At 71.8% G+C, this 85,747-nt stretch carries 79 protein-coding genes and 5 tRNA genes (1 of these 84 only partly in view); 49 read left to right on the forward strand and 35 right to left on the reverse strand.

Annotated features, from left to right (window positions below):
* The 8 genes from ACWDSL_RS02525 to ACWDSL_RS02560 form a co-directional block, all read right to left on the reverse strand.
* Positions 1-702, reverse strand: partial view of a lanthionine synthetase C family protein gene (locus ACWDSL_RS02525; RefSeq protein ID WP_450480922.1) — the 5' portion only. 522 nt of this gene lie to the left of the window's left edge; 702 of the gene's 1,224 nt are visible here — the first part of the coding sequence; its start codon is at positions 700-702; the stop codon falls past the left edge of the window.
* The gene (locus tag ACWDSL_RS02530) at positions 699-3,764 is read right to left on the reverse strand and encodes a lantibiotic dehydratase (RefSeq protein ID WP_450480924.1); all 3,066 of its coding nucleotides are present in this window, start codon (positions 3,762-3,764) and stop codon (positions 699-701) included. Before ACWDSL_RS02530 ends, ACWDSL_RS02525 begins: the two co-directional genes overlap by 4 nt.
* 89 nt (positions 3,765-3,853) lie before the next feature.
* Positions 3,854-4,063 carry an FxLD family lanthipeptide gene (fxlA, locus tag ACWDSL_RS02535; RefSeq protein WP_450480926.1) on the reverse strand — a complete coding sequence of 70 codons (210 nt, stop codon included), beginning with the start codon at positions 4,061-4,063 and terminating at the stop codon, positions 3,854-3,856.
* Positions 4,064-4,121: 58 nt separating this feature from the next.
* Entirely contained in the window at positions 4,122-5,333 is a 1,212-nt protein-coding gene (gene fxlM / locus ACWDSL_RS02540; RefSeq protein WP_450480928.1) for a methyltransferase, FxLD system, read from the reverse strand.
* Between the two features lie 150 nt (positions 5,334-5,483).
* Positions 5,484-5,774, reverse strand: a complete 291-nt coding sequence (locus ACWDSL_RS02545; protein WP_450480930.1) for a hypothetical protein — start codon at positions 5,772-5,774, stop codon at positions 5,484-5,486.
* A 305-nt stretch (positions 5,775-6,079) separates the two neighbouring features.
* Positions 6,080-6,358 carry a hypothetical protein gene (locus ACWDSL_RS02550; protein WP_450480932.1) on the reverse strand — a complete coding sequence of 93 codons (279 nt, stop codon included), beginning with the start codon at positions 6,356-6,358 and terminating at the stop codon, positions 6,080-6,082.
* Positions 6,355-6,534, reverse strand: coding sequence for a hypothetical protein (locus ACWDSL_RS02555; protein ID WP_450480934.1), 180 nt, complete (start codon positions 6,532-6,534; stop codon positions 6,355-6,357). Before ACWDSL_RS02555 ends, ACWDSL_RS02550 begins: the two co-directional genes overlap by 4 nt.
* Complete coding sequence (locus ACWDSL_RS02560; RefSeq protein ID WP_450480936.1) at positions 6,535-6,942, reverse strand: hypothetical protein; 408 nt, start codon at positions 6,940-6,942, stop codon at positions 6,535-6,537.
* 492 nt (positions 6,943-7,434) lie between these two features.
* Here ACWDSL_RS02560 and ACWDSL_RS02565 point away from each other — a divergent pair, with 492 nt between their 5' ends.
* Together ACWDSL_RS02565 and ACWDSL_RS02570 are read left to right on the forward strand one after the other, a co-directional pair.
* Positions 7,435-8,826: a Tat pathway signal protein gene (locus tag ACWDSL_RS02565; protein WP_450480938.1), complete on the forward strand. Its 1,392-nt coding sequence runs from the start codon at positions 7,435-7,437 to the stop codon at positions 8,824-8,826.
* Between the two features lie 34 nt (positions 8,827-8,860).
* Positions 8,861-9,334, forward strand: a complete 474-nt coding sequence (locus ACWDSL_RS02570) for a TrmO family methyltransferase domain-containing protein (protein ID WP_450480940.1) — start codon at positions 8,861-8,863, stop codon at positions 9,332-9,334.
* Between the two features lie 258 nt (positions 9,335-9,592).
* Here the strand turns inward: ACWDSL_RS02570 and ACWDSL_RS02575 are convergent, their stop codons facing one another.
* Positions 9,593-10,453: a 3-hydroxybutyryl-CoA dehydrogenase gene (locus ACWDSL_RS02575; RefSeq protein ID WP_450480942.1), complete on the reverse strand. Its 861-nt coding sequence runs from the start codon at positions 10,451-10,453 to the stop codon at positions 9,593-9,595.
* Positions 10,454-10,620: 167 nt separating this feature from the next.
* Complete coding sequence (locus ACWDSL_RS02580) at positions 10,621-12,903, reverse strand: xyloglucanase (protein WP_450481063.1); 2,283 nt, start codon at positions 12,901-12,903, stop codon at positions 10,621-10,623.
* Between the two features lie 307 nt (positions 12,904-13,210).
* Here ACWDSL_RS02580 and ACWDSL_RS02585 point away from each other — a divergent pair, with 307 nt between their 5' ends.
* Complete coding sequence (locus tag ACWDSL_RS02585) at positions 13,211-14,461, forward strand: glycoside hydrolase family 10 protein (RefSeq protein WP_450480944.1); 1,251 nt, start codon at positions 13,211-13,213, stop codon at positions 14,459-14,461.
* A 16-nt stretch (positions 14,462-14,477) separates the two neighbouring features.
* On the opposite strand, the gene ACWDSL_RS02590 is transcribed toward ACWDSL_RS02585, so the two are convergent.
* Together ACWDSL_RS02590 and ACWDSL_RS02595 are read right to left on the reverse strand one after the other, a co-directional pair.
* Positions 14,478-14,684 carry a DUF1918 domain-containing protein gene (locus ACWDSL_RS02590; RefSeq protein ID WP_352129240.1) on the reverse strand — a complete coding sequence of 69 codons (207 nt, stop codon included), beginning with the start codon at positions 14,682-14,684 and terminating at the stop codon, positions 14,478-14,480.
* 54 nt (positions 14,685-14,738) lie between these two features.
* On the reverse strand, positions 14,739-15,752 hold the full coding sequence (locus tag ACWDSL_RS02595; RefSeq protein ID WP_450480946.1) for a DMT family transporter: 1,014 nt from the start codon (positions 15,750-15,752) through the stop codon (positions 14,739-14,741).
* On the opposite strand from ACWDSL_RS02595, the gene ACWDSL_RS02600 reads away from it, so the two are divergent.
* Positions 15,751-17,199 (forward strand): aminotransferase-like domain-containing protein, encoded by a 1,449-nt coding sequence (locus ACWDSL_RS02600; RefSeq protein WP_450480948.1) that lies wholly within the window; start codon positions 15,751-15,753, stop codon positions 17,197-17,199. The genes ACWDSL_RS02595 and ACWDSL_RS02600 overlap by 2 nt on opposite strands.
* Before the next feature lie 113 nt (positions 17,200-17,312).
* Complete coding sequence (locus ACWDSL_RS02605; RefSeq protein WP_450481065.1) at positions 17,313-17,777, forward strand: GNAT family N-acetyltransferase; 465 nt, start codon at positions 17,313-17,315, stop codon at positions 17,775-17,777.
* 30 nt (positions 17,778-17,807) lie between these two features.
* Here ACWDSL_RS02605 and ACWDSL_RS02610 read toward each other — a convergent pair whose 3' ends face one another.
* Together ACWDSL_RS02610 and ACWDSL_RS02615 are read right to left on the reverse strand one after the other, a co-directional pair.
* A complete protein-coding gene (locus tag ACWDSL_RS02610) occupies positions 17,808-19,058 on the reverse strand; it encodes a cation:proton antiporter (protein ID WP_450480950.1) in 1,251 nt (416 codons plus the stop codon).
* Positions 19,059-19,061: 3 nt separating this feature from the next.
* Positions 19,062-19,553, reverse strand: a complete 492-nt coding sequence (locus tag ACWDSL_RS02615; protein ID WP_450480952.1) for a cation:proton antiporter regulatory subunit — start codon at positions 19,551-19,553, stop codon at positions 19,062-19,064.
* Positions 19,554-19,915: 362 nt separating this feature from the next.
* Here ACWDSL_RS02615 and ACWDSL_RS02620 point away from each other — a divergent pair, with 362 nt between their 5' ends.
* The 4 genes from ACWDSL_RS02620 to ACWDSL_RS02635 all read left to right on the forward strand — a co-directional run bounded on the left by ACWDSL_RS02620 (position 19,916) and on the right by ACWDSL_RS02635 (position 23,606).
* Complete coding sequence (locus ACWDSL_RS02620) at positions 19,916-20,518, forward strand: superoxide dismutase (protein ID WP_450480954.1); 603 nt, start codon at positions 19,916-19,918, stop codon at positions 20,516-20,518.
* A gap of 129 nt (positions 20,519-20,647) precedes the next feature.
* Positions 20,648-21,703, forward strand: a complete 1,056-nt coding sequence (locus tag ACWDSL_RS02625; RefSeq protein WP_450480956.1) for an ABC transporter substrate-binding protein — start codon at positions 20,648-20,650, stop codon at positions 21,701-21,703.
* A 143-nt stretch (positions 21,704-21,846) separates the two neighbouring features.
* Positions 21,847-22,809: a FecCD family ABC transporter permease gene (locus tag ACWDSL_RS02630; RefSeq protein ID WP_450481067.1), complete on the forward strand. Its 963-nt coding sequence runs from the start codon at positions 21,847-21,849 to the stop codon at positions 22,807-22,809.
* Between the two features lie 17 nt (positions 22,810-22,826).
* Positions 22,827-23,606 carry an ABC transporter ATP-binding protein gene (locus ACWDSL_RS02635; RefSeq protein WP_450480958.1) on the forward strand — a complete coding sequence of 260 codons (780 nt, stop codon included), beginning with the start codon at positions 22,827-22,829 and terminating at the stop codon, positions 23,604-23,606.
* Between the two features lie 11 nt (positions 23,607-23,617).
* On the opposite strand, the gene ACWDSL_RS02640 is transcribed toward ACWDSL_RS02635, so the two are convergent.
* The gene (locus ACWDSL_RS02640) at positions 23,618-24,223 is read right to left on the reverse strand and encodes a DJ-1/PfpI family protein (protein WP_450480960.1); all 606 of its coding nucleotides are present in this window, start codon (positions 24,221-24,223) and stop codon (positions 23,618-23,620) included.
* A complete protein-coding gene (locus tag ACWDSL_RS02645) occupies positions 24,220-25,272 on the reverse strand; it encodes a GlxA family transcriptional regulator (protein ID WP_450480962.1) in 1,053 nt (350 codons plus the stop codon). Before ACWDSL_RS02645 ends, ACWDSL_RS02640 begins: the two co-directional genes overlap by 4 nt.
* Positions 25,273-25,347: 75 nt before the next feature.
* On the opposite strand from ACWDSL_RS02645, the gene ACWDSL_RS02650 reads away from it, so the two are divergent.
* The 3 genes from ACWDSL_RS02650 (at position 25,348) to ACWDSL_RS02660 (ending at position 28,655) form a co-directional block, all read left to right on the forward strand.
* Positions 25,348-25,929 (forward strand): histidine phosphatase family protein, encoded by a 582-nt coding sequence (locus ACWDSL_RS02650; protein WP_450480964.1) that lies wholly within the window; start codon positions 25,348-25,350, stop codon positions 25,927-25,929.
* A gap of 163 nt (positions 25,930-26,092) precedes the next feature.
* Positions 26,093-28,078 carry an FUSC family protein gene (locus ACWDSL_RS02655; RefSeq protein ID WP_450480966.1) on the forward strand — a complete coding sequence of 662 codons (1,986 nt, stop codon included), beginning with the start codon at positions 26,093-26,095 and terminating at the stop codon, positions 28,076-28,078.
* 25 nt (positions 28,079-28,103) lie between these two features.
* Positions 28,104-28,655 carry an NADPH-dependent FMN reductase gene (locus ACWDSL_RS02660; RefSeq protein ID WP_450480968.1) on the forward strand — a complete coding sequence of 184 codons (552 nt, stop codon included), beginning with the start codon at positions 28,104-28,106 and terminating at the stop codon, positions 28,653-28,655.
* On the opposite strand, the gene ACWDSL_RS02665 is transcribed toward ACWDSL_RS02660, so the two are convergent.
* Positions 28,622-29,734: a pyridoxal-phosphate dependent enzyme gene (locus tag ACWDSL_RS02665; protein WP_450480970.1), complete on the reverse strand. Its 1,113-nt coding sequence runs from the start codon at positions 29,732-29,734 to the stop codon at positions 28,622-28,624. The two genes, ACWDSL_RS02660 and ACWDSL_RS02665, sit on opposite strands and share 34 nt — an antisense overlap.
* 95 nt (positions 29,735-29,829) lie before the next feature.
* Here ACWDSL_RS02665 and ACWDSL_RS02670 point away from each other — a divergent pair, with 95 nt between their 5' ends.
* Positions 29,830-30,876: a hypothetical protein gene (locus tag ACWDSL_RS02670; protein WP_450480974.1), complete on the forward strand. Its 1,047-nt coding sequence runs from the start codon at positions 29,830-29,832 to the stop codon at positions 30,874-30,876.
* A gap of 12 nt (positions 30,877-30,888) precedes the next feature.
* On the opposite strand, the gene ACWDSL_RS02675 is transcribed toward ACWDSL_RS02670, so the two are convergent.
* Together ACWDSL_RS02675 and ACWDSL_RS02680 are read right to left on the reverse strand one after the other, a co-directional pair.
* Positions 30,889-32,115, reverse strand: a complete 1,227-nt coding sequence (locus ACWDSL_RS02675; RefSeq protein WP_450480976.1) for a beta-ketoacyl-[acyl-carrier-protein] synthase family protein — start codon at positions 32,113-32,115, stop codon at positions 30,889-30,891.
* 258 nt (positions 32,116-32,373) lie between these two features.
* A complete protein-coding gene (locus tag ACWDSL_RS02680; RefSeq protein WP_450480978.1) occupies positions 32,374-34,593 on the reverse strand; it encodes an NADP-dependent isocitrate dehydrogenase in 2,220 nt (739 codons plus the stop codon).
* Between the two features lie 155 nt (positions 34,594-34,748).
* Between ACWDSL_RS02680 and argC the strand changes: the two genes are divergently transcribed.
* From argC to ACWDSL_RS02705, 5 genes are read left to right on the forward strand one after another with little or no spacing between them, the layout of a single operon-like run.
* Positions 34,749-35,777, forward strand: a complete 1,029-nt coding sequence (gene argC, locus ACWDSL_RS02685; RefSeq protein WP_450480980.1) for an N-acetyl-gamma-glutamyl-phosphate reductase — start codon at positions 34,749-34,751, stop codon at positions 35,775-35,777.
* A gap of 52 nt (positions 35,778-35,829) precedes the next feature.
* Positions 35,830-36,984: a bifunctional glutamate N-acetyltransferase/amino-acid acetyltransferase ArgJ gene (gene argJ, locus ACWDSL_RS02690; protein WP_450480982.1), complete on the forward strand. Its 1,155-nt coding sequence runs from the start codon at positions 35,830-35,832 to the stop codon at positions 36,982-36,984.
* Positions 36,981-37,913, forward strand: a complete 933-nt coding sequence (gene argB, locus ACWDSL_RS02695; RefSeq protein WP_450480984.1) for an acetylglutamate kinase — start codon at positions 36,981-36,983, stop codon at positions 37,911-37,913. The genes argJ and argB overlap by 4 nt, the downstream gene beginning before the upstream one ends.
* Entirely contained in the window at positions 37,910-39,097 is a 1,188-nt protein-coding gene (locus ACWDSL_RS02700) for an acetylornithine transaminase (RefSeq protein WP_450480986.1), read from the forward strand. The genes argB and ACWDSL_RS02700 overlap by 4 nt, the downstream gene beginning before the upstream one ends.
* Positions 39,098-39,120: 23 nt before the next feature.
* The gene (locus ACWDSL_RS02705; protein ID WP_450480988.1) at positions 39,121-39,681 is read left to right on the forward strand and encodes an arginine repressor; all 561 of its coding nucleotides are present in this window, start codon (positions 39,121-39,123) and stop codon (positions 39,679-39,681) included.
* On the opposite strand, the gene ACWDSL_RS02710 is transcribed toward ACWDSL_RS02705, so the two are convergent.
* Entirely contained in the window at positions 39,678-40,667 is a 990-nt protein-coding gene (locus ACWDSL_RS02710) for a LacI family DNA-binding transcriptional regulator (RefSeq protein ID WP_450480990.1), read from the reverse strand. The genes ACWDSL_RS02705 and ACWDSL_RS02710 overlap by 4 nt on opposite strands.
* 212 nt (positions 40,668-40,879) lie before the next feature.
* Between ACWDSL_RS02710 and ACWDSL_RS02715 the strand changes: the two genes are divergently transcribed.
* From ACWDSL_RS02715 to ACWDSL_RS02740, 6 genes are read left to right on the forward strand one after another with little or no spacing between them, the layout of a single operon-like run.
* Positions 40,880-41,659, forward strand: coding sequence for an ABC transporter permease (locus tag ACWDSL_RS02715; protein ID WP_450480992.1), 780 nt, complete (start codon positions 40,880-40,882; stop codon positions 41,657-41,659).
* Positions 41,659-42,444: an ABC transporter permease gene (locus ACWDSL_RS02720; RefSeq protein WP_450480994.1), complete on the forward strand. Its 786-nt coding sequence runs from the start codon at positions 41,659-41,661 to the stop codon at positions 42,442-42,444. Before ACWDSL_RS02715 ends, ACWDSL_RS02720 begins: the two co-directional genes overlap by 1 nt.
* Positions 42,445-42,454: 10 nt before the next feature.
* The gene (locus tag ACWDSL_RS02725) at positions 42,455-43,537 is read left to right on the forward strand and encodes an ABC transporter ATP-binding protein (protein ID WP_450480996.1); all 1,083 of its coding nucleotides are present in this window, start codon (positions 42,455-42,457) and stop codon (positions 43,535-43,537) included.
* Positions 43,534-44,586 carry an ABC transporter substrate-binding protein gene (locus ACWDSL_RS02730; protein ID WP_450480998.1) on the forward strand — a complete coding sequence of 351 codons (1,053 nt, stop codon included), beginning with the start codon at positions 43,534-43,536 and terminating at the stop codon, positions 44,584-44,586. The genes ACWDSL_RS02725 and ACWDSL_RS02730 overlap by 4 nt, the downstream gene beginning before the upstream one ends.
* Positions 44,583-45,563, forward strand: coding sequence for a nucleoside hydrolase (locus ACWDSL_RS02735; RefSeq protein WP_450480999.1), 981 nt, complete (start codon positions 44,583-44,585; stop codon positions 45,561-45,563). The genes ACWDSL_RS02730 and ACWDSL_RS02735 overlap by 4 nt, the downstream gene beginning before the upstream one ends.
* 52 nt (positions 45,564-45,615) lie before the next feature.
* Positions 45,616-47,361 carry an adenine deaminase gene (locus ACWDSL_RS02740; protein ID WP_450481001.1) on the forward strand — a complete coding sequence of 582 codons (1,746 nt, stop codon included), beginning with the start codon at positions 45,616-45,618 and terminating at the stop codon, positions 47,359-47,361.
* A gap of 9 nt (positions 47,362-47,370) precedes the next feature.
* On the opposite strand, the gene ACWDSL_RS02745 is transcribed toward ACWDSL_RS02740, so the two are convergent.
* The 5 genes from ACWDSL_RS02745 to ACWDSL_RS02765 all read right to left on the reverse strand — a co-directional run bounded on the left by ACWDSL_RS02745 (position 47,371) and on the right by ACWDSL_RS02765 (position 51,874).
* Positions 47,371-48,372, reverse strand: coding sequence for a bile acid:sodium symporter family protein (locus tag ACWDSL_RS02745; protein ID WP_450481003.1), 1,002 nt, complete (start codon positions 48,370-48,372; stop codon positions 47,371-47,373).
* A 142-nt stretch (positions 48,373-48,514) separates the two neighbouring features.
* On the reverse strand, positions 48,515-49,102 hold the full coding sequence (locus ACWDSL_RS02750; RefSeq protein ID WP_450481005.1) for a pyridoxamine 5'-phosphate oxidase family protein: 588 nt from the start codon (positions 49,100-49,102) through the stop codon (positions 48,515-48,517).
* A gap of 147 nt (positions 49,103-49,249) precedes the next feature.
* A complete protein-coding gene (locus ACWDSL_RS02755) occupies positions 49,250-50,029 on the reverse strand; it encodes an FAD:protein FMN transferase (protein ID WP_450481007.1) in 780 nt (259 codons plus the stop codon).
* Positions 50,029-50,532: an FMN-binding protein gene (locus ACWDSL_RS02760; RefSeq protein ID WP_450481009.1), complete on the reverse strand. Its 504-nt coding sequence runs from the start codon at positions 50,530-50,532 to the stop codon at positions 50,029-50,031. The genes ACWDSL_RS02755 and ACWDSL_RS02760 overlap by 1 nt, the downstream gene beginning before the upstream one ends.
* A 13-nt stretch (positions 50,533-50,545) precedes the next feature.
* Complete coding sequence (locus tag ACWDSL_RS02765; RefSeq protein ID WP_450481069.1) at positions 50,546-51,874, reverse strand: ferredoxin reductase family protein; 1,329 nt, start codon at positions 51,872-51,874, stop codon at positions 50,546-50,548.
* A 293-nt stretch (positions 51,875-52,167) separates the two neighbouring features.
* On the opposite strand from ACWDSL_RS02765, the gene ACWDSL_RS02770 reads away from it, so the two are divergent.
* From ACWDSL_RS02770 to ACWDSL_RS02785, 4 genes are all read left to right on the forward strand, one after another.
* Positions 52,168-53,367 carry an argininosuccinate synthase gene (locus tag ACWDSL_RS02770; RefSeq protein ID WP_450481011.1) on the forward strand — a complete coding sequence of 400 codons (1,200 nt, stop codon included), beginning with the start codon at positions 52,168-52,170 and terminating at the stop codon, positions 53,365-53,367.
* Between the two features lie 106 nt (positions 53,368-53,473).
* Positions 53,474-54,904, forward strand: coding sequence for an argininosuccinate lyase (argH, locus tag ACWDSL_RS02775; RefSeq protein WP_450481013.1), 1,431 nt, complete (start codon positions 53,474-53,476; stop codon positions 54,902-54,904).
* Positions 54,905-54,990: 86 nt separating this feature from the next.
* Positions 54,991-55,965, forward strand: a complete 975-nt coding sequence (locus ACWDSL_RS02780; protein ID WP_450481015.1) for an aldo/keto reductase — start codon at positions 54,991-54,993, stop codon at positions 55,963-55,965.
* Between the two features lie 205 nt (positions 55,966-56,170).
* Positions 56,171-57,007 carry a class I SAM-dependent DNA methyltransferase gene (locus ACWDSL_RS02785; protein ID WP_450481017.1) on the forward strand — a complete coding sequence of 279 codons (837 nt, stop codon included), beginning with the start codon at positions 56,171-56,173 and terminating at the stop codon, positions 57,005-57,007.
* Between the two features lie 17 nt (positions 57,008-57,024).
* Here the strand turns inward: ACWDSL_RS02785 and ACWDSL_RS02790 are convergent, their stop codons facing one another.
* On the reverse strand, positions 57,025-57,696 hold the full coding sequence (locus ACWDSL_RS02790; protein ID WP_089510443.1) for a lysophospholipid acyltransferase family protein: 672 nt from the start codon (positions 57,694-57,696) through the stop codon (positions 57,025-57,027).
* A gap of 277 nt (positions 57,697-57,973) precedes the next feature.
* On the opposite strand from ACWDSL_RS02790, the gene ACWDSL_RS02795 reads away from it, so the two are divergent.
* The 3 genes from ACWDSL_RS02795 to ACWDSL_RS02805 all read left to right on the forward strand — a co-directional run bounded on the left by ACWDSL_RS02795 (position 57,974) and on the right by ACWDSL_RS02805 (position 60,526).
* A complete protein-coding gene (locus ACWDSL_RS02795; RefSeq protein ID WP_450481019.1) occupies positions 57,974-59,137 on the forward strand; it encodes a glycerophosphodiester phosphodiesterase in 1,164 nt (387 codons plus the stop codon).
* Between the two features lie 216 nt (positions 59,138-59,353).
* On the forward strand, positions 59,354-59,902 hold the full coding sequence (locus ACWDSL_RS02800) for a sigma-70 family RNA polymerase sigma factor (RefSeq protein WP_450481021.1): 549 nt from the start codon (positions 59,354-59,356) through the stop codon (positions 59,900-59,902).
* 120 nt (positions 59,903-60,022) lie between these two features.
* Positions 60,023-60,526 carry a GNAT family N-acetyltransferase gene (locus ACWDSL_RS02805; RefSeq protein ID WP_089510440.1) on the forward strand — a complete coding sequence of 168 codons (504 nt, stop codon included), beginning with the start codon at positions 60,023-60,025 and terminating at the stop codon, positions 60,524-60,526.
* 36 nt (positions 60,527-60,562) lie between these two features.
* Here ACWDSL_RS02805 and ACWDSL_RS02810 read toward each other — a convergent pair whose 3' ends face one another.
* Both ACWDSL_RS02810 and ACWDSL_RS02815 read right to left on the reverse strand, forming a co-directional pair.
* Positions 60,563-61,033, reverse strand: a complete 471-nt coding sequence (locus ACWDSL_RS02810; protein WP_450481023.1) for a hypothetical protein — start codon at positions 61,031-61,033, stop codon at positions 60,563-60,565.
* Positions 61,026-61,394: a hypothetical protein gene (locus tag ACWDSL_RS02815; protein WP_450481025.1), complete on the reverse strand. Its 369-nt coding sequence runs from the start codon at positions 61,392-61,394 to the stop codon at positions 61,026-61,028. The genes ACWDSL_RS02810 and ACWDSL_RS02815 overlap by 8 nt, the downstream gene beginning before the upstream one ends.
* 220 nt (positions 61,395-61,614) lie before the next feature.
* Here ACWDSL_RS02815 and ACWDSL_RS02820 point away from each other — a divergent pair, with 220 nt between their 5' ends.
* The 10 genes from ACWDSL_RS02820 to ACWDSL_RS02865 all read left to right on the forward strand — a co-directional run bounded on the left by ACWDSL_RS02820 (position 61,615) and on the right by ACWDSL_RS02865 (position 77,088).
* Positions 61,615-62,265 (forward strand): HAD-IA family hydrolase, encoded by a 651-nt coding sequence (locus ACWDSL_RS02820; protein WP_450481027.1) that lies wholly within the window; start codon positions 61,615-61,617, stop codon positions 62,263-62,265.
* Positions 62,266-62,688: 423 nt separating this feature from the next.
* Complete coding sequence (locus ACWDSL_RS02825) at positions 62,689-63,777, forward strand: methionine ABC transporter ATP-binding protein (RefSeq protein ID WP_450481029.1); 1,089 nt, start codon at positions 62,689-62,691, stop codon at positions 63,775-63,777.
* A complete protein-coding gene (locus ACWDSL_RS02830) occupies positions 63,774-64,532 on the forward strand; it encodes a methionine ABC transporter permease (protein ID WP_450481031.1) in 759 nt (252 codons plus the stop codon). The genes ACWDSL_RS02825 and ACWDSL_RS02830 overlap by 4 nt, the downstream gene beginning before the upstream one ends.
* A gap of 101 nt (positions 64,533-64,633) precedes the next feature.
* Positions 64,634-65,455 (forward strand): MetQ/NlpA family ABC transporter substrate-binding protein, encoded by an 822-nt coding sequence (locus ACWDSL_RS02835; protein WP_089510434.1) that lies wholly within the window; start codon positions 64,634-64,636, stop codon positions 65,453-65,455.
* A gap of 40 nt (positions 65,456-65,495) precedes the next feature.
* Positions 65,496-66,314 carry a MetQ/NlpA family ABC transporter substrate-binding protein gene (locus ACWDSL_RS02840; protein ID WP_450481033.1) on the forward strand — a complete coding sequence of 273 codons (819 nt, stop codon included), beginning with the start codon at positions 65,496-65,498 and terminating at the stop codon, positions 66,312-66,314.
* Positions 66,315-66,473: 159 nt separating this feature from the next.
* Positions 66,474-67,124 carry a GNAT family N-acetyltransferase gene (locus ACWDSL_RS02845; RefSeq protein ID WP_450481035.1) on the forward strand — a complete coding sequence of 217 codons (651 nt, stop codon included), beginning with the start codon at positions 66,474-66,476 and terminating at the stop codon, positions 67,122-67,124.
* Between the two features lie 440 nt (positions 67,125-67,564).
* A complete protein-coding gene (gene cbiE, locus ACWDSL_RS02850; protein ID WP_450481037.1) occupies positions 67,565-68,818 on the forward strand; it encodes a precorrin-6y C5,15-methyltransferase (decarboxylating) subunit CbiE in 1,254 nt (417 codons plus the stop codon).
* A gap of 303 nt (positions 68,819-69,121) precedes the next feature.
* Positions 69,122-74,845 carry a nicotinate-nucleotide--dimethylbenzimidazole phosphoribosyltransferase gene (cobT, locus tag ACWDSL_RS02855; protein ID WP_450481039.1) on the forward strand — a complete coding sequence of 1,908 codons (5,724 nt, stop codon included), beginning with the start codon at positions 69,122-69,124 and terminating at the stop codon, positions 74,843-74,845.
* 150 nt (positions 74,846-74,995) lie between these two features.
* Complete coding sequence (cobA, locus tag ACWDSL_RS02860; protein WP_089510431.1) at positions 74,996-76,216, forward strand: uroporphyrinogen-III C-methyltransferase; 1,221 nt, start codon at positions 74,996-74,998, stop codon at positions 76,214-76,216.
* A gap of 53 nt (positions 76,217-76,269) precedes the next feature.
* Positions 76,270-77,088, forward strand: a complete 819-nt coding sequence (locus ACWDSL_RS02865) for a TrmH family RNA methyltransferase (protein ID WP_398527123.1) — start codon at positions 76,270-76,272, stop codon at positions 77,086-77,088.
* Positions 77,089-77,125: 37 nt separating this feature from the next.
* Here ACWDSL_RS02865 and ACWDSL_RS02870 read toward each other — a convergent pair whose 3' ends face one another.
* On the reverse strand, positions 77,126-78,643 hold the full coding sequence (locus ACWDSL_RS02870; protein WP_450481042.1) for a protein kinase domain-containing protein: 1,518 nt from the start codon (positions 78,641-78,643) through the stop codon (positions 77,126-77,128).
* Positions 78,644-78,895: 252 nt separating this feature from the next.
* On the opposite strand from ACWDSL_RS02870, the gene ACWDSL_RS02875 reads away from it, so the two are divergent.
* From ACWDSL_RS02875 to ACWDSL_RS02890, 4 genes are all read left to right on the forward strand, one after another.
* Positions 78,896-79,162, forward strand: coding sequence for a hypothetical protein (locus ACWDSL_RS02875; RefSeq protein WP_043486429.1), 267 nt, complete (start codon positions 78,896-78,898; stop codon positions 79,160-79,162).
* A gap of 186 nt (positions 79,163-79,348) precedes the next feature.
* Positions 79,349-79,555, forward strand: coding sequence for a hypothetical protein (locus ACWDSL_RS02880; RefSeq protein ID WP_450481044.1), 207 nt, complete (start codon positions 79,349-79,351; stop codon positions 79,553-79,555).
* A gap of 211 nt (positions 79,556-79,766) precedes the next feature.
* Positions 79,767-80,744, forward strand: coding sequence for a phosphotransferase family protein (locus ACWDSL_RS02885; RefSeq protein WP_450481046.1), 978 nt, complete (start codon positions 79,767-79,769; stop codon positions 80,742-80,744).
* A gap of 71 nt (positions 80,745-80,815) precedes the next feature.
* Positions 80,816-81,100, forward strand: coding sequence for a TFIIB-type zinc ribbon-containing protein (locus ACWDSL_RS02890; protein WP_450481048.1), 285 nt, complete (start codon positions 80,816-80,818; stop codon positions 81,098-81,100).
* Between the two features lie 52 nt (positions 81,101-81,152).
* Here the strand turns inward: ACWDSL_RS02890 and ACWDSL_RS02895 are convergent.
* The 5 genes from ACWDSL_RS02895 to ACWDSL_RS02915 form a co-directional block, all read right to left on the reverse strand.
* A tRNA-Val gene (locus ACWDSL_RS02895) sits at positions 81,153-81,224 on the reverse strand.
* Positions 81,225-81,258: 34 nt separating this feature from the next.
* Positions 81,259-81,330: transfer RNA gene (locus tag ACWDSL_RS02900), tRNA-Val, on the reverse strand.
* A gap of 42 nt (positions 81,331-81,372) precedes the next feature.
* Positions 81,373-81,444, reverse strand: a tRNA-Val gene (locus ACWDSL_RS02905).
* Position 81,445: 1 nt separating this feature from the next.
* A tRNA-Cys gene (locus ACWDSL_RS02910) sits at positions 81,446-81,516 on the reverse strand.
* Positions 81,517-81,544: 28 nt separating this feature from the next.
* Positions 81,545-81,617 (reverse strand) — tRNA-Gly (locus tag ACWDSL_RS02915).
* 183 nt (positions 81,618-81,800) lie between these two features.
* Between ACWDSL_RS02915 and ACWDSL_RS02920 the strand changes: the two genes are divergently transcribed.
* The 3 genes from ACWDSL_RS02920 to ACWDSL_RS02930 all read left to right on the forward strand — a co-directional run bounded on the left by ACWDSL_RS02920 (position 81,801) and on the right by ACWDSL_RS02930 (position 84,595).
* The gene (locus tag ACWDSL_RS02920) at positions 81,801-82,859 is read left to right on the forward strand and encodes a chorismate-binding protein (RefSeq protein ID WP_450481050.1); all 1,059 of its coding nucleotides are present in this window, start codon (positions 81,801-81,803) and stop codon (positions 82,857-82,859) included.
* A complete protein-coding gene (locus tag ACWDSL_RS02925) occupies positions 82,856-83,683 on the forward strand; it encodes an aminotransferase class IV (protein ID WP_450481052.1) in 828 nt (275 codons plus the stop codon). Before ACWDSL_RS02920 ends, ACWDSL_RS02925 begins: the two co-directional genes overlap by 4 nt.
* A 63-nt stretch (positions 83,684-83,746) precedes the next feature.
* Positions 83,747-84,595 carry a GNAT family N-acetyltransferase gene (locus ACWDSL_RS02930; protein ID WP_450481054.1) on the forward strand — a complete coding sequence of 283 codons (849 nt, stop codon included), beginning with the start codon at positions 83,747-83,749 and terminating at the stop codon, positions 84,593-84,595.
* Between the two features lie 80 nt (positions 84,596-84,675).
* Here ACWDSL_RS02930 and ACWDSL_RS02935 read toward each other — a convergent pair whose 3' ends face one another.
* Positions 84,676-85,221 (reverse strand): DsbA family protein, encoded by a 546-nt coding sequence (locus ACWDSL_RS02935; protein ID WP_450481056.1) that lies wholly within the window; start codon positions 85,219-85,221, stop codon positions 84,676-84,678.
* A gap of 212 nt (positions 85,222-85,433) precedes the next feature.
* On the opposite strand from ACWDSL_RS02935, the gene ACWDSL_RS02940 reads away from it, so the two are divergent.
* Positions 85,434-85,747 (forward strand): hypothetical protein (locus ACWDSL_RS02940; RefSeq protein ID WP_450481058.1); only part of this gene is annotated, 314 nt, incomplete at its 3' end.

The following is an 85,747-nucleotide window of genomic DNA, read 5'->3' on the forward strand; positions in this document are numbered from 1 at the left end:
GTGGCCGTCTACGGTTACGCCCTGGCGCAGGGCGCGGGCGAGCAGCAGCAGCGGGCCGGTGATGCCGTGGGCCGCGCCCAGGTTGGCGTGCCCGCCGGGGAACTGCCGGGACTGGGTGAGGTGCGGGTCGTGGCTGACCCACCAGCCGGGCAGCTCCCCGTTGTCATGGTCGAGGGTGGGGCGGGTCAGCGTCACGAGATAGGAGAGGATACGTTCCATCGCGTTTCCAGCGGGGGCGCGGCGCAGGAGGTGGGCGCCGATACCGGTCATCCCGTAGAAGACGTCGTACTCGTGGAACGTGGGGCGGCGTCCGCTGCACAGGCGGGTGTCGGTGGCATCGGCCCGGCGGTGCGCGAGATCGGTGACGTGCTGGTCCATGGTGGCCAAGGTGTCGTGATAGCGGGCCGAGTCGGCGGTTATGGCGCAGCTGAGCATGAAGGCGACGGCGGGCGCGCCCAGGTAGAGACCGCTGGTGTCGGCGGCACTGACGTCGGCGGCTACGGCGCTCTTGATCCAGGCGTGCGCCTGCTGCCAGGTGCCGCGACCGGTGCGGGCCCGCTCGATGTGGAGCAGGGCAGTACCGGCTGCGCCGACGGCCAGGGACTGCGCTGTCCAGGGTTGGTCTTCGGGTGGGGGTGTGGGGGAGGTCAGGTGCCGGGCGAAGGTGTCGGCGGCGGTGGCCGGGCTGTTTGTGGTGGTCACGGCTGGCTCTCCCGGTGGCGCAGGGCGCAGGCTCGGACGAGCCGGCCAGTGAGACGTTCGCGGTCGGGGTCGACCGGCAGCGCGCGGATGTAGTGCTGGTGGAGGAGGGACATCAGCACGGTGTCGGGGTCGCGCTGCTTGGTCAGCTGGTCGCGGTACATGTGCAGAGTGACGGCGCGGTCCTGCCAGGCGGCGGCCACCTCCGGGCCACCGGGGATGGACCGCAGGCCCATGCCGTCGGGGTGGGCCAGGGCGAGGGCCTGACGCAGCAGCGCCCGGTCCAGCGGGCCGTGCTCGTGGGGCAGGTGGCGGGTCAGCCAGTCGGCTGCCTGGTCCGCGTCGCCGGTGAACTGCGTCGCCAGGTCGTACATGCTCGCCGCGGTGAGAGCGTGGCCGGTGTGGCTGTCGTCGGATGTGATGCGGATCTGCGCCACGCAGGCGGCCGAGTCAGCAGCGAATACCGTGTGGGCTGCGTCAAGGGCGGGGCCGTGACCGTAGCGGCCGCTCTGTGGCTGGTAGGTGGCCAGCTCCAGGCGGGAGGCCAGGCGCTGCTCGTGCAGAGTGTCGGCCCAGTCGTGAAGGATGGCGGAGACCGCGCCGTAATCATCCGGAGTCGGCAGGTGCAGGTACAGGGCCAGGTGCAGGTCGGAGTCGGGCCGTGTGGTGTCGCGGTGACGGCGGAACCACCACTGTGGCGGGTCGGTGAACTGGGCGAGGAGGCCGGGCAAGTGTCCGGTCAGGATCTCGCCGAACCGCTGTGGGTGAGCGTGGAGTTGCGCGTGCAGGATCGACGCACGTCCTGGCATAAGAGCCCTGGTGGCTGCGGCCGGTACCGTGAATACGGGTGGTTCAGAGCGGGGGCCGACGGCGTTCGCCAGCTTCAGGGGAATCAGCAACTCATGCGGGCGGCCGATCCAGGCGCGGTCCTCCGGGCCGGGGGTTTCTCGCAGCTCGATTCGGCGGGTGCTGTCCAGCCGGGCCCGCAGCACCGTCCGGTGCAGCCGCTGAGACAGGTCGATGGGCAGCTGCTGGTCGTACTCGACCAGGGCTACGCGGTCGGGCACGCGGAACTTGTCCCGCCAGCGGTGCAGGGCGGTCTCCCAATCGGGCATCGGGAGACTGCGGCCGGGCAGGTCCTCAGCGGCCAGCAGCCACCGTGCGGACGCGAGGATGGTCCGCTTGTACCGCACGCGCGGCAAGTACGGGAGGCGCGCGGCGGCTCCGAAGTTGAACGCCTTGTAGACGGCGCATCTGCTGGTGGTGATCTCCGCCAGGAACCGGGCGAGGGGTGGTGTGTGGACCGAGGCTTCCAGGGCATGCGGGACGCGGGGCTCGATGCGGCGGCTGGCGGACATCTGCACGAGGTAGAACTGCCGGGCGTCTGCGGTGATTGCCAGGTCGGTCAGCCGGATGACGCCGGGGCCCGGCGCAGGGTGCTCACCCAGCGGGATGACGTGCGGCAGCAGCTGCATGGCGCGGGTGACGTTCTCGTTGCGGCGGCGGCGCGGAGGGAAGGAAAGCTGTGCGGGGATCGCTCCGGGGCTGGCGGTCGCGTAGCTGGACGCAAGAGCGGACTGTGCTTCGGGTGGAAGCAGATGGGCGAAGCGCCCGAACATGCTGCTGCCCGGACGGGGCGCCCCGGTGATCAGGAGCCGGTAGTCGGAGTGCTGGATGGCGTCCAGCGATGCGGCGTGGATCTCCACCGCGACCTCCGCCCGCGGAACGGGGAGGAAAAGTTCGGTGTCGCCGGCCGTGAGTTTGGAGACGGTCGTCTTGGTAAGGACGATCTCGGGGCTGTCGTCGAGCATGGCCTGCTGGAGCAGGGTGAGGACGGTCTCGTCCCGCTCGACTAAGTGGCGTGGGGCGCGGGTGCGATCCGCGCCGAGGTAGTCGGCGGGGAAGCCGAGACCGCTGTCGGCCACCAGGTCCAGGACGGGCACCATCGCCCCGGCCCCGTACCGGGCGCGGAACCGTTGGTGGTAGTCCCGCCACTGCGGATAGCCGTACGGGTGCGGCGTCAGCCGGTACATGACGGTGGCGGCTTCGGCAGCTTCACTCGCCAGGTGTTCGGGGAGCTGGACGTCGCAGTCGAGGACGGTGTCCACCAGAAGCGGCACGCGGGCGGTGGCACTCACGTGCTGCATGCTCTGCGCCAGCTGGGCGCCGGGCGCCCATGGGGCGGGAGTTTCCGGGTGGTTCACGCCGTCTCGGATCGACGCGAGCTGGGACGCCAGGTCTGCGATGTCAGAGATGCTGGCGGCGTTTGCCTTCTCCAACTGCTCGCACACGTGGGTGAGCGTGTCGGCGCACGTCATCGGCGGCCACAGGCTGCTGATCAGGATGTGCTTGGACAGAAGGTCGGCGAGGAGGCCGGAGAGCTGGTCCGGGCGGGCGGCCGGAAACAGCTCGGCCAGGCCGCGCAGCAGGGAGCTGTACGGGACGGGCGTTACGGCTGCGGAGAGGGCGGCGGCCACAGGACGGGTGCGGCGGATGGACAGCTCGACCGGGGCCAAGCGTTTGGCATGCGCGTCGGACGGCAGACCGGGCACGACGTGCCGGTTACCGCGCTGCTGGCCCGCGTTGTTGGCGACGACGTCCAGTCGGCCAAGCAGCTCAGGAGACTGTTCGAGCCGGGTGATGACATCGGTGAGCCAGTCAGCGTCTGCGCGGAGCACGGTCCGACGCTTGTCACTCCACACCACACGCGGGCCTTGGCCGATCTGTGCGGGGGCGACCCCGGCGAACACGCCGAACGGTGTGGGCCGGTGGCTCCAACGCAACAGGTACGAGGCCAGCGACAGGACGGCTCGGCGTACACGCCGGGCGTCGGTGTGCTTGCCGTCCAGAATCGCGGCGACCTGCTGAAACAGGATGGGGCTGGCGGCAGCCAGCGCGTCGGACACTTGGTCGCGCCACACGGTGGCCAGCCATGCCCGGCCCTGTGTAGCCGCGTCGTCGCCGTACGCATCCAGGTCGGGCAGGGGTATCGGATCGGCAGCGGTGGAGGCGCGCAGCAGTGCGCCTTGCTGCCACTCGTAGCCGATGGGTGATCGATGTGCCACAGGCTTCTCCTCCTCGTATGGGGCGCGCATACGGGTGCCGCCGGGGCGAAAGCGGAGTTCGGCTTTCGCCCCGGCGACGGAAGGACCCGTCAGGAAGGGTCTTCGATGAAGGAGTTGCAGGAGCTGGCGCCGTTGGCGCAGGTGTTGCCGCAGCCGTCGCTCGTGGAGCACATGAGCTTGCGGCCCGGGTGCTCGGCGACGACGACGTGCACGTCCAGCTGGAAGTCGTCGTCGAGCAGATCCGCAACTGGCGACTCGGCCAGCGCAGTCGCTCCGTCGACCAGCATGGCAGCGGTCATGCGATCACTCTCCCTTTCTTGATGGGTGGTGCATGACGTCCTGGCCCAGCACCGCGTACTACGCGGCCGACCAGGAGACCGAGATCCGGCTGTGCTTCTTGTCGATGACCCGATCGCCGGGAATCTGGTCATCAGGCGTGCCGGCCGGGTAGATGGCCACGCGCGGGCCGGGCCCCCCACGGTGCTCCTTGCCCCAGGCCCGGATGCAGTCGGCGATCTCCTCGGAGAACGACGCGCCGTCGGGACCGAAGGCGTGGACGCCGTACTCGACGTTCTTGTCGTCCGGGCGGCGAACCAGTACGTAGGCGAAGTTCGGACCACGGACCGCAGCCATCGAGAAGCCCTTGTTGCTGGGCTTGACCACCGTGGTGTCCGAGTCGGGTGCGACGGACATGATGCAGAACCCGGGAGCCATGGTCGCCAGGTACATCTGGAGCGTGCCGATGTTCTCGGTGCGGCCGACGGTCACGCCGGTCCAGGTCTCAGCGCGCGGGGTACTCAGCACCACGTCCAGCAGGGAAGGGTCCACAGTAGGCCCGTCGTCGAACCGAAGACTGACCCCGTCATCCAAGGACAGCCGCTGCTCGTCGTGGGCGTCCTCGCCCTGCATGGGGACGAAACCGCACACGTGGGCGCTGGAGCTGACCAGGTGGTCGCCCTGGCGAACGAAGCCGTACGTGCGCGTCAGAGTCCGGATGCGCAGCGGAACGACGAGCCGGCCGCCTTCGGCCAGCTGCTCGCGCCAGCCGGGCGGGATGTCCCAAGCCCCGACGGTCACCACAATGGCGTCGTACGGGGCGTACTCGGGAACGCCGCCTGATGCGTCAGCCGTCAGGACACGGACGCGGGAGTAGCCGGTCTCGGTGAGGAAGCCCGCGGCGCGGCCAGCGGCGTCGGCGTCGATGTCGACCGTGGTGACCTGCCCTGTGTCGCCCACCAGCTCGGCAATGTACGCGGCGTTGGGCCCGTTCGTGCCGTACTCCACGACGTTGTCACCGGGGCGGATGTCGGCTTGTCCCAGCTGCATCGCCTGGACCTGCGGAGCGGACACCGAGCTGGTGTGCTTGCCGTGCTCGTCCTTCTGGGTGATCACGGCGTCGTAGGTGCTGTAGGCGTCCTCGAGCGACGCCTCGGGGACGGCCAGGTGACGGGGCACCTTGCGCATGGCGGCCTCGATGGTGGGCGAGGTGATCCAGCCGCTTTCCTTCAGCTGGTCCACGACCGTGTTGCGTAGTTCGGCCGCGCGGTTCTCGTCGGGCAGTTCGGCCATGTGCATGGTCTCCTCATGGTGCGTGTATGTGAATCCGTGATGATGTCGACCCTGCTATCTCCGCGCCATGCGGCCCTCCGGCCAAGGCTGAGATTCAGCCTTCTCCCATCCCTCCTTGGGACGCGACTTCGGACGGAGGGAGAACAGTGGCTACGGTGTGAAGCGGACGGTGACGTTCGCCCAGCCGTCCGGGCTCGCGTATTGCCATGCCCCGGTTTCGTCGGCCGAGAGCATCGCTTCGGAGTACAAGGCTCTGATCAGAAGCTTCCAGGGCTCGTCTCTTCCGGCGGTGTCCTCGCGCGACAGATCAGGTAGCGACTTGTCAGCTGCTTTGAAGATGGCTGTGCGGATATCGAAGTACCGTGCACGGTCGGCTGTTCCTGTGGTGATGCCGGATGTGCTGATGAACGTCCATTCGGCGTGCCAGGGGCCATCTGCCATGGGCGATCACCCCGGCGAAGCGCTCTGTGGGTCAGGACTTCTGGTGCTGCGACCCGTTGCAGTCACGGCAGCGGGTGACGACGACCTTGCCGCGCCGCATGGCCCTGATCTTCGTTTGTCCGCTGTACGTCGGTAGGTACGGACGGTGGGGGTCACGTGGCGCTCCTCTCCTCGGGGTCGGCCTGTCCCGGGCCGCCCAGCGCTTCCTGCTGCTGGGACGGCCCGGGGAGGCTTGGTGCCGCGCCCGTGCCGGGGGTGTTCTCGTGGGGGAACGGAAAGCTGATCGCCCCGGCAGGAGGCAGCGTCTATGCGGTGGTTGTGCCTCGCTGGCGCTGGGCGTGAAGCTGCGCGATGGCCCGCAGCTGCCGCCGCTCGTACCGCGTAGCGGGGCGCACGGAGGCACAGTGCGACCGCCATGCGAGGCCGGTGGGGCGGGTGAGGCAGACCATCGGCCCATCGAAGTCGGCGATGGTCGCGGGCATGTCGTAGACCCGGTCGTAGACCACCATGCCGACCGCGAGACGAGGCAGGGTGCTGGTCCAATTCGCGCTCGGCGCGACCCTGGTGGCTGATGCGTGGTTCACGTCGTCCCCCGCCTCAGATGCTGAGCGATCTGTTCGCTCAGGGCTACCGATTGCTGCCGCAGTGCCTCAAGGGTCGGGCGGTCGTCGTCGCCCTGCTGTCCCTGCTGCTGCCCGCCCTGTCCGTGCTGTCCGCCGTCCTGTCCCTGCTGAAGCGGGGACGCCGTCGGGTTGTTCACCTACGCCACCACCCTCACGCCGTGGAGGATGTGTGGGCCGACGTCGATTCCGTGCGCGGCCAGCCGCAGCGTCCGCCGACGCCGTTGGCGCAACCGACGTTGCGCACGCTGCTCCCACTGCTGTTCGTACGTGACGACGTACGGCCGGACCATGGCTACCTCGTGGCTGTCAGGAGGACCGAAGACCGGGCGGAACGAGACGGTGCAGCCCGCGCACTCTCCTGCAATGGGCTGTGCGGGCGCGTCGGGCAGGTGCGCAGGGCGCATCATCGGCGCGTCCTGGTAACGCGTGGCGGAACAACCATCGGCCGAATCGGCCGCACGGTGACGACCACGGCCGGGAAGTAACAACCGCGACAGTGTTTCGAGGATCTTCGCGCTATGTTTGCGCATGCCGTCAACCTCCATGGGGTTGAGGGCCACGGCCCCCGGACGTTCGCCGCTCCAGCAACGTCGCGGGGGTTCTTCCGTGGCGGGTGGTCTGTGTGGTCAGGCGGCACGACCATGCACATGGCGTGCTCGCCAGTCATCGTGCGGTCCAGTAACCAGCTCGGAGACGACGAGCACGAGGCTGCCCAGCCGTACGGCGCGTGTGACGGTGGACCTTCCAGTAGATGAGTTCATGTGGGGCGCTCCCGCTCGTCGAGTAGCTGGCCTACAAGAGCGAACCGCCTCATCGCGGTTACCGGAATGGGGTCAACGGTCCGGGAGTGGTCAAGGTGGTCAAAGATCATCCGCAGTGAAGTGGGCACTCCGGTGGTGCGGGGTGACTTTCCGACACCTGCAGGATGTGGGCGAGCAGTTGAGCATTACGTTGGATCTGTGGCCGGTCTGGGCTCGTGCCGAGCGCAGGTTGGTCAACGTGGTCAAAGATCGGCTTCAGTGGCTGGGGGCGCAACGATGGCACGCGAGCGGAACGAGAAGTTAGCTGCACTGTTGGAAGAAGCGCGCTGGTCACGGGCCCAGGCCGCCGTTGCGTACAACCGAGTCGCCGCGGAGACGCTGAACGGCGAGGTGCGGGAGAACTCCAAGATCGGGCGCTCCCACGTGAGCATGTGGGTCTCCGGAGTCCAGCCGCAGGGCGTTGCGCCCGCTATCTTGTGCCAGGCACTGTCCCGTCGTTTGAAGCGTGAAATCACGCCAGAAGAGGTCGGGTTCACAGTTTCCACCTCGCCAGCGCAGGGGGCGCTGGACTGGCGTGTCGATCCGTTGATCGCGCTGAACGACTTGAGGAGTGGCGTGGACGCGGACCGGCGTCGTCTGCTGACCGGCGGGGTGTATTCCGCGGCGGCCCTGATACTGCCGGACGAGACGTGGTGGACCGCCATGGCGAAGCCCCCGGCCGAGGAACCCGCGGCCGGGAAGCGCGTCGGTCATGGAGATGTGGCGACCGTACGGGAGCTCACCCAGGCGTTTTCCCGTATGGACCAACGGCGCGGAGGTGGCCATGGCCGGCGCGCCGTGGACGAGTATCTGAAGTCCGAAGTGCTCGACTTCCTTCGGGGCCGATTCGCCAACGACGAGACGCGACGTGCAATGTTCGCTGCCTCAGCGGAACTTGCCTACCTGTCGGGGTGGATGGCGTTCGACAATAGCGAGCACGCGGTGGCGCTCAGCCGCTTCAACACCGCGGTGAAGCTAGCGGCCCGGTCCGGTGACGCGCCATTGAGCGGTCACATCCTCCGTGCGATGGCGCACCAGGCCCTCGACCTGGGCTTTCGCAGCGAAGCCCTCAAGATTGCTCAGGCGTCGGTGCACGGGGATCGGTATGCCGCGGCAACGCCCCGTGAGCGTGCGCTCCTCGGCGTTGTTCACGCTCGTACGCTCGCCGCGGACGGCCAGAAGCAGGCGGCGGCACGAGTGCTGCTGCGCGCCGAGGACGACCTGTCGAATGCGCGGGATGGAATCAGGGAACCGGACCGAACCTTCTTCTTCGGTGAGGCGTCCTTGGCACATGAGACGGCATGCGCTCTGCGGGATCTCGGTGACCACCAGCGGGCAGTGAACGAGTTCCGGCGCTCCGTCCGTACGCGCGGGGCGGCGTTCCGACGTACCCACGCGGTGACCCTCGGGTACATGGGCGCGACGCAGATCGCACAGGGAGGAGTTGAAGAAGCCTGCGCGACCTGGACCAGCGTTCTGGACGCGATGGAGGACGGGATCTATTCGGGACGGGCGCGGCAGACAGTCGTTGACATGCGGAAACTGCTGTCGCCATTCCGGAAGCGCGGCATCCCTGCGGTGGGCGCGCTTGACGCCCGCGCGACGGTGTACCTTGCCCAAGCAGATTGATCACACGGGTCGTTGGATCGGAGAGGGGCTGGTCATGGCTTTGAAGATCAAACCGATCGGGGAAGTCGTCGAAGGTCGCGCCGAGGTCGCTGATGACTACTGGGGTGGCGTCGAGTCGGTAATCCAGCTCGACGAGTCAGAGTTCCCCCTGGACTCCGTGCAGGGCCTGGAAGAGTTCTCCCACCTGGTGGTCGTGTGGCACTTCGACCAGGCATCCCCGAGCGACGTCGAATACCACGCTCGCAGCCCGCGCGGGAACACCCAGTGGCCGGCAACAGGAACGTTCGCCCATCGCAACCACCGACGTCCCAACCAGCTCGCGCAGAGCTTCCCTCGATTGATCAAGGTCGACGGGCTCAGGTTGCACGTGACCGATCTGGACGCCGTGGTCGGCACGAAGATCTACGACCTGTCACCCTACTTCGAGGAGATGGGCCCGCGAGGAACGATCCGCGAGCCCGCATGGCCTGGCGAAATGCTGGCAGACTACTGGGCCAAGAAGTCCTGACTTCGTCGGCTACGACGCCCCAGAGGCCGGGAGGATGCCCAGACCATCCTGGAAGATGATGGCACCGGGCGCAGACCGAGCGCTTCGTAGAAGGCCCAGCCGCCCTCATTGCCAGGTGAGCAGTGGACGATGAGCGGGCTGAGGTCCTGAGTGCGCCGATCGGCGGACGGCATCGACCCAAGCTGTCCCTCGCCGCGGCAGCGTTGCTCGGGTCCGCCCGGGCAGCCAGACGGACCTCCCAACATGCATGCGGACGGGTCAGCCGTACTCGTAGAAGCCCGACCCCGTCTTACGGCCAAGCCGCCCCGCGTCGACCATGCGCAGCAGCAGCGGCGGCGGGGCGTACAGGGGCTCCTTGTACTCGGCGTACATCGAGTCGGCGATCGCCGCGATCGTGTCCAGGCCGATCAGGTCGGAGAGCTTGAGCGGGCCCATGGGGTGGGCGCAGCCGAGTTCCATGCCGTTGTCGATGTCCTCGCGGCTCGCGATGCCGGATTCGAACATACGGATGGCGGAGAGCAGATACGGGATCAGCAGCGCGTTGACGACGAAGCCGGAGCGGTCCTGGGCGCGGATGGCGTGTTTGCCGAGGATGTCGTGGACCAGGGCTTCGGCGCGCTTGATGGCCTGGTCGCCGGTGGTGAGGGCCGGGATCAGCTCGACGAGCTGCTGGACCGGGGCCGGGTTGAAGAAGTGGATGCCGATGACCTGGTCGGGGCGGGAGGTGGCGACGGCCAGTTTGACCACGGGGATGGAGGAGGTGTTCGAGGCCAGGATGGCGTCGGGGCGGGTCACAACCTGGTCGAGGACCTGGAAGATCTCCGTCTTGACCTGCTCGTTCTCCACGACCGCCTCGATGACCAGATCGCGGTCGGCGAACTCGCCGAGGTCGGTGGTGAAGCTCAGCCGGCCCAGCGTGGCGTCGCGCTCCGCCTCGGTGATCTTGCCGCGCTCGGCGGCCTTGCCGAGGGAGTTGGTCAGCCGGGTACGGCCGAGCTCCAGGGCCTCGCCGGTGGTCTCCGCGACCTTGACCTCCAGGCCGGAACGGGCGCATACCTCCGCGATGCCCGCGCCCATCTGGCCGCAGCCCACCACTCCGACGCGTTCGATGTCGGTCACCTCGTGCCTTTCCGCTGATCTGCAGGTCGTCCCCGACGTTACCTGCCGGTCGGCTCCGGTGGGTGGGCCGGGGCCGGAACCTTGTGGTCCCGACCCCGGCCCGCTGCCTCGTCCGGGATCTCAAGTGGGCGGGTGGTGGGCTCTGTTGGAGCGCACCGTGGCCGCGGTCACGTCGAGTCGCCGCGCAGGATGCCGCGCCCGTTCGTGCTCACGTACACCCGCCCGTAGACCCGCGGATCGCCGGTGATCGCGCCGCCGGTCCAGGCCCATTGGTGCGCGTTGTCGTTGATCCGTACCCAGCTCGCCCCGGCGTCCGTGGAGCGGAAGATCCCGCGGGTGCCGCCGATCTTGGCGCTGGTGTAGAGCGCCTGGTACGAGGCGCCGGGGGCGGCCTTGCCGAAGCCGATGGTGTCGGCCTGCTGGACCTCTCTCAGCTTGGTGAAGGTCGCGCCGGAGTCGGTGGAGTGCCACAGCCCGTACGTTCCGTTCGTGGAGCCGCCGGCGAGCCAGATGTCGCCCTCGGTGCCCGGCAGGGCCTTGAAGCGCACCGGGCCGTCGGTGGGCAGACCGGTGGAGGCCTTGGCGGTGAAGGTGGCGCCGCCGTCGGTGCTGACGTAGAACGTCCCGTTCTTGAAGCCGTAGAACTTCTTCGCGTTCTTGCGGTCGGATTCGACGACCGCCCCGGCCGGGATGCCGCTGGAGGCGGTCCAGGAGTTGCCGAAACCGACGGTGTAGTAGACGGAGGAGGTGCCGTCGGGGCTCCAGACGAAGCCGCTGCCGTCGGTCGCCGCGGCCACCGTGCCGCCGCCGGTGACCCCGGAGGGCTCGCTGCCCTGCCACCAGTTGGCGCCGTTGTCGGTGGAGAAGGCGATCCGGGGCGCGGCGTCGTTGTTGCCGACCCGCACCACCGTGTTCGGGTTGGTTTCGGCGTAGTCCAGGCTGGTGGTCGTGGTGAAGCTGGGTGAGCTGAACATCTTGGCAGGCACCGCGTCGAGGTCGGTGTGGCGGAAGCCGCCGATGTCCCCCAGGGCGCTGAGCAGCGGGGCGCCGGAGGGCGGGCTCGCCAGGTCGTTGACCGCGGTCTCCTCCAGGCCCTTGACCATCGGCGTGATCTTGATCTGGCCGCCGGAGTCCCAGGTGGAGAGGTTTTCGGTGCCGTAGACCGTGGCGCCGGTGCCGTACATCAGCCGGTTGGAGTCGAACGGGTCGATCTCCAGGGCCTCGGTCATCCAGCCCAGCTTCGGGGTGACCTCGGGCGGGGACGGGTTGGTGCCGAAGGTCAGCCAGGGGACGGACGAGACGTCCTGGGTGTAGCGGAAGGAGCGGTTGGGGTAGCTGGTGAAGTCCCAGGCGCGGGTCCAGGTGGCGCCGGAGTCGGTGGAGCGGAAGATCTGGGTGTCCGGCCACCAGGAGCTGTAGCCGGTCGCCATCAGCGTGCCGGGCTTCTGGCGGTCCACCGTCAGCCCGCTGTAGCCGAAGTAGGTGTCCGCGTCCGTCATCGGGCTGATGTTCTTCCACTCACCGGTGGCCGTGGCGTACCGCCACACCTGGCCCTTCTCTCCGTCGTACGGGCCGCCCTTGTCGCTCGTGGTGATGTAGAGGTAGCCGGATCTGGAGTCCAGGACGCCCTTGTGGGAGAGGTAGCCGGTCGGCTGTCCGTCCACCCGCGACCAGGTGGCGCCGGCGTCGGTCGAGCGGTAGACGGTGTTCTGCTTGTCGGCCACGCCGACGTAGATGGTCTTGGTCGCGGTGCCCGACGAGCCCGTACGCTCGTCGAAGGTCACCCAGACCACGCCCTGGTTGTCGCTCAGATAGCCGCTGGAGTCGCTGGGGTCCTGGGCGTAGTTGCCCGCGTTGGGGAAGGCCGTCACCTTCGACCAGGTGGCGCCGGAGTCGGTGGAGCGCCACAGGCCGTTGCCGCTCGGCGCGCCGAAGTACAGCACGCTGTTCTTGTTCGGGTCGACCGCCAGCCGCTCGCCCATGCCGCGGCTGGGCATGTTGCCGCCGACCTTGAAGGGCAGGGTGGTGGTCTGCCAGGTGGCGCCGCGGTCGGAGGAGCGCAGGATCGCGCCGTTGGTCGGGTCCCAGCTGTTGGTGTACGTGCCGACGGCCGCGTACACCTTGTTCGGCTCGACCGGGTCGCTGGCCAGGCTGGCCACCCCGCTCCAGCCCCAGCGGTCCCAGTCCACCCAGTCCAGCAGCGGCACCCACTGCTTGCCCGACTGGTCCCAGCGGTACGCCCCGCCGATGTCGGTGCGGGCGTAGGCGAGGTTCTTCTCCTTGCGGTTGAAGATGATGCCGGGGACGAAGCCGCCGCCGTCGACGCGGACGTTCTTCCAGGTGGCGGCGGCCAGGCCGGCGGTGGGTTTGTTCGGGGCGTCGTCGGGGCGGGCGGCGGCCGGGGCGGCGGCCGCGGTCAGTAATCCGCCGACGAGCGCCAGCGCGGCCATGAGCGCGCCGAGCGGTCTTCTCCGGTCATGAGAACGCCGGTCATGAAAACGCCGGTCATGAAAACGCACGGGAACTTCCTCTCCGGGCATCCGCCGCGGGTCGCGGCGGTACGGGGGCGGGTCTGTGCGGGTCTGTCCGTGTCCGGGCTTGGGAGCGCTCCCATATGTGCGTACCACCGATGCTAGCGGCCGGATGACCGGGCGAGAAGTCGTCCGGAAGGGTGGGAAGGATTGCCGCGCGGCCGTAAGACCCGCATCATCGGCGGGAGTTAGCCACGATCGACAGGCGAGCGAGCGAGGAGCGAGGATGGGGCAGATCACGCGCAGGGGACTGACGGTCGCGGCCGTCGGAGCGCTGGCCGCGACCGTCACGACGGGTTCGACGGCGGCGTACGGGCGCGAGGAGGCGCGGGGGAGCGGCGGGCAGCTCAGGCGCCAGTTCCGCGGGATGTGGCTGGCCAGCGTCGCCAACCGGGACTGGCCCTCCAAGCCCGGCCTGACCGCCGCCGAGCAGCGCGCCGAACTGCTCGCCTTCCTGGACACCGCGGTCGAGCGCCGGCTGAACGCGGTGGTCTTCCAGGTCCGGCCCACCGCCGACGCGCTGTGGCCCTCCCGGTACGAGCCGTGGGCCGAATACCTCACCGGCGTCCAGGGCCGCGATCCGGGCTGGGACCCGCTGGGCACCGCCGTGCGCGAGGCCCACCGGCGCGGCCTCGAACTGCACGCCTGGTTCAATCCGTACCGCGTCGCCAACCACACCGACCCCACCCGGCTGGCCCCCACGCACCCCGCGCGGCTGCACCCGGAGTGGGTGGTGCCGTACGGCGGCAAGCTCTACTACAACCCGGGCCTGCCCGAGGTCCGCCGTTTCGTCCAGGACGCGATGCTGGACGCGGTGGCGCGCTACGACGTCGACGCCGTCCACTGGGACGACTACTTCTACCCCTATCCGGTGGCGGGCCAGGTCTTCGACGACGACGCGGCGTACGAGCGCCACGGCGCGGGGTTCCCGGACCGGGCCGCCTGGCGGCGGGACAACATCGACCGGCTGGTGCGCGAGACCGCCGTCCGCATCAAGCGGCTCGACCCGCGGGTGCGGTTCGGGATCAGCCCCTTCGCCGTCTGGCGCAACCAGGCCACCGACCCGCAGGGCTCCGACACCCGGGCCGGGGTGCAGACCTACGACGACCTGTACGCGGACACGCGGAAATGGGTCCGCGAGGCGTGGATCGACTACATCGTGCCGCAGGTGTACTGGAACATCGGCTTCGCCGCCGCCGACTACGCCAAGCTGGTGCCCTGGTGGGCGGAGACGGTGCGGGGCACCGGCGTGGACCTCTACATCGGCGAGGCGCTGTACAAGGCGGGAGACCCGGCGCAGCCCGCGCCCTGGCAGGACCCGGCGGAGCTGTCCCGGCACCTCACCTTCGACCGGGACTATCCGCAGGTGCGGGGCAATGTGTACTTCTCGGCGAAGGAAGTGGCCGCCGACCGCAACGGCGCCATGGCGCGCGTGGTCGCCGACCACTACCCGTATCGCGTGCGTCCGCCCCGCTGAGCCGTCTGGGCCTGGACTACGGCCGTCCGGGCTCTGTGTGCAGGTGACGCACGACCGAATCCGGGCCGGGGGAGACCACGCACTCGTGCCCGTCGTCCTCGAAGCGGACGCGGAACGGTGGGGTTCCGTCGTCCCCGAGCACTTCGATGATCTCCGCGGTCCGGTCGTGAATTCCGACAACCCTGCCGTGTACCAGCAGCTTGTCGCCTACGGTCGCCTCCATACGCGTGACCTCCTGTCCGGTGCCCCGGAGGGTATTGCGGTCCCTGAGGCCAGTTTATGGCTGCTTCTGCCGGTTTGCTCCCGCCCGCTGCGTCACGCCGATGCAGACCAGCACGGCCACGGCGGCGGCGGGCGCGGCCCAGGTCAGGTGTTCGCCCAGGAGGAGTACGGACCATACGAGGGTGAGCAGGGGCTGGGCGAGTTGGAGTTGGCTGGCCCTGGCCACGCCGATGGCGGCCATCCCGCGGTACCAGACCACCAGACCCAGGAACTGGGAGCCCAGGGCCAGCCACAGCGCCCCGGCGACGGTGTGCGCCGTCAGGTGTACGGGCTCGGTGGTCATGGCGACCGCCGCGCCCGCCACCGACAGCGGCAGACAGGCCACCAGCGCCCAGCCGATCACCTGCCAGCCCGGCATATGGCGCGCCAGCCGGGCGCCCTCCCCGTAGCCCGCCGCGCACACCAGCAGCGCGCCGAACAGATACAGATCCCCGACGGTCGGCGCGCCGCCGCTCTGCTGCAGCGCGAAGGCGACGATCACCGCGGCGCCGGCGACGGCCGCGGTCCAGAACCGGGGGGTGGGCCTGGCGCCGGTGCGCACCGCCGCGTAGACGGCCGTGGTCAGCGGCAGCAGGCCGACGACCACGGCGGCATGCGAGGTGGTGGAGGTCCGCAGCGCGAGCGTGGACAGCAGCGGGAAGCCGAAGACGACGCCCCCGGCGACCACCAGCAGACCGGGCCAGTGGCGGCGGCCGGGCGGCGGGACGCGCAGGGCGGCCAGCGCGCCGCCCGCGACCAGCCCGGCCAGGGCGAGCCGGCAGCCGACCAGCGACCAGGGGCCCAGGCCCTCGAGCCCCCAGGCGGTGGCGGGGAAGGTCAGGGAGAACGCGGCCACGCCCAGCGCGGCCATGACGGTGCCGAGGGCGCCCCCGCGGCGGACGGGGGACGGTGCGGGCTGGGTGCGGACGAGCGGGGGCCGGGCGAGCGGGGGCCGGGCGGCGGTGCGCGGCTCGGCGCCACCGCTCACCGCTATCGTTCCGCTCGCAGTAGCGCTATCTTGGGCTCTCATGCAAGAGCGTAGCAGTGTGGCGGAATTGGCAGGCATCCTCCGTGCGGAGCTGAACCGCTACTCTCCCGGTGAGAAGCTGCCGTCCAGTCGGGCCCTGGTGGACCGCTACCGGGTGAGCCCGGTGACCGTCTCCCGCGCCCTCGCCGCACTCCGTGCCGAGGGGCTTGTGGTCACCCGCCCCGGCGCCGGGGCCTTCCGGGCCGCCCGGCCGCGAGGGGGCGAGGAGGCGCCGCGCCCGGGCGACACCTCCTGGCAGGAGGTGGCCCTCAGCGTCGAGACGTCCGGGGAGTCGGTCCCGCGCTCGGTCGACGCCTCCGGCGTGCTGATGACTCTGGCCGTCCCGCCGCCCGGCGCCCTCGAACTGCACGGCGGCTATCTCCACCCCTCGCTCCAGCCGGAGCGGGCGCTGGCCGCCGCCCTCGCCCGCGCCGGGCGGCGGCCCGGCGCCTGGGACCGCCCGCCGATCGAGGGGCTGTCCGAGCTGCGCGCATGGTTCGCGGCCGAGATCGGCGGCGGGGCCCTCGCCCCGTCCGAGGTGCTGATCACCGCGGGCGGCCAGAGCGCGCTGACCACCGCGCTGCGCGCCCTCGCGCCGCCCGGCGCGCCCGTGCTCGTCGAGTCCCCCACCTACCCCGGGGCGATAGCCGCCGCCCGCGCCTTCGGGCTGCGCCCGGTCCCGGTCCCCGTGGACGCCGACGGGGTCCGCACCGACCTGCTCGAACAGGCCCTCCGTACGAGCGGGGCACGGGTCTTCCTCTGCCAGCCGCTCTTCCAGAACCCGACCGGCGCGGTGCTCTCCGCCGAACGGCGCCGCGAGGTGCTGCGGGTGGCCCGGGAGGCGGGCGCGTTCGTGATCGAGGACGACTTCGCGCGCCGCCTCGCCCACGAGGACGCGGGGCCGCTGCCCGCGACCCTCGCCGCGGACGACCCCGACGGCGTCGTCGTCCACGTCTGCTCGCTCACCAAGGTCACCTCGGCCAGTCTGCGGGTGGGCGCGCTCACCGCCCGCGGCCCCGCGCTCGAGCGGCTGCGCGCCATCCAGGTCGTCGACAGCTTCTTCGTGCCGCGCCCGCTTCAGGAGGCGGCGCTCGAACTCGTCGGCTCGCCCGCCTGGACCCGCCATCTGCGCACCGTCGCCGCCGAGTTGCGGATCCGCCGCGAGGCCCTGGCCACAGGCGTACGGCGGGACCTCCCCGAACTCGCCCTGCGCCATGTCCCGCCCGGCGGCTTCCACCTGTGGCTGCGGCTGCCCGACGGCGCCGACGAGGCCGCGCTGACGGCCGCCGCCCAGCGTGCCGGGGTCGCCGTCGCGCCCGGCCGCCCGTACTTCTGCGCCGAACCGCCCGCCCCGCATCTGCGGCTGGGCTTCGCCTCGGCGGCGAGCGCGGGCGAGCTGGCGGAGGGGCTGCGCCGACTCCGTACCGCGTGCGACGAGGTGCTGGGCTGACGGCACGCGGGATTCCCTCACGCCGGATCCCTCGCGTGCCGAATACGTGCCGAAAACCTCTCGACGCCGCCCCTCTGACCTGCGAGCCTCCCGCCATGAGCGACATGAGTGACATGAGTGATACGACCGGCCGACCGGCCGCCGACGGCTACGAGATATCCACCGACGCCTCCCGCCTCGACGCGGCCCGTATCCACCACTGGCTGTCCACCGACGCGTACTGGGCGCTGGGCCGCACCCGTGAGAAGCAGGACCGCGCCATCGCCGGCTCACTCAACTTCGGCGCGTACGACACGGCCTCGGGCGCCCAGGTCGCGTACGCCCGGGTCGTCACCGACCACGCCACCTTCGCCTGGCTGTGCGATGTCTACGTCGACCGGTCCGCGCGCGGGACGGGCCTCGGCACCGCGCTCGTCACGGCCGTCCGTGACCACCTGGCGCCCTTGGGGCTGCGGCGCATGCTGCTGGCGACGCACGACGCCCACGGGGTGTACGAGAAGGTCGGCTTCGCACCGCTGGACAAGCCGGACCAGTGGATGTCCCTGCGTTTCCCCCGCGGGGAGATGCCGGGGAGGTGACGCGGCCCGGCCGGGCCGCGGCCCGGCCGGTCAGTGGCCGCCGCGCTGGTCCACGGCTTCCACCGCCTCCCGCGGCTCCTCGGTGGCTTCGCCGGTCTGCGGCGCCTCGGCAGGGGCGGGCTTGCGCCGGCCGGTCAGCCGCATGGCGAGGGGCTGGGTGTAGCGGGCGGTGAGCGGGCCGAGGATCACCAGGATCAGCACGTACGCCGTGGCCAGCGGCCCCAGCTCCGGTTCGATACCGGCCGTGACGGCGAGTCCGGCGATGACGATGGAGAACTCGCCCCGGGCGACCAGGGTGCCGCCCGCGCGCCAGCGGCCCTTGACGGAGATCCCGGCGCGCTTCGCCGCCCAGTAGCCGGTGGCGACCTTCGTACAGGCGGTGACGGCGGCCAGCGCGAGGGCGGGCAGCAGGACCGGCGGGATGCTCGCGGGGTCGGTGTGCAGGCCGAAGAAGACGAAGAACACCGCAGCGAACAGATCCCGTAGCGGGCTGAGCAGGTTGTGCGCGCCCTCGGCCGCCTCCCCGGACAGCGCGATGCCGACCAGGAACGCGCCCACGGCCGCCGACACCTGGAGCTGCTGGGCGATCCCGGCGATCAGCAGGGTCAGCCCCAGCACCACCAGCAGCAGCTTCTCCGGGTCGTCGCTGGAGACGAAGCGCGAGATGACACGGCCGTAGCGCACGGCCAGGAAGAGCACCAGACCGGCCACGCCGAGCGCGATGGCCAGCGTGAGGCTGCCCGCCGCCACGCTCACCCCCGCCAGCAGGGCGGTGATGATCGGCAGATAGACGGCCATGGCCAGGTCTTCGAGGACCAGGATGGACAGGACGACCGGGGTCTCGCGGTTGCCGAGGCGGCCCAGGTCGCCCAGGACCTTGGCGATGACGCCGGACGAGGAGATCCAGGTGACCCCGGCCAGCACCACCGCGGCCACCGGGCCCCAGCCCATCAGCAGCGCCATGGCGGCGCCGGGCAGGGCGTTGAGCGTGGCGTCGACCAGCCCGGCCGGGTACTGGGTCTTGAGATTGCTGACCAAATCGCTGGCGGTGTACTCGAGCCCGAGCATGAGCAGCAGCAGGATCACGCCGATCTCGGCGCCGATCGCCACGAACTCCTCACTGGCCCCCAGCGGCAGCAGACCGCCTTCGCCGAAGGCGAGACCGGCCAGCAGATACAGCGGGATCGGGGAGAACTGAAAACGTCCGGCCAGCCGGCCCAGCAGGCCCAGGCCCAGGATGACCGCACCGAACTCGATCAGGAAAAGAGCGGAGGAGTGCATCGATCACTCCCGCCCGAGTATCGCGGCGGCCGTCTCCACGCCTTCGCGGGTGCCGATCACGATCAGGGTGTCGCCGCCGGCCAGCCGGAAGTCCGGCGTCGGGGAGGGGATCGCTTCCGCGAGCCGCAGCACCGCCACGATCGAGGCGCCGGTCTCGGTCCGCATCCGCGTCTCGCCCAGCACCCGCCCGTTCCAGTACGAGACCGACGACAGCTCGACGCGCTCGGCCACCAGCCCCAGCTCGGTCGTGGACAGCAGCGCCGGGCTGTGGTGGGTGGGCATCAGCGCGTCGATGACCGCCTCCGCCTCCTTCGCCGTCAGCCGCACCGACATGGCGCACTCGTCGGGATCGTCCTCGTGATACGAGCTCAGGGTCCGCCCGCCGTCGCGATGCGCGACCACCGACAGCCGGCGGTGCTCTCGCGTGGTCAGGTCGTAACGGACACCGATTCCGGGCAACGGCGTGCTGCTGATCCGCGGAGCGCCCACGGCCATCCTTCCGTCGTATGTGCCACTTACCGGTGGACGTACGGCGGCCGGTGCCGGCCGGTGACGTCCCCCCACACCCTACCGAATGGCAAAGAAATGGTAATGGCCGGGGTCAGAGGGGTGATCGAGCGGGGCCGGCCGGGGACCGGCGGTCGCCGGATGAGAAGACGATCACCCTTCGGAAGGACACGCCCGGACGGCTCCGGGCGGGCGCGGATCGCGAAGGCTGACGGGCCGGCCCCGCACCCCTTCATGCTGCTGCACATATCTAGTTGTTGCAAGTGCTTCGCAATAAGGCTCTAGGGTGGGTCCCGGCACGATCACTCACCGTCGAAAGCCACAACGAAAGCCGAAAGGGGCTGTGCCTGATGGGCACGTACGCGCTTCCCGACCTCCCGTACGACTACGCGGCGCTGGAGCCGGCCATCACCGGCCAGATCCTGGAACTGCACCACGCCAAGCACCACGCCGCCTACGTCAAGGGCGCCAACGACACGCTGGAACAGCTCGCCGAGGCCCGGGACAAGGAGCAGTTCTCCGGCCTGGTCGGGCTCGAGAAGACCTTGGCGTTCAACCTCTCCGGACATGTGCTGCACTCGATCTTCTGGCAGAACCTGTCCCGGGACGGCGGCGACCGCCCCGACGGAGCGCTCGGCGATGCCATCGACGAACACCTCGGCGGCTTCGAGGCGTTCAAGAAGCAGCTCACCACCGCCACCACCACGGTCCAGGGCTCCGGCTGGGGCGTACTGGCCTGGGAGCCGCTGGGCAGGCGCCTGATCGTCGAGCAGGTCTACGACCACCACGGCAACGTCGGCCAGGGCGCGGTGCCGCTGCTGGTGTTCGACGCCTGGGAACACGCCTACTACCTGCAGTACAAGAACGTCCGCCCGGACTACGTCAGCAAGCTCTGGGACCTCGTCAACTGGGAAGACGTGGCGGCCCGCTACGCCGCCGCGGCGGGCGTCTGAACCGGATTCCACGGGCGGCGCCGGGGCCCGGCTGCGAGCTCGTGAAATGTGCCGTGTGTTCTTGGGGAACTCGGGCGGGCTCCGCCGCGACTACTGGGACGGACACTCGCCCCACCCCAAGGAACCCGCATGTCACGGACACGATCCACCGCGCCCCGGCCCGCCGCCGCATTCGCCGGAGCCCTCTGTCTGGCCGCCGTGGCCTGCGGCGGCCCGGCTCAGGGCCCGGACACCTCCCCGGGGGCGGGCGGCGCCCGGGCCGGCTACCCCGTGACCCTGGAGAACTGCGGGCGGACCACCACCTACCGCGAGCCGCCCAGCCGGGTGGTCGTGATGAACGGCGCCTCGGTGGCCGAGGTGTCCTCCCTGCTCGCCCTCGGTCTCGGCGACCGCGTGGCGGCCAACGCACAGTCCTACGGAATGTCCGAGGTCAAGGGCCGGGCGCGGGCGATCGCGCAGCTGCCGGCCCGCGGCATCGACCAGGGCGGCGCCACCGACATCCCCCGCGAGACGATGCTCGGCCTGCGCCCCGACACCGTGCTGTCCACCACCTCGTACGGCTTCCGGGCGGAGAACGGCTTCGCCACCCGCGACGACCTCGCCTCGGTGGGCGCCAACAGCTATATCTCCCCGGCGGGCTGTGACGACAACCCCTCCCGGATGCGGATCGCGGACAGCTATCGGCTGCTGACCGACCTGGGCCGGATCTTCCATGTGGACGACCGTGCGCGACGGCTGATCGCCGCCTCCCGGCAGAAGATCGACGCCGTCGCGGCCAGGGTGAAGGACCGGAAACGGCCCCGGGTCATGGTGCTGTTCTCCAATATGTCCATGGGGTCGAACGACTTCAGCGCGATCGCGGCCAACGGCATCTGGAACGACATCCTGGCCAAGGCCGGCGGCTCCAACGCCTTCTCCTCCGCCACCCGGAACACCTTCGCCGACCTCAGCAAGGAGAAGGTCGCCGCCGAGCCGGTCGACGCGCTCGTCGTCATCAGCTATCAGGACCGGGACCCGGAAGGATACGCGCGCAAGCTGCTGCGGCAGTTCCCGCAGTGGCCGGCCGCCAAGGCAGGGCGCTACATCGTTCTGTCGGACTCCATGTACCTGGGGCCCAGCAACGACATCGCCGTCGACCGGATCGCCCGGATGCTCCACCCCGACGCCTTCCCGGCCGTCCGATGACGGGCCGTCCGATGACGCGCCGCCCGATGGCAGGCCGCCTGATGGCACGCCGCTCGATGACGCGCCGCCCGATGACGGGCCGCCCCCGTAAGGCCGCCACCGCGGCGGTCCTGCTCGCCATGACCGCGCTCCTCGCCCTGGCCATGATGGTCGCGATCAGCGTCGGCGCCGTCAACGTACCGCTGGGCGACGTCTGGCGGATCGTCCTCAGCCGGCTCCTGGGCGGTCAGGTGGCGGCCGGTGACCTGGCCCTCGACCAGATCGTCTGGAACTTCCGCACCCCGCGCGTCGTCCTGGCAGCCCTGGTGGGCACCGGCCTGGCCGTGTCCGGGGTGGTTCTGCAGGCCGTGGTCGCCAATCCGCTCGCCGACCCGTACGTCCTGGGCGTCTCCTCCGGCGCCTCGCTCGGCGCCGTACTCGCCTTCACCCTGGCCGGTGGCGCGCTCGGCGGGCTCGGCGTGTCCTCGGCGGCCTTCCTCGGCGCCGTCGCGGCGATGGCCCTGGTCTTCGTCCTCGGCCGGCGCGCGGGGCGGCTGGCCCCCATCCGGCTGGTGCTGGCGGGCGTCGCTGTCGGCTATGTACTGCTCGCGGCCACCAGCTATCTGCAACTGCGGGCCACCCCCGCCGAGTTGCGCGCCGTGATGTTCTGGACGCTGGGCAGCGTGGCCGGTGCCCGCTGGGACCAACTGCCCGTCGTCGCCACCGTCGTCCTCACCACCACCGCCGTGCTCGCCCTGCTCGCCGGACGGCTCAACGCGCTGCTCGCCGGGGACGAGTCCGCCACCGCGCTCGGCGTCGACGTACACCGGCTGCGGGCCGTGCTGCTGGTCCTCGCCTCGCTGCTCACCGGTACCGTCATCGCCGTCGCCGGGGGCATCGGCTTCGTCGGCCTGATGATCCCCCACCTCGTACGGCTCGCCTTCGGCGCCGACCACCGCAGGCTGCTGCCGCTGGCCGCGGTGACCGGTGCGCTGTACATGGTCCTGGTCGACCTGCTCTCCCGCACCCTCACCAGGCCCAACGAACTCCCCCTCGGCATTCTCACCGCGCTCTTCGGCGCGCCCTTCTTCCTGTGGCTGCTGCGCCGCAACACCAGCCTCGACTGAACGACAGGACCCGGCACATGGAACTCACCGTGGACGGACTGCACATCGCCCTGGACCGGCAACCGATCCTGCGCGATGCGACCCTCAAGGCCCACCCGGGCGACGTCGTCGGCCTCGTCGGGCCCAACGGCAGCGGCAAGTCCACGCTGTTGCGCGCCGTCTACCGCTCACTGCGCCCCGACCGGGGCGCGGTGTACGTCGGCGGGGACGACGTATGGGCCCTGCCCGCCCGTACCGCCGCCCGCCGCACCGCCGCGGTGCTCCAGGACTCCGGCGGCGGCCCGGCCGGGCTGTCCGTACGGGAGGTCGTGGCGCTGGGCCGCACCCCGCACCACGGCCTGCTCGGCCGCGAAGGACCCGAGGACCACCAGGCCGTGGACGAGGCACTTGACCGGTGCGGGGCCCGGCCGCTGGCCGACCGGGACATCACCTCCCTGTCCGGCGGCGAACGCCAGCGGGTGCTGCTCGCCCGCGTACTCGCCCAGCGCCCGGGGCTGCTGGTGCTCGACGAGCTCACCAACCACCTCGACATCCGGGCCCGCTTCGAACTCCTGGAGCTGATCCGCGCCACTGGTACGACCACCCTCGCCGTCCTGCACGACCTGGACCTCGCCGTACGGCTCTGCGACCAGCTGGTTGTGCTGCACGGCGGGGCGGTGGTCGCCGCGGGCCCGGTGCCGGACACCCTCACTCCTGAGCTGCTCCGCGAGGTGTTCGGCGTGGCCGCCACCGCCGAGCGCCACGCCGACGGCGTCGTACGCATCACTTACGCGGCCCGGCCGCTCGCCCCCTCCTGAAGCGGCCCTCGTTACGCGGGAAGCGGCTCGTCGGCGAGGTAGGGCGGCGCCGGCTCGTACTGGATATAGCGGCGGACCGTGCGCGCGTGGTCCCGGCCGTGGAGGCGGCCGACGAGCCACAGCGCCATGTCGATCCCGGCCGAAACGCCCTGGCTGGTGGCCAGATCGCCGTCGACCACATAGCGCGCGTCGCGCACCACCGTGACCTCGCCGCGGGCCTCCAGAGCGTCCTCGAAAGCGTGGTGGGTGGCCACCCGGCGACCGCGCGCCGGGCCCGCCTCGTGCAGCAGCAGCGACCCGGTGCACACGCTGGTGGTCCACGCGGTGTGCGCCGAGGTCTTGCGGATCCAGTCGATGACCGCGGGGTTGGACACCTCGCGGCGGGTGCCCATGCCCCCGGGCACCAGCAGGACGTCCAGCGGCGGATGGTCGTCCAGCGTATGGTCCGGCAGCACCCGCATGCCCTTGTTGCAGCGTACGGGGTCGGGCCGTTCGGCGATGAGCACCGCGGTGTCGGCGTGGTCGCGCACCATCGACGAGACGGTGAACACCTCCCAGGGGCCGACGAAGTCGAGCTCCTCAGCCCCGTCGAACACCAGCAGGCCGTATGTAGTCATGCGTACTCCCTCGTGGATCGGAAACGTTCCCGGTACTCGGACGGCGAGATCCCGGCATGGCGGTGGAAGGCGCGGCGCAGGGTCTCGGCGGTGCCGAAGCCGTACCGCCGGGCGATGGCCTCGACCGGGTCCCCGCCCTCGACGAGCGCGCGCTGCGCCGCCTCGACCCGCACCCGCTCCACATAGACCGCGGGCGGCGTGCCGAGCTCGGCGGTGAACCTGCGCTGCAGATGGCGCGTGCTCAGCCCGGCACATCCGGCCAGATCCGCGACCGTGTGCCGGGCGCCCGGGTCGGCGTGGATGGCCGACACCACGGCGCGGATCGAGTCGGTGGCCGGCTGCGCCGCCCACAGCCCCACGCTGAACTGGGACTGGCTGCCGGGGCGGCGCAGGAACAGCACCAGCTCCCGGGCCACGGTGTGGGCCGCCTCCCGTCCCAGATCCCCCTCCACCAGGGCGAGCGCGAGATCCATCCCGGCGGTCACGCCCGCCGAGGTCCACACCCGGCCGTCCCGGACGAAGATGGGGTCGCAGTCGACCCGTACCTCCGGGTGTTCGCGGACCAGTTGCTCCTCGCGGCCCCAGTGGGTGGTGACCCGCAGCCCGTCCACGAGCCCGGCGGCGGCCAGCAGGAACACCCCGCTGCACACCGAGGTGATCCGCCGGGCGTCGGCCGCTGCCGCCGCGATCCAGCCGATCAGCTCCGGAACGTGGCGGGCCCGGTCCACCCCTGGGCCGCCCGCCACCACCAGGGTGTCGATCCCGCCGGGGTCGAGATCGGCCACCCCGTGCGCGGCGTGCACCGGTAGCCCGCTGGACGACCGTACGGGGCCCGGGCGGGGAGCCACGATCCGGCAGGAGTAGCCGGAGTGGCCGGAGTAGCCGCCCGCGAGCTGGTCCGCGTGCTGGTCCGCGTGCTGGAACACCTCGAGCGGACCGGCCAAGTCGAGCGACTGGAACCCCTCGTAGATCACGAAGACGACATGTCGGGTCACCCCTCCAGCCTGCGGTCTGTCCCGGATGGCGGCAACGACACACACCCCACACATCGCGCCACAGATCCCACACCCCGGAACGGCGACCGGGGGCCACCGACCGAAAACCAGCCGCTCTAGCATGCCCGGATGAACTTCCGGCTCACGCTGATCGCCTCCGCCCGCAGCACCTCCCGGCTCGCCGAGCGCTTCGACGACGACCGGCCGCTCGACCCCGGGGGCTGGCGCGAGGTCGAACGCGTGGCGCCCACGCTGCTTCCGCTGGCCGCCGCGGAGTTGCGCTACTGCTCGCCGTCGGCGCGCAGCCGGGAGACCGGCGACATCCTCGGCTTCATGCCGCTCGCCCAGCCCGCCCTGCGCGACTGCGACATGGGGCGCTGGCGCGGCCGCACCATGGAAGAGGTGATGACGGGCGAGCCCAGAGCGGTCGACGACTGGCTCGCCGACCCGGGCAGCGCACCGCACGGCGGCGAGTCGCTGTTCGCGTTCATCAACCGCGTGGGCGCCTGGATGGACACCCGGCCCGTCGAGCGCGATGGCCGGATGCTCGCCGTCGCCGACCCGGGCGTGATACGCGCCGCCGTGACGTACGCGATGAAGGCGCCGCCGCACTGCTACTGGAACGTCGACGTACTCCCGCTGTCCACCACCACCCTGACCGGCGGGGCCGGGAAGTGGCGGCTGTGTGTGGACCGCGAGGCGCAGCTGTAGAAACGCGCCGTTCGAAGGGCGCGCGGCGCGGTCTACACAGCGGAGCGGTCTACACACCGGAAACATCGCGGTTACGGAATGTCGGTATTGATCGCGTAGGTTCCAGGTACACGTCCTCGACGAAGAGGGATCCCACCCCGCCCGATCGTCTGGAGGACACCCGTTGCGCGCACCGTACCCCCGACCCGCGGCGCCCTATTGGCTGACCCACCCCCTGCACGGTGCGCGGGGGCTGCGCGGACCCGTGCCCTGGGCGGCGGTGGCGCGCGGCGCGCTCGGTGTGGGGCCGGTGCTGGCGGCCCTGGTGGCCGCGGGGCAGACCTCCGCCGGGGTGACCGCGGGCCTCGGCGCGATGTTCGCGCACATCAACGACCGGCCCGCCACCCGCGCCACCCGCCTGGTGCGCATCGGCCTCCCCGCCCTGGCCGGGGCCGTGGGCATGGTCACCGGGGCGTGGCTTGGCACCCTCGGACTCGGCGCCTGGATCGCGCTCGCCCTGGCGGCGGTCGGCCTGGTGTCCGGCGCGATCAGCGCGATCGGGCCGGTCTGCTCCTCGGCCGGGGTCCAGTTGATGGTGGTGTGCGTGGTCGGGGCGGGCATGCCCGCCCCTGAGCCCCCGCCGGTCCGGGCCGGGCTATTGCTCGCCGGCGCCGCGTGGGTGCTGGTCATGTCGTGGCTGCTGCCGCTGATGGGCCCTTTCTGCGGCTCGGTTCGCCGCCGGGCAGGGCTGCCCGACGAGCGGCGCGCGGTGGCCGCCGTCTACGACGCGCTCGCCGACCTGATGGCGGCGGTCGGCACCGAGCGAGGCCAGGCGGCCCGGCGCCGGCTGACCGCCGCGTACGACGCCGCCTACGAATCGCTCTACGGACACCGGGTCCCGCTCCTCCGCCCCGACGCCGGTCTGCGGCGGCTGCGCGATCTGCTGGCGGTGGCCGGGGCGCTGAGCGAAACGGCGGTGACACTGATGTGGGAGGGCGAGCCACTGCCCGCCCGCGTGGCGCGGACCCCCGCGCTGCTGGCCCGCTCGGTGCGCACCGGCCGCCCGCCCGGCCCGCTCCCCGCGCCCGCGCCGCACACCGCCGGCGGCCTGGCCGCACACCGTGCGGTGCTGCTCGCCGCCCGCGTCTTCGACGGCGAACCCGCCCCGGCGGTCGGCGCGGTCGGGCCCGGCCCCCGGCAACGGCTGCGCCGGGTGCTCGGCCCGGCGGGCCGGGAGTACGCGGCCCGGGTGGCGCTGTGCGTGGGGGCCGCCACCGCGCTGGCCAAGTCGCTGCCGGGCGAGCACTGGTACTGGCTCCCCGCCACCGCCGCCTTCCTGGTCAAGCCCGATATGGGCCCCCTGGTGTCACGGGCCGTCTCCCGGGCGCTGGGCACCGCCGTCGGCGTGGCCGTGTTCGCCGGGCTCGCCGCGCTGCTCGGCCCGCTCGCGGGGGCGGACGCCGAAGTGTGGCCGGTGGCCGTCGCCGCGGTGTGCTCGGCGCTGATCCCGGTGTCCGTACGCCACTTCGCGCTGCAGACGGCGGTGCTCACCCCCCTGCTGCTGTCCCTGGTGTACCTCGGCGGCGACCGTGGCGCGGAGTACGCACGGCTCGCGGACACGCTGCTGGCCTGCGCGGTGGTGCTGGCGGCCGGGGTGCTGCCGGGCCTCGGCGGCCCGCGCGCCCAGGTGTCCGTACGGCTCTCGCTCGCGGTCCGCGCCACCCGCGACCACGTGGACCGGGTGCTGGCGGCCGACGCGCCCTACGAGGTACGGCTGCGGCTGCGCCGCGAGGCGTACCGCGCCCTGGCCGATGCCCGCCGCGCGGTGGAGGTGGCCGGGGCCGAACATCCGCCGTTCGGGCGCGACCTGGCGGCGTGGGCCCCGGTGGTCGCGGCGCTCGAGGAGATCGTGGACGCGGCGACGGCGTGCGGGGTCCGGCTGGACCACGGTGCGCCGCCCCCGGACGCGAACCTGGCGGACCGGCTGCGGGCCGTCCTGTCGGACCTGGCCGACGCGGTCGCCGCCCGCCGCCCGCCCGCCGACCTGCCGCTGCCTGCCGGGGCGTCGCTCACCCTCCCCCGCCCACCGCTGGGCGGTGCCCCCTGCGCCACACTCGCCGACGTCATCGCCGGCCTGCACCGCGCCCGGCACCTCGCCGGGTCGCGCTAGCCGCGACGCTCCTAACATCTCGACCATGAACCGTATGGCGAATCTCGTACTCATCAGCGGCAGCCTGCGTGAAGGCTCCACCAACACGGCGGTGGTGCGCACCCTGCCCGGGCTGCTCGGCGACCGGGTCCGCCCGCTGGAGTACCGCGGCATGGCGGAGCTGCCGCACTTCAACCCGGACGACGACATCGAGCCGCTGCCCGCGGAGGTGGCCCGGCTGCGCCAGGTGGTCGCCGAGGCCGACGCGGTGTTGTTCTGCACACCCGAATACGCGGGGGATCTGCCCGGCTCGTTCAAGAACCTGCTGGACTGGACGGTCGGCGGGACGGAGATCGTCGACAAGCCGGTGGGCTGGATCAACGCCTCCTCGTCCGCCACCGGGGCCGAGGGCGCCCACCGCGCCCTGCGCACGGTCCTCGGGTACACGGGAGCGCGCCTGGTCGAGGAGGCGTGTACGCGGGTGCCGGTGCCCCGGACCGCCGTCGACGCCGCGACCGGTACCGTCACGGACCCCGAGGTGCGCGAGGCCATCGCCGAGGTCGCTCATGCGCTCGTGGACCGCGCCGCCGCGTCCTGACCGGCGTCCCATTCCCCCGTGGTGGCGAACCGCTCCACGGCGTCCGCGTACGGCCCGGGGTCGAACCCCCGCGCGCGTACCCACTCCGGGTCCAGATGGGTGTTCCGGTACGGCTCGGCGTGGTCGCCGACGAGGCTGACCACGCTGCCCCGCGCCCCCGCCGCGCGCATCCGCGACACGAGGTGGCATACGCCCCACAGACCGGTGCCGGCCGCCGGTCCTGCCGGGACGCCGGCCGTGTCGTGGAGCCACCGCAGGGCCGCGATGGACGCGGCGTCCGGGACCGGGATCACCAGGTCGATCACGCTCGGCAGAAAGCCGGGCTCGGTGCGGGGGCGGCCGATGCCGGGGATCCGGGAGGGCATTCCGGTGGCGTAGTCGCGGCAGTCGCTCGCCCACGCGGGGAAGTAGGCCGAGTTCTCCGGGTCCACCACGGCCAGCCGGGTGGGGTGGCCGCGGTGCCGCAGCTGTCGGCCGATCGAGGCCGAGGTGGCGCCGGTTCCGGCGCCCGTCACGATCCACGCCGGCACCGGATGCGGCTCCGCGCGCAGCTGCTCGAAGATCTCATCGGCGATCGTCGGCTCGCCGTATTCGGCCAGGGCCGGTCCGGCGTCGGTGAAGTGGTCCAGGAAGTGGCCGCCCAGCCGCTCGGCCAGCGCGCGGGCCTCCTGCTGCACCGCGGCCGGCGGCAGTTCGGCCGGCTGCCACCGGCCGCCCTCCCGCTCGATACGGACCAGGGTGTCCGCCGGGGTCTTCGCGGGTACGACGGCGCGGAACGAAAGGTCGAGCAGCCGCGCGAAGCGGGCCCCCGCGACGGCGACCGCGCCGCCGGTGGCGGCGACCACCGTGGTGTCCGCCGTGATCAGGCCGCTTGCGATCGCCCGGCGGAACATGGCCCGTACCAGGCGGTGTTTCACGCTGCCGGTGGGGTGCGCGGACTCGTCCTTGAGATAGACCTGGATGTCCCGCAGCGCGGGCAGCGGGAGCGGACGGAGGGGGGTCGGGCCGTGGGCGCGGCCTTCCGCGTGGAGGCACCGGATCGCGTCCGCCGCCCAGGCGTTGGGGTGCTCCGAGGTCATGGGCACCGACCCTACCCAGGGGGCCCGGACGCGTTGTCGGTGCCGTATGGCATCGTCGAAGGCGTCAAGTGCACTGCGTAACAGGGGGTTCGGACGTGACGGTGACGCTGGAGGGCGAGCGGCTGGCCGAGGTGGCGCGGCGGCTCAGGGAGGCTGACACCGGAGGGTGGCGGCAGCCCGCGCTGCGGGCGCTGGTCTCGTCGCTCGGGTGGGAGTGGCGCGAGGCCCCGGGGGGCGCGGGCGAGGCGTGGCTGCGGCCGACGGGGCAGTACGAGTCGGACTTCGTGCATGACGGCGAGGAGTTCGTCGGGCTCCATGTGCCGGTCGAGCTGGTGGCGGGCGGGGCCGCCGCCAAGGCGGACAGCTTCCGGAAGGCGGCGGAGACGCTGACGGAGGCGTTCGGGCGCGCGTCCATCATGGGGGCGTACGGGGACCTCGGGCCGTTCTACGAGTCCACGCCGCTGTGGGGGAGCCCGTTTCTGCGGTGGCGCGGAAAGCCGGACACCCTGGAGCTGCGCGCGGGGGAGCGGGGGCCGGAGCTGCTGCTCCAGCCGACCGACCCGGCGGAGAACTGGTTCTGGCGGCAGGGTCACGGCGAGGCCCACGCGCTCGGCGGCTTCTTCGGCTCCCGCCGGGTCTCGGCCAACGGGGGCCTGGGCTTTCCCGGTTACTGGCAGACGGACGACTGGGACGTCTACACCAGCGCGCTGACCGACTTCCTGGGCTCGCTCCCGGCCGCGACCAGCGCCCTGGGCATCGGTCTTGACCTCGGCATCCACGCGCTGGTGCCGGGCACCTACGGGCCGGTCGTCTTCCATATCGTCTGCGGCGATCAGCTGGAGATCGTCTACAGCACGGAGGAGCTGGACGGCGCGGGCTCCGGCACCGACCCGGCCTCCCTGGGCTGGATCCCGGAGGCCACCACGCCCGCGCGGCTCTCCCACTGGATCGACTGGACGCACCACTCCGGTGTCTTCGGCCCGGATGACACCGACGGCCCCCGGCTGGCCCGGTTGCTCGTCGACACCCTCCGCGGTCTGGGCGTGTCGTCGCCGAAGGACCTGAGCCTTTCGGACCACGCCCAGACCGTGGACGGCTACCAGGTGGACTTCTACGGGCTGACGCTGCGCGAGAACCCGTAAGGACACGGCGGTTCAGGGTGCGGTGGTGAACACGAGTGAGGTGTTGTGGCCGCCGAATCCGAAGGAGTTGGTCAGCGCCGCGGCCGGCGCGGCGCCTCGTCGGGGCTGCCCCGTGACCACGTCGAGCTTGACCCGTGGGTCGAGAGCGTCGACGTTCTGGGTCGCGGGGATCACTCCGTCGCGCACCGCGAGGATCGCGGCGAGGGCGCCCACCGCCCCCGCCGCGCCGAAGAGGTGGCCGGTCATGGACTTGGTCGCGGTCACGGATGGATGGACGCCGATGGCCTCGGCGATCGACTCCGCCTCGGCGAGATCGCCCATGGGCGTGGAGGTCGCATGGGCGTGGATGTGCTCGATCGCCAGCGGGGTCAGCCCCGCGGCGGCCAACGCCATACGCATGGCGCGGACTTGACCCTCGGGGCTCGCGGCGGTGATGTGGTGGGCGTCCGAGGTGACCCCGGCCCCGGCGAGCGCCGCATGGGCGCGGGCCGCCCGGGCGGCGGCGAACTCGGCGCGCTCCAGGACGACCATGGCCGCCCCCTCGCCGATGACGAAGCCGTCGCGGTCGACGTCGAAGGGCCGGGACGCCTGCTCGGGTTCGTCATTGCGCGTAGAGTGCGCCCTGGCCTGGGCGAACCCGGCCAGCACCAGGGGGTTGACGCAGGCCTCGGTGCCGCCCGCGACGACCACGTCGGCCCGGCCGAGGCGGATCAGGTCCAAGCCCAGCGCGATCGCCTCGGCTCCCGAGGCGCAGGCGCTGACCGGGGCGTGGGCGCCGCCGCGCGCGCCGAGTTCGATGCTGATCAAGGCGGCGGGGCCGTTCGCCATCAGCATGGGGACGGAGTGCGGGGACATCCGCCGCATCCCGGAGGAGTCCATGATGTCGTTCTGGCGGAGCATGGTCAGCGTGCCCCCGGTGCCCGTGCCGATGGCCACGGCCAGCCGCTCCGGCTCGACCTCGGGGGCGCCCGCGTCGGCCCATGCCTCGCGGGCGGCGATCAGCGCGATCTGCTGGCAGCGGTCCATCCGCCGGGCCTGCACCCGGTCCAGGACCTCGGACGGGTCGACCGCCAGCCGGCCCGCGATCCGTACGGGCGCATCGAGGGCCCAGTCCTCCTCGATCCTGCTGATCCCGGATTTCCCCGTCAGCATCCCGGACCATGTCGAGGCCACATCCCCGCCGAGCGGTGTGGTGGCCCCGAGACCGGTGACCACCACCTGGTCGGTGTCAGCGCGCATCGGAACTACCCCCGTGTAGTGGACACACAACTCCCGCATAAAGTGCGGGAGGAGATCGACTTGTCGGCCACTCTGTCAGGGTGATTCCACCCGGATAGATGTTGTGATCCCAGCAGCCCGGCATCGGGATTTTGTAGGGATCGGCTATTGAAGACCAATTCGGTGACCGGGAAACCACGGAGCGTGAAAAAGGCACCGCCCCGGTCGGACGGGTGTCCAACCGGGGCGGTATAGGGCCGGAGGCGGCGGGCCGCCGGATCAGCCGAGGGTGGCGATGGCCTGGTTGAAGGTCGCCGACGGACGCATCACGGCGGCGGCCTTGGCCGGGTCGGGCTGGTAGTAGCCGCCGATGTCGGCGGGCTCGCCCTGGACGGCGATCAGCTCGTCGACGATCGTCTGCTCCTGGGCGGCCAGCGTCTCGGCGAGCGGGGCGAAGGCCTTGGCCAGGTCCGCGTCGTCGGTCTGCTTGGCCAGCTCCTGCGCCCAGTACAGCGACAGGTAGAAGTGGCTGCCGCGGTTGTCGATGCCGCCGACCCGGCGGCTGGGCGACTTGTCCTCGTTGAGGAAGGTGGCGGTGGCCCGGTCGAGGGTGTCGGCGAGCACCTGGGCCCGCGCGTTGCCGGTGGTCTTCGCGTACTGCTCGAGGGACGGCACCAGCGCGAAGAACTCGCCCAGCGAGTCCCAGCGCAGGTAGTTCTCCTTGACCAGCTGCTGGACGTGCTTGGGCGCGGAGCCGCCGGCGCCCGTCTCGAACAGACCGCCGCCCGCCATCAGCGGGACGACCGACAGCATCTTGGCGCTGGTGCCCAGCTCCAGGATCGGGAACAGGTCGGTCAGGTAGTCGCGCAGCACATTGCCGGTGACCGAGATGGTGTTCTCACCGCGGCGGATCCGCTCCAGGGAGAACTTGGTCGCCTCGACCGGGGCCATGATCTCGATCCGCAGGCCCTCGGTGTCGTGCTCCGGCAGGTACGCCTTGACCTTCTCGATCAGCTGGGCGTCGTGGGCGCGGTCCTCGTCGAGCCAGAAGACCGCCGGGTCGCCGGTGGCGCGGGCGCGGGTGACAGCGAGCTTGACCCAGTCGCGGATCGGCGCGTCCTTGGCCTGGCACATCCGGAAGATGTCACCGGCGCCGACGACCTGCTCCAGGACCACGGTGCCGGCCTCGTCGAGGACGCGGACGGTGCCCGTGGTGGGGATTTCGAAGGTCTTGTCGTGGCTGCCGTACTCCTCGGCCTTCTGCGCCATCAGGCCGACGTTGGGGACCGAGCCGATGGTGGCGGGGTTCAGGGCGCCGTTGGCCCGGCAGTCGTCGATGACGGCCTGGTAGACGCCGGCGTAGCTGCTGTCGGGGAGGACGGCGAGGGTGTCGGCCTCCTGGCCGTCGGGGCCCCACATATGGCCGGAGGTGCGGATCATGGCCGGCATGGAGGCGTCGACGATGACGTCGGAGGGGACGTGCAGATTGGTGATGCCGCGGTCGGAGTCGACCATCGCCAGGCTGGGGCCCTCGGCCAGCTCGGCCTCGAAGGACTCCTTGATCCTGGCCCCCTCGGGCAGCGACTCCACGCCCTTGAGGATGCCGCCGAGCCCGTCGTTGGGGGTCAGCCCGGCCGCGGCGAACACCTCGCCGTACTCGGCGAAGGTCTTCGGGAAGAAGGCCCGCACCCCGTGGCCGAAGATGATCGGGTCGGAGACCTTCATCATCGTGGCCTTCAGGTGCAGTGAGAACAGCACGCCCTCGGCCTTGGCGCGGGCCACCTGCGCGGTGAGGAACTCACGCAGCGCCGCCACCCGCATCACGGACGTGTCCACGACCTCGCCCGCCAGCACGGGTACCGACTCGCGCAGCACGGTGGTCGAGCCGTCGTCGCCCGCCAGCTCGATGCGCAGCGAACCGGCCTCGGAGATCACCGCGGACTTCTCGGTGGCGCGGAAGTCGTCGACGCCCATGGTGGCGACGTTGGTCTTCGAGTCGGAGGACCAGGCGCCCATGCGGTGCGGATGAGTCTTGGCGTAGTTCTTGACCGACGCGGGGGCGCGGCGGTCGGAGTTGCCCTCGCGCAGCACCGGGTTGACGGCGGAGCCCTTGACCTTGTCGTAGCGGGCGCGGATCTCGCGCTCCTCGTCGGTCTTGGGGTCGTCCGGGTAGTCCGGCAGCGTGTAGCCCTGCTGCTGCAGCTCGGCGATCGCGGCCTTCAGCTGCGGGATCGAGGCCGAGATGTTCGGCAGCTTGATGATGTTGGCCTCGGGCGCCTTGGCCAGCTCGCCGAGCTCGGTGAGGGCGTCGGGGATCCGCAGGCCCTCCTCCAGGTACTCGGGGAAGACGGCGATGAGGCGCCCGGCCAGCGAGATGTCACGGGTTTCCACAGTGACACCGGCCGTCGACGCGTAGGCCTGGACCACCGGCAGGAACGAATACGTCGCCAGGGCCGGGGCCTCGTCGGTGTGCGTATAGATGATGGTCGAGTCAGTCACCGGGTGCTCCGCTCCACGTCTGCAACATTGCTCGACATCAAGATATCTCGTCATCGGCCCCCTCCACTCGTGGCCCCTTCGAATGGGCCCACGAAAGCGTCATTGCATAAAGCTTCGGTCGGCCGTATAGTCATGCCATCAAGAGGGAGGTATCGATGTCGGTACGTGCGGCGGTGGCCGGAGCGAGTGGATACGCGGGCGGCGAGGTGCTGCGCCTGCTGCTCGCCCACCCCCAGGTCGAGATAGGCACCCTGACCGGAAACTCCAACGCCGGCCAGCGCCTCGGAGCCCTGCAGCCACACCTCCTCCCGCTGGCCGACCGGATCCTCGCGCCCACCGAAGCCGACGCCCTGACCGGGCACGACGTGGTGTTCCTCGCGCTGCCGCACGGCCAGTCCGCCGCCGTCGCGCAGCAGCTCGGCGACGAGGTCCTGATCATCGACTGCGGAGCCGACTTCCGGCTCGAGGACGCGGGGGACTGGGAGCGGTTCTACGGTTCGCCGCACGCGGGCACCTGGCCCTACGGCCTCCCCGAACTGCCCGGGGCCCGCGATGCGCTGGAGGGGTCCAAGCGCGTCGCGGTCCCAGGCTGCTACCCGACCGCCGTCTCGCTCGCGCTCTTCCCGGCGTACGCGGCGGGGCTGGTCGAGCCCGAGGCCGTGATCGTCGCCGCCTCCGGCACCTCCGGCGCCGGCAAGGCGCCCAAACCGCATCTGCTGGGCAGCGAGGTCATGGGCGCCATGAGCCCGTACGGCGTCGGAGGTGGCCACCGGCACACCCCCGAGATGATCCAGAACCTCTCGGCTGCGGCGGGCGAACCGGTCTCGGTCTCCTTCACCCCCACCCTCGCCCCCATGTCCCGCGGCATCCTCGCCACCTGCAGCGCCAAGGCCCGGCCCGGGGTGACGGCCGAGTCCGTCCGCGCCGCGTACGAGAAGGCGCTCCAGGACGAGCCGTTCGTCCACCTCCTCCCGGAGGGGCAGTGGCCGTCCACCGCCGCCGTACACGGATCGAACGCCGCGCTGATCCAGGTCGCCCACGACGCGGCGGCGGGCCGGGTCATCGCCATCAGCGCCATCGACAACCTCACCAAGGGCACCGCCGGCGGCGCGGTCCAGAGCATGAACGTCGCGCTCGGCCTCCCGGAGGAGCTGGGGCTCCCCACCACCGGAATCGCGCCATGAGCGCCGTACACCACCAAACGGGTCCCCACAGCAGGGCGAACAAGGAGTCACAGTGAGCGTTACGGCAGCCAAGGGGTTCACCGCCTCCGGCATCGCCGCGGGCCTCAAGGAGAACGGCAACCCCGACCTGGCCCTCGTCGTCAACAACGGGCCGCGGCCGGCCGCCGCCGGTGTCTTCACCTCCAACCGCGTCAAGGCCGCCCCGGTCCTGTGGTCCGAGCAGGTGCTCAAGGGCGGTACGGTCAGCGCGGTCGTCCTCAACTCCGGTGGCGCCAACGCCTGCACCGGCCCGCTCGGCTTCCAGGACACCCACGCCACCGCCGAGAAGGTGGCGGAGGTCCTGGGACACAGCGCAGGGGAGATCGCCGTCGCCTCCACCGGGCTCATCGGCATCCGGCTGCCCATGGACAAGCTGCTCCCCGGTGTGGAGAAGGCGGCGGCCGAGCTGACCGCCCACGGCGGCGACAAGGCCGCCATCGCCATCAAGACCACCGACACCGTGCACAAGACCGCCGTGGCGCAAGGGCCCGGCGGCTGGGTCGTCGGCGGTATGGCCAAGGGCGCGGGCATGCTGGCCCCGGGCCTGGCCACCATGCTCGTCGTGCTCACCACCGACGCCGACGTCGAGGCCCAGGAGCTGGACACCGCGCTGCGCGCCGCCACCCGCACCACCTTCGACCGGGTCGACTCCGACGGCTGCATGTCCACCAACGACACCGTGCTGCTGCTGGCCTCCGGCGCCTCCGGTGTCACACCTCCCGCCGAGGAGTTCGCCGAGGCGGTCCGCGAGGTCTGCGCCGATCTGGCGCGGCAGCTGATCGGCGACGCCGAGGGCGCCTCCAAGGACATCCGTATCGAGGTGGTGGGCGCGGCGAGCGAGGACGACGCCGTCGAGGTCGGCCGCTCGATCGCCCGTAACAACCTCCTCAAGTGCGCCATCCACGGCGAGGACCCCAACTGGGGCCGGGTGCTCTCCGCGATCGGCACCACCTCCGCCACCTTCGACCCCGACCAGCTCAACGTCGCCATCAACGGCGTGTGGGTATGCAAGAACGGCTCCGTCGGCGAGGACCGGGAACTGGTCGACATGCGCTACCGCGAGGTGCGCATCACCGCCGACCTGGCCGCCGGCGGCGAATCCGCCGTCATCTGGGCCAACGACCTGACCGCCGACTACGTCCACGAGAACAGCGCCTACTCGTCATGAGCCAGCCGACCGCCCGTAAACACACCGCCCTGCCCAAGGCGCGCATCCTCATCGAGGCGCTGCCCTGGCTGACCCGCCACCACGGCAAGACCGTCGTCATCAAGTTCGGCGGCAACGCCATGGTCGACGACGAGCTGAAGGCCGCCTTCGCCCAGGACGTCGTCTTCCTGCGCCACGCGGGGCTGCGCCCCGTCGTGGTGCACGGCGGCGGCCCGCAGATCAGCGCCCAGCTCGACCGGCACGGCCTGGTCAGCGAGTTCAAGGCGGGGCTTCGGGTCACCACCGACGAGGCCATGGACGTCGTACGGATGGTGCTGGCCGGACAGGTCCAGCGCGAGCTGGTCGGGCTGCTCAACCAGCATGGCCCGCTCGCCGTCGGCATGACCGGTGAGGACGCCCATCTGATGTCCGCCACCAAGCACTTCGCCGAGATCGACGGCGAGCAGGTGGACATCGGCCGGGTCGGCCGGATCACCGAGATCGACACCGGCGCGGTCCAGGCCCTGCTGGACGACGGCCGTATCCCGGTCGTCTCCTCCATCGCCCGCAGCGCCGATGACGGCCACGTCTACAACGTCAACGCCGACACGGCGGCGGCAGCGCTCGCCGCCGCGCTCGGCGCCGAGACGCTGATGGTCCTCACCGATGTGGAGGGCCTGTACGCGGACTGGCCCAACAGCGACGAGGTGATCAGCAAGCTCACCGCCAGCGAACTGGAGAAGCTGCTGCCCGAGTTGGCGAGCGGCATGGTCCCGAAGATGGAGGGCTGTCTGTACGCCGTGCGCAACGGCGTCACCACCGCGCGCGTCATCGACGGGCGGGTACAGCACTCCATCCTGCTGGAGATCTTCACCGACGAGGGCATCGGCACGATGGTCCTGCCCGACCCGGACAACGCAAACGACAAGGCTGAGGGGGCGGACCGGTGAGCAACGAGCAGCTGACGCAGCGCTGGCAAGGCGCGCTGATGGACAACTACGGCACGCCCCGAGTCCCCCTCACCCACGGCGAGGGCGCCAAGGTCTGGGACGCGGACGGCAAGGAGTACCTGGACTTCGTCGGCGGCATCGCCGTCAACGCCCTCGGCCACGCCCACCCCGCCGTCGTACGGGCCGTATCCGACCAGATCGTAACCCTCGGCCATGTCTCGAACCTGTTCATCGCCGAGCCCCCGGTGGCCCTGGCCGAACGGCTGCTGCAGCTCTTCGGGCGGCCCGGGCGGGTCTACTTCTCCAACTCCGGTGCGGAGGCCGTCGAGGCCGCCTTCAAGATCGGGCGGCGCACCGGCCGTACACATATGGTGGCCACCGCCGGCGGCTTCCACGGCCGCACCATGGGCGCCCTCGCGCTGACCGGCCAGCCCGCCAAGCAGGAGCCGTTCCTGCCGCTGCCCGGCGATGTCACCCATGTCCCGTACGGGGACGTGGACGCGCTGCGCGCGGCCGTCACCACCGACACCGCGCTGTTCATCGTGGAGCCGATCCAGGGCGAGAACGGCGTGATCGTCCCCCCGGCGGGCTATCTGGCCGCGGCGCGCGAGATCACCCGGGCCACCGGCACCCTGCTGGTCCTCGACGAGATCCAGACGGGAATCGGCCGCACCGGCCACTGGCTCGAATGCCAGGCGCAGGGCGTCGAACCCGATGTGGTGACCCTCGCCAAGGGCCTTGGCGGCGGTCTTCCCATCGGCGCGACCGTGGCCTTCGGGCCCGCCGCCGACCTGCTGACGCCCGGTCAGCACGGTTCGACCTTCGGCGGCAACCCGGTGGCGTGCGCCGCCGCGCTGGCCGTGCTCGACACCCTCGCCGCCGATGACGTCCTCGAGGGAGTCAAGCGGGCCGGGGAGCGGCTGCGTGACGGGATCGAGTCGCTCGGCCACCCGCTGATCAGCCATGTCCGCGGCTCCGGTCTGCTGCTGGGTATCGTGCTGGCAGAGTCCCTTGCGCCACAGGTGCAGCAGGCGGCTCAGGACGCGGGACTCCTGGTCAACGCGGTCGCGCCGGATGTGGTCCGGCTCGCCCCGCCGCTCGTCGTCGGCGACGAGGAGGTGGACGCGTTCCTCCGGGCCTTGCCCGGCGCCCTGGACGCCGCCCAGGGGAGACACGGGCACTGACGGATCCGGAGACTGACGAAACGATGACCGAGGCGCAGCACACCGAGGCGCAGGCCAACGGCACTTCCCACGGGAACGGCCCGGCCGTGCCGCAGACCCGCACTGCCCGGCACCGCCGGATCGTGGACATCCTGAACCGGCAGCCGGTCCGCTCCCAGAGCCAGCTCGCGAAGCTCCTCGCCGACGACGGGCTGTCCGTCACCCAGGCGACGCTCTCCCGCGACCTGGACGAACTGGGCGCGGTGAAGATCCGCAACACCGGGGGCGAGCTGATCTACGCGGTGCCGGCCGAGGGCGGCGACCGTACGCCCCGGGCCCCGCTCGGCGAGTCGGCGAGCGAGGCCCGGATGGCGCGGCTGGCGGGTGAGCTGCTGATCTCGGCGGAGGCGTCCGCCAACCTCGTGGTCCTGCGCACCCCGCCCGGCGCCGCCCAGTTCCTGGCCTCGGCCATCGACTCGGCGGAGCTCCACCCGATCCTGGGCACGATCGCGGGCGACGACACGGTGCTGCTGATCAGCCGTGAATCGGCGGGCGGCCAGGCCCTCGCCGACCATCTGCTCCGGCTGGCCCAGAAGGAGCGTTAAGTCCCTTCCGGTGGCGGGGCCGTGGAGCCGCGGACGACCAGGCGGGTGGGGATGCGCACGCGCGGCGGACGCTCGCCGGTGTGCGGGGCCTCCCGTACCAGCCGGCACGCCGCGGCGCCCGCCTCCTGGAGCGGGACGTGCAGCGCGGTGCTGCCCGGCTGGGTCATTCCGATGACGGTGAGATCGTCGGACGCCGCGAGGCTGATGTCCTCGGGCACCCGCAGCCCCGCCCCGCGCAACCCCATGAGCAGGCCGAGCAGTACATAGCTGCTGTACGCCATGACCGCGGTGACCCGCTCCGCCCGCCGCACCAGGTGTTCGGCCGCCGCCAGGCCGGCGTCGACCTGGGGCGGCACGGGGTCCAGCACGGTCAGCTCGCCGCCGCCGTCCTCGACCGCCTTGCGGGCGGCCCTGGTGCGCCGCCGGTCCATCCACGAGCCGGGCGGGCCGCCGAGGTAGGCGATGCGCCGGTGGCCGAGGCCGAGCAGATGCGTCATCAGCTCCCGTACCCCGCCGGGGGTGTCCACCACCACCCCGGGCAGGCCCGGGGTGGTGCGGTCGACCGTCACGACCGGCAGCCGCTCGGCGAGTTCGTGCAGCGTCGCGTCACCACTGACCGGGGCGACGAGGACGAGCCCGTCGACGCGCGAGCCCAGCTGCGCCGCCAGTTCCCGCTCGCGCTCCTCGGAGCGGTCGGACACCCCGAGCAGGACGTTTCCGCCCGTCTCGGTCAGCGACTCCTGGACACCGGTGACGATGGGCGGGAAGAAGGGGTTGGCGAGGGTGGGGACGATGACGCCGACCAGCCCGGTGTGGCCGGTGGTCAGGGCCCGCGCGGTGGCGTTGAGCGTGAATCCCATCTCGGCGGCCGCCTTGGCGACCCGCTCCCTGGTTTCCGCCGCCACCATGTCGGGCCTGCTGAGGGCGCGGGACGCGGTGGACGTGGACACCCCCGCGGCGCGTGCGACATCTGCCAGCCGAACCATCCGCCCCTGCCTTCTGTCGATCCGTTGCCCGTTTCCGGCCCGTTGTTGGTTACACGTTCTTTACCGGCAGCCGTTGACGGGCTCACCGGCTCCAGCGTAGCTTGCCTGCAACCGGTTGCCGCAACCGGTTGCAGACGACGTATCAGTAACATCCAAGGAGGGTCCGGCTCGTGTCACGCAGAGCGGCTTCTGGCCTCTTGCTCCTGCCGGGCGTGGCACTTCTCGCCTTCGGCTTCCTCTATCCCTTCGGCGTCACCCTGTTCGCGCCGCCCGCCGCCGAGGACCCCGATGTCCTCGGCAAGCTCGGCGGCATGCTGGGCGACGGATACGTGCTGGAGGTCGCGGCCCGCACCGTCCGGGTCGCCGCTCTGACCACGGCCATCTGTCTGCTGCTCGGCTTCCCGGTGGCGTATCTGATCGCCCGGGCGCCCCGGCGCCGCCAGGGGCTGCTGCTGGCCCTCGCGGTGTTCCCGCTGCTGCTCAGCACCGTCGTACGGACCTTCTCCTGGCTGGTCATCCTGGGCCGCAACGGGCTGATCAGCGATCTGCTGACCACCCTCGGCCTCGCCGACGGCGGCACCCAGCTGCTCTACACCGAGTTCGCCCTGATCGCCGGGCTCACCCAGCTCTTCACCCCGATCATGATCCTGACCTCGTACAGCTCGCTGTCGCATATCGACGTCAAGCTGGAGGAGGCCGCCCGCGGCCTCGGGGCGAGCCCCGGCCGGGCCTTCCGCCGGGTGGTGCTGCCGATCGCGCTGCCCGGTGTGCTGGTCGGCGCGATGCTGGTGTTCGCCGGCGCGGTCACCGCGTTCACCACCCCGCTGCTGCTGGGCGGCACCCGCAACCGCACGCTGGCAACCCTCCTGTACGACTACGCCAATGTGAAGCTCGACTGGGGAGCGGCCAGCGCGGTGGCCCTGATCATGACCGCGCTGGTGGTCGTCGCGGGCCTGATATCCGGCCGGCTGTCGAAGGTGGGTGCCGTCTGATGCGCGGACGTCCGCTCCTGACCGCCGTGGCCGCGCTGGCCATGGTCTTCCTCCTCGGGCCCATCCTGCTGGTGGTGGCCATCGCCTTCTCCTCCGGCGACACCGTGGAGTTCCCCCCGCCCGGCCTGTCGGGCAAGTGGTTCACCAAGGCGCTGGCGTACCAGCCCTTCCAGGAGGCGCTGGCCACCAGCGCGCTGGTGGCCGCCGGGGCCACGCTGCTCGCGCTGCTCGTCGGCGTCCCCGCCGCGCTGGCGATCCAGCGGCGGCGGTTCCGCGGCCGCAAGGCGGCCGAGGCGCTGTTCCTGTCCCCGGCGATCGTCCCCGAGCTGGTCCTGGGCTTCGCGCTGTTCCAGCAGCTGATGGTCACCCTGCGGATCACCGCCCTCGGGGCGCTGCTGATCGGCCACACCGTGCTGCTGCTGCCGTACGCGGTGCGGGTGACCGGCGCCTCGCTCGCCATGGCCGACCCCGCGCTCGAGGAAGCGGGGCGGGGTCTTGGCGCGGGCCCGCTGCGGACCTTCTTCCACATCACCCTGCCGGTGATGATGCCCGGGATCGTCTCCGCGGCCGTGCTGTCCTTCCTCACCTCCTTCAACAATGTGCCGCTGTCGCTGCTGCTCAACGGCCCCGGCGTGACCACCCTCCCGGTCCAGATGCTCAATTACGTCGAGTTCTCCTTCGACCCGGTCGTCGCGGCGGTGTCCACCCTGCTGCTCGCGGCCACGGTGGTCGTCGCCCTGGTGACCGAGCGGCTCGTCGGCTTCAACAAGGTCTTCGGCAAGTAGGGATGCACGCATGACAACGACGAAGACAACGACAACGATGACGAAGACGACGGCAGAGACGACGACGCCGGTGGTCCAACTCCGGTCCATCACCCGGGAGTTCGCGGGCTCGGTGGCGGTCGACTCGATCGATCTGACGGTGCGCCGCGGGGAGTTCACCGCGCTGCTCGGCCCCAGCGGCTGCGGCAAGACCACCACCCTGCGGATGATCGCCGGTTTTCTGCCGCCCACCAGCGGCACGATCCTGCTCGACGGCCAGGACGCCACCACCCTGCCGCCCGAGCGCCGCAACATCGGCATGGTGTTCCAGTCGTACGCGCTCTTCCCGCATCTGACCGTCGAGAAGAACGTCGCCTTCGGACTGCGGATGCGGGGTGTGCCCACCGCCGAGATCCGCACCCGCGTGGCCGAGGTGCTCGACCTGGTCGGCCTGGCCCACCTGGCCGGGCGCAAGCCCAAGGAGCTGTCCGGCGGCCAGCAGCAGCGGGTCGCGCTGGCCCGCGCGGTGGCCATCCGCCCCTCGGTGCTGCTGCTCGACGAGCCGCTGTCCAACCTGGACGCGCGGCTGCGGGTGCAGATGCGCCAGGAGCTGCTGCGGGTCCAGCGCGAGACCGGGCTGACGGCCATCCTGGTCACCCACGACCAGGAAGAAGCGCTCGAACTGGCCGACAACATGGTGATCCTCGACCGCGGGCGGATCGTCCAGCAGGGTCCGCCGCGCGAGGTGTTCCGGGCGCCCGCCACCCGGTTCGTCGCCGAGTTCCTCGGCTACGAGAACTTCCTCGACCTCCCCGGGCGCGGCCCGGTCACCATCCGGCCCGAGCACATCGGCGTCCTCGGCCCGGACGCCGAGCCGCCCGCGGGCGGCGAGGTGGTCGAGGCGACCGTCACCGCGGTCCGCTTCCGCGGCACCGACTTCGCGGTCACCGCCGCCGTCGGCGACCGCACCCTGCACGCCATCACCACCGACGAGACGCTGCGCGCGGGCGCGTCGGTACGGCTCCATCTGCCCCTGGGGCAGGCCATCCCTCTGCCCCGCGACGACGGCGCCGCTCGGCTCGGCAAAAACCCTCACCAGGAGTGTCCCGCATGATCCGCACCGCCAGACTCACCACCGGCGCCCTGGCCGCGTCCCTGATCGCCTTCACCCTCTCCGGCTGCGCGGAGAGCGCCAAGGCCGACCCGAAGAAGCTGACGGTGAGCACCTTCGGCTTCGGGGCCGACCGCTTCGAGGAGACGGTGATCAAGCCGTTCGAGAAGAAGACCGGCATCGATGTCACCCTGGAGACGGGGGCCAACGCGGACCGGCTGACCAAGCTGCGGGTCAACAAGAACGACCCCACCGTGGACGTTGTGATGATCTCCGACCTCTTCGCCGCCATGGGCCAGAAGCAGGGCCTCTTCGACAAGGTCGACCCCAAGAAGGTCCCCAACATGGCGAAGATCTACGACTTCGCCAAGAGCCAGGACGGCTACGGCCCGGCCTACACCTACCAGCTGCTCGGGATGCTCTACCGCACCGACAAGGTCAAGCAGCCGCCCACGCTGGAGAGCCTGTGGGACGCGAAGTACAAGGGCAAGGTCGCCGTCCCCGACCTGTCCACCAGCGCCGGCGTCCCGTTCCTCCAGGCCGTCTCCGCGACGTACGGCTCGGGCCCCAAGGACACCGACACCGGCTTCAAGAAGCTCTCCGACCTCAAGCCCAATGTGCTGAAGTTCTTCAACCGCTCCACCGAGCTGGTCAGCCTCCTCGACCGCGGCGAGGTCGAGATGGCCCCCGGCCTCGACCTGTTCGCCGTGGACCCGGCCAAGGCCGGCAAGCCCATCGGCTGGGTGCCGTTCGACAAGGGCCGCTACGTCGCCGCCAACACCGCCCAGATCGTCAAGGGCGCCAAGAACAAGGCGGGCGCCGAGAAGTTCCTCGACTACCTGCTGTCCGCCGACGTCCAGGAGAAGGCGGCCGCCTCCTTCAGCGACAAGCCGGTCAACAAGGACGCCAAGGTCCCCGCCGCCATCACCAAGGTGTCCGGCGAGGCCGCGAGCGACCCGGCCGCCGCCGGGTTCACCTCGCCCGACCTGAAGTACTCCGTCGAGCACAACGACGCGTGGGTGGACCGCTTCCAGCGCGAGGTCTCCGGATGAGCCAGGCCCCCAGGCGGGTCGTGATCGACTGCGACCCGGGCATCGACGACGCCATCGCCCTCTTCCTGGCGTACGCGTCGCCGGAGCTCGAGGTCGCGGGCGTGACCACGGTCGCGGGCAACGTCGGCCTCGACCAGGTGGTCGACAACGCCCTGCGGCTGTGCGACCTGATCGGCGGACCCGCCGCGGCCACCCCCGTGCTCCGCGGCCACGCCGGGCCGCTGGCCCGGGTGCCGCGCCACCCCGACGAGCCGGTGCACGGCGCGTACGGCCTCGGCGGCGTCGAACTCCCCGCGGCCGCCCGCGCCGCCCACCCCGGCCACGCCGTGGACTGGATGGCCGAGCAACTGCGCGGCGCGGGCCCGGGGGAGATCACCCTCATCGCCACCGCGCCGCTCACCAACGTCGCCGCGCTGCTGCACACCCACCCCGACACCCGCGCTCTGCTGCGGGAGATCGTGGTCATGGGCGGCGCGGCGTTCGCCCCGGGCAACACCACCCCCGCCGCCGAGTTCAACTTCCACGCCGACCCGGAAGCCGCCCGCTACGTCACCGAGTCCGGCGTCCCGCTGCACATCGTCGGCCTCGACGTCACCCGTAAGGCCCTCACCCCGCTCGCCGACGCCGACGCGCTCGTCGCCGACGGCGCGCCCGTCACCACCGCGGCCGGGCGGATGCTGCGCCACCTCATCGACCGCTACGCCCGCCGCCACCAGGTGCGCGCCTGCGCCGTGCACGACGCGCTCGCCGTGGCCGCCGCCGTCCGCCCGGAGCTGCTGGAGTGGACGGAGGCGTGGGTGACCGTCGAGTGCGCGGGCGAGTTCACCCGCGGCGCCCTGGTGGCCGATGTGCACGGGCGCACCGGCCTGGCGCCCAACGCGCGCGTGGCGACCGGCGTGGACACGGAGGCGTTCCGCGTCTTCCTGATGTCCCGGCTGCGCGGCCACTACGGCGCGGACACCACCCCCGCGCCGTAACGGCCGCACCCCTCACCAAAACCCCCAGAGCAGGAAGCGAGCAGGAGACCCCATGCCGATGCCAAGCCGCTGCGACCTCCTCATCCGTGGCGCCGGCGTCTTCTCGGTGCACACCGGCGAGATCCTGCCGGCCGACGTGGTGGTGACCGGCGACCTCATCCGCGCCGTCACCGCCCCGGGCGTGCGGATCGAGGCCGAGCGCGTCCTGGACGCCGACGGGCTGATCGTCGCGCCCGGCTACATCGACGCCCATATGCACATCGAGAGCTCGCTGCTCACCCCCGCCGAGTTCGCCCGGATCACCCTGCCCCGGGGCACCACCACGGTCCTCGCCGACCCGCACGAGATCGTCAACGTCGCGGGGCGCGAGGCCATGGCCTGGATGATCGAGCAGGGCCGCGGGGCCGAGCAGACCATGCTGTGGGCCGTGCCGTCGTGCGTGCCCGCGCTGGAGGGCTTCGAGACCGCGGGCTCCTCGCTGACCGCCGAGGACATCGCCGAGATGCTCGACTGGGACGGGGTGACCACCCTCGGCGAGGTGATGGACTACCGCGCCGTGGTCGCGGGCTCCCCGCGGATGCGCTCGATCGTCGACGCGGCGCGGCGCAAGGGCGTCCGCCTGGACGGCCACTGCCCCAACCTGACCGGCGACGACCTCGGCGAATACCTGTGGGCGGGGATCGACTCCGACCACACCAAGAACACCCCCGAGGTCGCGGTCGAGAAGGCGCGGCTCGGCATGCTGCTGATGCTGCAGGAGAAGTGCCTGAGCGCCGAGCTGGTGCGCCGCCTCCACGAGCTCCCCGTGCTGCCCGACTTCTGCCTGGTCACCGACGACCTGGCGGCCGACGCCATCCTCGACCGCGGACACCTGGACCACATCGCCCGCGTCGCGCTCGACGTCGGGATGAGCCCGGCCACCGTACTGCGCGCCCTGACCCTGCACCCGGCCCGCCGCCTGGGCCTGGACGACCGGGGCGTGGTGGCCCCCGGCAAGCGGGCGGACCTGGTCCTGCTGCGCGCCCTCGACGACCCGACACCGGTGACGGTGGTCTGCGGGGGCCGCGTCGTGGCCGAGGAAGACACCGCCGGGCCGACGCACACCGCAGGGCTGACGGATGCCGTCGGGCCGGCGCACACCGCCGGGCCGGCGCCCGACAACCCCTTCGCCGACTCCGTCCGCCTCACCCCGCTGGAGGAGGCCGACTGCGTATGGCACGCCGACCTCCCCGACGGGGAGCACACCTTCCGGGCGCTGCGGGTCAACCCCGTCGACACCTTCACCGAGCCGGCCGAGGTCGTGCTGCCCGTACGCGACGGGGTCGTGCACTGGGAGGGCAGGACGGCCGTGCTCGCGGTGTACGAACGCCACCACGGCACCGGCCGCCGGACGATGGCCCCCGTGGTGGGCTTCGACCTCGCCAAGGGCGCCACCGCCACCACGTACGCGCACGACAGCCACAACCTCACCGTGGTGGCCACCGACGCGGGCGCGCTGCGCCGGGCGGCCAACCGCGTCATCGGCTCGCACGGCGGGATCTGCGTGGCGGTGACCGGGCGGCCGGACGTCCATCTGCCGCTGCCCGTGGGCGGCGTGATGTCCACCGCGCCCGCACCCGAGGTCGCGGCCGGCGCGGGCGCCGTACGGGAGGCGCTGCACGGGTGGGGCTGGCTCCACCGCAACGCCTTCATGAGCGTGTCCACCATGACCCTCCCGGTGTCGCCCCAGATCAAGCTGACGGACCTGGGTCTGGTGCGGGTGGTCGACCGGGCCTGGGAGGACCCGGTCGTCGCGTGACCCCCGCCGTCAGCTCTCCGCCGCTCGGCGCGAGCGGTGGGACATCCAGGCGGCGACCAGCGCGCCCGAGATGTTGTGCCAGACGGAGAAGACGGCGGCCGGGAGCGCGGCCAGCGGGCTGAAGTGCGCGGACGCCAGTGACGCCGCGAGGCCCGAGTTCTGCATGCCGACCTCGAAGGCCATGGCCCGCCCGGCGGGCTCGCCGAGGCGGGCGGCGCGGCCCGCCGCGTAGCCGAGCGCGAGCCCGAGGCCGTTGTGCAGCACGACGGCCAGCAGCACCAGCGCGGCGGCCGACTTGATGGCGTCCGCGCTCGCCGCCACCACGACCGCCACGATCACGGCGATGGTGGCGGCCGACAGCCAGGGCAGCAGCCCCAGCACCCGCCCGAGATAACGCCCCGCCAGCAGCCGTACGACCACACCCCCGACGACCGGCAGCAGCACCGTCTTGAGGATGTCGGTGACCATCGACCCGGCGTCCACCGGCAGATACTCCCCGGCCAGCAGCAGCGTCAGCGGCGGGGTGACCAGCGGGGCGAGCACCGTGGAGACGGTCGCCACCGAGACGGACAGCGCCACATCGCCGCGCGCCAGGTACGTCACCACATTCGAGGCCGTACCGCTCGGGGCGCAGCCGACGAGGATCACACCGGCCGCCAACTGCGGTGACAGGCCCAGGGCATGGGCGATGAGCCACCCCAGGCCCGGCATGATCACATAGTGCGCCACCAGGCCCAGCGCCACCGCCCAGGGACGCTTGAGCACGCCGGTGAAGTCATGCGCGGTCAGGGTCAAGCCCATGCAGAACATGATCGTTCCCAGTAGGTAGGGAACGTTCGGCGCCCATCCGCTGAAGGTGCCGGGCGTGGCCAGGCCCGCCGCGCCCGCGGCGAGGACCAGGAGGGGGAAGACGGTGACGGCCCGTCTGGCCGCCCGGTCGGCGGTGGCGGGCTGCGGCGGTGTCGGCGGCGCCGTGGCGTCCGCCCTGCGGCTCGTATCTTCGGATCGCACCGCGTGATCGAACGCCCTCGGCGGGGCGCCGCGCAACACCGTCTCGTTATGTGGTCCCTACACGCAATTTGGGTCACCGCGCGCAAATGGTGTCTCAGGCCGTGCTTCAGGCGATGCCGCGGACGGTGCCGCGGGCGGTGCCTCAGGCCGTACGCGGCGGCAGCGGGAGCGGCAGACCGGGCAGCCCGTCGATGCTCGAGGCCACGTGCTCCTTCTTCTCGAAGTACGCGCTCAGCGTGTCCCCCGTCTCGCGCCGGAAGCGGTCGGCGTGCAGCGCACGGTCCTCCCGGTAGTCCATGAAGGGGACCGCGAACCCACAGGTGTCCCGGATCAGCTCCGCCGTCACGACGATGATCGCCCGCAGCCCGTGCTCGGCCACGTCGATGTCCGGGAAGTGCTCCAGCAGGCCCGGGAAGCGCGGGTCGTCGAGGAAGACGGGCTCGCCGCGGCCGTGCACCCGCACGATGTTCGGCGGGCCGGTGAAGGCGCACCACATCAAGGTGATCCGGCCGTTCTCCCGCAGATGGGCGATGGTCTCCGCGTTGCTCCCGGCGAAGTCCAGATAGGCCACCGTCAGCTCGTCGAGAACGGCGAAGGAGCCGGTCAGCCCCTTCGGGGAGAGATTGACCGTGCCGTCCCCGGCGAGCGGGGCGGTGGCGGTGAAGAAGATCTTCTGCTCTTCGATGAAGGTGCGCAGCCTGCCGTCAATGCGTTCATAGACCTTTCCCATGAGGCGCATTATCCGGGCGACGGGGTGGCGCGGCCGATGTTTTCATGGGGCATGCGGGACGGCAGCGGAAACGGGATCCGACCCGACCCGGCCCGGAGCCACCTGCCCCTGCCGGCCGAGGCGGTCGGCGGCTGAGGTTCTTGAACCTCAGACGCACATCGCCGCGTCGTACCGGGCGAAGCCGCTCGTCTGCCAGGTCGTGCCGTCGGACGTGACGGCGAACGCCGCCGCATCCGGCAGCCGCTGCAGCCAGGGGCGGGCCCGCTCGGCGCCCATCGCGCACGCCGCGGTGGCCCAGGCGTCCGCGTCCGTGAGGCTCCGGCACACCACGGTGACCGAGGCGAGCGGATCCGCGGGGGGCGCGCCGGTGTACGGATCGAGGATGTGGCAGCCGCGCTCGGCTGGGCCCGAGGTCGCCACGGCCAGCTCGTCGCGGGCCTCCACCACGGCGGCCAGCTCCCCGGGGCGCAGCGGATCGGCGATGCCCACCCGCCACGGCCCGCCGTGCGTCTGGATGTCCCCGCCGCCGTTGACACACACCGACCCGGCCCCCGCCGACGCCAGCATCTGGGCGGCGCGCTCCACCGCCCAGCCCTTGACCAGACCGGTCGGATCCAGCTGCCCGGCGTAGCGGGCGCTGAACCAGCCGTCGCTGAGCCGATCGGCCTCCTTGGCCAGCCGCAGCACATCCCGTACGTCCGCATCGCACTGCGACACATCGAGTTCGCCACGGTGCAACCGGCTGATCTGGCTGTCCGCCCGCCAGGTGGAGAAGAGCTCGTCGACCCGGTGCAGCCAGGCCGCCGCCCCGTCCAGCGCGGCCCGCACCCGGGGCCGGCCCGCTTCGGGCACCTCACGGACGTCGAGGGAGAAGACCGTGCCCATGGTCTCCTCGACATGCAGCATCCGCCGCGGCTCGCCGTCCATCACAGACCGGCCTTGTCCAGCGCGCTCTGCAGGGACTTGCGGTAGCCCTCGCTGGTGTACGTGGCGCCGGACACGGTGTCGATCTTCGCGCTCTGGGCGGTCAGTGCGGCCTTGTTCAGCTTGGGCACCGAATCGGCGGCGATCTGGTCGCTCTGCGGGCCGGAGTCGGGGGTTTTGACGGCCGTGGCTCCGGTGATCTTGCCGCCGCTGACGGTCACGCTCACCTGGACCGGGCCGTACTGGGTCTGGGCCGCGTCGCCGGTGACCGTACGCGCGCCACCGCCATTGCCGCCACCACCACCGCCTCCGCCATCGCCGCCATTGCCCCCGCCGGGTGCCGCCGGCGCGGTGGCGGGCGCCTGCGGCGCCTGTGCGGGGTTCTGCGGATCGGCCGCGGCGACCGGCTCCGACCCGGGCTGCTTGAGTGCGAGCAGCAACACGACCCCGGAGACGGTGGCCGCGGTGCCCAGCATGATCCGGCGCAGCGGATGTTTCCTCTTCATGACTCCGCCTCCCTTACATTTCGAAGGACTCGTGGTGGATACGGCGGTCGGGCACTCCGGCCTCGCGCAGCGCCGCGTATGCGTGCTCGGTCAGGCCGGGAGGCCCGCACAGAAAGACGTCGTGCCGGTCGATATCGGGCAGTACCGAGCGCAGCCGCTCGGGGGTGATCTCGGGGCGTGCGCCGTCCGGTCCGTTCACGGCGTACAGCAGCCGGGCCCCGCGCTCCTCGGCGATCCGCTGGAGCTCGTCCCACAGCGCCAGGTCCTCCATGCTGCGGGCCCGGTAGAGCAGTGTGATGTCGCTGCCGCGGCCGGGCAGCGTCTCGAACAGCGCCCGCAGCGGGGTGATCCCCGCACCGCCCGCGATCATCAGCACCTTGCTGCGGCTGCGCCGCCCGGTGGTCATCGCCCCGTACGGCCCCTCGGCCCACACCCGCGTCCCCGGCTCCAGCGTGGCGAGCGCCGTACTGTGCCCGCCCACCGCCTTCACCGTGATCCGCATACGCTCCTCCTGCGGGGGCGCGGACAGTGAGTAGGGGTGGGAGCCCCACCGCAGCCCCGGCGCCAGGAACCGCCAGCGGAAGAACTGCCCGGGCTCCGCGCCCAGCCGGTCGAGGTTCCGCCCGCCGATCACCACCGAGACCATGCCGGGCGCCTCGGGGACGACGGCCAGCACCCGCATCCGGTGCCGCAGATTCAGCCCCACCGGCACCAGCACCCGGTACCACACCATGGCGGCGGTGACGCTGCCGTACAGCGCGTACCAGCCGATGCGCGCCATGTCGTCGGCGACGAACTCGGCGCCGGCGGTCAGCTGGTGCCAGAAGGCCAGGAACACGCCCGCGTACGTCAGCAGATGCAGGTAGTACCAGGCTTCGTACGGCATCCGGCGGCGCACCACGCCCGCCGAGATCAGGCCGACCAGCAGCAGCAGCCCGGTGCCGACCACCGCCTTGATCATGTCCGGGTACTCGGTCACCACCGTCACGGTCTGGTCGACGAGGCTCGTCTGCGCCTGGGCCGAGTACCCCCAGATGATCAGCACGATATGGGCGAGGATCAGGCACAGCGTGTACCGGCCGCTTATGGCGTGCCACCGCGCGACCCGGTCCGACCCCACGCGCCGCTCCAGCGCCGGAACCCGCGCCATCAGCAGCACGACCAGCGCGATGGAGTACCCGCTGAGCAGCCCGGTCAGCCGTCCCCCGCCGACCAGCCACTCGGCGTTGCCGACCACGTTCGGGGTGTTCTGCCACCACAGCGTCACCACCGCCGCGGCCCCCGCCCAGCTCAGCAGGATCAGCGGCACCGCGGGAGAGCGGCGGGGACGGATGCGCCGCATCACCTCCCGCCGGTCGGTCGGGCTGTTCGTCACCGTCGTCAACGGCCTGTCCCCTTTCGCACGCGTCCGCGCGTCACCGGACGGCTCCGGTGCCGGGGAGTACGGCTCGGGGGCGCCGACGTCTCAATGGGCGCCGAGGAATCATGGAATCGGGGCGGTGGACGATGCGATATCGGGCGAATCGCCGCAGCCGTGCCGGGTCGGGCTGTCTGGCGCGGCTGGGGCTCGTTGACGAAATATTCGGAGGAGTGCATACTTATGCCAGCTAGTGCATGAATCCAAAGGAGAACCCTGTGACCGAGCGCGTCGTACTCGCCTACTCCGGCGGCCTTGACACCTCCGTCGCCATCGGCTGGATCGCCGAGGAGACGGGCGCCGAGGTCATCGCCGTCGCCGTGGACGTCGGCCAGGGCGGCGAGGACCTGGACGTCATCCGCAAGCGCGCGCTCGCCTGCGGGGCGGTCGAGGCGGAGGTCGCGGACGCCAAGGACGAGTTCGCCGACGAGTACTGCCTCCCGGCGATCAAGGCCAACGCGCTGTACATGGACCGCTATCCGCTGGTCTCGGCGCTCTCCCGGCCCACGATCGTCAAGCACCTGGTCGCCGCCGCGAAGAAGCACGGCGCGACGACCGTCGCCCACGGCTGCACCGGGAAGGGCAACGACCAGGTCCGCTTCGAGGCCGGAATCTCCTCGCTGGCCCCCGGCCTGAAGTGCATCGCCCCGGTCCGCGACTACGCGATGACCCGGGACAAGGCCATCGCCTTCTGCGAGGCGAAGCAGCTGCCGATCGCGACCACCAAGAAGTCCCCGTACTCCATCGACCAGAACGTCTTCGGGCGGGCCGTGGAGACCGGCTTCCTGGAGGACATCTGGAACGCGCCGATCGAGGACGTGTACGAGTACACCTCGAACCCGGCCACCCCGCGCGAGGCCGACGAGGTGATCATCACCTTCGACAAGGGCGTCCCGGTCGCCATCGACGGCCGGCCGGTCACCGTCCTCCAGGCCGTCCAGCAGCTCAACGAGCGGGCCGGGGCCCAGGGCGTCGGGCGGATCGACATGGTCGAGGACCGGCTCGTCGGGATCAAGTCACGGGAGGTCTACGAGGCCCCCGGCGCCATCGCGCTGATCACCGCCCACCAGGAGCTGGAGAACGTCACCGTCGAGCGCGAACTGGCCCGCCACAAGCGCCAGGTCGAGCAGCGGTGGAGCGAGCTCGTCTACGACGGGCTGTGGTTCTCCCCGCTCAAGCGGGCCCTCGACGGCTTCATCGCCGAGGCCAACGAGTATGTCTCCGGTGACATCCGGATGACCCTGCACGGCGGCCGCGCGGTGGTCACCGGCCGCAGGTCCGACCAGTCGCTGTACGACTTCAACCTGGCGACCTACGACACCGGCGACACCTTCGACCAGTCGCTGTCCAAGGGCTTCATCGAGATCTTCGGCCTGTCCAGCAAGATCGCGGCCGGCCGGGATCTAGAGCAGAGCTGACCTGAGCTGAGCAGGGCTGAGGCAGCCAGTAACCTGCATGTCACAGCCGCCTCCTCGCCCCCGGCGGGGAGGCGGCCGCACATCCACACCCCTCAAGGAGCAACGCGTGAGCAACGGCAACAACGGTGACGTACGCCTGTGGGGCGGGCGCTTTGCCGACGGGCCGTCCGAGGCACTGGAGAAGCTGAGCGCCTCCGTGCACTTCGACTGGCGCCTGGCGCCGTACGACATCGCCGGCTCCCGCGCCCACGCCCGCGTCCTGCGCGCGGCGGGGCTGCTCACCGAGGACGAGCTGGAGCGGATGCTGGCCGGGCTCGACCTGCTGGAGGCCGACGTCGCCTCCGGCGAGTTCACCGGCACCATCGCCGACGAGGACGTGCACTCCGCGCTCGAGCGCGGCCTGCTGGAGCGGATCGGCCCCGACCTCGGCGGCAAGCTGCGCGCCGGGCGGTCCCGCAACGACCAGGTCGCCACGCTCTTCCGGATGTATCTGCGCGACCACGCCCGGATCGTCGGCGGCCTCATCGCCGATCTGCAGGGCGCGCTGGTCGGCCTCGCCGAGGCCCACCCGGACGTCGCCATGCCCGGCCGCACCCACCTCCAGCACGCCCAGCCGATCCTCTTCGCCCACCACGTCCTGGCCCATGCCCAGGCGCTGTCCCGGGACGCGGAGCGGCTGCGGCAGTGGGACGTGCGCACCGCCGTCTCGCCGTACGGAGCGGGCGCGCTGGCCGGCTCCTCGCTGGGTCTCGACCCGCAGGCGGTCGCCGCCGACCTGGGCTTCGAGGGCGGCTCCTCGGCCAACTCCATCGACGGCACGGCCTCCCGCGACTTCGTCGCCGAGTTCGCCTTCATCACCGCGATGATCGGCATCGACCTCTCGCGGATCGCGGAGGAGATCATCATCTGGAACACGAAGGAGTTCTCCTTCGTCACCCTCCACGACGCCTTCTCCACCGGCTCGTCGATCATGCCCCAGAAGAAGAACCCGGACATCGCCGAGCTCGCCCGCGGCAAGTCCGGCCGCCTGATCGGCAACCTCACCGGCCTGCTCGCCACCCTCAAGGCCCTGCCCCTCGCGTACAACCGCGACCTCCAGGAGGACAAGGAGCCGGTCTTCGACTCCTGCGACCAGCTGGAGGTCCTGCTCCCCGCCTTCACCGGCATGATGGCGACCCTCACCGTCAACCGCGAGCGTATGGAGGAGCTGGCCCCCGCCGGGTTCTCGCTCGCCACCGACATCGCGGAATGGCTGGTCAAGCAGGGCGTGCCGTTCCGTGTGGCACATGAGACGGCGGGAGAGTGCGTCAAGGAGTGCGAGCGGACGGGCATCGAGCTCGACCAGCTCACCGACGAGCAGTTCGCGAAGATCTCCCCGCACCTGACGCCGGAGGTCCGCACCGTCCTCAACGTCCCGGGCGCCCTCGCCTCCCGCAACGGGCGGGGCGGCACGGCCCCCTCGGCGGTGGCCGCGCAGCTCGTCGAGGTGAAGGCGGACCTGGCGGCGCAGCGGGAGTGGGCGGACGCCCAGCGCTGACGTACGGTGCTGCTGGCCCGACGGCCACCCGGCTACCCTCGGCCATCCGGCTACCCGGCTACCCGATACAAGGAGGCAGACAGACCATGGCGTTCGCGCGCCTCGCGGAAGTCACCACCCCCACGGCCCGGATCGGCCTCGGCCTGGCCGCCGTGGGCCGTCCCGGCTACATCAACCTCGGCCGGGAGCGGGACCTCCCGGCCGAGCGCACCGTCGAGGCGATGCGCGAGCGCACGTACGAGGTGCTGGACGCCGCGTACGCGCGCGGCGTGCGCTATCTGGACGCCGCGCGCTCGTACGGGCGGGCCGAGGAGTTCCTGGCCGGCTGGCTGGACCGGCGCCCCGAGGTGCGGGACGTGGTCGTCGGCAGCAAGTGGGGCTACACGTATGTCGCCGACTGGCGTACGGACGTCAAGACGCACGAGGTCAAGGACCACGGCATCGCGACGTACGACCGCCAGAGCGCGGAGAGCCGCGCCCTGCTCGGCGACCGGCTCGACCTGTACCAGGTGCACTCCGTCACCCTCGACAGCCCCGCCCTCACCGACCCCGAACTGCACGCCCGGCTGGCCCGGCTCGCGGCCGAAGGCGTCACGATCGGGCTGTCGACCAGCGGACCCGCCCAGGCGGCCGCGATCCGCGCCGCGCTGGAGGTCACGGTGGACGGGGAACCGCTGTTCCGTACGGTCCAGTCCACGTACAACCTGCTCGACCCCTCGGCGGGCGCGGCCCTGGCCGAGGCGCATGAGGCGGGCCGGGCGGTGATCATCAAGGAAACCGTCGCCAACGGCCGCCTCGCGGCCTCGGACCAACTCCCGGAGGCGCTGCGCCACATCGCCCAGGAGACGGGCACGGGCCCCGACGCGGTCGCCCTCGCGGCGGTGCTGCACCAGCCGTGGGTGAGCGTCGTCCTCTCGGGCGCGGCGACGACCGCCCAGCTGGACTCCAACCTGGCGGCGGCGCAGCTGACGCTGGACGAGGGCCAGCGGGAGACTCTGGCGACCCTGGCCGAGACCCCGGAGGACTACTGGCACCACCGCGCGCAACTGCCCTGGGCCTGAGGGGCTTCCCCTGCTCTCCCCCTGCGGCTCCGCCGCGAGAAGGGGGAGAGCAAGCCCCGCCCATGCGGCGGCGCCGCGCCGACCGGGGCGACCACCGGATTTCGCGGGCGGGGCCCGTACGCCACACGCGGCTGGCGAGGGCGTACGGGGGCGGAGACGATGGGGCTGACCAGGACATAACCCCTGCCGTCAGGCGAGGTCCCGAATGCCCGTACCCATACGCACCGCCTCGGCCGCGAGCACCGCGGAGCCCGGCACGTCGGCCAGGAATCGCGCGAGCGCCCTGCACAAGGTCCGGTACGCCGTACGACATCCCCAACGGGTGCCACGCTATATGCGGCGGCTCGCCCGGGATCTGCGGCTGCGCGTCTCCACTCGCGATCACATCGCCTACTACCGGGCGGTGATGCGGGACGACACCGCCCGGAACCCCGAGGCGGCGGTGGGCAGCGCCTCGCATGAGCGTTGGCTCGCCCTGGGGGAGATGCAGTACGACTATCTCCTGCGGCACGGTCTGCGGCCCGACGACCGGCTGCTGGACATCGGATGCGGCAATCTGCGTGCCGGGTGGCGTTTTATCGACTATCTCGACGCGGGCCACTATCACGGTATCGACATATCGCCGGATATTCTCCTCGCGGCCCAGGAGGTCGTGGCGGGCCGTGGCCTGCAAGCGAAGGTGCCCCTGCTGAGCCTGGTGCGCGATCTGCGCCTGGCGGCGCTACCCGAGGCGCATTTCACCGTGGTGCACGCGCACAGCGTCTTCTCCCACTCGCCCCGGGAGGTCATCGACGAGTGCCTGGCCCATGTCGGGCGGGTGCTCGCCCCGGGCGGGTACTTCGACTTCACCTTCAACCGCACCGAGGGGCCCGAGCACCATGTGCTGCGCGAGGACTTCTACTACCGCACGGCCACCCTGGTGCGGCTCGCCGCGGACCATGGGCTCGCCGCGCGGTTCATGGACGACTGGGAGGAACTGCCCCACCGGCAGTCGAAGATCCGCGTCACACACGGCGTCACACACGGCAACGAGGCCGCCTGAAAGGAAGAGCGGGAAGGTCAGGCGGCCTTCGCCTTCGTGGCGTACATGTCCACGTACTCCTGGCCGGACAGCCGCATGACCTCGCTCATGACCTCATCCGTCACCGCCCGCAGCACAAAGCGGTCGCGGTCCATGCCCTCGTAGCGGGTGAACTCCAGCGGCTCGCCGAAGCGGACCGTCACCCGGCCCGGCCGCGGCAGCCCCTTGCCGCCCGGCTGGAGCCGGTCCGTGCCGATCATCGCGAACGGCACCACCGGGGCGCCCGTCATCAGGGTGAGCCGGGCGATACCGGTGCGGCCGCGGTAGAGGCGGCCGTCGGGCGAGCGGGTGCCCTCGGGGTAGATGCCGAAGATCCGGCCCTCCTCCAGCACCCGGCGGCCGGTCATCAGCGCGGCCACGCCGCCGTGTCCGCCGTCCCGGTCCACCGGGATCATGCCGACGCCGGTGAAGAACCAGGCCATCAGCCGGCCCTTGAGGCCCTTGCCCGTGACGTACTCGTCCTTGCCGATGAAGACGACCTGACGGTCGCAGACCAACGGCAGGATCATCGAGTCGATGAAGGTGAGATGGTTCCCCGCGAGGATGACCGGGCCGGAGCCCGGGATCCGCTCCGCCCCCTCGACCTGCGGGCGGAACATCAGGCGCATCAGCGGACCGAGCACTGCCTTCAGGAACGCAAATCGGGACAACGGGCCCTCCGGTCGGGGTCATGAGCTGAGGCGCCCGCGTGCGGGAGGGTCGGTTACTCAGGGTGAGTCAACCCGATACCGCGCACTTGCGCCGATGAGACGATACTCGCCGGTCAAGCCCCCGCGCACACCGGGTTCACCCACCTGATACGCACTGTTGACCCACGTTTCCCACGCGTTCTGCCCAACGTCTCCCGCAGGAAAGCCGCTCCACCCTACGATCGGGCCGTCTTTTGATCAGGTTTTGGCAGGTAACGACTCCACAGCGAGGAGTGTCATGGAGCGGGAGCAGAAGCCTGGACGTCGCGCCATCCTGGGGGCCGCGGCCCTCGGCGCGGGGGCGATGGCGCTGGGCGGGGCGGGTACGGCCACGGCGGCAGAGGCGTCCGGGGAAGCGTCCGGGGAGGCGTCCGGGAAGGGCCACGGCCTGCCGGTGCCCACCGTCATCGGGCACCGCGGGGCCAGCGGATACCGGCCCGAGCACACCTTGGGCTCGTACCAGCTCGCGCTCGACATGGGCGCCGACATCATCGAGCAGGATCTGGTCCCCACCAAGGACGGCCATCTCGTCTGCCGCCACGAGAACGACATCACGGCCACCACGGACGTCTCCGCGCATCCGGAGTTCGCCGACCGCAAGACCACCAAGACCGTCGACGGCACCGCGCTGACCGGCTGGTTCACCGAGGACTTCACACTCGCCGAGCTGAAGACCCTGCGCGCCAAGGAGCGCATCCCCGGCAACCGCCAGCGCAACACGCTCTACGACGGCCGCTGGGAGGTGCCCACCTTCGAGGAGGTGCTGCAGTGGGCCGACCGGGAGGGCCGTAAGCGGGGCCGCCGGATCTGGCTGTACGTCGAGACCAAGCACCCCACCTACTTCCGCAAGCTGGGGCTCGGCCTGGAAGAGCCGCTGGCCAAGCTGCTGCGCAAGTACGGCCGCCACAAGAAAGACGCGGCGCTGTTCCTGCAGTCCTTCGAGCCGAGCAGCATCCAGCGGCTGCGCAAGCTGGTCGGCACCCCGGCGGTCGTGCTGCTGTCCACCATCAACAGCCGCCCCTGGGACTTCATCGAGGCGAACGACCCGCGCACGGTCGCGGACCTGGTCAAGCCCGAGGGCCTGAAGTGGATCGCGAGCTACGCCCAGGGCATCGGCCCGGACCTGTCCGTGATCATCCCGCGCACCGCAGACGGCAAGCTGGGCACCCCGACGAGCGTGGTCAAGGACGCGCACGCGGCCGGTCTCGTGCTGCACCCCTACACCATGCGCAACGAGAACACCTTCCTGCCCGCCGACTTCCGGCGCGGCACCGACCCCAACGCGTACGGGGACGCTTTCGGCGCCTTCAAGAAGTACTTCGAGACGGGCATCGACGGCATCTTCTCCGACAACCCGGACACCGCGCTGCTCGCGGCGGAGGACTTCCGCAAGAGCCGATGAACAGCCGGTGAACACCCGCCCGGCGCGCGGCGGTGCCCTGCCCGTACAGCCTGCCCGTACAGGGGGACACCACCGCGCGCCGCGGCGTCTCCATCCACCTGGGCCGGCTCCGTCGGCCCACGTCCGCCGCGTCAACTCGCGTCCGCGTGGCCACCCCCTCGGGTGAGAGACCGGCGCACCGGCAACCGGTCCCGACCCGCCCACGTCCCGCCGGGTATGGATCTTCTGGAAAAACTCCGCCCGCTGCTCGCCGCCGAGGCGGCGGCCGAGGCCTACGGTGCGGGTATCGAACCGGCCGAGCTCGAACAGGCGGTGTGGCTGCGGCTGCTGGAGCGCACCCGCGCGGACGGGCCGCCGCCCCAGCCCGCGGCCTGGCTGCGCGGCGCGGTCCGGGCCGAGGTGCGCGGGGCCAGGCGGCGGGCCCGGCGGGAGGTGCCGTACGACCCGGTGGGCGACGGCCCGCCCTGCGGCCCCGACTCCCGGACCGTCGAGCACGCCGAGTATGCAGAACCCGCCGAGCATGTCGTGCTCCGGGCGGAGACGGGCCGTGTGCTGCGCGCGGCGGTGCGCCGGCTGCCCGGCCGCTGTCCCCTGTTACTGGGCGCGCTGCTGTCCCGCGCCGACCTGACATACCGCGAGATCGCGGGGGAGTTGGGAATGTCACAGGGCAGCCTGGGCCCGGTACGTTCCCGATGTCTGGGTTGCCTGCGCAGAATGCTCACGGCGGAGGTTGCGGCTCCTGAACTCTGGGGAAAGGAGCGTTAGACAATCGGCGCCTCGGAGGCGGACGTGCATCCTCACGACGGCTCCGGTCAGGCCAGCACCCCGGTCGCATCCCTACCCTCAGCGCGGCCGGCGGACCGATACAAGGGGAGGCATGCGCACATGGGCATGAGCGTGACCATCTCTGCGGCGACCGCGGACGACGCCGAGCAGATCCTCAAGTTGCAGTACTTGTGCTACCAGCGGGAAGCCGAGCTCTACGGGGACTACTCGATCGAGCCGCTGACCCAGTCCCTCGACGACCTCCGTGCCGAACTGGGCAAGGGCTGTGTGCTCGTGGCCCGGCTCGGCGCGGAGGTCGTCGGGTCGGTCCGCGGCACGGTCGACGACAAGGGCACCGCCGCCATCGGCAAGCTCATCGTGCACCCGCGGATGCAGCGGCACGGCCTGGGCGGGCGGCTGCTCGCGGCGATCGAGGAGCGGCTGACCGAGGAGCGGGACGCCAAGCGGTACCGGCTGTTCACCGGCCACCGCAGCGAGGGCAATCTGCGGCTGTACCGGCGTTACGGCTATGCGCAGGTGGGCACCGAAGAGGTCAACCGCCGGCTGAGCCTGGTCACCCTGGAGAAGGAGGCCACGCCCTCGGCGTACGCGGCCAGCGCCTGAGACAGCGCCGGAGACAGCGTTCGAGGCCCGCCGGGATCAATCCTGGCGGGCCTTGCGCAGCCAGATGAGCCCGGTGACCGGCAGGAAGATCGGGATGAAGAGATAGCCCATCCCGTAGTCCGACCACACCGTCTGGTCGGGGAAGGCGGAGGGGTCCGCGAGCGTCCAGGTGCCGATGGTCAGCACGCCCAGCAGCTCGGCGGCGCAGCAGACGAACGCCGCCTTGCGCGCCCCCTCTCCGCCGCGTACGAGCGAGACGGTGATGAACGCGTACACGACCGCCGAGACCGCGGAGAGGATGTACGCGAGCGGGGCCTCGTGGTACTGCGCGGCGAGCTGGTAGATCGAGCGGGACGCGGCCGCGACGGTGAACACCCCGTACAGCAGCACCAGCAGCCGACCCGGCCCCTGGCCGAGTCCGCCCGAGCGGGCCCGACGCGGCTGATTGGCCCGGTCCGGCTGCTGGGCTTCGTCGGCGGTGCTGGATTCGGGCGCTGACTCAGGCACCGGTGCCTCCCCAGATGTCGTACAGCCGCACCTCGAGTACGGCCAGCACCACGGCGGCCGCGGCCACCGTCGCCGATCCCCACCGGGTCCGCTCCGCCAGCGACATGAACGCCGCGATCGGCACGGCGAGGCCCGAGCCGACCAGATACGCCACGAAGATCGCCACACTGTCGTCGGGCCGCTGCCCGCGCGCCAGCAGGACGATCCCTATGACCAGCTGGACCAGGCCCAGCAGGGTCACCACGGCCATGCCGATGAAGTGCCAGTCCTTGGTGGGCTGGTCGCGGTAGGTGGCGAACCCGCACCACGCGGCCAGTGCGAGGGCGGTCACACCGAGCGCGACCGTCAGCGCGTCGATCAACGGGACCTCCGCGCGGTGCGGTGGCGCACGCAGGGGGTGGCAAGCGGGGTGGCAAGCATGGGACGAGGGTAATCGGCCGCGGCGGGCGCTGTGTTTCCGCCCCACGTGAGCGACGCACGCGCGGCCGCCGGGCCGCAGACGACCGCGAAAGCCGCACCTCTGCGCCGAGCGGGCGGAGAAGCGAACGATAAGAGGCCGCGGCCCCGTACGCTGACGCGATATGAAGATCTCCGCTGACGCCCTGCTGTTCGACAACGACGGAACCCTGATCTCGTCCCTGGAGTCGGTCCACCGTTGCTGGAGCCGCTGGGCGCGGGAGTACGGAATCCCGGCGGAGGACTTCGAGCGGGTCGAGCTGCACGGCCGCCCCGCCTCCGACATCATCGGCGATCTGCTCCCCGCACACCGCATACCCGAGGCCCGCGCCCGCATCGACGAGCTGGAGCTGGCGGATGTGGCGGGCGGCGGGGTGGTGGCGCTGCCCGGCACGGTCGAGCTGCTGGGGCGGCTTCCCGTGGACCGCTGGGCCGTGGTGACCTCGGCCAACCGCGAGCTGGCCGAGGCTCGTCTCGCCGCGGTCGGGATCTCCCCGGCGTTGCTGATCAGCGCGGACGACATCACGCGCGGCAAGCCGGACCCCGAGCCCTTCCTGCTGGCCGCCGACAAGCTCGGCTTCGGCCCGGCCCGTTGTGTGGTCTTCGAGGACGCCCCGGCCGGGCTCGCGGCGGGCCGGGCGGCCGGGATGCGGACCGTGGCGTTGACCACAACGGCCGACCGGGGACAGCTGGTCGCGGATGTCGTCGTCAAGGACCTGTCGGCCGTGTCCGTCAAGGCCATCGAGGGCGGGCTGGAGATCACGGCGGGGGAGTGAGCCGACCTCCTGCCGCCCCGCCTTCCGTCCCGTACCGTCCACGGACTGATCTGGCTAGTCCGCTATTCGGACAAGTTTGATGGGCCCGTACATGTGTCTGCTTTACTTACGCCCATGACCACGACGAGCAGCCGCGCCACCGCGACCGAGGCGATCCAGACGCCCGGTGCTCGCTGTATGTGTCGAATGTGTGACCGCTGAGGGCCCTTGCCTGAGCCTCGCGCCCCGAAGCGAGACCCGCTGAGCTGAGCCGCGTCCGCACCGATCCGTGCCGGACCGCGCCGCCCCGCGTCACCGGAACCCCGAAGCCGCGCCCGCGTTTGCGCTCGCGTGCGTCCGGGTCGCTCCACGTCGCGTTCCGCAATGAACGAACCGTGCCCGGCGGCACCATCCGCCGTGCACTCAACAGTGACGGAAACCCCTGTGATCACCACGACAGGCCTGACCAAGGTCTACCGCTCACGAGGCCGCGAGGTCACCGCCCTCGACGGCGTCGACCTCCATGTCCGCGAGGGCGAGGTGTACGGCGTCGTCGGACAGAGCGGCGCCGGCAAGTCCACCCTGATCCGCTGTGTGAACCTCCTGGAGCGCCCCACCTCGGGCACGGTCACCGTGGCCGGCCAGGACCTCACAGCGCTCGCCGGGCGCGGACCGCGGGCCGGTTCGGCGCTGCGCAAGGCCCGTACCGGGATCGGGATGGTCTTCCAGCACTTCAACCTGCTCTCCTCGCGCACCGTCCGGGACAACGTCGAGCTGCCGCTGGAGATCCTCGGCGTATCCGGCAAGCAGCGCACCCGTAAGGCCCAGGAGCTGCTGGACCTGGTCGGCCTCGCCGACAAGGCCAAGGCGTACCCGGCGCAGCTGTCCGGTGGCCAGAAGCAGCGCGTCGGCATCGCCCGGGCGCTGGCCGGCGACCCCAAGGTGCTGCTGTCGGACGAGGCGACCTCCGCCCTCGACCCGGAGACCACCCGCTCGATCCTCCAGCTGCTGCGCGATCTGAATCGGCAACTCGGGCTGACCGTGCTGCTGATCACCCACGAGATGGACGTCGTCAAGTCCATCTGCGATTCGGCGGCGCTGATGCGGGACGGGCGGATCGTGGAGTCCGGCGCGGTCGCCGATCTGCTCGCCACGCCCGGCTCCGAACTGGCGCGGGAGCTCTTCCCGGTCGGCGGGGAGCTGCCGGGCACCGACCGGACCGTGGTGGACGTCACGTTTCACGGTGAGGCCGCGACCAAGCCGGTCATTTCCCAGCTGGCGCGTACGTACAACATCGACATCTCGATCCTCGGCGCCGCCATGGACACCGTCGGCGGCCGGCAGGTCGGCCGGATGCGGATCGAACTGCCCGGCCCGTTCGAGGAGAACGTCGTGCCGATCGGGTTCCTGCGCGAGCAGGGGCTGCAGATCGAGGTGGCCAGCGGCGCCGAGGCGGCGCTCCGCGCGGCGAACGACATCAAGCCGACCAAGCCGGCCAAGTCGACTGAGCTGACCAAGGAAGGTGCCAAGTGACCTGGTCCGAGATGCAGCCCCTGCTGGAGCAGGCCTGTTGGGACACGCTCTACATGGTCGGCTGGTCGGCGCTGATCGCGGTGGTCGGCGGACTGCCCCTCGGGGTGCTGCTGGTGCTCACCGACCGCGGCGGGGTGCTGCAGAACGTCGTGGTGAACAAGGTCGTCGGCCAGATCGTGAACATCGGCCGCTCCATGCCGTTCATCATCCTCATGGTCGCGCTGATCTCCTTCACCCGCTGGATCGTGGGCACCTCGATCGGCCCCGAGGCCGCGATCGTGCCGCTGGCGATCGGCGCCATCCCCTTCTTCGCCCGGCTGGTGGAGACCGCGGTGCGCGAGGTGGACGGCGGGCTCGTCGAGGCGGTGCAGTCGATGGGCGGCTCCACCTGGACCGTCGTACGCAAGGTCCTGCTGCCCGAGGCGCTGCCGTCGCTGATCTCCAGCGCCACCACCACGATCGTCGCGCTCATCGGCTACTCGGCGATGGCCGGCACGGTCGGCGCCGGCGGCCTGGGCGACCTCGCCATCCGGTACGGCTACCAGCGCTTCGAGACCGAGCTGATGTGGATCACCGTGGCGATCCTGGCGGTGGTGATCTCCATCATCCAGTTCGCCGGTGACTTCGCCGCCCGTGCCCTGTCGCACCGCGGCCGCTCCTCGGCCACTTCGCGGCTGCGGCCGGTGCGGGCCACGAAGCGGGCGGAGGAGCCCGGTCCGGTGGCCAAGGTCGCCGAGGCATCCGAGGCCCCCTGAGCCCCGCTCCAACCCCTCGTAACTCCCCCCTAACTTCCTTCTGCGCAGAGCGCCCTGGCACCCGCAGCGGCCTCGTATGCCCAAAAAGAAAGGCACTTTTCGTGCGTAACACCACAAAGACCCTCGCCATCGCCCTCACCGCCGGCGCCCTCACCCTGGGCCTGACCGCCTGCGGCGCGGACAAGGGCTCCGACAAGAACGGCGCTCTCGTCGTCGCCGCGAGCCCCGTCCCGCACGCCGAGATCCTGAACTACGTCAAGGATCATTTGGCCGAAAAGGCGGGCCTCAAGCTCGAGGTCAAGGAGTTCACCGACTACAACACGCCGAACACGGCGACCGAAGACGGGTCGGTGGACGCCAACTACTTCCAGAACCAGCCGTTCCTCGACGACTTCAACAAGAAGAAGGGCACCCACATCGTGCCCGTCGTCACCGTGCACCTGGAGCCGCTCGGCCTGTACTCGCACAAGGTGAAGAAGGCCGACGACCTCAAGAGCGGCGCGACCGTGGCAATCCCCAACGACACCGTCAACGAGGCCCGAGCCCTCAAGCTCCTCGACGCCAACGGCGTCATCAAGCTCAAGAGCGGCGTCGGCAACGAGGCCACCCCGAAGGACATCGCAGACAACCCCAAGGGCCTGGAGTTCAAGGAACTGGAGGCCCCGCAGTTGCCGCGCGCCCTGGACGATGTGGACGCCGCGGTCATCAACGGCAACTACGCCATCGAGGCCGACCTCAAGCCGGCCAAGGACGCCCTCGTCCTGGAGTCGCCCGAGAACAACCCGTACGGCAATTTCCTCGCCGTGAAGAAGGGCAACGAGGACGACCCGCGCGTCAAGAAGCTCGCGAAGCTTCTCACCTCCCCCGAGGTGAAGAAGTTCATCAAGGACAAGTACGACGGCTCCGTCATCGCCTCGTTCTGACCGCGGACCCGGACTGCGTGACCCCGGAGGAAACCACATCATGCGCAAGATCACGGTCCCTCTCGCCGCCGCCGCACTCGCCCTCGGGCTGACCGCGTGCGGCGCGGGCTCCGGCGGCGGCTCGGACGACGACACGCTCGTCGTCGGAGCCACCGCCGTCCCGGCGGGCGAGGTGCTGGACTACATCAGGAAGAACCTGGCGGAGAAGGAAGGCCTCAAGCTCGAGGTCAAGGAGTTCACCGACTACGTTCTGCCGAACACCGCCCTCCAGGAAGGTTCGCTGGACGCCAACCTGTACCAGAACGTCCCATTCCTGGAGAACTTCAACAAGACGAAGGGCACCGACCTGGTGTCCGTGGCGGATATCTATCTGCCGCCCATGGGTGCCTACTCCAAGCACATCAAGGACATCTCCGCCCTCAAGACCGGGGCGACCGTCGCGGTGCCCAACGAGACCACCAACGAGGGACGCGCCCTCAAACTGCTCGCCGCCAAGGGGCTCATCGAGCTGAAGAAGGACGCGGGAGTCACCGCGAGCCCCGCCGATATCACCGCCAACCCGAAGAAGCTCACCTTCAAGGAGCTGGAGCCGGCCCAGCTGCCGCGCTCTCTCGACGATGTCGACCTGGCCGTCATCAACAGCAATTACGCGCTCGACGCCGGACTCGATCCGACGAAGGACTCGGTGCTGCTGGAGTCGGTGAAGGGAAACGAATACGCCAACGTTCTCGCCGCGAAGAAGGGCAATGAGGACGACCCGCGGGTGAAGAAACTGGCCAAGCTCCTCACCTCGCCCGAAGTGCGGAAATTCATCCAAGAGAAGTACAAGGGGTCGGTGCTGCCGGTCACCGGCGGTTAGCCGCGCACTGGCGATGGCTCCGTATCCGAACGTCACAAACGGATACGGAGCCTTCCGCTTGGCCACCCCGTGCTGCATTTCCCTCAGGCGATGCTGCATGCTGGGCTCTTCCCGAAATCTTGGACCCCAGGACCCCGGACCCCGGTTATGGAGCGGCGCATGACATCCACCTTCCCGGACATCTCCATCAGTACGGAACGGCTGGTGCTGCGCCCGTTCGAGGAAGCGGACGTGCCCGCGCTCACGGAGATGATGAACGACGAACTCGTCACCGCCTGGACCTCGGTGCCCCACCCCTACACCACCCGCGACGCGCGCGAGTGGGCACTGCGCACCGCGCCCGCCGAGCGCACCTCGGGCCGCGGCATCGTCTTCGCCGTCGCCGAATTCCTCACCCAGCGCCTCGTGGGCATGGTGCACCTGAGCAACACCGACTGGCGTGTGCTGGCCACCGAGGTCGCCTACGTCACCGCCCCCTGGGCGCGCGGCGAGGGCTACGCCTCGGAATCCGCGCTGGCCGTCGCCCGCTGGCTCTTCCAGGACCAGAAGTTCGAACGGCTCGAGCTGCGCACCGCCGCGGACAACACCGCCTCCCAGCAGGTCGCCCAGAAGATCGGCTGCATCAGCGAGGGCGTCCTGCGCAACGCCTGGATAGCGCGCACGCAGACGGAGGGCGGCGGCTGGATCGAGGTGCGCACCGACGTCATCGTCTGGAGCCTGCTGCCAGAAGACCTCCAGGGCGTGCACGGCGGCCTGATGGAGGACACGGACGGCTTCGGCGCGTACCCCACGTACTCCGACTGGAACTGACCACCCTCGGCGCGCGCGCTGCCCCTGGTCGGGGCGTGCCCGACCGGTGGCGTGCCTCGCCGGTGGCGCGCCTCGACCACGCGGCCCGGCCTTGGTGCGCCCTCGGCCTCTCGGCGCGGCGCGCCCGGCCCGTGGCGTGCGTCACCGGTAGCGCGCCCCGTCCCCGGCGCACTCCCGGCGCCCGGCGCGCCCTCGCCTCAACGCGCCCTGAACTCACGCCCCGAGCCTCCCGCCAGGGCCTCGCGCCCCAGGGCGCATGCGCCCTGCGTCCGGAGGTCCGGACCAGGCGGGATAATCTCTCCAGGCCCGAGCACCGCGCCCAAGCATCTCGCCCGAGCTCCGCGCGCCCCCGCGCGGCGGCGAGCGCACCGGCGCCGGTCACCTCCGCGGCCGCCCGCCAGCCGCCCGCCCGCCCGCGACACCCTGGGAGACACACGAAGATGGCCGACCGCGTCACGGTGATCGGTTGGGACGGTTCCCCGCTCACGGACGTGGCCCGCTCCGCTCTCGGCGCGGCCACTCTCGTGGCCGGCGCCGCCCACCACCTGGCGCTGCCCGAAGTCCCGCCGGGCGCGGAGCGGATCAGGCTCGGCAGCGTGGACCTCGCCGCCCGCCGTATCGCTCAGCACCGCGGCTCCGCCGTGGTCCTGGCCGACGGCGACCCCGGCTACTTCGGCGTCGTGCGCGCCCTGCGCGCCCCCGAGCATGGTCTGGAGGTCGAGGTCGTCCCCGCGGTCTCCTCCGTCGCAGCCGCCTTCGCCCGGGCGGGGATGCCGTGGGATGACGCCCAGGTGGTCGTCGCCCACAGCCGCGACCTGCGCCGCGCCGTCAACGTCTGCCGCGCCCACCCCAAGGTCGCCGTGCTCACCTCGCCCGGCGCCGGCCCCGCCGAACTCGCACTGCTGCTCGGCCCGGTGCACCGCACCTTCGTCATCTGCGAGGCCCTGGGCACCCGGCACGAGCGGGTGACCGTACTGACGTCCGACAAGGCCGTCGACCACACCTGGCGCGACCCCAACGTCGTCATCGTCATCGGCGGCTCCGGCGCGCCCCCGGCGCGCAGCGCCCCCGCCCCGGGCGCCGCGCGCGGCGTACTGCAGGGCGGAGGGTGGCTCGCCGGGCGCGACCCGGGCTACCCGGGCGCCGTACGCGGCTGGGCACTGCCCGCCGCCGCGTACGCGACCGTCCTCGGCGAGAGCGAGTCCCCTCAGCTGCGCGCCACCCAACTGGCCCGCCTCGGCCCCCGCGTCGGCGACCTGGTCTGGGACATCGGCGTGGGCAGCGGCGCGGCGGCGGTCGAGACGGCCGGGTTCGGCGCCGCCGTCATCGCCGTGGACCGCGACCGGGACGCCTGCGAGCGCGCCGCCGCCCTCGCCCGCCGCTTCGGCGTACAGCTCCAGGTCGTCCACGGCACCGCGCCCCAGGTCCTCGAAGACCTGCCCGAGCCGGACGTGGTGCGGGTCGGCGGCGGCGGCCCCGCAGTCGTCGCCGCGTGCGCCGACCGCCGCCCCGAGCGGATCGTCACACATGCCGCGACACGCGACGAGGCGGAAGCCGTCTGCCGGGCGCTGGAGGACGGTGGTTACGCGGTCGAATGCGCCCTTCTGCAGTCGGTTGAACTGGACACCAGAGTGTGGGCGGAACGCGAGCGTGCGGTGGCCTTCCTGGTGTGCGGTCACCGCCCGCACCTGTGATTTCGCCCTCTGCCGCTGCCCCTGGCCACCACCCGGATATGCCCCTGTGACCCTCGCCCCGATGAGCGTTGCCGAGCGGCGCCCGAGGTAGGCTGGCGGATCGTTGTACTGCCTGTGCCGCTGCCCGGCGTTCGGCGCTTTATCGGCCAATGGCCGGAATGCGTCCCCCTCTTGACGGGCCGCGGTAGGCAATGCCTCGGGCGTGCTACGTGCCGCGCACCGCGTGCGCTCGTTCTTGCCTCTGAGGCTTGCTCTAGGCGGTAGGCGGTAGGAAGGAGCACTAGCGATGGGCGAGGGGTACGCATGACCGACACCGGCCAGGTCCCGGGCGAGGGACTGCCGGAGAACGCGGGCGGACGACTCGGGCAGCCGCATCCCACGGATGTCCACACCCCCCCTGCCGACGCCGGCTTCATCGAGCAGCCGCAGTCCGCGTACACCTTCCTCGACACGCACGACGGCGGCGGCGAAGAGGACGACCTGCTCCTCATGCCCGGCGCCCAGGGCGCGTGGAGCGAGCACCAGCCGCAGTACCACCCCCCGCAGGCCCCGTACCAGCAGCCCATGACCCACCTGCCCGGCGCCTACGAGACCGGCGCCTACGAGATGGGCCCGGCGGGCTACGACGCGGTGCCGGCCCAGGGCTACGGCCCCTACGACCAGGGGCAGGCCGAGCCCTATGACCAGGGTCAGGGCGGCCCTTACGGCCAGGGGCAGGGCGGGCCCTACGACCAGGTGCCCGTCGGAGCCTATGACCAGGTTCCGGGCGGGGGCTACGACGCGGGGCCGGCCGAGTATGCGGACGCGGCGCCGGGCGAGTACGAGAACGCAGGACAGGCCGAGTTCGGAAACCCGGGACAGGCTGCGTACGGAGACTCGGGACCTGCCGAGTACGGGAACGCCGGACCGGAGGCCGAGTTCGCGGACGCGGGACAGGCCGAGTACGAGGACGTAAGGCCGCCCGAGCCCCAACTCCAGCCGGTGTCCGCTCAGCCCACGGAGGCCCAGCCCGCGCCTGTTCAGCCTGAGCAGGACCAGCCTGCGCAGGGGCAGCCCATGCCCGTCGCCCAGGCCGCTTCCGCCCGTCCGACCGCTGCTCAGACCGGTGCGCCGGCCCCCACCCCGCCGCGGCGCCCGCTGCACATGGGCCCGCCGATGCCCGAACCGACCAACGGCGTCGTGCGTTCTCTCGCCGACCGGGGCCCGGCCGGAGCCGGTGCCCCAGCCCCTGTCCCCGCTCATGTCGCGCCCGTGCACCAGACCGAGCCGCTTGCCGCCGGACCCCAATACATCGACCAGCCCGGTGAGGACGCCGGACCGTTCCCCGGTCCGCAGCCCGGCAGCCCCTGGGGCGCTCAGCCTCCGCAGGCCGCGCCTCTGGCGGAGGACGTGGCCGACGCTGCCGAAGAGCTCCAGGCACAGGGCCCGTACGAGCCGCAGCAGTTCGCCGAGCCCGCGGCGGAGCAGGCCGACGTCGCCGAGGCCATCCCCGCGGAGGCCGAATTCCAGGGCGTGGACCCGGCCGTCGACATCCCCGCGCAGGTCGTCCACCCGGACTCCGTCCCACCGCAGCAGGAACCGGGGAACGCCCCGGCCGCGGAGGGCTTCGCGGGGCCCGTGGCGGATATCCCGGCCCAGAGCCACCCGCAGGCGGAGCCGTCCGCGCAGCCGTCGGGGCAGCCGACCACGGGCATCACCATCCCGGCCCAGTCGGACGGCACCTCGACCCCGGCCGAGCCCGCGCCGCAGCCTGTACCCGTGGCCCCGGGCCACGCCATAGTCGCTGAGGCCCCCTCGTCCGACGACCCCGCGCAGGGGCAGCCCGAGCAGCCTCAGGAGGCGGCGGAGGCGACTGAGGCGGGTTCGGCCGCCGCCACGCCGGAGGCCCCCGCGGCGCAGCCCTGCGAGGGCTGCGCCGCACGCCGCCGTGCGGCCCGGGGCCGGACCGCCGCACAAGGCACGGCCACGGCGAGCGAGGCTCCGGCCGAGCCCGTCGCCGACCAGGCCGCCGTGCAGGACACCCCTCCGGCGCAGGCCCCGCCAGGACGGGCCTCGCGACGCCGCGCCGCACGGGGCCAGGGCCAGCAGGGTCAGCGACCGCAGGGCCGGGGAGCGCCCTCCGAACCGGTGGCCGCGGCGGACGGCGCAGTGAGTGACCCGTCAGTTGGGAGCGCGGCCAACTCCGCGCCGGCTGATGCCTCAGCGGGAGCAGCCGGGGCCGAGGGCGCGCCTGCCGCGCCTGCGGCTGGTGCTACCGGCGCGGAGCCTGACGCCACGGCCCCAGTTGGGGCCGCGCCGGCGGACGGTGCAGCCGCCGATGCCTCGGCTGTTGCCGAGGGCGCGGTTGCCGACGCGCCGGTTGGGGATGGCGCGACTGCCGCGCCGACGACTGACGCGGCTGCGGCTTCTGCCGTGCCGGATGGGGGAGCCGCTGCTTCGCCTGCTGCTGATACGTCTGCCGCCACGGGCCCTGAGCCTGCCGCTGATGGCGATGGATCCGCGGACGCCGCGACCGCCGCGCCGACGGCTGGCGGGCCTGTGGCTGCCTCGTCTGGTGCTGGGCCTGCCGGTGCTGCCGCGCCTGTTGGGGACGCCACTGCGTCGCCTGCGGCCGAAGCGCCGGGCGGTGGTGCGGTTGCTGCCGCGCCTGCGGGCGCCGCTTCCGGTGCGGGGTCTGCCGCTACCGGGTCGGATGGCGACGTAGCCGGCGCCCAGTCTGCCGCTGCGCCCGGTGGGGATGCCGCCGGTGCGGCTGCGGATGCGCTGGCGGACGTGACCGCCGCGCCGGATGGGGACTCTGAGTCGGTTACGCCCGGACAGGACGCACCAGGTGCTCATGTCGCCGCCGTTGCGGCGGCTGGCGAGGTAGCCGGTGGGGACCCTGCCGCGGCTGCGGCCGAGGAGGGCGCGCCGGGTGGCGACGCCGCGACTGCCGTGACGGCTGGAGACGAACAGGGCGGCGGTGCCACGGCCGCGCCGACGGCTGATGCCCCTGCGGCTACGGCGTCGGCAGTTGGTCCAACTGAGGCGGACGGGGGCGAGTCAGCCGCCGCGTCCAACGGTGACGCCTCCGCCAACGGTGCGGTCGCCGATGCGTCGGCTGAAGAGGGCAGCACGGTCGCCGCCACTACGGCCGATGTGTCTGCGGCTGAGCCCGGACAGGATGCACCGAGTGGTCAAGCTGAAGCCGCGGCAGCTGCCGTGTCGGCTGGGGACGCGACTGCCGCGCCTGCGGCTGACGCAGAGGGCGGCAGTGCCGCCACGGCCGAGCCCACGGCTGGTGCGCCTGCCACTACGGCGTCGGCAGATGGCCCGACTGAGGCGGACGGGGGCGGGTCAGCCGCCGCTGTCGCGTCGGCAGATGGCCCAACGGGGGCGGACGGGGACGCGTCGGCCGCCACGGCCGACGCGCCGGGCGGTAATGCGGCCACGGTCGCTCCTGCCGCCGCCGCTTCCGGTGCGGAGTCTGCGGATGCGTCCGAGGGCGTGACCGCTGCGCCTACGGCTGATGTGCCTGCGGCTGCCACCGCGCCCGATGAGGACTCTGCTGCCGCTCCGGCTGCGGCCGAAGCAGACGCACCAGGCGGCGACGCTGCTGCCGCTGCGTCGGCTGTGGCTGAGGCTGAGGGGAGCGCGCCCGGTGGTGACGCTGTCGCTGCTGCGCCTGCCGCTGCAGCAGCAGGCTCCAGCGCCGCTCAGGCTGCGGCCGAAGGGGAGGCGTCGGAGGGCGACGCAGCCGCCGCCCCGTCAACTGCCGACGCGTCCAGTGCATCGCCCGCGGCTACTGTCGCCCCGGGCGGGGATGCCGCCGCCCCTGCGGGCGACGAGTCTGTTGCCGCACCGGGCGCCCAGTCCGATGCAGGCCATGCCGCTGCCGCCGCAACGCCGGACGCGCCTGCCGCCGCTGATGCGGCCGATGCGCAGGCTGCCGACGCCGCGTCTCACGAGGCAGCCCCAGCCGAGGTCACGGATCCCGCTGCCCAAGCAGCCGCCGAGGTGTCCGCTGAGACCTCGGCCGACGGATCGGCCGCCGCGCCGGCAGCCGCCGAGGAGCCTGCGGCCGACGCGTCCGCCACCGACGGCGGCACCGACGACGCGCCCGCCGGACAAGCGGATGGGGCCGCCGCGCCCGCAGCCGAGGCGGCCACGGCGGATGCGCCCGCGACCGCCGCGCCAGCCACCGAGGCCACCGCCGCGCCCGCATCCGCCGACACGGCCGCGACCGAACAAGACGCCGCCGCACCCGAGCCCGAAGCCGAAACCGTCGAGCCCGAAGCCGACCCCCCCACAGCACCCCCCGCCGAGGGCTACGCCGACGCCGAGCGGGCCGCCGTGCACCGGGTCATCCGCGACCGGCGCGACATCCGCAACGGCTTCCGCTCCGACCCCATCCCGCACGAGGTGCTGCTGCGCGTGCTCGAGGCCGCGCACACCGCGCCCAGCGTCGGGCAGTCGCAGCCGTGGGACTTCGTGGTCATCCGCTCCGAGGAGACCCGGCGCACCATGCACGACCTGGCCACGCGCCAGCGCGACGCGTACGCCAAGTCGCTCCCGAAGGGGCGGGCCAAGCAGTTCAAGCAGCTCAAGGTCGAGGCGATCCTCGAGACTCCGGTCAACATCGTCGTGACCGCCGACCCGACCCGCGGCGGCCGTCACACCCTGGGTCGGCACACGCAGCCGCAGATGGCGCCGTACTCCTCCGCGCTCGCCGTGGAGAACCTGTGGCTCGCCGCGCGGGCCGAGGGGCTTGGCGTCGGCTGGGTCAGTTTCTTCGACGAGCGCGAGATGGTGCGCGCGCTCGGGTTGCCCGAGCATCTGGAGGTCGTGGCGTATCTGTGCGTGGGGTACGTCGACGAGTTCCCCGAGGAGCCGGAGTTGGTGAAGACGGGGTGGTCCAAGAGCCGCCCGCTGTCGTGGGTTGTGCATGAGGAGACGTACGGGCGGCGCGCGCTGCCCGGTGAGGACCCGGCGAATCTGCTGCAGGAGACCCTGCGCGGCATCCGTCCGCTGGACGCGAAGGCGCTCGGCGAGGCGTGGGAGCGGCAGAAGCGTATGACGAAGCCGTCGGGCGCGCTGGGCATGTTGGAGATCATCTCGGCGCAGTTGAGCGGACTGTCCCGGAAGTGCCCGCCGCCGATTCCCGAGCCCGCCGCTGTCGCGATCTTCGCGGGCGACCACGGGGTGCACGCGCAGGGGGTCACCGCCTGGCCGCAGGAGGTCACCGGCCAGATGGTGGCCAACTTCCTGGGCGGCGGGGCGGTCTGCAACGCCTTCGCGAGCCAGGTCGGCGCGGAGGTGTGCGTCGTGGACGTGGGCGTGGCGAGTGAGCTGCCCAACACGCCGGGGCTGCTGCCGCGCAAGGTGCGGGCGGGGACCGGCGACTTCACCGTCGGCCCCGCGCTGAGCCGCGAGGAGGTGCTGCGCGCCATCGAGGTGGGTATCGAGACGGCCCGTGACCTGGTGGCCGCCGGGAACAAGGCACTGCTCACGGGTGAGATGGGCATCGCCAACACCACCGTGTCGGCGGCCCTGATCTCCGTCTACACCGACGCCGACCCGGCCGAGGTCACCGGGCGCGGCACCGGCATCAACGACGAGATGCATGCCCGCAAGGTCGATGTCGTACGGCGCGGTCTGGAGCTGCACCAGCCCGATCCGGCCGACCCCATCGGTGTCCTCTCCTCGTTCGGCGGCCTGGAGCACGCCGCGATGGCCGGGTTGCTGCTGGGCGGCGCGTCCCTGCGTACCCCCGTCATCCTGGACGGGGTGAGCGCGGGCGCGGCGGCGCTGGTGGCGCGGGCCATCGCGCCCGAGGTGCTGGCCGCCTGCATCGCCGGGCACCGCAGCGCCGAGCCCGGACATGTGGCCGCGCTGAACAAGCTGGGGCTGCGGCCGCTGGTCGATCTCGATCTGCGTCTGGGGGAGGGGACGGGCGCGCTGCTGGCGCTGCCCGTGGTGCAGAGCGCCGCCCGGGCCATGCACGAGGTGGCGACCTTCGATTCCGCCGGGGTCACGGAGAAGGGCTGACGTCCGCCCCCGCCACGTAAGGTGTGCGCGGGGGCATGTCCCACAGCCGACCAGCCCGATCAGGACCGATCAGCCAGATCAGCCCGATCAGCGATCAGCCGCTCCAGCGCCGCAGCGGCAGCGCATTCGCACGAGGAGAGCCGCATCGCCATGTCCGAGAACTTTGCATACCCCGTGGGACTGCGCTTGTCCGGGCGTCGGGTCGTCGTCCTCGGGGCCGGCCAGGTCGCCCAGCGCCGGCTGCCGGCGCTGATCGCGGCGGGCGCGGACATCGTGCTGATCTCGCCGTCCGCGACGGCGTCCGTCGAGGCGATGGCCGAGGCCGGCGAGGTGCGCTGGGAGCGCCGCAAGTACCGGGACGGCGACTTCGAGGGCGCCTGGTACGCCCTGATCACCACCGACGACCCCCAGGCCAACGCCGCCGCGTCCGCGGAGGCCGAGGCGCGCCGGGTGTGGTGCGTACGCAGCGACGACGCCGAGGCGTCCACCGCCTGGACCCCGGCCACCGGACGCAGCGAGGGCGTCACCGTCGCCGTGCTCACCGGCCGTGACCCGCGCCGCTCCGCCGCCGTGCGGGACGCCGTCGTCGAGGGGCTGCGCGACGGCACCCTCGCCGCGCCTCGCCACCGCGCCCGCGGGCCCCAGGTCGCGCTGGTCGGCGGCGGCCCCGGCGACCCGGATCTGATCACGGTGCGCGGCCGTCGGCTGCTCGCCGAGGCGGACGTGGTCGTGGCCGACCGCCTGGGCCCCCGCGATCTGCTCGACGAGCTGCCGCCCCACGTCGAGGTGATCGACGCGGCGAAGATCCCGTACGGCCGCTTCATGGCCCAGGAGGCGATCAACAACGCGCTGATCGAGCACGCGAAGGCGGGCAAGTCGGTGGTCCGGCTCAAGGGCGGCGACCCCTTTGTCTTCGGACGCGGCATGGAGGAGGCGCACGCACTCGCCGAGGCGGGCATCCCCTGCACCGTCGTACCGGGCGTCACCAGCGCGATCAGCGTGCCGGCCGTGGCCGGGATCCCGGTGACCCACCGGGGTGTGGCTCATGAGTTCACGGTGGTCAGCGGGCATGTCGCACCCGACGACCCGAGCTCGCTCGTTGACTGGGCGGCGCTGGCGAAGCTGCGCGGCACGCTCGTCCTCCTCATGGCCGTCGAGAAGATAGGCCCGATCTCCGCCACGCTCATCGAGCACGGCCGGGACGCGAACACCCCGGTCGCCGTCGTCCAGGAAGGCACGACCGCGACCCAGCGGCGCGTCGACGCGACCCTGGCCACGGTGGCGGAACGGGTCGCGGCCGAGGGTGTACGGCCGCCCGCGGTCGTGGTGATCGGCGAGGTCACCGCCCTCGCCTCGGGTAACCATCGGTAACGCATCGCGTCGGCGTCATTGGCACGACCTCCAGGACAAGGCAGTATCACCCTGTGGCTGATCTCATCACCGTCGATGACCCCGACGACCCGCGGCTGCGCGACTACACGGGTCTGACCGATGTGGAGCTGCGGCGCAGGCGCGAGCCCGCCGAGGGCCTGTTCATCGCCGAGGGCGAGAAGGTCATCCGGCGGGCCAGACAGGCCGGTTACGAGATGCGTTCCATGCTGCTGTCGGCGAAGTGGGTCGACGTCATGCGGGACGTCATCGAGGATGTCCCGGCGCCGGTCTACGCGGTCAGCCCGGACCTCGCCGAACGCGTGACCGGCTACCACGTCCACCGGGGCGCCCTCGCCTCCATGCAGCGCAAACCGCTGCCGGAGGCGGAGCAGCTGCTGGAGGGCGCCCGGCGCGTGGCGATCATGGAGTCCGTCAACGATCACACCAACATAGGCGCGATCTTCCGCAGCGCCGCGGCGCTCGGCATGGACGCGGTGCTGCTCTCACCGGACTGCGCCGACCCGCTGTACCGCCGTTCCGTCAAGGTCTCCATGGGCGCTGTCTTCTCCGTCCCGTACGCGCGCCTGGAGACCTGGCCGCGCGGTCTGGAAGCGGTCCGGCACACCGGCTTCAAGATCCTCGCCCTGACGCCCGACGAAAAGGCCACCTCCATCGACGACGCCGCCCCCCACCGCATCGAGCGCGTCGCGCTGATGCTGGGCGCGGAGGGGGACGGGCTCTCCGTGCAGGCCCTTATGGCCGCGGACGAGTGGGTGCGCATCCCTATGGCGCACGGCGTCGACTCCCTCAACGTGGGCGCGGCGGCGGCGGTCGCCTTCTACGCGGTCACGGCGGGCCGTCCGCAGGACTGACGACCGGCCCAGGCGAGGTAAGAGGCTCCCGCTCACGTCATCTGTGCGGCGGCGGCGCGGCACCCTGCGACGACGGCGCGGTGGGCGCGGGCATCGGCGCCCCGAGCCCCAAGGGCGGTCCCTGGCAGCCCTGGGCCGCCGCGATGCCCAGCGCGACCAGCAGCGTCACGACGACGAAGACGATCAGCCGCTGACGCATCAGCCGACGGTCCGGCCCGACGGGCCGGCGTCCGTTCCGCGGCGTACGGAGCGTACGCACGGGCGGCCGCGCGCCGTTGCGCCCCGAGGGGCGCGCGGGGGTCGGGCGGGCGCCGGAGTTACGGCCCGAGGACCCAGTGGACCCAGGGGCCCCGGCCGAACCGGCCGAACGGCCCCCCGTACCCGGCCCCTGGCGCGGCGCAGAGGAGCGCGGAGCCTGGCCGCGGGGCGCGGGCGGAGGAGTGCCACCGGGGCGCCGCTCCGTACGCTGCCGTGTGTACTCGTCGGCGCGCCGGCCGCTCGGCCGCTCCGACGGCTGCCGCGGCCCGGGGTGGTGCCCGCCGGACGAGTGACCTCCCGAGTGCGGACCCCCGGAGTGCGGACCGCCCGAGTGCGGACCTCCCGGATGCTGGCCTCCGGAGTGGTGCCCGTCGGACTGCCCGTGCCCGGACCCACCGGAGCCAAGCCCTCCATGTACGCCAGGGCCGGAGTGCCCCCCGTGCCCATGACCTCCGTGCCCATGCCCGCCGTGCCCGTGGGCCTCCCGCGCCGCGATCTCCTTCAGACGCAGGGAGAGCTGAAGCGTGCTCGGCCGGTCCTCGGGGTCCTTCGCGAGACACGCGTGGAGCAGCGGAGCCAGTGCGTCCGGCACCCCGGCCAACTGCGGCTCCTCGTGCACCACCCGGTAGAGCATCACCTCCGAACTCCCCTGTCCGAACGGGGAGTCCGCCATCGAGCAGTACGCGAGCGTCGCGCCCAGCGCGAAGACGTCGGTCGCGGGGGTCACCGTCGCCCCGCGCACCTGCTCGGGCGCGAGAAAGCCGGGGGAGCCGACCGCCGTGCCGACGTGCGTCAGCGTGCTGGCGCCGGTCGCCCAGGCGATGCCGAAGTCGATGATCCGCGGACCCTTGGGCGACAGCAGGATGTTCGACGGCTTGAGGTCCCGGTGCACCACACCCGCCTCGTGCACCGCCAACAGGCCCTCGGCCAGCGCCGACCCGATGGCGGCGACCTGTGTGGCGGGCAGCGGGCCCGCTTCGTTCACCTTGTCGTGCAGGGACGGCCCGGGCACGTACTGCGTGGCGAACCACGGCCGGTCGGCCTCCAGGTCGGCGGCCACCAGCCGTGCTGTACAGCCCCCGCGGATCCGCCGCGCGGCCGAGACCTCACGGGCGAACCGGGACCGGAACTCACGGTCCTCGGCCAGATCCGGCCGGATCACCTTCAGCGCCACGCGCTGCCCGCGCCGGTCGGAGCCGAGGTAGACCACCCCCATGCCGCCCGCGCCGAGCCGCCGGTGAAGCCGGAAGGAACCGACGACACGCGGATCCTCGCGCCGGAGCCGCATCATCGCCATGTCCGTCCCCTACCTCCGGTGGTAGGCCCCTTCCCAGTACCCCTCGCGGGGAGGCCCCAACCGCTGCCGCCGTCTGACGTGCACAGCTTACGGATTGACGGCCCGACGCGCGCAGAGGCCGCGCATGCGTCGGCGGATGGATTGTCAGTGGTGGGTGGAATCCTTGGAGAAGTGGGGCGGAATCGCGGCAATCCGCGCTCCGATCCGCGATGCGAGATCTCAAGGGACCGTCGCAGAAGGGGGATTGAGCCCGTGAAGGGTGATCGTGTGGAGATAGTCGTTGACGCCGGTGACACGACGCGTACCTATGAAGTGGTGGCGAGCCGGGCGGGCCGCAGGGTGGAGACCGCGGTGCGCCGAGGCGTGGTGGAAGTGAGCGAAGTCACCCGGAGCGGTTCGGTGGTGCGCACCGCCCGCTTCATGGCCACCAGGGTGCTGGCGCTGGTCGAGCAGCCGGTGCCGCGGATCGACGATGGGGAGCGCGAGGAGGGCCCCCTCAGGGAAGACCCCAAGTCCTGACGCCGGGTCTCCACCCAGGGGAGTAGTCGCCCGCGCAGGACGTCATCCTCCGGGAGGCCCGGCATCGATACGAAGGCATGACGCCGTCCCCGGTCGCCGCGCCTAATGTTGAGGTCAAGCGGCGGGCGCAGCACTCGTCCCCCGAGGTCAGACGCTCGCCGCCCCAGATGTGACAGGAGAGAGGCAATGGCGGATCCGGCTGGAGGGACGGCCACCCGAGCGCGCGGGCACCGCGCGGCGGAGGTGTTCGGCGACCAGCGGTCCGACCGGCGTCACCCCTTGGTCGCGGCGGCGATGACGCTGCCGCCGGCCGCTCTCCTGGCCATCGTGTTCGGCGGCTGGGAGGCCGTCGTCACACAGGCGTCGTCCGTGGCGGGAATGCTGGGGCGCTGAGCGCCCCAGGCCCGGGAGAGCGGCCCGGGCGGGGACATCCCGTCATCAACCCCGTGGGGACGGGGGTGCGGCGGACGGCACGAGTGCCCGGACAGCTGGGGAGCTGTCCGGGCATCGCGCCGTTCGGGGGCTGTGCCCCGGCAAAGCGCGGATACGGCCTGACCTAGGATCCAGCTCGGAGGGGCCACCGCGTTATACGAGATGGGAAGCCGTGAGCGGAACCGTACGGGAGGACGTCGTCCCGCAACTGGCCGACGTCGTCCGCAGCCGGTCCGCGCCGCATCACGGACCCGTCGGCGAGCCGATCGTGCTGGCGGACCGCCGCGACGCCACCGTCATACGCCATGGTTCGGTCGTCGCGAAGGCGCACGACCCCGGTACGGACCGCGATGAGCTGGCCGTCAGGGTGCGGGTGGCCGGGCATCCGAGGTGTGCCGGCATTCTTCTCCCGCCGCTGGGCGGGCCCGAGGCGCTGCCCGGTGGGCGGGCCGTGACCCTGTGGCCGTACGGGGAGCCGGTGTCGCCCGAGCACCCGGAGGCCGCGCCATGGGCGGAGGCCGGGGCGCTGCTGGCGCGGCTGCACTCCGTGGAGCCCGCCGCGCTGCCCGGCCCGCTGCCGCCGATGCGCGGACCCGCCAAGGCCGCCCGCGCCGTCGCCAGGTTGCGGCGCTCGGGGGCCGGAGCGGCGGAGGGCGGAGCGGGGGCGGCCGCGGAGGCGGTGCTGCGGGCGTGGGGCGCGCTGCCGGGCTGGGCGCGGGGCGAGGGGGCGGCGCCGCAGGGCGGTGGTGCGCTGTGCCATGGCGATCTCCACCTGGGCCAGTTGGTGCGGTCCGCCGGATCCTCCGAACACCCCACCCCCGCCCGCTGGCTGCTCATCGACGTCGACGACCTCGGCCTCGGCGACCCCGCGTGGGATCTCGCCCGCCCCGCCGCCTGGTTCGCCGCCGGGCTGCTCGCCCCGGACGACTGGGAGCGCTTCCTGGAGGCGTACCGCGCGGCGGGCGGTCCGGCCGCAGGGGAGCGTCAAGAGGACCCGTGGGCGCGTCTTGACGTGCCCGCCCGCGCGCTGACCGTGCAGATCTCCGCGCTGGCGCTCGCCAAGGCGGCGCGGGAGGGGCGTCCGTTGGACGAGGCGGAGGAGTCGATGGTGGAGGCCTGCCTGCGCATCGCGCGGCTTGCCGGAGCGTAGGGTGAAGTCAACGCCGCCGGACGGCCGTTCCGGTAGCGCTTTTGTCTGAAAGCTGAGGAGTTGAGCGGACCATGCAGTGTCCTAAGTGCGGTGCACAGATGCACACGTACAACCGCAATGGTGTCCAGATAGAGCAGTGCAGCGGCTGCCGGGGGATCTTCCTGGACTACGGGGAGCTGGAGGCGCTGACCCGGCTCGAGTCGCAGTGGTCCACGCCCACGCAGGCTCCGCCCGCGCCGCCGGCCCCTCAGGCGTACCCGGCCGCCCCCGCCCCCGCCTGGGGTGCCCCGCAGCACGGTCACCACGGGCACCACAAGCAGCACCGCGGCTTCGGGCGCATGCTCTTCTCTTCCTGAGCGCATACGACTGAGGGCCGGGGCGAGATGCCCCGGCCCTCGGCCGATCATGTGGACGATACTGGGATTGAACCAGTGACCTCTTCCGTGTCAGGGAAGCGCTCTCCCGCTGAGCTAATCGTCCCGGGAACCACGATGAAGATCGCGGAACCGCGGTGTGCGCGATACTGGGATTGAACCAGTGACCTCTTCCGTGTCAGGGAAGCGCTCTCCCGCTGAGCTAATCGCGCGGGTGGGCCCATAAGAACCCGGCGGGCCCGCAAGGGCCCGAGTGGACGATACTGGGATTGAACCAGTGACCTCTTCCGTGTCAGGGAAGCGCTCTCCCGCTGAGCTAATCGTCCGAGGTGGAGACGGGATTTGAACCCGTGTAGACGGCTTTGCAGGCCGTTGCCTCGCCTCTCGGCCACTCCACCAGACGCAGGGGCCGAAACCCCCACTCCGAGCGGACGACGAGATTCGAACTCGCGACCCTCACCTTGGCAAGGTGATGCTCTACCAACTGAGCCACGTCCGCAGGTGTCGTTTCTCCGGGGCGCTCCCGCGTCCCGGCGACGTGTTGAACTCTAGCGGATTCCGGGGCCAGCTCAAATTCCGTTTGCTCACCATGCTCCCTCCGTTTCCGCAGCGTGCCGCAGTGGGCCGCGGTCGGTACGCCCTCCCGCCACACCGCGGAGGCGCCCGCCCTAGACTCGCAACCGTGTACGAGCTCCCCCCTCTCGCCCGCTTCGGCGGCCTCGTCGCCACCGATCTGCGTGATGTGACCAGCGACCCCGCGGCTCTGGAATCCGAGGGTTTCTGGGCGGTGGTCGCCGACTTCGAGGGCGGCCTGGTCTGCGCCCGCTTCGCGGACGTACGGCCCGAGCCCGTACCGGCCCCGACGCCCGGCGGCTGGTCGGGGCCCGCCCCCGGGGACTGGACCTCATCGCTGGACCGCGCCGCCTACACCGAGGGCGTACGGCGTATCCGGCGCTACATAGCGGCGGGCGAGGTGTACCAGGCGAACCTGTGCCGGGTCATGTCCGCGCCGCTGCCCGAACCCGACCGCTCCGATGTGGACGAGCTCACCGCGCTGCTGGCCCTGGGCAACCCCGCCCCGTACGCCGGCACCGTCCGCCTGCCCGCGCATGGCGTGGAGGTCGCCACGGCCTCGCCCGAGCTGTTTCTGCGGCGGGCCGGGCGGGTCGTCGAATCCGGCCCGATCAAGGGCACCGGGCGCGAGGCGTCGGACCTGCTGGAGAAGGACCACGCCGAGAACGTGATGATCGTGGACCTGGTCCGCAACGACCTGGGCCGGTGCTGCGCGACCGGGACGGTGACCGTCCCCGCGCTGTGCGCGGTCGAGCCGCACCCCGGTCTTGTCCACCTCGTCTCCACCGTGCGCGGCGAACTGGCGGCCGGCGCGGGCTGGCCGGAGCTGTTCGCGGCGGCGTTTCCGCCCGGGTCCGTCACCGGGGCGCCCAAGTCCAGCGCGCTGCGCATCATTGAAGAGTTGGAGACCGCGCCCCGCGGCCCGTACTGCGGAGGCATCGGCTGGGTGGACGCCGACCGCGGCACCGGCGAGCTGGCGGTGGGGATACGGACCTTCTGGATCGACCGCGCGGCGGCCGGCGGCCCCGCGCTGCGCTTCGGTACCGGAGCCGGCATTACCTGGGGCTCCGACCCGGAGCGCGAATGGGACGAAACCGAACTCAAGGCCGCCCGGCTGCTCAAGGTGGCGGCGGGCGCCTACCAGCCGACGGGAGGCATCGCACGATGACGCTCGCCATCTGGCTCGACGGCTCGCTGCGCGAGGCCGACAGCGCACAGGTGTCCGTCTTCGACCATGGACTGACGGTCGGCGACGGAGTCTTCGAGACGGTCAAGGCGGCCGACGGACGCGCCTTCGCCCTCACCCGCCATCTGCACCGGCTGGCCGGCTCGGCCCGCGGTCTCGGGCTTCAGGAACCGGACTTGGACGAGGTGCGGCGCGGCTGCGAAGCGGTGCTGCACGCCAACCCGGCGCCGCTCGGGCGGCTGCGGATCACCTATACGGGAGGGGTCTCACCGCTCGGCTCCGACCGCGGCACGGCGGGCCCCACGCTGGTCGTCGCGCTCGTCGACACCGACCGGCGGCCCGATACGACGGCGGTGGTCACCGTCCCGTGGACCCGAAACGAGCGCGGGGCGCTGGCCGGCCTGAAGACCACCTCGTACGGCGAGAACGTCGTGGCGCTCGCCCGGGCCCGGGAGCACGGCGCGAGCGAGGCGCTGTTCGGCAACACGGTCGGGCGGCTGTGCGAGGGCACCGGCTCCAATGTCTTCGTGGTCCTCGACGGCGAACTGCACACCCCGCCCCTGGCCTCCGGCTGCCTCGCGGGCATCACGCGGCAGCTCGTGCTCGACTGGGTGGGAGCGAAGGAGACCGATCTGCCCTTCGACGTACTGGAGCGGGCCGAAGAGATCTTCCTGACCTCCACCACCCGGGACGTCCAGGCCGTCCACCGGCTGGACGAGCGGCCGCTGCCGGGCGCGCCCGGCCCGGTCACCGCGGAGGCGATGCGGATCTTCGCCCGGCGGGCGGCCGACGACCTCGACCCCTGAGCGGTGGGCAGTTCGCCGCGAAAACCTGGTGACGATCGTCCGTCGGGTAGGTAGAACACCATCGTGACCACCATCCTGCGGCCCACCGGGCCGGAACAGCGCACCGACGCGGGCGGCCGGGCCCGCTCGTACGAGGTCTGTGTCAACGGCCGCCCTGTCGGCTCGCTCCACCTCGCCACCGACGACCGGCTGGGCCCGGAGGTCGGGCGGATCGAGCGGCTGGACATCGACGAGCCGGACCGCCACCGCGGCCGGGGCACGGTCGCCGCGCTGGCCGCCGAGGAGGTGCTGCGCGGCTGGGGCTGTACGCAGGTGGAGGTCAGCATCCCGGCGCAGGCCACGACCGCGCTCGGGCTCGCGGGCGCGCTCGGCTTCGGCGAGCGCGGCCGGAACATGGTCAAGGAGCTGTCCGAGGCGCCCGAGCTGCCGGCGGGCAGCGAGGTGCGGGCCATGGGGGAGGCGGAGTACCCGGCCTGGTACGAGCACGAGCGGACCGAGTACATCCGCAGCTGGACGGATCGGGGGGTGGCCGAGGAAGCGGCGCGGGCCAAGGCGGACACCGCCTACGCGACCCTGCTGCCGGACGGCCCCGCGACGCCCGACGCCCTGCTGCGCGTCCTCGCCCACGACGGTACGGACGTGGGCACCGTGTGGCTGGCGATACGCCCCGAGGAGGCGGCTGAGGCAGCGGGCGCCCTCGAGGGCTATGTCTACAGCGTCGAGGTCACCGAGGAGCACCGCGGCCACGGCCACGGCCGTACGCTCATGCTGGCCGCCGAGCGCGACGGCCTGGCGGCGGGGGCCCGCACGATCGGGCTGCATGTCTTCGGCGGTAACGCCCCGGCGCTGCGGCTGTACGAGTCGCTCGGCTACCGGTCGACCGAGTACCACCTGTTCAAGCAGCTGCTCTGAGCCCCGGGGCACCGGCTGACGCCCCCCGCGGTCCCCGGCTCGGCCCGGTCCCCGGCTCGACCCGGGGCCCGGTCCCCGGCTCAGCCGGCGAGCAGCCGGTCGGCGATCGCCTCGATGCGCTCGCGCAGACCCTCCTGGCTCTTCCCGCCGTCCAGCCGCTCGTCGCCGATCACATACGTCGGGGTGCCGTTGACCCCGATCGCCTTGCCCTCGGCCTGGTCCGCGTCCACGATCAGGATGTGCCGCCCGTCGATCAGCGCGGTGTCCATCTCCTCGGCGTCCAGGCCCAGCTCCCGCGCCACCTCCACCAGCAGCACCTCGCCGCGCGCTCCCAGCTCCTCGGCGCGGGCCAGGACGGCCTCGGCGTACGGCCAGCCCCGGCCCTGCACGATGGCCTCCTCGAGGGCCTGGGCGGCCGCGTGGGCGTGCTTGTGCTTCTCCAGCGGGAAATGCCGTATGCGGATCTCCAGAGCGTCGCCGTAGCGGGCGCGCAGCGCGTGCAGATCGGTCTGTGAGCTACGGCAGTCGGGGCACTGGAGCTCGCACCACACATCGAGCACGATCGGCTCGGCTCGCTCGGCTCGCTCGGCGGGTTCAGCGGGGTGGGCAGGCTGGGGGTCGCTCATGGGGTCAGTCTTCCAGCCCGGAGCCTCGTCCTCCGAATCAGCACCGGGCGCCTCGGCCCGTGAGGGCTGCGTCGCGGACTAGGCCCAGGGGAGGAGCCGTTCCCCGGAGATCTCCCTGATCCTCATCCCCGGGACGGTCGGGATAGCGCCTCGAGGGTGCACGATGGATACCCGGGGCCCGATTCCCGTCATCCGATCGCCAGGAGGACCCGATGCTGACCGACACCGTCTGCGCCGCGGCGTCCGCGGCGGGACTCGCGGTCGCCTTTGTGACGGCGTACCGCAAGCGTTTCCTGGCCGCGACCCGTATCGCCGCCTATGCGCTGCTGCCGGTGGGCCTGGCGATGACGGGCATCCTGGACTGGATCGCCGACCTGGTCTTCAAGCCGAGCGTCTGGCTGGGCTTCGGGGTGCTCGGCCTGTCCTGGCTGCTGTTCATGGTGACCCGGGCGGTGGAGCGCCGGGGCGGTGGCACCCGCAAGGAGCGGCGCGCCGCCGCGGCGGCGGAGCGGGGCGGGGCTGCGGC

The sequence above is a fragment of the Streptomyces sp. NPDC000941 genome, assembly GCF_053599555.1.

Coding starts and splice junctions, on each gene's coding strand:
- fxlA (WP_450480926.1), bottom strand. CDS start 4,063: ATGACCGCTGCCATGCTGGTCGACGGAGCGACTGCGCTGGCCGAGTCG.
- fxlM (WP_450480928.1), bottom strand. CDS start 5,333: ATGGCCGAACTGCCCGACGAGAACCGCGCGGCCGAACTACGCAACACG.
- ACWDSL_RS02545 (WP_450480930.1), bottom strand. CDS start 5,774: ATGGCAGATGGCCCCTGGCACGCCGAATGGACGTTCATCAGCACATCC.
- ACWDSL_RS02560 (WP_450480936.1), bottom strand. CDS start 6,942: ATGGAGGTTGACGGCATGCGCAAACATAGCGCGAAGATCCTCGAAACA.
- ACWDSL_RS02565 (WP_450480938.1), top strand. CDS start 7,435: ATGGCACGCGAGCGGAACGAGAAGTTAGCTGCACTGTTGGAAGAAGCG.
- ACWDSL_RS02570 (WP_450480940.1), top strand. CDS start 8,861: ATGGCTTTGAAGATCAAACCGATCGGGGAAGTCGTCGAAGGTCGCGCC.
- ACWDSL_RS02580 (WP_450481063.1), bottom strand. CDS start 12,903: ATGGCCGCGCTGGCGCTCGTCGGCGGATTACTGACCGCGGCCGCCGCC.
- ACWDSL_RS02585 (WP_450480944.1), top strand. CDS start 13,211: ATGGGGCAGATCACGCGCAGGGGACTGACGGTCGCGGCCGTCGGAGCG.
- ACWDSL_RS02590 (WP_352129240.1), bottom strand. CDS start 14,684: ATGGAGGCGACCGTAGGCGACAAGCTGCTGGTACACGGCAGGGTTGTC.
- ACWDSL_RS02600 (WP_450480948.1), top strand. CDS start 15,751: ATGCAAGAGCGTAGCAGTGTGGCGGAATTGGCAGGCATCCTCCGTGCG.
- ACWDSL_RS02595 (WP_450480946.1), bottom strand. CDS start 15,752: ATGAGAGCCCAAGATAGCGCTACTGCGAGCGGAACGATAGCGGTGAGC.
- ACWDSL_RS02605 (WP_450481065.1), top strand. CDS start 17,313: ATGAGTGATACGACCGGCCGACCGGCCGCCGACGGCTACGAGATATCC.
- ACWDSL_RS02610 (WP_450480950.1), bottom strand. CDS start 19,058: ATGCACTCCTCCGCTCTTTTCCTGATCGAGTTCGGTGCGGTCATCCTG.
- ACWDSL_RS02615 (WP_450480952.1), bottom strand. CDS start 19,553: ATGGCCGTGGGCGCTCCGCGGATCAGCAGCACGCCGTTGCCCGGAATC.
- ACWDSL_RS02620 (WP_450480954.1), top strand. CDS start 19,916: ATGGGCACGTACGCGCTTCCCGACCTCCCGTACGACTACGCGGCGCTG.
- ACWDSL_RS02625 (WP_450480956.1), top strand. CDS start 20,648: ATGTCACGGACACGATCCACCGCGCCCCGGCCCGCCGCCGCATTCGCC.
- ACWDSL_RS02630 (WP_450481067.1), top strand. CDS start 21,847: ATGATGGTCGCGATCAGCGTCGGCGCCGTCAACGTACCGCTGGGCGAC.
- ACWDSL_RS02635 (WP_450480958.1), top strand. CDS start 22,827: ATGGAACTCACCGTGGACGGACTGCACATCGCCCTGGACCGGCAACCG.
- ACWDSL_RS02640 (WP_450480960.1), bottom strand. CDS start 24,223: ATGACTACATACGGCCTGCTGGTGTTCGACGGGGCTGAGGAGCTCGAC.
- ACWDSL_RS02645 (WP_450480962.1), bottom strand. CDS start 25,272: ATGTGTGGGGTGTGTGTCGTTGCCGCCATCCGGGACAGACCGCAGGCT.
- ACWDSL_RS02650 (WP_450480964.1), top strand. CDS start 25,348: ATGAACTTCCGGCTCACGCTGATCGCCTCCGCCCGCAGCACCTCCCGG.
- ACWDSL_RS02660 (WP_450480968.1), top strand. CDS start 28,104: ATGAACCGTATGGCGAATCTCGTACTCATCAGCGGCAGCCTGCGTGAA.
- ACWDSL_RS02665 (WP_450480970.1), bottom strand. CDS start 29,734: ATGACCTCGGAGCACCCCAACGCCTGGGCGGCGGACGCGATCCGGTGC.
- ACWDSL_RS02675 (WP_450480976.1), bottom strand. CDS start 32,115: ATGCGCGCTGACACCGACCAGGTGGTGGTCACCGGTCTCGGGGCCACC.
- argC (WP_450480980.1), top strand. CDS start 34,749: ATGTCGGTACGTGCGGCGGTGGCCGGAGCGAGTGGATACGCGGGCGGC.
- argB (WP_450480984.1), top strand. CDS start 36,981: ATGAGCCAGCCGACCGCCCGTAAACACACCGCCCTGCCCAAGGCGCGC.
- ACWDSL_RS02705 (WP_450480988.1), top strand. CDS start 39,121: ATGACCGAGGCGCAGCACACCGAGGCGCAGGCCAACGGCACTTCCCAC.
- ACWDSL_RS02710 (WP_450480990.1), bottom strand. CDS start 40,667: ATGGTTCGGCTGGCAGATGTCGCACGCGCCGCGGGGGTGTCCACGTCC.
- ACWDSL_RS02720 (WP_450480994.1), top strand. CDS start 41,659: ATGCGCGGACGTCCGCTCCTGACCGCCGTGGCCGCGCTGGCCATGGTC.
- ACWDSL_RS02725 (WP_450480996.1), top strand. CDS start 42,455: ATGACAACGACGAAGACAACGACAACGATGACGAAGACGACGGCAGAG.
- ACWDSL_RS02730 (WP_450480998.1), top strand. CDS start 43,534: ATGATCCGCACCGCCAGACTCACCACCGGCGCCCTGGCCGCGTCCCTG.
- ACWDSL_RS02735 (WP_450480999.1), top strand. CDS start 44,583: ATGAGCCAGGCCCCCAGGCGGGTCGTGATCGACTGCGACCCGGGCATC.
- ACWDSL_RS02740 (WP_450481001.1), top strand. CDS start 45,616: ATGCCGATGCCAAGCCGCTGCGACCTCCTCATCCGTGGCGCCGGCGTC.
- ACWDSL_RS02750 (WP_450481005.1), bottom strand. CDS start 49,102: ATGGGAAAGGTCTATGAACGCATTGACGGCAGGCTGCGCACCTTCATC.
- ACWDSL_RS02755 (WP_450481007.1), bottom strand. CDS start 50,029: ATGGACGGCGAGCCGCGGCGGATGCTGCATGTCGAGGAGACCATGGGC.
- ACWDSL_RS02760 (WP_450481009.1), bottom strand. CDS start 50,532: ATGAAGAGGAAACATCCGCTGCGCCGGATCATGCTGGGCACCGCGGCC.
- ACWDSL_RS02765 (WP_450481069.1), bottom strand. CDS start 51,874: ATGCGGCGCATCCGTCCCCGCCGCTCTCCCGCGGTGCCGCTGATCCTG.
- ACWDSL_RS02780 (WP_450481015.1), top strand. CDS start 54,991: ATGGCGTTCGCGCGCCTCGCGGAAGTCACCACCCCCACGGCCCGGATC.
- ACWDSL_RS02785 (WP_450481017.1), top strand. CDS start 56,171: ATGCCCGTACCCATACGCACCGCCTCGGCCGCGAGCACCGCGGAGCCC.
- ACWDSL_RS02795 (WP_450481019.1), top strand. CDS start 57,974: ATGGAGCGGGAGCAGAAGCCTGGACGTCGCGCCATCCTGGGGGCCGCG.
- ACWDSL_RS02800 (WP_450481021.1), top strand. CDS start 59,354: ATGGATCTTCTGGAAAAACTCCGCCCGCTGCTCGCCGCCGAGGCGGCG.
- ACWDSL_RS02805 (WP_089510440.1), top strand. CDS start 60,023: ATGGGCATGAGCGTGACCATCTCTGCGGCGACCGCGGACGACGCCGAG.
- ACWDSL_RS02820 (WP_450481027.1), top strand. CDS start 61,615: ATGAAGATCTCCGCTGACGCCCTGCTGTTCGACAACGACGGAACCCTG.
- ACWDSL_RS02840 (WP_450481033.1), top strand. CDS start 65,496: ATGCGCAAGATCACGGTCCCTCTCGCCGCCGCCGCACTCGCCCTCGGG.
- ACWDSL_RS02845 (WP_450481035.1), top strand. CDS start 66,474: ATGACATCCACCTTCCCGGACATCTCCATCAGTACGGAACGGCTGGTG.
- cbiE (WP_450481037.1), top strand. CDS start 67,565: ATGGCCGACCGCGTCACGGTGATCGGTTGGGACGGTTCCCCGCTCACG.
- cobT (WP_450481039.1), top strand. CDS start 69,122: ATGACCGACACCGGCCAGGTCCCGGGCGAGGGACTGCCGGAGAACGCG.
- cobA (WP_089510431.1), top strand. CDS start 74,996: ATGTCCGAGAACTTTGCATACCCCGTGGGACTGCGCTTGTCCGGGCGT.
- ACWDSL_RS02870 (WP_450481042.1), bottom strand. CDS start 78,643: ATGGCGATGATGCGGCTCCGGCGCGAGGATCCGCGTGTCGTCGGTTCC.
- ACWDSL_RS02880 (WP_450481044.1), top strand. CDS start 79,349: ATGGCGGATCCGGCTGGAGGGACGGCCACCCGAGCGCGCGGGCACCGC.
- ACWDSL_RS02890 (WP_450481048.1), top strand. CDS start 80,816: ATGCAGTGTCCTAAGTGCGGTGCACAGATGCACACGTACAACCGCAAT.
- ACWDSL_RS02925 (WP_450481052.1), top strand. CDS start 82,856: ATGACGCTCGCCATCTGGCTCGACGGCTCGCTGCGCGAGGCCGACAGC.
- ACWDSL_RS02935 (WP_450481056.1), bottom strand. CDS start 85,221: ATGAGCGACCCCCAGCCTGCCCACCCCGCTGAACCCGCCGAGCGAGCC.